This is a genomic window from Planococcus sp. VCh962, from assembly GCF_057748275.1.
Genome location: NZ_JBYLHS010000001.1, coordinates 57,672 through 173,014, shown reverse-complemented (window position 1 = coordinate 173,014; position 115,343 = coordinate 57,672). Strand labels below are relative to the sequence as shown.

Here is a 115,343-nt window from a genome sequence, read left to right as displayed (position 1 = left end):
GGCTTTGTCAATCCGCACGCCAGCCATTTCTTCCGTTATTTCTATTGTCAAATCTTCAATTTCCATTAAGACACCTTTTTCTTTTCTTGTTTTTCGTCAATGATGATAAATATGATCATCAGCACAACACCCACTGTCAACGCAGCATCCGCCACGTTAAAAATCGGAAAATCATAATTGATGACAGGAATCAGCACATCCACAAAGTCCACGACTTCCCCGCGTAGCATCCGGTCGATAAAATTGCCGATTGCCCCGCCGAGCAGCACCATCAAACTTAATTGGAACAGCGGTTTTCCGGTTGCGTGCTTATGAAAATACCAAACAATCCCGGCTATGACAGCCACTGTGATAATAGCGAACAGCCACATCTGTCCTTCCAGCATCCCCCAGGCAGCTCCGCGGTTCCGGTGCGAAAGCCATCCGAGATACGGGTCCATAACAGAGATCCGTTCACCCAGTTCCATATTTTTTACTACCAGCCATTTGGTCCACTGATCCAGTATAACGATCAGCAGCGCAATCCCATAATAAAGTATAAACATGTGTTTCCCCCGTCAATTCATCAGTCAGTTTATTTTACCACATACCGACTTAAAAAAGGAAACTGCCTGAAATGTCTTTCAAGTGGGAATTATAAAAAGAGATATATTAAATTTTCTCAATAAATATCGGTCTTATAAGTTGAACTAAAGAAGTCAACTTTTTACATCGTTTCGGCACATGAAAAACCTCCGCTGCGCTAGCTTCGTCGCAAAGCGTCCGCCTGACGCGAATAGAACGGATATAACATTTTCAATATAAGAAAAAGAGGCTGCCCTATTGTCATTTTTCAATAACATACAGGACAGCCTCTTTGATTGTATTATACGTATTGTTTTTCGACGACGCTTGCACAGCGCGGGCATAATGCCGGATGTGATTCGTTTTTGCCGATTTCTTCAGAGATTGTCCAGCAGCGTTCACATTTTTCGCCTGACGCTTTTTCAACCATCACTGCCACTTTGTTCAATTTCAAAGCATGTTCTGGTGCTTGTTCAACAGAACCACCGAATTCATATTGAGACACGATGAATAATTGAGACACGTTTTCGTCTACAGAAGAAAGCAAGTTATTTACTTCTTCTGTGCCATAAACAGTCACTTTCGCTTCAAGCGATTTCCCGATAGTTTTCGCTGCACGGGCTTCTTCAAGCGCTTTTAGTACATCATCACGGACGTCCATGAAGTTCGCCCATTTCACTTCAAGATCTGCAAATGCCGGGTTCATTTCACTTTCTGGGAAATCAGTTAGCTGAACGCTTTCTTCATCCACGAAACCTAGGTAGCCCCACATTTCATCAGTCGTATGCGGAATGATCGGTGTAGCTAATTTCAAGATTGCCATCAATGAATCGAACATAACGGTCTGCATAGCGCGGCGATGCGGATGATTCGCTGCTTCGATATAAACAACATCTTTTGCGACATCCAAATAGAAGGAGCTCAAATCGTTTGCGCAATATCCGTTTAATGCATGGTAAATTGATGAGAAGTCGTACGTTTCATAACCTTTGCGCGCCGTCTCAATCATTTTCTGCAATTTCATGACCATGTACTGATCCATTTCACGCATATCTTCAAATGCTACGCGGTGCTCTTTTTCATTGAAATCCGCCAAGTTGCCGTGAAGGAATTTCAAGGTGTTGCGGATTTTACGATAAACTTCAGAAACTTGCTTAAAGTTATCGTCCGACACGCGCACGTCAGCGGTATAGTCAACAGACGCTACCCATAGGCGAAGGATATCTGCACCCATCTGGTTCATGACTTTCGCGGGAACGATGACGTTACCGAGTGATTTACTCATTTTGCGGCCATTGCCGTCCAATGTGAATCCGTGGCTCAAGACACCTTTATAAGGAGCGATGCCATTGATAGCGACGCTTGTCGTCAATGAAGAGTTAAACCAGCCGCGGTATTGGTCAGAGCCTTCCAAATACAAATCCGCCGGGTACTGAAGATCTTCGCGTTCTTCGAGGACTCCTTGGTGAGACGAACCTGAATCGAACCAAACGTCCATGATGTCCGTTTCTTTGATGAAAATTCCATTCGGGCTGCTTGGATGCGTGAATCCTGGTGGCAATAGTTCTGCTGCCGTGCGTTCAAACCAAACATTTGAGCCATGTTCACGGAACAAGTCAGCGATATGGGAAATCGTTTCTTTTGTGATGATTGGATCGCCATTTTCAGCATAGAATACTGGAATTGGCACACCCCATACACGTTGACGGGAAATATTCCAGTCACCGCGGTCACGCAGCATATTGAAGAGACGTGTCTCGCCCCATGCAGGTGTAAAGCTTGTTTCGTTGATCGCTTTTAAGATCTGATCACGGAACGCCTCGATTGATACGAACCATTGAGCCGTCGCACGGTAGATAACCGGTTTTTTCGTCCGCCAGTCATGTGGATAAGAGTGTGTGATGAACTCCAGATGTTCAAGAGCACCCGCTTCGTCCAACGCTTCAGTGATGGATTTATTGGCCTTATCATAGAACTGCCCTTCGAATCCTGGAGCTTCTGCTGTCATTACGCCTTTTTCATCAACAGGGCAAAGAACGTCCAAGCCGTATTTCTTGCCGACCAAAAAGTCATCTTCCCCGTGTCCTGGAGCTGTATGGACAAATCCGGTACCGGAATCGGTCGTGACGTGTTCACCGAGCATCATCAATGACGTACGGTCATAAAGCGGGTGTTTTGTCAGGATATGCTCTAACTGTGCCCCTTTGAATTCGCGTACAACTTCATAATCTGTCCACTCAACTTCTTTTGCCACTACTTCTAATAAATCTTGTGCCACCATATACGATGAACCGTTCACAGATACTTCAACATAATTGAAATCAGCATGTGCTGTGATTCCAAGGTTCGCCGGAATTGTCCACGGAGTAGTTGTCCAGATCAGAACTTTCGTCCCTTCTGCTAAAACGCCTTTGCCGTCAACGACTTCGAACGATACATAGATAGAAGGAGATTTCTTATCCTGATACTCGATTTCCGCTTCTGCCAGTGAAGATTCACTTGACGGAGACCAGTAAACCGGTTTCAACCCTTTATAGATATAGCCCTTGTTCGCCATTTTGCCGAATACTTCAATCTGGCGGGCCTCGTAGGAAGGTTTCAAGGTCACATAAGGATTTTCCCAATCACCCCGGACACCAATCCGTTTAAATTGCTCGCGCTGGTTGTCGATTTGTTCGTATGCATATTCTTCACATAGCTTGCGGAACTCGGCAAGAGACATCTCTTTGCGGTTTACACCTTTATTCGTCAATGCTTGCTCGATTGGCAAACCATGTGTATCCCAGCCTGGCACGTAAGGTGCATGGAATCCCATCATCGAACGTGAACGGACGATCATATCTTTTAACACTTTGTTAAGGGCGTGACCCATATGCAAGTCGCCGTTGGCATAAGGAGGTCCATCGTGAAGAATGAAGAAAGGACGGCCTTTCGTACGCTCCAGCGATTTTTGGTAAATGTTCATTTCTTCCCATTTTTTCTGCATTTCCGGTTCCCGGTTCGGCAAATTGCCGCGCATCGGAAAATCTGTTTTCGGCATCAATAACGTATCTTTGTATTCCATTCTAATTCCTCCTGTAGACATAATAAAAAGCCTCCCATCCCTGGAAAGGGACGAGAAGCTAAACTCGCGGTACCACCCTTGTTGCAGCTTATTGCTGCCACTCGAACACCGTAACGTGGTGGAAACGGAATTGGATACTTAATCGGTTCACCAATTCTGCTCAAGAGTGATTTTCCTCAAAACATTCTTCACCAGGCTCCCACTGCCCCTGGCTCGCTTTGTCGAATTGTAAAGAGTACTGTCTCCGTCAACGCTTTTTAAGATATGACGTAATTATAGAAGTTAGAAGTTCATGCGTCAAGCTCAGTAAACTTCTTTCTTTTCTTCCAGTTTATCTAGATTGGTTGTATCGATATCATACTCCATCAATGTTTCCCAATCATCTGTATCGATCAAGTCCAATTGAGCTTCAACAAGCATTCTGAAACGGTTGCGGAATACTTTTGACTGCTTCTTCAACTCATCAATTTCCATTGCAATGCGGCGAGCTTTCGTCAAGGATTCATTGACAATGCGATCGGCATTTTTTTCAGCTTCCCGAATGATAAGTTTCGCTTCTTTTTGTGAATTGCGGCGAACTTCTTCTGCAGCTTCCTGCGCCACAACAATCGACTTTTGCAAAGTGGATTCAATTGTCGTAAAGTGGCCGACACGTTCGTCCGTCTGTATTAAACGATCCTCTAATTCTTTCTTTTCTTTCAACAGTATTTCGTAATCTTTGATGATTTGATCCAGGAATTCATTAACTTCGTCTTCCTGGTATCCTCTAAATCCTCTGCTAAACTCTTTATTATGTATATCCAGCGGGGATAATGGCATTTAGGGCACCTCTCCTTAATTATCTTCGTTTCTTTACATTATACAGTCCATAGCAGTAAATATCAGTAATATTTTGCATTTTTTCAAACGGCCTACTTGTTATTCTCCAATCGGCCGATCAGCAGACGGATTTTATCCTTTTTCGTACGGCCTTCGATTTCCACCATCTTTACACGTCCATACCCACGAGATGATATCATATCCGATTCATTCAATTCAAACGATGGCTGTTCCTGAACGGTCCAATTCACTTTCACTTTGCCTCCAGTAATCAAGGAAGAGGCTTTTTGGCGCGAAATATTGTAAACGGAACTAATGACGGTATCGAGGCGCAAGGAGCTGACCGTATGGCTTTCTTCTGTCCATTCTTCCGACACATTTATAAAATCGCTTTCGGAATTTACCTCTTCCAAATGCACTTTCACTTTTGCAGCTGTTATGAAATTCGCCTGCAAATAGGAACTGACTTCATCCGCTACAGCAATTTGAATTTGCTGGCCATTGATCCGGATATCGCCGAACTTGCTGCGATCCAACCCAATCGACATCATGGAACCCAATATATCCGGATGCTGGAGGGTCACAAATTTGGTGGGATACTTCAATTCATAAACAGTAATCTGAAAATCCTCTTTCTGAACTTCATAATAAGATGGATACAACAAAACACGCTGCCTTTCGGCGTCTTCAAATAATCCCGATGTGGCCATCTGGATGTCATTCGAACCCCCGATTACAGAAGTCACGATAAATCGCTGGCGGGGATCTAAAAAATCCGTCAGTTTCGGTGTATAACGGTCTTCGACATCTATCATCCAACCAGCAACTTGTTCAATGAACGGTTGCTCATCTTTTCTAAAATGCTGAAATAATGAATCCATAGGAATGGCTCCTTTGCGAAATTAAATGGGCTTCAAGCAAAAAACCTCACTTAACGTGAGGTCATTAGATGAAATAAGAAAACAGAACGACAATGCCGCGGCTCGCGAGATTCAAAGCGAAAATTGCGACGATCGGAGAAAAGTCGATCATTCCAAGTGGAGGGATAAACCTCCTGAAAATATCGAGGTAAGGATCCGTTATGCGTGAAAGCATTTGGCCGATACTTGACTCTCTCGCATTAGGCAGCCAGCTCATCAAAATGCTAGCTATTAAAATAAACGAGTAAATGTTTATAGCCATTAAGATTAAATTCAATAGGGCAATCATTGGTTGTTCATCCACCTCTTTTATTGTTCATCGTCATAATAATAGTCGGAAATTGCACCGTCTACTTCAACAGTATCCGGTACGCAAAGAAAGATGTCCGTTCCGATGCGTTGGATATCTCCTCCAAGCGCGTACACGGTTCCGCTAAGAAAATCGATGATCCGCAAGCCTTGGTCTTTTTCAATGCGCTGTAAATTAACAACAACGGCACGTTTATTTTTTAAATTCTCAGCAATATCCTGAGCTTCTGCATAAACTCTCGGTTCAGCTAAAATCATTTTTGAAGATTTGACAGCACTCTGCAGGCTGATTAAATTAGGGGCACTTGTTTCCACTGTCTTTTGTCTCCGATCCTTTGGTTGTTTACGAACCTCCGATTGAACAGTTGCTGCCTTTTCGTAGCGTGGAGCTGCTTGCTGTTTTGGCTGTTCGGCTGGCGGCTCCTCTTCTTCGAATTCTTCCAAGTAAAAGAAGTTTTTAAATTTGTTTTTAATGCTCATCACATTGCCTCACTTTCTGACCCAACTAATGCAGTTCCTATGCGCACAAAAGTTGCTCCTTCTTGCGCTGCAATTACATAATCGTTTGACATTCCCATAGAACATTCGGTACAAGGGGCATGGTTCAATCCTTCAGCAGCAATTTCAAGTTGTAGCGCTTTTAATCCTCTGAATACTTGGCGGATTTCGCTTTCGTCTGTCGTGTTTGGCGCCATCGTCATTAATCCGATTACTTGAATTTTGTCGAAGGCTTTCAGTGATTTAATAAAGTCAAGAGTCTCTTCAGCAGACAAGCCACTTTTAGATTCCTCTTTAGAAACATTTACTTGTACAAAACATTTCACTTGATGAGCAGCACGTTTTTGAATTTCTTTCGCTAAGCTCATCCGGTCTAAAGAATGCAGATAATCAATTTGATCAATAACCTCTTTGACTTTTCTAGTCTGTAAATTACCGATGTAATGCCAGTTCACATCTGCTTCAATCGACTTCCGCTTATTCAACAGACCTTCCGGACGATTTTCCCCAAGATGGCGGATTCCTGCAGCAATTGCCTCTTCCGTGCGTTCAATACTTACTTGTTTAGTGACTGCAATTATCTGTATGTCCGGCCGGATATTATTTAACTGATTCTTGATTTCTTCATACACTGGTTTAATGGCTTTCATGTATTCACAACTTTTCTATAGATGTTCAACTTATTGTACCAAGTAACAGATTTTTTATCAATAAAGCCCTATTTAGGAAAGCATTTTAGGCAACTTTGATGGCATTTTCTTGTCTTTTGGGAATCAGGGCCCTAATTCTTCTTAAGAATTGCTGAAATCTAGGATAAAGGAAAGGAAAGGAAAGGAAAGGAAAGGAAAGGAAATCGAACCGTTTCGGGAACACTCCTTTTTCAACTTATCTGCAATTTATCATAAGATCCATAAAACCTAAAATAGACAAAAAAACAGCTGCCCTCAGGCAGCTGTTTCGATTATCTTCTTTTTTGTCTGTTGCGCAAGAATGTTGGGATGTCTAATGCATCATCCGATTGTTTTTCCTGACGTACAGGCTCTTGCTGATAAGCAGGATATGTCGGTTCCTCGCGGCGCTGTTCTTCACGGCGTGCTTCACGAAGAGATGGCGGCGGAGTTTGCTGCTGGATTGACTGCACTCGGCTTGAGTTCAGACCTGATCCTCTTGGCGTTCTCGGCTGCAATAATTCTTCATTAAAGCCTGTTGCAATAACAGTTACCACAATTTCATCTTTTAAATTGTCGTTGATGACAGATCCAAAGATCATATTCACATCTTCGTCTGAAGCAGATGCTACAATATCAGCAGCTTCTTGAACTTCGTAAAGGCTTAGATTAGAACCACCTGTAATATTCATCAATACGCCTTTTGCTCCGTCAACAGAAACTTCAAGCAATGGGCTTGATACCGCTTTTTTCGCAGCTTCTGATGCACGGTTTTCGCCAGATGAAACACCGATCCCCATTAAAGCCGATCCTTTATTGGACATGATTGTTTTAACATCGGCAAAGTCAAGGTTGATAAGACCCGGTACAGCGATCAAGTCTGAAATCCCTTGAACCCCTTGGCGAAGAACATTGTCTGCTTCACGGAATGCTTCAAGCATAGGCGTGCTCTTGTCAACAATTTCAAGCAAACGATCATTTGGAATAACGATTAGCGTATCAACTGATTCTTTCATCGTGCTGATGCCGCTGATTGCTTGTGTAGCGCGTTTACGGCCTTCAAACGTGAATGGGCGAGTTACTACCCCTACAGTCAAAGCGCCAAGTTCTTTTGCGATTCCTGCGATGACAGGTGCGGCCCCTGTACCAGTTCCGCCTCCCATACCTGCAGTAACAAATACCATATCTGCTCCGCGAAGAGCTTCTTCAATCTGCTCTTTACTTTCTTCAGCAGCTTTTTTGCCGACTTCCGGATTAGCGCCTGCTCCAAGTCCACGAGTCAGTTTGCCGCCAATTTGAAGTCGGACTTCAGCTTGAGAAAGATTTAATGCTTGTGCATCTGTGTTTACAGCAATGAATTCCACGCCTTGGACACCGTGTTCGATCATACGGTTTACCGCGTTGTTTCCTCCGCCGCCAACACCGATCACTTTAATAACTGCTAGTGCATCAACTGTTGTGTCAAATTCCAACATTCTTTTTCCTCCTAATATTGCTCAGCTTTTATATTAAGCATAATGCAACGTTGATTTTATTCAAAGAATCTATCGAACATTTTTTTGGCTTTTGTGACGACGCCTTCACCATTTTGCTTTGGTTGTCTTTGTTTTTTAGGTTGCTGTTGCTGCTGCTGTTCTTGTTCAATCTTAACAGATTCGGATAAAGCGGCTCCACTTCCTACGTTGCCATAGAACATATCTTCCATGTAGGCATATTGGATAAGGCCTACAGCGGTTGTATATTGAGGCTCACGCACGCCGATATATTCCGGCACAAACAAGCGGACACGCGTTTGGAGAATATGCCGTGCTAATTCTGGCAATCCTTCCAGCTTAGCCATACCACCAGTTAAAACGATACCTCCTGGAAGGTCTTGGACTCCAAGCCGGTAAAGCTCATCTAAAATCAATTCGAAAAGTTCTTCCAGGCGAACTCCGATTATTTCAGATATGTATTTTTGGCTATATTGCTCTTTTGTATCCGATCCAATAACCGGAACTTCGAACAATTCATCTTCAGATGCATCATCATAGAAGGCATGCCCATATTCAAGTTTGATTTTCTCAGCTTGTTCAGTCGGCGTTTTTAAGACAATCGACAAATCTTTTGTAACATGGTCACCGCCTACAGGAATAACTGAAGAAGCAGTCAAATGGCCATTTTGGAAAATTGCTATAGATGTAGATCCGCCACCGATATCTATGCAAGCGGTACCGTGGTTTTTCTCATCTTCTGTCAAAGCCACATATCCAGCAACTAGCGGCTGAACGTAGATGTCTCTGATTTGAAGGCCTGCACGTTCTACACATCTCAATACATTATGCAAAATGGTTTTTGATGTTGTCACCATTGTACCATCCATCTCAAGACGAATCCCAATCATACCTCGCGGATCTTTGATTTCGTCCAAGTGGTCTACAATATATTGTTGCGGAATGATATTGACCAGTTCCCGTTCAGGTGGGATTGAAATGACTTGTGCGGCTTCCAGCACGCGATCCAAATCCTCATCTGTAATCTCCCTGTTCTCGCTGTTCACTGCCACAACGCCTTTAACAGGATGAAGCGAAGCTTTATTTGCCGGGATTCCCAGAACCACTTCATGTATCGATTTACCAATCATGCGTTCTGCTTGGTCAACCGCTTTTTTTATAGATTGAACTGTAGCATCTATATCAACAATCGCACCTTTTTTAATTCCATTTGATTTTACATTTCCTACGCCGATGACATGCAACGACTTGTTGGCCATTTCTCCGATTAAAACTTTAACGGATGACGAACCGATATCTAGGCTTACATATAATTCTGATTGACTCAATTCGTGGCACCTCCTTATTAAACTGCTGTTACTTACATTCTATTGTAAATTGTACACCTTGTCTAAGTAAAACGGGGTAACTTTGAAAATTTTCCTTGAACTCATCCATGCGACTCCTGCAGTTCTTTTTTTTCGGACCATTTGGTTAAAATAATCCGGCGGATAACGGCGATATTTTGGAACAGACGAACGCCGAACGCGAAGATTGCAGCTAAATATAAATCAACACCCAAATGCACGCCTATAAAAGCGAGCCCGGCTGCAAGCACAATGTTAAAGAAGAAACCTGATACAAAAACTTTATCATCGTACACTTGCTGCAGATGGGCGCGGATTCCTCCGAATAAAGTATCCAAGGAAGCGAGTACAGCGATCGATAAATAATTCGCGTATTCTGGTGGAATCTGGATATCAGTCAGAAGTCCCAGTGAAATCCCAAGTATTAAACCCAATATAGGCAACCACATCGCTATTCTCCTTCCGCTTCCTCTAAATAATGATACTCGATTTCTTTTCCATATGCTTCTACTGTCAATGCATCTACCGGTTCAGAAACGATAACCGATAAATTATCGATGTAAAAATCATCTAAAATACGGGATGACATTAAATGATTATACAGCTTTTCCGAGTCTTCTTTTGATTTTGAAACAATTTTAATATTGAACGGCGGGGTTTGAATTGGGACGGTATTAACGGTGGTCGCTCCATTGATATCTCGAATTGCAGTTGTGTTGATCACCCGATTGCCATCAATCGAAACATATAATCCATTATAACGATTGATTTCATTAACAAGGCGAATCAGCAGATCAGGTGCAATGTCTTCGATATTCAATCCTAAAGCGACTGCTTCTGGAGAAGGTTCTATAGTTACTTCTAACCCCGGGCCAGTTATTTCAGTGAGGCCCGCCAAACTCTGCAGATCCTTGACCGTTTCTTTTAAAGCTTGCTCTGGGCTTTCGTTTGATGCATCCTCATATTTTGATAGAGTATCATCAACTGTCCCAATCTCAGACAGCAACTCCGAATGGAGCTGCTTTTCCTGTGAAAGCTCTTGCCTGATCTCCCAGACATCTCGCGTATCGCGGGAATCTGGCTCGTTGATCGTATTATATTGAATCGCCGCCATCAAACCGATGACGAATAAGATAATTGAAAATCGGGAAGAGATTTTCTTTTTCATCCAGCTCCCCCTCATTATGATTCTGACAGCAATGCCGGCATTGAAATTCTTTGCCCGGCATCTAACGTTACAATAACGTTGTCATTGACAAGCTGGTCCATGACTCCGCCTGAAAGCCTAATAGACGATTCCAGAACTTCCGGCTTTCCGATGGCCTCAATCGTGAAAGGCGCTGGATATTGCACGCCGTCAACCGTGATGACGGGACCGGTACAAACAATATATGAATTCCCATGTATCCGCTGGCCATTGATTGAAATTGCCTGCGCGCCGGAAATGTATAATTCATTGATCACTTGAAAAACATGGCTCTCATGCACAATATAATCATTTGGATTAACTGAATTGGGGTCGTACTCACCGTCTTGGAGCGTAACTTTCAGTCCGCTTCCTTCAACTGGCAAAGCCCCAATATAACGCCGCAACGCTTCCGCTTCCTCTGCATAATCGGCAAAACGGTTTTCTCCGTCTGAAAATGATTTCTCATATTCCTGGACAGCTGTTTGTTTTTCTGCTAATTCCTCACGCAATGATTTGTTGCGTTCCTGCTGTTCAATTAATTCGCCCCGGAAACGTTCTTCTTCCTCAAAAAAAGCCCCGCCCGTGAAATTTCCAGCTGCTTGTTCAGCTTTCGAAAGGCTATAGGAATATGCCAAGATAAAGCCTAGCACAAGGAACACCAAAGAAAAAATAATCGATTTACTGATGCTCGCTTTGTTAATCCGTTTCGGACTCTGGGGGTTCTTCATTTTCAGCACCGCCCTTCCGAGGACCATATACATCATCATAGGAACGGAAGAAAATTCCGACTTCCATATCAATAACGCCTTTTTGTCCCTCTTTCAATTGAGCGACGACTGAAGGATAATAATTCAGTTTTTCAGCAAGCGAGCTTAAAATCCCCCTTACTTCGTTTCCATCATTCATATACAAAGTAACAAACGCAGTTTTCTCCTCACTCGGAGTTAAAATGATTTGGGAAATCAAGTTATGAACTACCGGGTTGATGTCAGTTAGCTGAGAGACCAGTTTCATTCTGGTTTTGGCATCGTCAAAATTAGAAAAAATCGGCCCTTCAACTACTTCAACCGGTTTTTCTAAAGCAAAGCCATTAGATAAAATCATTTGGTAGCTATTGCCTTTGTCCAGATAACCAATGCCTTCAAATTCTTGAATGTCAATTTCTACTCCAGTCAGCCACTTCTTATTGACTGAAGACTTTTCAACCCATTCCAGGTCATTTAAGTTCTTTTCAATTTCTCTTTCACTAAATGACCACATAGAATCTCCAATCGATAATTCGCTTAATCGCTCATACTCTTCTTCCCCATACAGCTCAGCTCCAGTAACAGTTATTTCCTGGATTTTGCTGTATTTCGTTTGGCTATAAATGAGAACGCCCAGTAAAACAAGAAAAATGAACAGCAACGCCACGAACTTGCGATTGGTTCTTTTTTTCCGCCGCTCACGAAGCGTCGGGATACGTTCTTCAATATCAATCACTTTGTCCATACTTGCTGCTCCTTCCCCTTTATTCGTACGCTTCCGTTACCCGCTGGACTGCTTCGATAAATGCATCTCCACGAATTTCGAAACTGTCGTATTGATCCCAGCTTGCACAAGCAGGAGACAATAAAATCGTGTCTCCACTTTCAGAATTCCCTACCGCTTTTTCAACTGCATCTTGCATGTCGCCTGCTTTTGCAATTGCAGGAACGCCGCAGTCCTCAGCGAAATCAGCAAACCTGTCAGCTGTTTCACCAAACGTGATTAGAGCTTTGACGCGATTCATGTAAGGACGCAGCTCTTCTAAAGAATGATTGCGCTCCAATCCGCCGGCAAGCAGTACAATTTGGCCAGGAAACGCTTCCAGAGCGCTCTTAGTAGCTAATGCGTTGGTAGCTTTTGAATCGTTATAAAACTTCCGGCCTTTCCAGGAGACAATAAATTGGGAACGGTGCTTTACTCCTGTGAAGGACGTCAGAACCCGGATAATAGTTTCCTTTGTTCCACCCCAAAGCAGTGCCGCAGCAGTTGCAGCTAAAATATTTTCAAGGTTATGCTGGCCGCCAAGCATGATTTTCGACCGCTCAATCAATTTTTCCCCTTGCCAATATACAAATTCGCCGTCCGCACTAATGCTCTCCTTTGTTTTTCCTTTTAAAGTGAAAGGAATTAACTGAGCTTGGCACTTGGCAGCAAATGCAGCGAGAGCAGGTTGATCGGCATTATAGATAAAGTAATCGTCTTTAGTCTGGTTTTGCGCTATTTTCATCTTCGAGGCTCTGTAATCGTCAATCGAGCCATGATAGTCAAGATGGGCTTCGTAAAGGTTAGTAATAACCGCTATATGCGGACGGAATGTTTCTGTCCCTTTTAATTGGAAAGAAGATAATTCGGTAACAATGACATTTTCCGGTGTCGCTTTTTCCGCTACACCGGCTGCTACTGTTCCGATATTTCCTGCTATCAACGGTTTTTTCTTATCTTGGTTCAGCATATGGAACAATAAAGTTGTCGTAGTGGTTTTGCCGTTTGATCCGGTAATACCGATAAAAGGCGCCTCACTAATCAAGTAAGCTAGCTCAATTTCTGTCCAAATCGGGATGCCTTTTTCCATAGCTGATTGAATAATTATATTGTTATAGGGAATTCCGGGGTTTTTTACTACTAGCTCAAAACCTTCATCGAGCAGGTCTTCTGGATGTCTGCCGCAGATTACGGTGACGCCTTTGTTCAGCAGTTCCTGCGCTTCCGGATTTTCCTCAAAAGGTTTGGAATCGTTGACAGTCACGAAAGCCCCCAATTGGTTGAGAATGCGAGCAGCTGTGAACCCGCTTTTTGCGAGCCCGAGCACCAACACTTTTTTATGGTGAAGTTCTTGCACTTGATTCATTTACATTACCTCCAAAGCAGCAGCCATAGCTGCAGCGATAAGCCCGACTGTCCAAAAGACAGTTACGACTTTCCATTCTGACCAACCGCTCAATTCGAAATGGTGGTGAATCGGGCTCATTTTGAAAATTCGTTTCTTTCTCAATTTAAAGCTGCCGACTTGTAAGATTACGGATAAGGTTTCAATAACGAAGACCAGCCCGATTATGAGAAGCAGTAATTCTTGTTTCAATAATATCGAAACCATCGCAAGTGCTCCGCCAAGTGCCAATGATCCTGTATCGCCCATGAAAACTTTTGCCGGGTATTTATTGAATACCAGGAACCCAAGCAATGCACCAGCTACTGAAAATGTGAATAAAGCTATTCCTGTTTGTTCTTGGATGATGGCCAATATGCCAAATGCAGCAAAGGCGATAGATGCTGTTCCAGCGACCAATCCATCAAGGCCATCCGTCAAATTGACCGCGTTGGAAAACCCGACAAGCCAGAAAATCAAGAACAATACATAAACAAAAGATAACTCGATTGAAAGAGTTGTAAATGGAATTGTGACAGCCGTATCAAATTCAATGCTATTCAGCAATAAGAATGAAATGACGGCAATGACAATTTGAGCGATTAATTTTTGAAGTGATGTTAAGCCTAAATTCCGCTTCAGTACCACTTTGATAAAATCATCCAAAAAGCCGATTAAACCAAATCCGAAAAGGACCAGCAAAAGAATCATGATTTCTGCTGTTATTCCTTCCGTAAACAACGCAACCAATAAAACAGTCACGATTATAGCGATTAAGTAGACGAGACCACCCATAGTGGGAGTTCCCGTTTTTTTCATATGGGATTCGGGTCCTTCTTCACGGATACTCTGTCCAAATTTCATCCTTCTCAACAAAGGGATAAAAATTGGCATAAGTACTACAGTCAATAAAAAAGCGATTCCAAAACCAAGCAACAAATTTGCGTCCATTATAATAGAGCTCCTTTAAGCAAAAATTATTCAGCTGTTTCTTCTTCAATTGTTTCTTCAGCCGGTTCTTCGATTGTTTCTTCCTTTATTGTTTCTTCAACTGGTTCTTCGATTGTTTCTTCTTCAACTATTTCCTCTTCTGCTGAATCGCTGGCATTGTCTTCTTCCCCAGAACTTTCTTCAGTGTCAGCCGCAGCGCCTTCTTCAGCAGCGGCTTGGCCTTCATCCGGTATTCCTTCCGGCCCATCCGTCATCTTAACTTTAGAAAAATTCTCGGGAGTCTGAAGCTGGACAACAACCGGATCACTAGCTGTAACTTTGGAGCCTTTCGATAAACTTTGGCTTACCGCATACCCTTGTCCAGCTAATTCCAAAGTCAATCCGCTGAGCGACTGGTAAGCAAGCAAATCCCGCTTCGACCAGCCTGTAAAATCAGGCAAAATTGCAGGCCCTTCTGTTTTCAATATTACAGTCCTGCCGTCTACTATTGTTTCTCCAGCTTCAGGAAATTGGCCTGTCACTTCTGCAACTTCACCTGTCACCACTACGTTCAAGCCTTTTTCTGTTAATTCCTCAGCTATCTCTGAAGAAGATTTACCTGCATAGTCTTCCAATGTAACGGTCTTAACAGATTCTGTATTTTTAGGTTTAATATTCAAATGCTTTAACCCGTTCTCCATTACAGACGTAAAAATTTTGGCTACCGGTGCAGAGCCGTATTCACTTGCAGGTAATTTAGGCTGTTGAACTCCGATATAAACAAGCAATTCAGGGTCTTCAGCTGGAGCCATTCCAAGGAAAGAATACAAGTAACCATTTTTCCCTTGGTTGACATAGCGACCATCTTTTCCAGGTACTTGGGCAGTTCCTGTTTTACCAGCAACTGTATAATCCTGTAAAGCAAACGGCCGTCCTGAGCCATGTTCTGATGTAACGGTAGACGCTAGAATTTTCCGGACTTCTTTTGCAGTCTCAGCTGATATAGGCTGTCCTGCTTCTTCCGGTTTGCTTTTTACAGTGACTTCCCCGCTATCCGGGTTTTTAATCTGATCGATCACATAAGGCTTCATCATGACGCCCTCATTGGCAATCGCTGATGCTGCTTGGATCATCTGAATCGGTGTTACTGTAGATCCTTGACCATAAGAAGTGGTCAATCTATTAATCGGATATTCATTCAAAATTTTACCCGACGCCTCATTCGGCAAATCAATGCCGGTTTTTTTGCCAAAACCGAAGGCATCGATATAGGTCATGAATGTTTTAGGGCCAACCCGTTCCAGCAAATAAGCCATTGATACATTAGAAGAACGTTGGAAACCTTCTAAAAATGTTATGCTACCCCAGCCTCTTCCACTGTTATAGTCCCCGATTGTGGTATCAAGCAAGGTATATTTCCCTGAATTGTAATAAGCATTCGGGTCCCATTTGCCTTCTTCAATCGCAGAAGCTAGTGTAAACATCTTCATCGGTGATCCGGGTTCAATCGTCAATTCTATACTTTCATTGAGCCAATTATCCGAAAGGCCCGCGCGTGTATTCGGATTAAATGTGGGACGCTGTGACATGGCAAGAATTTCACCAGTATCCGGATCTGCAATAACTGCAATCATCCGGGTTGGATCATATTCTTCTTGTACATTTGTCATTGCATCTTCCAGGAAATTTTGAAGCGTTCTATCCAATGTCAGCTGAACATTCGAACCGTCCACAGCTGGAGTTACTGCAGATTCGCTATTAGGCAGCAAAAATCCCCATTTATCTGTAGAAAACTCCATTTTGCCGTTCTTTCCAGTTAACACCTCATCATGAATCGCTTCAAGTCCCATTTTCCCTTTTGTAACCATTTGCCCATCGTCTGCTTCTTCTTTCATAGCAAAGCCCACTAAATGAGAGGCAAAGATTCCGTTAGGATATAAACGTTTTAAATCTTTGACAAAAAGAATGCCTGGAATTTTCTCATCTTTCATTTCCAGCATTTGAGTATGGCTGATTTCCCGGCCAGCTACTCCAAATTCAACTTGATACCGATCTTTTTCAACACCTTGCTTTAAAATGCTTAAAATTTCTTCTTCCGGCATTTCTATATGCTGAGCAAGTGCTTCTGCGGTTTTTTCCACATCTGTCACGTGCCGTGGATTACTGGCATTTTGAGTAGCTGACTCATCTAAAACGGCAACCACTTTATATGTCAATGTATCTTCCGCAATCACATCTCCATTGCGATCCAAGATTTTTCCACGTTCAGCTTTAAGTACTTCTTCTTGATGGTATTTTGCCGCGGCTTTAGCTGCTAATTCTTGGCCTTCAACGGTTCCCGTTGCCTGAATAGTGACTATTCTGACCGTTAAAATGAAAAAGAGCCCTGCAAAAACTAAAAACAGCAGAAAGGCTCCCCATTGAAATCGAAACTTTTTTTTCATTGTCCTGGCACTACCACCTTTACATTTTGCTCATCTAATTTTAGGCCTTTTTCTTTCGCTTTTGCCCAAATGCGCTCATATGAAGACAGTTCTTTTACTTGTACAGACAAATCTGTATTTTGTTTCATTTTTTCGTCGATTGAATGTTCAATTGTTTGAATTTCTTGTGTAGATGCCTGGATTACTGATTGGTTTTGAAGCACCAATAGTGCACACAAGACAAATGCAGTCAAGAAAGACAAGTAAAGGACTTTCTCGCCTTTTGTAATAAGTTTTTTTCTTCTTACCGGTTGCCGGCCCGGATTTTGAGGAACGGCCGGCTGTTGTATGTATGCTTCCTTTCTTGCATGTAACGCCATTTGAACACGCCCTTTATTCTCTAATTTTTTCTACAATCCGCAATTTTGCTGACCGTGATCGATTGTTCTGTTCTAGTTCTTCTTCAGAAGGAAGAATCGGTTTTCTCGTTATAAGTTTAAATTTCGGTTCCATGCCTGCTGGTATTACCGGCAGGTTTGGAGGCAGTTCCGGCATCGAAGACGATTCCTTAAAAATCGTTTTGCATAGCCGGTCTTCCAATGAGTGGAAAGTGATAACGCTGACTCTCCCGCCAACAGCAAGTAAATCAAGCGCATGCTGCAACGAAACCTCCGCTGCACCAAGTTCATCGTTGACTGCAATCCGGATCGCCTGGAATATGCGTTTTGCCGGATGGCCGCCTTTCCGTCTTGCAAAAGCTGGAATGCCGTCTTTTATAAGGTCTACCAACTGGCCGGTAGTTTCAATTGGCGCATTTTCTCTAGCTGCTTCTATTTTCCGAGCAATTTGCTTAGAAAATTTCTCTTCGCCATATCTGTAAAAAATACGAACCAGTTCTTCAAATGGCCACTCGTTTACAACGTGATATGCGCTTAACTCTGCAGATTGGTCCATCCGCATGTCTAATGGAGCATCATTGTGGTAGCTGAATCCTCTTTCCGGTGTGTCAAGCTGAGGAGAAGAAACTCCGAGGTCATAAAGTATGCCGTCAACTTTTTCAATTCCTTGCATTTCTAACTCTTCTTTGATGAATTTAAAATTTGCGTGAATAAAAGTGATTCTGTGTAAGTAATCTTTCAGTTTTACTTGCGCATGAGCAATTGCTGTGGCATCTTGGTCAAAACAATACAGATGGCCTTCATCTGACAATTGTTTTACCAAGTATTCGCTATGCCCCGCTCCACCGAGCGTACAATCTACATAGATGCCGTCAGGACGAATGTTCAGTCCATCGACAGTCTCCCGCAGTAAAACCGTGGTGTGGTTGAACAATCCATTCCCCCCATTCAGTTTTTAGAAATCAAAGTCTGCTAAATTCTCTGCAATATCATTAAATGAATCTTCAGATGCTGTGAAATACTCTTCCCATGCATCTTTCGACCATATTTCAAATCGATTTGACACACCGAGAATCACGCATTCTTTTTCAAGTTTCGCATATGATAACAATGTTGATGGAATATTGACGCGTCCTTGTTTATCGAGTTCCACTTCAGAGGCACCCGAAAAAAAGAACCGTGTAAATGCACGTGCGTCTTTTTTAGTGACTGGCAGCTCTTTCAGCTTTTCTTCAATCTTTTGCCATTCATCCATTGTATAACCAAATAAGCATTGATCCAGGCCACGGGTAATAACAAAATTTTCGCCAAGTTGTTCGCGAAACTTTGCAGGTACGATTAAACGTCCCTTTGCATCAACGCTATGTTGATATTCTCCCATGAACATACCTGTCACCCCACTTAATGTCTTTAATGTACCACAATCCCCCACTTCTCACCACTTGTTTTTGAAATATTTCATGTATGTTACAGAATTTAATCTCATAGACACTTCTTGAGACAAAAAAAAGCCTGCCGAGGCAGACTTTTTCCTGTTACAGATAGATTATTTTGTGGTTTTTGTCATATTTAAAATCCAGCTTCAACAAATCGTGTACAAGATCTAAACCGTAAACATTCATATAAGGAAACGGACTAAAAACACGTTCCTGGAAATTTGAATCCGGACGCAGTTCCATCTCAATCAACCCATAATGGTTAAACTGTGTACTGTTCTGCAAAACAACTTCATCTTCCATTTTATGCTTCAAAAACTGAAGCTGTTTCAAATGAAACTGAAGATTTTTTTCTACGAGCGGCACCAAACCTCCACTTATTGCTGCAAAACTCTCTTTTATTTCAATGTATTTGGTTTCCAGCTGCTGCTGCAGTTCTTCAATCATGCTTTCAGCTTCTCTTTCCCTGATGGATTCCATTAACGTGTTACGCAGTTCCGCTACTTTAAGTTCAGTAAAGACTTCTGAAAAAGTCAGTTTGTATTTTTCAAGAAGGGTTTGAACTTGCCGGTTTACTAAAGTCATTCCCAATCGCGGCATAACAATGGGCATATCCATGTCCATTACTTTAAAGGCGCCTTTCAGTGCAGCCCAATAAGCAATTTCACCGGGTCCTCCGACAAATGCTAGAACCGGAAAAACCATTTCTTGCATCAACGGCCGGGTCACTACATTATTGCTTAGCCTCTCAGGAGAATTCTTAGCGATTTCAAGCAATTCTTCAGAAGTAAACGATACAGCACCTTCATTGCCAATGAATTTTTGGCCATCACGCTGAAGCAGGATCCGTTCGCCGTTCACCGTGATAAATAAATTGGCGGCTTCGGGTTCCGCTTCTATCACTGCTGAATAGCCGGCCTCCACTAAATTTTGTTCTGATGCTAAAACCGCTTCTGCAATTTCTTCGGATTTTTCAATCATTTGTATAAAATAAGGGGATTCATATTTTCGAAGCTCCGGATTAGCCGCATCGATATACAAAAGCCCTTCTTCTTTGAAGAAATAATTGAGCAAAGCCGCAAAAAAATCAGTAAAAGACTCTGATTGTTCAAGAAATGAAAAAACCATTTGATGAAGCGCTTTTGAATATTCCGTTTCCGGTAAGCTTCTGAAATATTCTTCCAAGTATGATTGCATTTTCACTTTATTGAGTATTGCAGATGAAGCTGAATTTTTCCCGTATTCTGCATGCGGGAAATTCAGCTTATCCAATCTACTGTTTACTTCCCTGTATAGATGGCTGATTTCCGCTAAATCATGATCTTCACCGGCAATCCAGAAGATGGGGACAACTTTAGTTTTTAATTGTTCAGTAGCCTGCTTTGCCAGCACAATTACTGAAATCGCTTTATGCACCGTATAAAGCGGGCCTGTCAGCAATCCTGCCTGCTGGCCTGTCACAACAACTGGTGCACCGTTCTCAAAGTCGGTTAAGTGGTTTGCTGCTTTTTCAGAGATGCCGTTCGGCTCCATATACTTCCGTAAAATTGCCGCTAATCCGGTCCGATCAACTTTATGCTGTTGAACATCTTTTAAACGCTTGCTGAACTCCTCAATGCTTGGTTCGTATGAAAAATACTGCAGTATTTTCGTCTTTTTGTTTATGTAATCATCCATAAGTTTGCTCGCCGGCGCTATATATTGTTCCTCTAACTTCATGAAAAATTGTCCCCTTTTCCCTTTACATTCAGTTCTACTATATCAAACGCAAACGAAGTTGGAAAAAAATACGCCTACGATTCAAAAAATCGGATGATTGTAATCGCCGTACCGGCAATCAACAGAAGGAAGTACGCAAGGCTTAAAACTAAAAAATAAACACGCCATGTTTTACGGAAAAACTTGCCGATTTCAATTTCTTTTGATTTTTTCCACTCGATAGTCAGAACAGTAATAGCAATTAAAATTGCCACTATGTAAATGAATGATGCGATTTCATATTGCCATATCACTGAAACCGCTATCGGTACAGAGATAAACAGCAGAAAAGTGGTTAAGTCAGCGGCAAATCCGATAGATTTTAAGCCCAGCTTTTTTCTAGTAAGCAATATAGCTAAAACAAATAGTATAAACGGAAGAAAAATAAAAGCGGCCCCTATCAAGTATACGATGTCCATAGATCAAACCTCTGTTGATTTTAATAAGTGATAAAAAGCTTTTAGCAAAGGAAGCTCAATGCGTGACCGATTTAATAGGTACAGCAAAATGGTGTCGAGCTCCATCTTTCTGTCCGCCATTTTATCCATCAGCATTGAAGAGGAATTTTGTGCGGTGGCAGCACAAAGAGCGGTAACTTCTTCAAAAGGAAGAAGTGTTTCGATTTCCGGGAAAGCCCGGTATAACTCTGTATAAACATCTTTCATCAGTTCGTAGGCATATGGATTCGTTAAAAGTTCGCCGTTTTTAATAGACATTAAAGCTGTCAGTGGATTGATGATGCCGTTAAGCAGGACTTTTCGGAACAGCAGCTGATCAGCATTTTCGTGCCATTCCATATTGACTTCGTTTAATTGGAGAAGTGGAAGAAATTTTTGTTTCTCGCCTTTTAGAAGAGCCAATTTAATCTTGCCGTTTCCTGTATGTTTAATTTCATTATCGCTAATTTTAAGAGCTCCATGTTCTACACTGCCTGCCGCAATATCCGATTGGCTCATATCTTGGACAAATTGAAGGTGCAGCATGCCATTCTGCAGAAACACTAGCGGATTTTTACGGCTATATTCTTTTATATAAGGCAAAATCTGTTCCAAAGCATCATATTTTACCGCCAGTAAAATGTACGCTTCAGGATCGATTTTATTCCAATCTGTAAATGCCTCCACTTGGTGCTTTCTTGCTCCTTTAATGATTCCAGTCTCATTGATATTTTTGGCTTGTTCACTGCGGCGTGTCAATAGTTGCACTTTTGCCCCGGCCTCTTCAAGCAGACACGCAAGCAGCATTCCGACAGCACCTGCTCCGACTATGACAAATTTCATGGTTATCCTCCTTATTCTAAACAATATTTTTCTAAAAAAAGAAGCCTGCCATATAAAGGCAGACTTCCATACTTAGTATTATTATACAGGATAAACCGGATGTTTTCGATATGGCATCGGCAAATCTTTTGTTTCATAAAATGCTAGACGCTGCGATAACACTTCCCGCAATTGATGAGGAGCTACAATTTCATCAATGATCAGCTCGGAAGCCAATTTATAGATGTCAATTTCTTCTTTGTATTCCTGATGTTTTTCCTGCACATACTTCAGCCGTTCTTTCGGGTCCTCAATGGCTTCGATTTTATTCGAATAAACCGCGTTAACTGCCGCTTCAGGTCCCATTACAGCGATTTGCGCTGTAGGCAGTGCGATGCAGACATCCGGTTCGAAAGCAGGCCCTGCCATTGCATAGAGGCCGGCACCGTATGCTTTACGGACTATGACCGAAATTTTTGGCACAGTAGCCGAACTCATGGCAGCGATAAACTTGGCGCCGTGCCGGATGATGCCAGCACGTTCCACTTTCGTGCCGATCATGAAGCCTGGAACATCCGCCAGGAACAATAATGGAATTGAGAAAGCGTCACAAAGATTGATGAATTTCGCGCCCTTATCAGCAGAATCACCGAACAGCACGCCGCCTTTCACTTTTGGCTGGTTAGCTAAAATTCCAACTACTTGACCATCGATGCGTGCAATTCCAGTAATCAATTCTCCAGCGAACAGCTTTTTGATGTCAAAAAAGCTGCCTTCGTCCACCAATTGGTCAATCAATTCATACATATCAAATGGCGCATTCTGGTTTTCAGGAATAATCGCTTCTAATGTCCGTCCAGCTTTTGCTGCCTTGGCTTCAATTTTTTCCGGTTTCAAAGCAAAGTTTGCCGGGAAATTGGCCAAATAGCGGCGGGCTTCTGAAATAGCTTCTTCTTCACTGAAAACGAGGACATCACCGACACCGCTGACTGTACAATGCATGCGTGCACCGCCCATTTCTTCGAGCGTCACTTTTTCACCTATTACTTTTTCGGCCATGCGCGGCGATCCGAGATACATTGACGCATTGCCATCAACCATGATGACAATATCACAGAACGCTGGTATGTAGGCGCCTCCTGCTGCAGATGGTCCGAACAATAAACAAATTTGCGGCACCATACCGGACATTCTTACTTGATTATGAAAAATCCGCCCCGCACCCCTACGGTTTGGAAACATATCAAGCTGGTCCGTAATTCTAGCTCCCGCCGAGTCCACCAAATACAGCATAGGCACTTGCATTTTCTCGGCTGTTTCTTGAATACGGATAATTTTTTCAACTGTGCGCGAGCCCCAAGACCCCGCTTTGACGGTGGAGTCATTGGCCATTACACAAACTGTTTGGCCGTTCACTTTACCTATTGCTGTAACAACGCCATCAGCCGGTAAATCTCCAGCCTCTACATTGGCAAAGCGTCCGTCTTCCGCATAATGCTCATCGTCAAATAAGAGCTTCAGCCGGTCACGGACGAATAATTTATTGCTTTCCTTCATTTTTTCGTGATATTTGGGATGTCCTCCCGCAAAAATCGTCGCGAGTTTCTGTTCCAAGCGTTCATTATAGCCGGTTGTTTCACTCGTTTTTGTCATTTTCGCTGTCCCCTTTGCATAAAAACTTTCTTATTCCCCAAGTGTAATCAATGTCTCTTCTTCATTGACGAATCCGCCGACCTCGACATGAATTTTCTCGACTGTACCGCTGATTTCGGCTTCAATCGGAATTTCCATTTTCATCGATTCGATTGTGACAACTGCTTGTCCTGCACTTACCGCTTCGCCTTCTGTAACCAAAACGTTTAATACTGTTCCTGCCATTGATGCTTTCAATTCTTTCATAATCCTTGTTCCTCCTTTGTCTTTTCGAGCCATGTCGGCAATACAGATGTTGCGTATTCTCCGCTTACAAATTCCTGGGAGTCAATAAACTCTTTAAATAATGGAATATTGGTTTTTACTCCCACTATTGTAGCATGATTGAAAAAATTCTGTGATTTCCTTAGTGCATCTATCCGGTCACTGCCTGTAATGATCACTTTTGAAATCATCGGATCATAAAATGGCGTGACTGTATTGCCTTGTTCATAACCGGATTCAATCCGGGCACCGGTTCCCCATTCAATCATTTGAAGTGTCCCAGGCGATGGAAAGAACGTTTTTGGATCTTCTGCATATATCCGGTATTCAATTGCATGTCCTGTGGATTGGATGTTTTCCTGTAAAGGCAGCTTTTTCCCTTTGGCAACATTTATCTGCCATTCAACCAAATCGAAACCGGTTACTTGTTCTGTGACTGGATGTTCCACTTGCAACCGGGTATTCATCTCTAAAAAGTAAAACTCATTGTTTTCATCTACGATAAACTCAACGGTCCCTGCATTTGTATAACCGACCGCTCTGCCTGCCTTTAAAGCCGCTTCACACAAACGGATACGTGCTTCCTGCGGCAAATGAGGCGATGGTGATTCTTCAATGACTTTTTGGTTTCTCCGTTGTACAGAACAGTTCCGCTCAAACAAATGCACAAGATTGCCATGACGATCGCCAAATATCTGTACTTCAATATGCCGGGCGTTTGGAACAAATTTTTCTAAAAATACAACATCATCGCCGAAATAGGCTTTGGCCCGGTTTTTAACAGAAACGAATTGCTGACTGAGCGCTTGCTCACTATCACAACGCACCATGCCGATGCCTCCGCCGCCAGCGCTGGCTTTCAGCATGACCGGATAACCGATTGTTTCCGCTTCTGCCAAAGCTTCCTCAAGTGCCGCTACCCCTTGCTCTGTTCCAGGCACTACCGGCACACCAGCTTGAATCATTGTCCGGCGAGATTCGATTTTATCGCCCATTTTTTCCATGATATCCGCGGATGGGCCGATAAAGGTCAATCCTGCTTCTTCCACTTTTCGGGCAAACTCCGCATTTTCGGACAGCAGCCCATATCCAGGATGGATGGCCTCTGCACCATGCGCTTTTGCCGCTTCAATAATCTTGTCTACTTGCAAATACGATTGTACGACCGGATTCGGTCCGATTAAAACAGCTTCGGTTGCCTCACTTACATAAGGAAGATCCCCATCAGCCTCAGAGTGGATAGCAACCGTTTCGATGCCGAGCCGGTTGCAGGTGCGGATAATCCGCCGTGCAATTTCGCCCCGGTTCGCAATTAGGATTTTATTCATATAAGAAATACCCCCTGTGTTTTTCTCCCTCCTCTAGCATATACGACTTTTGTAAGCGATTTCAACTATTCCTAAAAAAATTTTCCTTGCAGATTATTCATTTGCCTAATTCTTAAATGAAAAACACCTGCAAAGGCATTACTGAAAGTCAGTATTCCTTGCAGGTGCTTTAATAGAGCATTCTAAACTTTAAAGTGTGGTGATCATTCTTCAGCGCCAAAATGGATTTTTTCAATCCCAGTAAAGTTAACAGTCGATTCTCCAAGTTTCACTTTAGACAAAATAATTAAAACATTTTCATGCTGGTTATAAATCATATGATCAATTGCTCCATAAGACTCTAACTGCCCAATTGAATTCAAAGTTGCATAATCATAAGCCTGGATATAATTTTTCTTATTCGCTGTATATACTTCTCCAAATTCTGTGTCAAAAGCAATCGAATTATATGGACGATCCAATTTGCCATGATAAATCATATCGACACTATTGGTTGCCGATGACCGGAAAACATTGCCCGTACTATTAAAAATAAATTTTCCATCCGGCGAAACTGTAATGTCTTTTTCCAATGGATAGGTCCCATGATAAGGCGCACGTTGTTCACTCTTAAGTTCGCCATTAAGAATTGCATGAGCCGTAATAGTCCTTGGAGAAGATTCAGTAGTAATGGTGTAGAGTTTGTTTTGATTTGGATGCATATCCATCAATGAAGCTGCATTAATAAATCTTTTGCTGATAATTTCACCTGTTGTACCTTTGTATCCGACAAGATTGGCAAATTGGCCGGAACCAGGTGTAATGTAAACAAAACCGTTATCGTCGGCTTCTATGTCATACGGATCAATATCGATATTGATTGTTTTTTCAAGTTGCATTGTATCCGCATTTACAATAGCATACGCGCCTTCTTGATCGCTTTCAAACCAATATGGGCTATGTTTCCCCTTCGACTGAGTCAGGTAAAGTTTGTTTCCTGCAAACGCCAACCGTTCAATTGGCAATGGCATTTTTAATGCTTTTGTTTCATAAGTATTATAGTTAAGAGAAACTACTTCGTTGGAATTGCCATCTAGCAGATAAAGAATCGGCTTTACTGGGTCTGCAACATAATCTACTATAGTAAAATCTACTAAAGCTTCTAAATACGTGTCCGCTACTGCTGGATTATCAGGTTGGAATGAAGGCTCGAGCACTCTAGTTAGAAATGCGGAAAATTGCGCACGGTCGATTGTTTGTAAAGGCTTAAAATTACCATCGGGATAGCCAACTGTTATATTATTGGCTGCCATTGCCGAGATATGCCAATAAGCTTTTGAAGATGGTGATACATCTTTAAAACCCTTAGGATAGATTCCTCCAAGCTCATATGCTCTTGATAAGATAATAGCCATTTCCGCTCTAGTCAATTTTCCTCTAGGGTCAAAAATTTGATTCCCTTTTCCTGAAATAATTCCAAGCGCAACTGCTTTTGCTACATCTTCATAACCTCGATCGCCTGGCTTGATATCTTTAAATCCTGGATTAGGAACCGTCTCCATTACAGGTTTTATTTCTCTGATCAGCATCTGTACTGCTTGAAGACGTAAAATTGGTTCGTTTGGACGGAAAGTTCCGTCTGGAAAACCAAAAATGATTTCCTTATTGGTTAAATAATCAATTTCAGCTTTAAAACTAGATACATCCTTAAAAGATGTTCCTGCAGCAAATGGCTTTTCCGGTAAAAGAAAGCATAGCAATAAGAACACCATTAACCATTTCGTAATATTTTTAAACACTCAACTAACTCCCTTTCTCAATTTCTTGCTTTTTTATTATATTCGAAGGTTTTGGTGTGTACTCTAGTTAGATATAACTATTTTCCCTTTTATTTCTTATTCGATATAAATATGGTTATAAATATAAAAAGACAGCTTCCAAAACTAGAAAGATGTCTTTTTGATGATTCATATTCTGCTTTGAAGAGATGGAATTTTTCTATGAGTGAGGTTCCTCTTTATTTCTTTTTATTCATAAATAATAGTACTGCTTCATGATGTGCATCTTCAGCCCATAGCTCGGCACAGCGCCTCACTTCAGCTTCTACGCGGCCTTTGAGATCACTTGCCTGCCACTTTCTGATGGCGATATCTTTATAAGCGCGATGGACTTCCGGCCGGATTTTTTTCATGTATTGGAGAAATTCCTCAATATCGTCCTGGTTGTTGATCACTTTTGTTGCCCAGCCAATTTCAAATAGCTGTTCTGCAGTATACGCTTTAGCATCGCTGAGCATTTTCATTGCACGGTCATGCTGCAACGCTTCAAACAAATAAGTGCCTCCACCCCAACCGCTCGTCATTGCAAGCGTTCCTTGGATAAATCCGCATTTTGCATGCTGTCTTACCAGCCTGTAATCGCAAGCTGTAGCAATTTCACAGCCCCCGCCTACAGCCGCTCCATTTACCAGGGCAATTACCGGCACTGGCAAAGTCTTAACGGAATACAGCACTTCGCTCATCCGTTTCAACATAGGGTAAGCCTGTTCCTCAGTTCTTAATTCATGAAAAACCGATAAATCACCTCCTGAACAAAATGCTTGGCTTCCTGTTGCGGTGATGATTACAAATTGTGGATTCGAATTATGTACTTTCTTTACTAGTTCTTCCAGTCCCTCCATGACTTCATCATTGATGGCATTTCGGATTTCTGGACGGTCTATCGTAAAAGTCATGATCCCTTCTGTCATTTCAATTTTATATGACATCTTACCACTCCTTATTTTTGGATAGAGAAAAAGGCTATCGAGAGCCATGGCCTCTCAATAGCCTTTTCGCAGCAAATACTGTTTTATTTGCTTGCTACTACTTCTTTCCCTTTGTATGAACCGCATTCTTTGCAGACGCGGTGAGCCAATTTCATTTCGCCACAGCTTGGGCAAGTTACCATGCCCGGCACTGACAATTTGAAATGCGTACGGCGTTTTCTTTTAACGGTTTTGGACGTTCTTCTAGCTGGTACAGCCATTGGTGACACCTCCTTACAATGATTCTATTCATCTGACTGATCAAAATACTTGGCTAAATCAGCAAGTCTTGGATCCGGTTTTGGTTGTGCATCTTCTTTCTCGGCTTCCACTTGCTCATCAGTTGAATAGGACCAGTCGTTGCCGCCAGTAATAACGGTTTCTTCAGAGTCCTCCTTGAACACTTGTATCGGTATCTCCAACAAAATCAGTTCTTCCAGTACCGGCTGAAGATCAATTGTTTCAGTGGCAACCATGTGAACATTATCGTCTTTCGTATCCCGGTCTTTTTCGGACCATGAGAAAATTTCAACCGATTTGATGTCAATAGGAAATTCAACGTCTTCCCAAGTTCGTGCACAAGGTAGCGTAAGCATCCCTTTGAGATGAAGCTGGCACGTAATTTGTTGTGAACCAATCGTACAGTGTCCTGTGACGTGTACAGGCGAAATTTCGCGAATATCGCTATTGCGTTTTTTCACCGCATCCAAATGGACGATTTCGTCAATTGGCATTCCGTCTTTGCGATGCTTTTGAAGCTGTTGAATCGCCATTTTCATAAGTATCACCTCTAAGACAACAAAGTTGATTATATAATGCACAGAAAAGGATGTCAAGATAAAATCTTGTCAGAGCAATCCTAACATCGGTATACTGTTATTAAAGTTTACCAAAGGAGCGATAGAATTGAAAGCTACAGGCATCGTTGTTGAGTACAATCCTTTCCATAATGGGCACCTTTATCATGCGGAACAATCGAAAAATGAATCCGGCGCTGATGTCATGATTGCTGTTATGAGCGGCCAATTTCTCCAGCGGGGTGAACCTGCTTTCGCCGACAAGTGGAGCCGCACAGAAATGGCACTGTTAAACGGCATTGATATCGTCATCGAACTTCCATATGTCTACGCCACGGCTCAAGCATCTGACTTTGCAAGAGGCGCCATCACTTTACTCACTGCCATCGGCTGCGAATCTTTTTGTTTCGGCAGCGAACAAGGCACTATTCATCCTTTTCTTCGAACGTATGAACTTTTGAATAACCGGCGGCAGCTGTATGAACAAAAAATCCATGAGGCTGTCCAAACCGGCATCAGCTACCCAAAAGCATTAAATTCGGCTTACAATGCCTTGATTGGGGACGGCACCGGATATGCCGACTTAACCCAGCCAAACAACATCCTGGGCTACCATTACATAGAAAACGCTAATAAAATGGGTTCTTCCATCCACCCCTATACGATTCAGCGTATTGCTGCAAATTATCATGATCCAATTGATAAAGAATTGACCATTGCCAGTGCCACAGGTATACGGCAAGCATTTTTTGAAGGAAGCTCCTTAGAGGAAATAGCGAGTTACATGCCTGAATCTTCAATCCGCGCCTTGCAGGAATTTAACCGGCAATACCAAACATTCGGCAGTTGGGAGCAATTTTATCCGATGCTGCGCTATAGCATTCTGAGAGAACGTCCAGCAAAGTTAAAGCAATTCTCTGAAGTGACCGAGGGCATTGAGAACTTGATTTATGAGGCAGCTGTAAAAGAATATGAATTTGAAGCATTTATCAACCGCATCAAATCGAAGCGCTTCACCCGTACACGTGTTCAGCGGATGCTAACGCATATTTATACCGGTTTCACCTGGGAACAGCTTCGTTCTTTCCAGAAACCTTCTTATTTGCGTTTGCTTGGAATGTCTGAGACCGGCAAGCAGTATTTGAATCAGCAAAAAAAGAATATCGGGCTTCCACTCATCAGCCGTGCCGCTGATTTAACGGACCCGATGGGGAAACTCGATATTCATGCCAGTACCATGTATTTGCTCGGAATGGGAGCAAAAAATCTAAAAAAAGAATTTACTACGCCTCCGCTTTATTTTGGCTGAAGCTCTTCCAAATAGTCAATGGCATCGTCAATGGTCTTAACTGGAACAATTTTCATTTCGGTACCTATATTTTCAGCTGTTTCTTTAGCTACCTCAAAATTAGAAGCTGAAGCACTTTCCGTTTCATCTGCTGGAGCGAAGAAAATATCAATTCCTTCATTGTCGGCAGCGATCACTTTTTGGTCAATGCCGCCAATTCTTCCTACTTCCCCTGTTCCTGCCATAGTTCCGGTCCCCGCTATGTTATAACCTTTTGTAATATCTTCCTCAAGCAATTGGTTTAGAATTTCAAGTGTGAACATTAGCCCTGCAGAAGGCCCACCAATATTGTCTGAATCGATTTTCACATCAGGCGTTGTCTTTATTTCTTTATTTTCTACGAAAGTGATCCCTAACCCGATTCGCTCCGGGTCTGTCGGAAGAGGTGCTAATTCAATCGTTTCAGTGATTTTCCGCCCTTCTCTTTCGAAGGTCAGTTCCACCTTATCCCCTTCCTTTTTGCTGGAAAGATAATCTACAAATTCGTTCTGGGCTTCAAATTTATTACCGTCAATCGACAGCACTTGATCCCCTGGAGCCAAAACTTCATCAGCGGCTCCGCCCGGAAGTACATTCATAACAAAAACACCGTTATTTTCAATTTCATAAGGCAGCTCCGCTTTTTCAAAAGCGACTTGCAGTGCATTTACTTGAGAATCAGACATCAGTTTAAGTTGCCGGACATTATACTCTTCGTCACTTTCATGTGGACTGCGTACTTCTTCCGGTTGCAATATCTTATAACCGTCCTGGAATTGCGCAAAAAGATACAAAGTCGGCGTAGCATTCAGCATAGAAACAGTCATCAAACTTAAAGTGCCTTGGTCATCGTCATCTCCACCGTCAACATTCACTAACGGGCTTAGCTCATAGGCTCCACCCGGACGAGTAATATATAAATTCATTTGATAGGTTGATAAAAAAACAGCTAATGCAGCAACTATTACTAACACAATCAGCTTATTATTTTTCATTTGCTGCTCCTTTCCGAATTGGCAGCCAATAACAAAAAGCCACGTTAAACGTGACTTATTTGAATTTCTGCTTTAATGCCTCTTCCACTGCACTTGGCACTAATTCACTGATATTCCCACCGTATTTCGCAACTTCTTTTACAATGCTTGAGCTTAAAAATGAATACTGGTTGTTTGATATCATGAACAAAGTTTCAATATCCTCATTCAAAAATCTATTCATAGAAGTGATCTGCATTTCATACTCAAAATCTGAAACTGCCCGAAGTCCTCGAATGATGGCATTTGCTTTCACTTCACTTGCATAATCAATAAGCAGGCCAGAAAATGAGTCCACTTCTACATTGGGTATTGAATCAGTGACTTTGGCAATCAACTCATGGCGTTCTTCCACATTAAAAAGCGGTTTTTTTGATGAGTTGTTCATGACCACTACTTTAACTTCATCAAAGATGGTTGAAGCTCTTTTGATTATATCAAGGTGCCCCAATGTAATGGGGTCAAAACTACCTGGCACGACTGCAATCTTACTCAAATTCTTCTCCCTCTTCCCCTTGAAATCGATAAATTGAAATGACGGTGGCACCATATAATTCTTTTTTGAACCGCTCAAAAAAAGCCGTACGGTCGCCAAGCTCTACTTCTTTGGCGTGTTCACATATTACGATGGAATCCTCCGTCATGATTCCAAGTTCTGCTGCTTTATCCATGAGTTCATATGCTTTTTCCATATGGTAAGGCGGATCCAAAAACATTAAGCGTGCTTGCAGATTGTTCTTTTTCATTGCTTTAAGTGCCCGTTCAGCATCTATTTTATATACTTCCGCTTGATCCGTAAGCCTGGTTTTTTCCAGGTTCATCCGGATCGTTTCAATCGCTTTGCGATCTTTGTCAACGAAAATCACTTTATCAATGCCTCTGCTCAAAGCTTCAATGCCTAATCCCCCGCTGCCTGCAAATAAATCCAAGGCATTGCCGCCATCGAAAAAAGGGCCAATCATATTAAAAATAGATTCCTTAACTTTGTCTGTCGTTGGCCTTGTTGATAAGCCTGGAACCGCTTTAAGCGGGATCCCTTTTACTGTTCCTGCTACAACACGCATTCAATCGCCTCTTATTTACTAAATTTATGCTAAATGGAACTAATAGTCTTTACTTACCGATATTCCACAGAACAGCTGCGAAGACATTGGCCGCATCAACTGCCATGGGCTTCTTCCTTGTTTTGCGCCATTTCTATAATGCAAAAGTCAATTATATGTTACCGCATGTTGAACCTCTATGCGTCCGTGTATTAAAAGTCGAGTGCTCTATTTGGCTTATTGCAGAGCAATCGTCCCTGCCTTACCCAAAGCAACCGAAGCGATATAAATAAGAAAATTCTTTAGTTCAACTTATAAAGTGGTAAAATATTAAATGGAAAGGACGTGACCCAATGATTCAGCGATTTATCGAATTAGGAGAAGGCTACGGAGACTTATATGAACTCCGTGAACTGATCACCACAAATTCAAACCGTTTCAAACATGGTTTTATATTTGTTTCTACAACCGAAGGAGGCCAGCCGGTGCTTTCTGTTGCAGCAGCATTTGAACCAGCCGAAGAAGGCGGATTCATGCCAATTTACATATGCCGGGAAGGAATACCGGAAAACTCAAAAAGGCTCGGCCTATTTGAAGAAACCATCAGGCAGCTAGGCCATCACCCCATTAAAATGGATGTAAAACATTCTTCTGCCTATGCTGAAAAGAAATTTTACTTTAGCCATCTGATAGCGATTCTTAGATTAAACCATTATATCCCGCCTATGCAATAGTTATAGACCGATTTTATAATCGTATTCTTTGGCCTTATCCGGCTTTGCATTTTCATATTCGGTTTTCAAAAATGGCCGCTGTGATTCAAGAACTTGTTTGACGTATGGCAGTTTTGATAATTTAGATTTTGTAGTTTCAATAACTTCTTGGTCCATATAAAGAACGACATATTTCAGTCTACGTGAAATAAAATGAACATGCCCATATTTTCTTAGCGATTTGGCTTGTTTTAAATGATGCACATAAACAATGAGGCCCTGGCGATCACGCATAACTATCCCTCTTTTCTTAATTTCTAGAATACCATAGGAAAGAAAAAAGCCGCAACCAGAGAGAACGAAACTTTGGCCAAAGCTGAATGACATGGCTCTTTGCTCATATAGTGTTGCTATGTTTTTCTTCAACAGACGGCTTCCAGGTTTGAAGCAATCAACTCGTGATTAAACAGGATAAAACTAACATTAAATTTCGGAATTCGCTATAATAACTTTAGTTATATTATTGAGGGGGTAATCCATTCGTATGGGAAAAAAGACAAAAATCGGGCTTGCAGCAGTTGCGGTTGGCGCAGCGGCTTGGGCTGGCTCTAAAGCGCTCGTAAATCCTCAATTAAGACCGGGGAAAGAAGTTCTGGACTATGACCACCCCATTGTCCTTGCTCACCGTGGCGGCAGTGCCATTGCTCCAGAAAATACGATGGCTGCATTTTCAAAATCAGCGGAACTTGGAGTCCATGGATTTGAAATTGATATTCGTTTGACTAAAGACGAGGAAATTCTCGTTTTTCACGACGAGTACCTTGACCGGACGACAGATGGCGCTGGACGCATCGCTGAGATGACGCTTAATGATTTGCAGAAATTTGATTTAGGCTATCACTTTCTCGATCAAAAGGGCAATCATTCCTACCGGGGCAAAGGTGAGAAAGTGGTGTTGCTTCGGGATTTGTTCGAAGCATTTCCACACATGTACATCAATATCGACATGAAGGACTCTCCTGAAACTTATGAAGGCAGTTTGGTTCCCTCCAAGTTATGGAGGTTGATCGATTCTCTTGGAGTGCATGATCGTGTAGTGGTCACCAGTTTTTTCGATGAACAAATCGACCGTTTCAATCTTTATGCCCAAAACCGGGTTGCCATCGGAGCTGGTCAAAATGAAGTGAAAAAAGCGTATACCGCTTATAACAGCCAATTTGGCCATTTGTATAACCCGCGTGCGGATGTTTTTCAAATTCCGGTTCGTTCATCGATGTTCCGGCTAGATTCCCCTCGGTTTGTTGCATTTCTATCGAATCTGAATATTCCCGTCCATTATTGGACCATTGATACTCCAGAAGAAATGAGTGCCTTGATTGCGGCTGGTGCACAAGGAATCGTTACTGATCGACCGGATATCGCTATTTCTGTCATCCGTGAATTGGAAAATCAAGAGCAATAAAAAATGTGCAACGAAATCGTTGCACATTTTTTCATATAGTTTATAAGGTGGCTCCGCTTTTCTTGTCCAGCTGCAGCGCCTAGCTCCTCGGGTCGTAAGCCCATTCGGCTGTGCGGCTGAAAACATGCCGCTTCGCCAAACCGTCTTACGCCTGTCGGAGCTGGACAGGCGCTTCCGCTTTTCTTGTCCAGCTGCAATGGCCAGATTCTCGGGTCATAAGCCATACCGGCTGTGTGGCACAAAACGCCACTTCGCCAGTCTGTCTTATGCCTGTCGAATCTAAGCGGCCATTTCCGCTTTTCTTTTCAAGCTGAGCACGAGCAGCCTCCGCCTGTTCCGCAGCTTCCGCCGCAAGAAGATTCAGAAGAAAAGAAAGGATTGCTTGACGGTATTTTTACTGCCTCAGATACGGACCTACCAAGAATGAAGCTGACTTGATCCATTAGATCCTGAAGTTCATTTTCAGCCAGCCGCAATTCTGCCACTTGTTCATTTAAATCAAGGCGCCGTTTATCCACGCGGATCTGTTTCATCACCCGGCTATATTCCGGATGGTACTTGCCAAACCTTTGAACTTCTTCGTATTGTTCTTTTAATCTGCTGAAGGCATAAATTTCTTCAGCAAGATCTTTATTATTATAAACAGCATGATAAGCTTTTCGGTATTGCTCAACCTGCTCTGATTGTAAAATCATTTCGCTCAACTCTTCTGCGGAGTCAGTGATTTGAACCCATTCATAGGTCATAAACATATAGCATTCCTCCTCTACGGTTTCATCATAGCAGAAATACTCCCATTTTCATACATATTGAAAGGAATGATTCGATGAAAAATCTATCTAAGCAATTTCAGCGCATTGTCGATAATAGCTCCTTGGAAGATCTCAAAATATTAAGTGATTTCCTTGAAAACTTTGAAAAAAAACAACACGGAGAATTTAATACATATTTGAGTGCCAGCTTGAACATGAAACGTGACACAGACGAACATTCCAGCGTTGTAAGTATACCTAATACTCCTTTTATCCACAATAATATTGACATCCCGCACGGGGGTATTCTAGCCGTATTGCTGGATACAGCAATGGGGACGCTAGCAAACAGCAAATGCCCGGATGGCTATGCCGCAGTCACTACAAATATAACGATCCACTATCTTTCTGTTTCTGTCGAAGAAGTGATTCAAGCAGACGCCAAGTTGATCAGACAAGGCAGCCATACGATGGTAGTGGAAGGCAATATCGTTCAGCAGGACGGCAAGCATATAGCAACAGCAACCGGATCATTTTTCATCGTTCCAAAAAAGCAATAATGCCTTATTGCTTCTCTGCGTTCGTGGATTCTTGCCTCAAGAAGTTTTGAGTGTAATATTTACCGTAAACGCCTACTCCGATTTGATTAAAGCGGCTGGACAATAATGTCTCTCGATGGCTCGGGGAATTGATCCACCCATGAACAGCTTCGGCAGCGTCAAAATACTGAGTCGCTGTATTCTCTGCCGCCTCTTCAAATACAATATTTGCGGCAGTCAAGCGTTCGTTCAAGCTTTTAAGTTCGATTTCTTCTTCGGAAGAGAAGTTTTTCTTGGCCGTATTTTGACTATGTTCTTTAGCCAGCATATTGACTGATGGATTTACAGACAACGGATTTTTTTGGTGGTGTAATCGGTAAACATTGGTAAGGTCAATTATCTGCTTAGCATTTGCGTCATCGATAGCTTGCTGCAAGTTCGATGACGGAGTGATAACCGGCAGTAAATCTCCAGAAAACATCATGTCATAAGGCTGATGCCTTACCAGTGTTTCAGCATCCATAAAGCGGACCGCTTCTAATGTACGGTCTTCTTCATCTATATAAAGTTGGGCATATACTTCATCAAAACTAATGAGCAGCCGTTTATTTACATCATCAGCACTCAAACTAAATGTATAAATGCTGTTTCCGTACTTTACGGTAACTTCATTTTCGATAATTGTGAAGCGATACAAATCATCTAAAGTTTGTCCGATTTTATACGGCGCAGCATTCGTTGCTGCCCCTGCTGTATAAACCTGTACAATATTGCCTTCTTTAACCCCAGCCATTATATAGTTGGAATAAGATGCGTCATAGACCCACCACTCATAGCCAAAGGCAGAGGGTTCAATGCGGGCAGGTTTCCCGTAGTCTTGCAGCCATTCTTCGGTTGTATTTCCCACATAAGTGGACAGTCCTTCCAAAGGGCGTTCTACATCAAGTGGATTTTCCACTAAGTCCGGGTCAGGCAGCGGGTCTTGTGTTTGCGGAGCCTCTAAAATCTCATTTTCTTCTATAGAAGAATCAAAATAAAAAAATACGATTAGAATAATCGATAGAAAAATCATAATTCGCAATAAGTCTTTCAATCGAACAGCTCCTTAAAAGTTCTATATTCATAATTATAACAGTCGTCTGCATTCTGACACAATCTAGCCATTGCAACAACCCGTTTTTTCATCTATTATTAAAGAAGCATTTAGTCAGTTTGATATAGAGGAGGAGATCCTATGTATTTTGAAAATACAGGACTAGAGAACATTCAGGTAGACTTTACTTTACTTGATGACATTATGAGCCGTCATGGCTTAACTAAAGAAGGCCAGTGGGACTACGAGCGCGTTACATACGACCGCAAATTCATTGTCCGCGAAGGCACTTATTATTTGCGGGTATTCGGCTATGCACTTGCCGGCGATATTGATGCCAGCGATGCAGTAGTAAAATTGATGAAGCCTGTACTTGGCAAGCATTATTACCCACATGGTGTGGAATACGGCGAAGACGAGCATTTTCCGGAGCATCTAGTGAAATCATGCGCGGAAGTATTAAAAGCCATCCGAACTGAAATTTCCGCATTTGAAATCAAAGCATAAAAGTACCGCAGTTCACATTGAACTGCGGTTTTTTATTTTCTTCTAATTCGTTAAATGTCATGACTGGACATCTTCCGCATTATTATTGATATGCTTTGTGAGATAAAAAAAGAACCTTTTCAGGTTCTATTTTTATCCACCAAGTATTGCTTTGAAGACAGATGTTGTATGTCCTCCCTCATAAATAACATAAAGCAAAAGATAAACAATGACACCAGTGATTGCTGTGAAAAACCAAATCACACTCGTGACTGGCCCGAACTTTCTATGTTTCTCTAAACGGTTTTTCAATCCAAGCCAAATCGTAATCAAGCCCATAACTCCGCCTGTAGTCGCTAGGCATATGTGAAAGATCAGGAAAATGGTATAGATCAGTTTGTATTCATCAGGTCCTCCGAAAGCGGTATTACCGACAAATATGGTGCGGGACATGTAAATGATAAAGAACGTTAATGCAGCAGCACCTGCTCCAAGCATAACTTTTTTATGTGCTTCAATATTGCGGCGGCGAATCAAATACCAGCCAATTGCCACAAGCACTGCACTTAATACGATAAAAAATGTACTGATCGTCGGTAATAGGGGCAAATTCATTTAATAGGATCTCCTTTAACTTCATTAAGCATTGTGTCGATGAAAAGCCATATTCTTTCTATCTTGTATAGTTTTTGCTGTGATTTCATCAGCATTATCATTTTCGTTTTTCAACCATTCATAGAAAACCATCCATAAAAATACGGTGAAAACGAGTTCTTGCAATACCTTCATGGCAATGCCTCCAGTCCGCTGATCTTCTACAGTAGACATGGTTGTAAATAGTTCCGGCCCCGATAAATTAAGCTGGGAAAGAGTTCCCATCGGAACACATAAAGCCATTGCCTGCAGCCAAGCTTCTCCATTTGAATAAGTAGCATAAAAAGGAGTACTGCTGAAGATGATTAACGCACAAGCAGGAGTCATCAGCACGCTCAATCCGAATAAATAAGCAAGCTTCTTTAAACCATGGAATTTATGAGCGCCTTCTAAATTATTGACAACCGGCCACCAATAGAATATCGCTGAAACAAACAGCACTACATTGACCGAAGCGTGCAGCAAAGAACTAGATTTCACAAAATCAAAAACCATTGGTATATGGTAAAACGAAAATACCATCCCGAACAAGATCAAAGCCAGCATCGGCTTTGTAAAGAACATAAATAAGGGTTTTACGGCCGGTATATCAATAAATTTTCTCCATAACCAAGTTGGGATACCCATAATGATTAATGGCGGTACAAGCAGTAGCAAAAACGCCATCTGAACCATATGCATCGTAAAAATAATATGTCCAAGCAAATCAACCGGCGAACCTTTTATTACATACAATAACGCCATGCCTGATACAAACAAAACAGCTTCCTTCATTTTTAAAGGCTCGCTATCTTTAAATTTGTCTCTCCATTTTATAGTTACTAGAAAATATAAGGCCGTAATTAAAACGAGGACTCCCAAGTAAACCGGACTCCATAATGCCTGAAATCCGAATATACTGATCGGCATGCCAGCATACCTCCTTTTTCTTAAGTACCCCCATTATATAGTGCGCCCGTTGGTATATCAATGAACGAACTATGACAATTGAGGAAAGAAAAGCTTACGCACCTTGTACTTTTCCAAACAAGTGTCGAGGACTTAGCTGTTAAGGGCCGCCTCAGCCGTCCTCAACAAATCTGATGCACCAAGATGGACCTCTGCTCAGCATAACAGGACCATACAAATACAACGAACCTTTTTTCATTTGCCAAAACAGCATCTTCCCTAAAGACAAAAACCCCGCTTGCCAAAAGGCAAACGGGGTTTCCATTTTATTACCACCAAACGATTGTTACTAATGCAAGAATCGTGATAAAAGCTACAAACATTCCGCTGAACATAAAGAACGCGACCATGCCATGGCCTTTATTGCTCATATGCATAAAGTGATAAAGCTGAAGCACTACTTGAACAGCTGCCAATAAAAGAATAATTGGCGTGATCAAATATGGTGAAAAATCAGCTGCTACTGCCGTAAATGAAATCAATGTCAAGAAGATCATGATTGCAAATGACGTCAGATGATTGCGCATCTCTCTAGCGCGTTGGCGGCGAACATATTCATATTCTGCTTGTGTTCGAACATGCGTGTGCGTATCGTGAGCCATATTAACCGATCACTCCCATCAAATAGACGACAGTAAAGATGAATACCCATACTACGTCGATAAAATGCCAGTATAATGCAGCAAGATAGAACTTAGGCGCATTGTATGTGTTTAAACCGCGTTTCGAGTTGCGGACCATCAATGCAATAAACCAGCTTAAGCCGAATAAAACGTGAGCTCCATGCGTTCCGACTAAGGTATAAAACGCAGAACTGAAAGCACTGTGCGTATAGCCAAAGCCTAAATGAACATAATGATTAAACTCATAAATTTCTAAGCCAAGGAATGTTGCGCCCAGTATAACTGTTACCATGAGCCATGCCTGCATCGCTTTAAAGTTATGGTTTTTCATATGGTACATTGCATAAACACTTGTCAAAGATGATGTTAAAAGTATCATTGTCATTGCAAACACAAGAGGAAGTTCAAACAGCCCGGAAGCCGTAATTTCCATTCCGCTTGGTCCTTTGTCTTTCAATGCTAAATAGGTAGCAAATAAAGATGCGAACGTTACAGTTTCAGCGGCCAGAAGAAGCCAGAAACCGATAAATTTATTTTTACCTTCCATAGTAGCTGTTTCAGGGTGATCAGGCCACGTCTGCGGGGTATATTTTTTATTTAGATCCATCCATGCTACCCCCTTTAACATCTTTGATCAAATCTTCTTTAGAAATATGGAATCCAAGATCATCTTTCAATGAACGAAGCAGCATTGAACCGAAAGTTATCAATAATCCTAAGACGATAACCGGAAGTGTCCAAGCTTTGTCGCCATCAAGGTGATACAAGGCACCAAATGAAGCAACGAACATACCGAATGACATAACTACCGGAATAAACGAGCCGTTTGGCATGTGAATCTCTTCTAAAGGCTCAGCATAGATCATGCCTTCTTTATTGCCTTCCATTTTCTCGATCCAGTACGTATCAAGTCCACGCACTAAAGGAGTTTGTGCAAAGTTATAGAAAGGCGGCGGTGATGGTATTGCCCACTCCAGTGTACGGCCATCTTCCCATGGGTCATTGCCGACACGTTCGTTTTTAACGCTAGTAATGACAACGTTGACTAGAAGTACAATAACACCGATAGCCATAAACAAAGCACCTACAGAACTGATTGCATTGAACAAGTCCCAGCCTTGGTCAGATCCAAATGTGAATACGCGGCGTGGCATACCCATCAGACCTAGGAAATGCTGGATAAAGAATGTTAAATGGAACCCGATAAAGAAGAACCAGAAAGTGATTTTACCTAGTTTTTCGCTAAGCATTGTACCAAACATTTTTGGCCACCATAGATGTGTGCCTGCGAAAATCGCAAGTACTACTCCACCGACGATAACGTAGTGGAAATGCGCCACGATAAAGTAGGAATCGTGCAATTGATAATCCAAAGGAGCAATTGCCTGCATGACTCCTGTTACTCCGCCTGCTACGAATGACGGAATAAATCCGATCGCATATAGCATTGGCGTGGTGAAAGAGATGCTGCCTCCCCAAATGGTCAATAGCCAGTTGAAGATTTTCACTCCTGTTGGAACTGCGATAATCATAGTCGCTAATGCGAAAACTGCGTTAGCTGTAGGTCCTAAACCAACTGTAAACATGTGGTGAGCCCAAACCATGAAACCATAGAAACCAATCAGGATTGTTGCAAAGACAAGCGCAGTATATCCAAATAGACGCTTGCGTGAGAAAATCGCAAAGATTTCAGAGAAAATACCGAAAGCCGGCAAAATCAGAATGTATACTTCAGGGTGTCCAAAAATCCAGAATAAATGTTCCCAGATGATTGTGTTTCCTCCCAAAGCTACATCAAAGAAGTTGGCTCCAAACATGCGGTCAAATACCATAAAGAAAAGACCGACTGTTAATGGAGGGAACGCCAGCAAGATTAATGCTGAAGCTACAAAAGTTGTCCAAGTGAACAGTGGCATTCTCATGTAAGTCATGCCCGGTGCTCTCATATTGATGATTGTAACCAAGAAGTTAATACCTGCGATCAACGTACCGAAACCGGAAATCGTTAATCCAAGTGCATAAAAGTCAATACCATGGCCTTCTGACGCGAGCGCGAGAGACGCATAGTTCGTCCAGCCTGCATCTGGTGCACCGCCCATGAACCAGGAAAGGTTCAGGAAGATTCCACCAAAGAAGAATAACCAGAATCCAAGTGAATTCAAGAACGGGAATGCTACGTCACGGGCGCCAATCTGCAAAGGCATGATGGCATTCATAAACGCGAGCAATATTGGCATCGCTGCCAAGAAAATCATTGTTGTCCCGTGCATTGTCAACACTTCATTATATGTTCCAGCACTGAGGAAATCATTTCCGGCTTTCATCAACTGGATTCGGATCAACAACGCTTCTATACCACCGATCAAGAAGAATATTCCTCCTGATGCGAGATAAAGATGTGCGATTTTTTTATGGTCTACTGTTGTCAAGTAGTCCCAAATGGCAGCACCGAAGCCCCTTTTTTGAGCAATAGAACTCACAATGTAAACCTCCCTTTTTTAAGCTCCGATTCTTTTACTCTTCAACGGATAAAGACATCAAGTAAGCAGCAAGTGCATCAAGCTCTTGCTCTGTAAATGGTTTTCCGTCGTTCAAAGATTCTGGATCAGGCATTAAGTTGCCCGGTTTGTATTGTTGTGGATCTGCAATCCATTTTTTAAGATTTTCTTCGTTATGTTCCATGAAGCCAGCCACACGGTTGCGGTCTCCGAATGTTGCTACGTTCGGCCCTTGCATTACTCCGCCTGCGCCAGAACCTGAAACTGCGTGACAAGCGATACAGCCAGCGCCATCAGCACCGAAAAGCTGTTCTCCTTGTTGTGCAAGTGCACCTTCAGCAGGAGTCGCTTCTTCTTGCATAGCTGCTACCCATGAATCAAACTCTGCACGTTCCATTGTTTTCACTTTGAAGTCCATTAACGCATGGGAAGGGCCGCAAAGCTCAGCACATTTACCATAGAAGACGCCATCTTCAAGTTCAGAAGACGCTTGGTCAAACTCTAAGTAGAATGTGTTTACGTTTTCAGGGTTTGCATCCAGTTTCCCACCGATGGATGGAATCCAGAATGAATGTTTTACATCTGCAGAAATCAGGTTGAAGTAAACTCTTTCATTTGTCGGAACGACTAATTCTTGAGCAGTAACAATTCCTTGTTCTGGGTATTCAAATTCCCACCAGTATAATTTTGCTGTTACATTGACTGTTAAGTTGGTCATGCCATCCCCATCTTCAGCCTGAACATCCATAGAAGAAACGTCCGCTAAATCAAAAGTGGAATAAACGGTTGGAACAGCAAGAATTAAAAGCAAAACGATTGGAATAGAAGTCCATAAAAATTCAAGTTTTGCGCTTCCTTCAACTTGTTCCGGGATAAGATCGTCCCCAAGTTTAGAACGTCTAAACTTAACAATTGCCAAAATATAGATAACCGTTACAACAAGAATGACAAAAGTCATTACTGCGGTAGACAAAATCAATAGGTTGAATTGATCTTGCGCTACTTTACCGGCCGGTATCAATGTAGAGATTTCTGCTCTACCACACCCTGCAAGAAAGACAACTAATGCAGTCATCAATGCAAAAAGGCGCCATTTTTTGAGCCCTTTAATCATAGCTTTTCATACCCCGCTCTCATTTTTAAAATTTTTCTGCACTGTTGGAAACTAGACAAAGACGGCAAAAATAATCATCGACACAAATAGAATGGTCATGTAATTCAACGAATAGATGAACATTGTCTTTGCCCATTTCAAATCATCTTTCACACTGAACCCTCGAATGGCAAGAACCAACCAACCGATATTGAGCAATGTGGCCAAGATGATGAAGCTTATTCCGAGATCCATTAACAGGAATGGCAGAGGGAACAGCAGCAAAACCCATGCAAGCATAGATTTCTTTGTGCGGTGGAAGCCTTTGACCACTGGAAGCATTGGAATGCCGGCTGCACGGTACTCTTCAGTGCGCTTCATAGCCAATGCATAAAAATGTGGCGGCTGCCATATAAACATAATCAAGAACAGTGCCCATGCGCCCCAACCGAGCGTAGGTTCAACCGCTGCCCAACCGATTAGCGGCGGGATTGCTCCCGATATGCTCCCCACTATTGTGTTGCTGACATGCCTTCTCTTAGACCACATGGAATAGAGGACTACATAAGCCAAGATTCCCGCGATTCCTAAAACGCCAGCAGAAACAGATGCAGAGAACAATAATATTTCGCCTATCACGATGAAAGTCGTAGCGAGTGCTAAGACAGCAGACGGCTTAAATCTTCCTGTAACAGTTGGACGTGCTCTCTTGCTCGCCATTAATGGATCGATATCTGTGTCAATATAGTTATTCATCGCAGCTGAACCAGCTATGATAAATGCAGAACCGACCAAAGTATAGACGAGAATGTCCATCTCCTGCAGGAAATGCCTGTCGGAAAATTGGAACGCTAGCCACAGTCCAGTAAACACAGTAATTAAATTAGAATTTACAATTCCGATTTTGATTAATGCGAGAAAATCTTTAAGAAATGTGGTAGGCTCCGCCGTTTCATGAGTTTCCGCAGACAAAGACCGGCTGTTTGACATATAACCCCCTCCTTTCAAAGTTGTAAGCATATTCCGCTAACCATTACTATATCTAAATTCCAGCCGTTTTTCTACTTCAAACTGAAATTAACCGATAAAAGCGTTGATTTTCATGTAATTTGTCTCAGATATATGCTCTTTCAATCATACATGAGTACTCTCGTTATTTTAAGATAGAAAAAAATTTGTTTTTGAACAGTTTGTGAAGCTCGCTGGATTATGTCTAAATCTTGAAAGTTTCCGCTATTCCTCATTTTCCGTTGTGTTTTGTTGTGACTTTAGATATTATCGAGTATGCAGGCAACGGACGTTTTAAAAAGTTTTAACAAGAAAAAGTAGGTGACATTCTTGCATCAAGGTAAATATATAAAATGGTTTGCAGTAGCAGCAACCGTCGGAATGCTTTTAATCCTGCTTGGCGGTGCTCTTGTCACCAAAACGGACAGCGGCATGGGCTGTGGCCGGTCGTGGCCAAGCTGCAATGGCGAATTGATTCCTGATGACATTACTGCTGAAGTCCTCATCGAATTTTCGCATCGGCTTGTTACAGGATCGGTCGGGATTTTAATCGTAATCTTAGCTGTCTGGGCTTGGATCAAATATGGCCATATCCGTGAAACCAAATTCTTAGCCTTCCTGGCGGTCTTTTTTTTAATTCTTCAAGCATTGATTGGCGCTGCCCAAGTATTATGGGGTCAAGGTGACTTTATTCTTGCGCTCCACTTCGGGATTTCCCTCATTTCTTTTGCATCTGTATTATTATTAACTTTGCTTGTTTTTGAGGTAGACCGGAAATTTGATGCAGACCGTCTCATAATCGGTAAGAAGTTAAAAATGCATACCATTGGCGTTACTTTGTATTCTTATATTGTGGTCTATACGGGTGCCCTTGTGCGCCATACAGAATCCAGTTTGATCTGTGCAGATTGGCCGTTGTGCCGTAACGATCAGTTCGCCCTTCCGAACAATATGTATGAATGGGTTCAAATGGGACACCGTGCTGCGGCAGGCTTGATTGTAATATGGTTGGCTTATATTGCCTGGCACGCTTTTAAAAATTACAAGGACCAGCGCGTCATTTATTGGGGATGGATCATCGCCTTTATTATCGTATTGCTCCAAGCCACTACCGGAATGCTGGTTGTCTTGACTAAATTGAATCTAGCTGTAGCACTTCTTCATTCCCTGTTAATTTCTCTGCTTTTCGGATTATTATGTTACATGATCCTGCTCGTTTCACGCAGCAGATTCAGCAATAAATAAAAAAACAGCCGGCGCATTTTATGCGCCGGCTGTTTTTTATACTCTTTCCATTTCTATCAAGAGGTCGCCAGTAGATATTCCTTCATTGGCACCTACATGTATTTCTTTTACTATGCCATTAAACGGCGCTTGCACTGTTGTTTCCATTTTCATGGCTTCTGTAACCAATAAATGTTCTCCGCGCTGCACTTTGGCACCGACTTCGGCTACCACTTTCAGTACAGTTCCCGGCATAGTCGCAGCAATATGCGATTCGTTTTTCAGATCCGCTTTCGGTCTTGCCAAAGCATCAGCTTCAACGGTCATATCTTGAATATTGACTTCACGCGGCTGACCATTCAGCTCAAAGTAAATTGTCCGGTGTCCGTCTTTTTGAGGTTCTCCGATTGACACCATCTTGATCATCAAGGTTTTCCCTTTTTCAATTTCTACTTCTATTTCTTCACCAAGTCTCATTCCATAGAGGAATGTCAAAGTATCTAAAACAGATACATTGCCGAACTGCTGATTGGTAGCGGTGTACTCTTCAAATACTTTTGGATAAAGCGCGTATGCTAAAATTTCCTGGCTTGTTACCGGCCGTTCCAATTTCTCGAATAAAGTTTTCTTGATTTCGTCAAAATCAGCGGGCTCTAATAATTCTCCTGGCCGGACAGTAATTGCCTGGCGTCCTTTTAACACTACCTTTTGAAGTTCTTCAGGGAATCCGCCATGCGGCTGTCCAATGTATCCTTCGAAGAATTCGATAACTGATTCAGGGAAGTCAATTGTTTGCCCACGCGTAATGACGCTTTCCTCGTCCAAATCGTTTTGCACCATAAACAACGCCATATCCCCTACAACTTTAGACGAAGGTGTTACTTTTACAACATCTCCAAATAACAAGTTGACGCGGGAATACATATTTTTCACTTCTTCCCAACGTAAGCCCAGGCCTACTGCTTTGGCTTGCTGCTGCAAATTGCTGTACTGGCCGCCTGGCATTTCATGGACATAAATTTCAGAATGCGGGCTGTTCATGCCGCTTTCGAAATCGCTGTAGTACTTGCGGACGTCTTCCCAATAGTGGGACAATTTTTCAATCGACTCGATATCAGTTCTAACTTCCCGCTTGCTTCCTTTCATTGCATAATAAAGCGAGTTTGCACTCGGCTGAGAAGTTAATCCCGCCATCGTTCCTAAAGCTGTATCAACGATGTCTACGCCTGCCTCAATAGCTTTTGCGTATAAATAAATGCCATTGCCGCTTGTATCATGGGTATGAAGATGAATAGGCAGTGAAACCGTGTCTTTCAACTCAGAAACTAACCGGTATGCCGCTTCAGGCTTCAATAATCCTGCCATATCCTTGATAGCTAAAATATGGGCTCCTGAAGCTTCTAATTCTTTTGCCATTTGTTTGTAATAGTCGACTGTATATTTATCTCGGCTCGGATCTAAAATATCTCCTGTATAACAAATAGCCGCTTCTGCCACTTTCCCGCTCTGGCGGACTTCATCTATTGCCACTTCCATGCCTTTGATCCAGTTTAAGCTATCAAAAATCCGGAATACATCAATGCCGGCATCCGCTGATTTGCGGACAAATTCACGAATCACATTATCCGGATAGTTTTTATACCCCACCGCATTTGCGCCGCGGAATAGCATTTGGAACAAAACATTCGGCACCTGTTCGCGAAGCTTGATCAACCGCTGCCATGGATCTTCTTTTAAGAAACGGTAAGATACATCAAATGTCGCGCCTCCCCACATTTCCATGGAGAACAGATCAGGCTGCAACCGGGCAGTCTCATTCGCAATAGCGAACATATCATGTGAACGCACACGTGTTGCCAATAATGATTGATGGGCGTCACGGAAAGTAGTATCTGTCAGCAAGACTTCTTTCTGGTCATGAATCCATTGAGTTAAGCCTTCAGGGCCATGCTGATCCAATATTTGTTTTGTTCCGCTTGGTGCCGGTGCGGATAAATCCACTTGCGGTTTTCTTGGAGCTGTATGGATTGGTTTCTTTTTCTTTTCAATACCCGGGAATCCATTGACTGTAATATTTCCGATATAAGTCAATAGTTTTGTCCCCCGGTCTTTACGCACCGGGAAGATGAACAATTCAGGCGTTGAATCGATAAAACTTGTGTCAAATTCGCCATTGATGAAATTTTTATGACGGACTACATTCTCTAAAAATGGGATATTCGTTTTAATTCCGCGAATCCGGAATTCTTGCAAGTTCCGGTCCATTTTCGCCGACGCTTCCTTAAACGTATTGCCCCATGTTGAAACTTTTACTAATAGCGAGTCGTAGAAAGGTGTAATAACCGCTCCTTGGAAACCGTTTCCAGCATCCAGGCGAACTCCGAAACCGCCACCTGACCGATAAACCATCAATTTCCCTGTATCCGGCATGAAGTCGTTCAAAGGATCTTCTGTTGTCACTCGTGACTGGATGGCAAAACCATTCAATGGAATATCCTGTTGTGCCGGAATTCCGATCTCTTCGCTGTGGACTGAAAGACCTTGCGCAATTTTGATTTGGGCATGGACAATATCGATGCCCGTCACCATCTCAGTGATTGTGTGTTCAACTTGGATTCGAGGGTTTACTTCAATGAAATAAAACTCATCGTTAGCAACTAAGAATTCTACAGTACCGGCATTTATGTAATTTATATTTTTCATAAGCTTAACTGCCGCATCGCAAATCTGATTTCTCAGTTCATTGCTGATTGAATTCGATGGCGCGATTTCCACCACTTTCTGGTGCCGCCGCTGTATCGAGCAATCCCGCTCATAAAGGTGGATGACGTTGCCTTCCACATCTCCGAGGATCTGCACTTCAATATGTTTTGGTTTGTCCACAAATTTTTCAACATACATTTCGTCTGATCCGAAAGCAGCTTTTGCTTCGGATTTTGCGCGTTCATACGCTGATGCCAGTTCTTCTTCCGTTCTGACTATGCGCATTCCGCGCCCGCCTCCGCCAAGAGATGCTTTAATCATTAGCGGGAACCCTGCTGTTTTGCTGAATTCTTCTACTTCCTCCAAAGATTCAACTGGCCCATCAGTTCCTGGAATAACCGGGATATTAGCCGCTATGGCCTGCTCCCGCGCTTTCACTTTATCGCCGAACATGTCAAGATGCCGGGAAGTTGGACCAATAAAGATAATCCCTTCTTCTTCGCATCGACGGGCGAAATGGACGTTTTCAGATAAAAAACCGTAACCTGGATGAATGGCGTCTACCCCAGAATCTTTTGCAATGCGTATAATGTCTTCAATATCCAAGTACGCATCAATCGGCTTCTTGCCTTTGCCGACTAAATAAGATTCATCCGCTTTGTAGCGATGATAGGAACCACTGTCTTCCTGTGAATAAATTGCAACCGTTGGAATTTTCAGTTCTGTACAAGCGCGGAAAACCCGAATTGCGATTTCTCCGCGGTTTGCCACTAAAATTTTGCTAATCGTTTTCACACCGCAGCACACCCTTTACTTTTTCGATTTTTCAAATTTGTGGAACATGGAAACATTCATTAATACTCCCATAGCTAACGATAACAAAATTACCGACGTTCCGCCATAGCTTATAAATGGTAATGTAACTCCGGTTAAGGGAATAAGGCCGCTCAAGCCTCCTAAATTTACGAAGGCTTGTATCCCGATCATACTGGAAACCCCTGTTGCCAGCATACGGGCAAGGGGATCTTTTGTCGTCATTGCAATCGAAAGACCACGCAATACGATGAAAGCCAATCCTCCAAGAACAAAAAGTACTCCCAACACACCCAGTTCTTCCGCTATGACAGACATGATGAAATCTGTATGCGGTTCTGGAAGGTAGCCAAGTTTTTGAATCGATTGGCCAAGACCCAGCCCACTAAGCCCACCAGAGCCGATTGCAAGGTAGCCATTGACGATTTGCAGCCCAAATCCAAGCTCATCCGAAAACGGGTTAAAAAAGGCATCCAGGCGCCCTAGGCGTTTTTCTGTAAAAATCATATCGGATGCAAAAAGCATGATTGGAACAATAAAAATTGCACAAGCTGCTATGACCCAGCCGGCCATCTTGGCAAAAAATTTAAAACTGATGCCGCTCGCTGCCATTACGGACAAGCCAACCGCACCAATGATCATCATTGATCCCAGATCCGGCTCGAAGAAAACGGAAAGCAGAACCAGAGTCAGGATAATGACAGGAGGCGCAATGGATTCATTTAATTTATTGATATTGCCTTTTTTGTATTTATTGGAGAAAACACCTGCCAAATAGAAAATGATCCCTACTTTAGCGACTTCTGATGGCTGTATATTAACAAAGCCTATGTCAATCCAGCTTCTGGCGCCTCCTGCTTCGTATCCAATGATGTGCACTAACAGCAAGCCTAAAAATATTACGGCCAGCACCGTCATCATCATCCATTTCTTGCCGAAATGTTTGTATGGGAAAATAGCGGCAATTGCGAACACCGGAAAAGCCAAAGAAAGGTTGATCAATTGCTGTATGTAAAAACGGTCCGGTTCATCGTCATAGTAATTCACCGACCAGGCCATGCTCGCGCTGTAAATCATAATCAAGCCGAACACTGCTAATGAGATGTAAACAAAAAATAAGGGATAGTCGAAATGTTTAGCGTATCTTCTGATGTATTGTTTCATTTTTATACCTCGATTTAGTAGATTAGTAAAAAAACTCAAACAAAGTGCGTTTGAGTTTTAAGTCACTTATTTGTATACGCTTCGTGTAAGATGGAAAGTTTCTTTTCCAGCGTATCCATTAAATTTTTTCCAGTTTCACGTTCGATTAACCCAAGCTTGACAGCAAAATCGATTTCACGTGAAAGTCCGAACATTTGTGTATCGAGCACTTCTTCATATAAAGGGCAAGAAGGCAAAGTCAAATTATCCATCTGAACTTTAATCAATTGCTCAATTTTTTCCGCATCCGCTTTGAGGAGTTCCAAAGCTTTCGCCTGGTAAGTTTGTTCTTCTGTATGTTCCATGAGGACTCCCCCATTTATTGATATTTATCCGCTTCAATGGCCGGTAAGGTTTCCCTCTGATTCAAGCGGGAAATCTACAGACCTTAAAAGTACGATTGGATCAACTAACAATCAGCGGGGATGAAAAACCCTCTAATTGAAGTTTCTCTTACCTCTATTAGCCTGTTTAAAGTGTATCTTCAATGGGTTAAAAATGCAAGCCTCTGCACAGGCTAGAATTAATCCCTTTAGCAATTTGCCTGGAAAAGGTATACTGAAAGAAGATCGATTATTTGATGGAGGGTTCGTAATGGAATTTATTGTACCATTTAAAGGAAAAGTGAAATTTAATATTGTTTTAGATCCAACCGTTTGGATTTTTGATGACCGCAGAATAGATTTAGAAACTTATTTTCTTGAAGACCGAAAAATCGTAGATGAAACTGAGGAATATAAACGCGGCATGGGCGAACATTGGTCACGCGAGATCATGGAAGGTGCCACCGTTCCCCAGACTCTTAAAACAGAGAAAAGGTATAACCGGCAAGAAAAGAATGAGATGATTACCGGCACTTTTGGAATCATATTCGCTCCTTTCCTCAAAAATGCAGAGCCCGAAGAAGATGCGAAGACAGTGGTATTTGAAACTGCTCAGGGTGAATTCGCTTTTCCAATCGGCGAAGCAAAAGAACTGATTTTCAAATTCAGTGAAAATGGAAAACCGTTAAAAGAAGACGGGCCAGTCCATGTTTTACATCCTGATGGATCCAATCAGGAAAATCCAATTACTGATGTATCTGCAATCCGAGTCGAATAGGAGTGAACAGCTATGCGCGTACAATGTGTAATCTGCGACACCATCGAAGAACTGGTCGATGATACACTCGAAGCAAAAAGATTACGAAACCGGCCAATTCATACTCATATGTGCAAAGCTTGCCACGATCGAATTACCGAACGCACGAAAGAAAGAATCGCAACCGGGTCTTTCCGTTTTTATAGAAGCTCTCGCAGAATTGAGGACGACTTCTGATGAAGCTGCTAAAAGGCATATGGATTGGGTTTTGGAGCGGCTTGCTTTTGGGAATTTTATTAAAATGGATTCAGTCAGTTACAGGTGAACGCGTTTATACGCTTTTGCTGAATGTGGATTTTGTCCCCTTGATTGGCAAAGTGGATTGGTCTGAGCCCGTTGAATTCGGATTCCATCTTGTTATATCGTTGCTGATTAGCATTGTTTATGTTTATCTTGCTAAACGGAGAGCTTATACATTTGGCCAGCTGGTTTTGTTCAGCCTTGCCATGTGTATACCGTTTTTCCTGCTCTATTTCCCGCTCGCCGCACTTGCAGTGCGTGAAGACGTGCCGGCGTTAACCGATGCCGGTGCGATCATTTACTGGATGTTTGCGCATTTGACCTATGCTTTGGCATTGCCGATTCTTTATAAAACATTTGAACGCAAAAACGCTGCATCTCAATGAGATGCAGCGTTTTCGCGTTTTTCGCGCCATAAGCGGATTTTATAAAGAATTAGGATTAGCGCGGCAATGACCAAACCTTCAACGACCGGCAGGAAGAAGGCTAAAAATGTTAGCCCTAAACCGCCGACAAGAAGGAATAATCCGATGACCGCATTTTTCCCGAATGATAGTTTTTTTGCAAAACCCAGTTTATAGACAAATGCCGACAATAAGAAGATGACGGCAAAGAGCGCGTATCCCGCTATTGTATAGTTCGGCAGATTTTCATATAAGACTCGAGCTACGGGATACATACTGTCATAGACAAAAGCTTGTTCGTCGCCCACAGATTATACACCCTTCCTAAATTGATTATTCTTCAATGGCAACTTTCTTTTTCTTAGCCATGCGCTCACGTTCGTTTTTATCAAGAATTTTTTTGCGCAAACGGATGTTTTGAGGAGTGATTTCACAATACTCATCATCTGCCAAATACTCAAGTGCTTCTTCAAGACTCATCAGACGAGCTTTTTTCAAAGTAGTTGTCTGGTCCTTGTTTGCTGAACGGATGTTTGTCGCCGCTTTGATTTTAACAATATTTACTGTCAAATCGCTGTCGCGGTTATGTTCGCCGACAATCATGCCTTCGTAAATCTCAGCGCCAACTTCAACAAATGCAGTTCCGCGGTCTTCGATGCCCATCAAGCCATAAGTTGAAACTTTTCCGCGCTCCATGGAAACCAATACACCTTGACGGCGTCCGCCAACGCGCCCTGAAGCGACTGGCTGGTAGCTGTCGAATGTGTGGTTGATGATTCCGTATCCGCGCGTCTGTGTCAGGAATTCAGTTGTATAACCGATCAATCCTCGTGCAGGAACGTTGAATACTAAGCGAACTTGTCCACTTCCGTTATTCACCATATCCAGCATTTCACCTTTGCGCTCACCCAGTGATTCAATGATTGCTCCAGTGTATTCTTCAGGCACGTCAACTTGTACACGTTCAACCGGTTCGCAGCGAACGCCGTCAACCATGCGTACAATTACTTCTGGTTTAGATACTTGAAGTTCGAATCCTTCACGGCGCATGTTCTCAATCAAGATAGACAAATGCAATTCGCCGCGGCCGGAAACGATCCAAGCATCAGGAGAATCTGTATTTTCTACACGCAACGATACATCCGTTTGTAATTGTGCGTCCAAACGTTCCTGGATTTTGCGTGAAGTGATCCATTTACCTTCTTTACCGGCAAACGGGCTATTGTTGACTAAGAAAGTCATTTGCAAAGTCGGTTCGTCAATGCGAAGAATCGGCAATGCTTCCTGATGGTCAGCCGGACAAACCGTCTCACCTACGTTGATGTCTTCCATACCAGAGATGGCAATCAAATCGCCAGCTTCAGCTTTTTGGATTTCAACCCGTTTCAGACCCATGAACCCGTGGATTTTCGTAACACGGAAGTTCTTGACAGAACCGTCTAATTTCATAAGGGCAACCGATTGTCCCACTTCGATTGTTCCGCGGAATACGCGTCCGATTCCGATACGGCCTACGTAGTCGCTGTAATCAAGAAGTGCAACCTGGAATTGAAGTGGCTCATCTCTGTTATCGATTGGCGCTGGCACGTGTTCCATAATGGCATCATAAATAACCTGCATGTTTTCTTCTTGATCTGCAGGATCAGATGAAAGGCTTGCAGTACCGTTCATACCTGAGGCAAAAACAACCGGGAATTCAAGCTGCTCGTCGTTAGCTTCAAGTTCGATGAACAATTCGATTACTTCGTCAACCACTTCTTCCGGACGAGCGAAATCGCGGTCAATTTTGTTTACAACAACGATTGGTTTCAAGTTTTGCTCCAATGCCTTTTTCAAAACAAAGCGAGTTTGCGGCATACAGCCTTCATAAGCATCTACTACAAGCAAAACACCATCAACCATTTTCATGATACGTTCCACTTCTCCGCCAAAGTCAGCGTGTCCCGGTGTATCCAAAATGTTGATTTTAGCGTCTTTATATTGAATTGCAGTATTTTTCGCAAGAATGGTAATTCCGCGTTCTCTTTCGATATCGTTCGAGTCCATCGCACGTTCTTCAACGTGTTCATTTGAACGGAAAATCCCTGACTGCTGTAGCAGTTGGTCCACCAAAGTTGTTTTACCATGGTCAACGTGGGCAATAATAGCAATGTTTCTTAAATCATTTCGTAAGTTAGTCATACTTTCACTCCAATATTCTTTTTTCATGTCCATAACTGTGTTAGTATAGCACATATAGGGAAAAAACCCTAAGACTTTATTTCAAGCAAACAGCGCAGGAGGAAAAAATTTTGAAAAACATAAAATGGATTTTCGTATTTTATTCACTGGCGGCACTTTTGTCAATGGCTGGCATTGGAATAGCAGTTGGCTTGCGCAGCATCCCTCTGATCCTTTTGGCGATATTGCTTCTTTGCGGAATTATGGGAATGGGCTTTAAAAAGAAAAAAGAAATGCGGGAAGCCGGATTACTTTAAACAGGTAGAAAGAGGGTGCGACATGTCGCATCCTCTTTTATTTTAACCGAATATAGTCAGATAGCATACGATTGTGTATCGAAGGATTGGCAGCAATAAAAGTATCTTGTTTAAGCAAGTTTGCAGGCTGGCCTGCAAATGTCGTTGTCACTGCTCCAACTTCCCCTGCAATGATGGCTCCTCCAGCAATATCCCACGGGGAAAGCCGCATTGATACATAGGCATCAATGCGTCCGCTTGCTAAAAATGCCAGTTCCAGTGCTGCTGAACCATACGAACGCGTACCACGGACTGCCCGCACCAGATCGATTGCCGCTTCATGATCAATGTATTTATTTGGCGCAAGCCACGTGGCATTGATGGCTACTATCGATTCCTCAATAGAAGTTTCAGCCAATGATTTCAGCTTTTCATCATTATAATAAGCGCCTCCACCTTGAACCGCATGATATAAATCATCATTTACGACGTCGTATATGTATCCCAGTTTTCCTTTTCCGTCCTCGTAGACTCCGAGGGAAATCGCAAAATTGCGCTTTTGGTGTACAAAATTCATCGTGCCATCAATGGGGTCAAGCATCCAGACGACACCCGACAGATCATTGATGGTGTCCCCAAATCCTTCTTCACCGAAAATCCGGTGGCCCGGGTAATCCTTTCTTATTCGTTCAATAAAAAATTGCTCAATTTCTTTATCAATATTTGTTACTAAATCATTTGCGTCGGATTTTGTTTCAATTGTGATATCGCTAATAAAAGAATTCCGGATTTTATGTCCTGCTTCTTTAATCAAAGATTTTATATATCGATCCATTGCATGCATTTCCATGTTTTCCGCCTCCCTATTTCTATCTATTATAACGAAAAAGGCACCTACTGTCTTATCCCAGTAGGTGCCTTTAAGTGATAGATTTGTCAAAGCGCATGAAGTGCCTCCAGTTCTACATATATTTCATGTAGCCGTTTTTTGCTTTTATCAGCTTCATGGCCATTTTTTTCTTGCATGGCACTATACAAAGAAGCAAGTTCATAGTCAAGTTCAAGTTTCAACACATTAATATATTCTTTCTCTATCTCTGCTTTGCGAATGATTTGAATCATCTGTTTCATAATGAGCACCCCTTTCCCTTCGCATTTCGATAATTCAGATAATTATAAATATAAATGCTGTAAAAATCAAGAGTCAAATGGCGTTTTAGGAAAAACTTATTTATATTCTTTCTTCCCAAACTTCGTTAAAATGAAACCTGTGAAATAGACAAAGGAGGAAATAAAATTGACGTCTTTTTGGAATGAACAAGATTTTGAAGTGTTTGAAACTCCCGGGCTGCAAGAGCGCATGGAGATGCTGACGGAACGCGTCCGTCCAAAATTTGAAGAATTGGGCAAATTCTATTCCTCATTTTTTTCAGCAGTGACTGGAGATGAGTTTTTCCCTCACGTAGCCAAACATATGCGGCGCACTGTAAATCCGCCAAACGACAGCTGGGTTGCTTTTGCTCCATATAAAAGAGGCTACAAAGCAGTACCCCATTTTCAAATCGGATTGTGGAACAGCCATGTTTTCATTATTTTGGCTGTCATTTATGAAGCTCCAGGAAAAAGCGCTATGGCTCAAAATCTAATCGATGATAATGTCCTCAGTGCATTGCCTGGAGATTTCATGGTTTCAGGCGACCATATGAAACCTGAAGCGACACCACTGGAAGAAATGTCAGATGATGAGTTGAACAAGCTGGTTATACGCTTGCGAGATGTTAAAAAAGGTGAACTGGTCATTGGACGCCACCTTCCAAAAGAGCGCGCAGCCAATCTTAGTGAAGAAGATTTCAAAGAATTTGCAGAAGAAACATTCGCGGCTCTCTTGCCGATTTATAAAACACTCTTACAGAAAGAAAAAATGCCACAGCGATAAGCTGTGGCATTTTTAGATTCTAAAATTTGAAGCGAGCTATTTTTATTTCTTTTGAACTCTAATTAAATCATTATCATTTCTAACTTTCATTTCTTTGATCACCGGAAAGCTGGCATAGCCGCTTTCTTCTTCAAATTCCCGGAAATACGTCTTTTCTTCTGCAATAGATGGTACGATTTCTTTGAAGCGGCGATATCGGGCCATCATATTATCACGCTTGATGCCTTTTTCGTACGCCAATTCAATCCCTTCAAAAAATGTCACTACATCAATTATTTCGTCTGTTGTCCAGTCGATTGAAAACGGATAAGAATAATCCATTATTAATCCCTACTTTCATGGTGTAATTGCCCATCTTGTCCGAATCTCGACCGCTTCCTTGACCATCCGGTCCATTAGCTCCTGAACAGTTGGCACATCTTTGATCAAGCCTGTCACTTGGCCCGCCCATCCAAATCCTTCAGTCAATTTCCCGTCATAAATATACCTTTTGTTTGCGTTGCCACTGACGTAGTCACGCAATGCTTCATAACTTGGGGTTACTGATTCAATTTCCAGGATTTTATTGGTCCAGCTGTTTTTGAGGGTACGGGCCGGAGCGCCGATGCTTTTCTTAATTATAACCGTATCGCTTTCGGTGCTGTCAACCAAGGCCTTTTTATATTCTTCTGAAGCATGGACACATTCTTTAGTCGCAATAAAACGGGTACCCATTTCAATTCCTTCTGCTCCCAGTGCATGCGCAGCCATCCACCCTCTCCCATCCCCGATGCCGCCTGATGCGATGACCGGAATGGAAACAGCATCAACCACTTGGGGAATCAGCACCATCGTACCGATATCATCCCTTCCCAAATGCCCGCCGCCTTCATGGCCGACCACCATCACTGCATCCGCTCCCAGCTCTTCTGCTTTTTGGGCTTGGCGCCTCGCAGCAACGAGCACCAGTTTCTTGATAGGCGTTCCTTTTAATTGTTCAAAAATCGGAGTTGGATTCCCTCCTGTCATAGAAACTACCGGCACCTCTTCTTCAATTGCCACATCAAGCATATGCGCGAACGGTCTGCCGTGCTCACCGATTGCAAAATTAACGCCGAAAGGCTGATCCGTCAATTGCCGAACTTTACGTATCTCTTCTCTAAGCAATTCTGGAGATGACAAACTCATCGCCGTAATCTGCCCAAGTCCTCCAGCATTGGAAACAGCTGCTGCGAGCTCTGCATATGCCAGATATGCCAGCCCACCCTGTACTATTGGAAGACGCGTCCCTAATAATTCGGTTATTCTTGTAGAAAAATTCATGTGCATGATTCCCTCCCTTTTATTTTCTGTATTCGCTAGAACATGCTAAAATCCTTTTATTTTTATAGTATAGCTTTGTACAACATGCTATAATTCAGTTTGTTTTCATTTTATAAAGTGAGGTGGGTTACCATTGTCTCAATTAGAAACTCCGTTATTCGATGCGCTTCTAAAGCATCGCAATCGGCACCCAATTCAGTTCCATATTCCTGGACATAAAAAAGGGCAAGGCGTAGATCCTGCTTTCCGGGAATTTGTAGGCGATAATGTATTATCGATCGATTTGATCAATATTGCTCCTTTGGATGATCTCCATTCGCCAAAAGGTGCCATTAAACAAGCACAGGAATTAGCAGCGCAGGCTTTTGGCGCGGATTACACATTTTTCTCTGTTCAAGGGACAAGCGGCGCCATAATGACCATGATTTTAAGTGTTGTCGGCCCGAATGACAAAATTCTTGTTCCACGAAATGTCCATAAATCAATTATGTCAGCTATTGTTTTTGCCGGTGCCATCCCTATCTTCATCCATCCGGAAGTAGATAGGGAATTGGGAATTTCCCATGGAATATCCGCAGAAGCAGTAGAAAAAGCGTTGATTGAATATCCCGATGCTAAAGCCGTACTTGTCATCAATCCGACTTATTTTGGTGTAGCAGCTGACTTGAAACGGATCGTTGATATTGCTCATGGCCGAAACATACCGGTTTTAGTAGATGAAGCACACGGGGTTCATATTCACTTCCATCAATCATTGCCGGTATCGGCTATGGCAGCTGGAGCCGATATGGCTGCTACATCCGTCCACAAGCTAGGCGGCTCTATGACGCAAAGTTCTGTATTAAACGTTCGTGAAGGGCTGGTATCTTCAAAACGTGTCCAGTCGACACTTTCCATGTTGACAACTACTTCAACTTCTTATCCAATCCTTGCTTCACTTGATACTGCGCGCAGGCAATTAGCCATTCATGGCTTTGACCTGATTGACCAAGCTATTCGGCTGTCACAGGATGCACGGAAGCGGATCAATAAAATTCCACATTTGTATTGTGTTGGCAAAGAGATTTTGAATACATCGGCAACTTATGATATGGATCCAACGAAACTGCTGATCAGTGTCAAAAATCTTGGCATTACTGGTCATCAAGCAGAAGAATGGTTAAGGGAAAATGCCAATATTGAAGTTGAGCTGTCGGATTTATATAATATTCTTTGCTTGGTGACAATTGGTGATACGCGAAAAGAACTAAATCTCCTGATTAATGCGCTTCAACGGATGAGTAAAGCCTATGAGAGCGATGCAGCAGTAATCGAGCCTGTCGTCCTCTTACCGGATATCCCGCGCCTTGCTATGACCCCTAGAGATGCTTTTTATGCAACCACAGAAGTGATTTCCATCGAAGATGCAGTCGGACGCATTTCAGCTGAATTTATTATGGTCTATCCGCCCGGCATTCCGATTTTCATCCCTGGCGAAATCATTACGCAGGAAAATATCGCTTATATCGATATGAATATCAAAGCCGGCCTTCCAGTTCAAGGTCCGGAAGACGATACATTGAAAAAGCTTCGAGTCATTAAAGAACAACAAGCAATACGTTAAATGAAATAACGGCCAGGAAGCATTGTTCATTGCTTCCTGGCCGTTTTTTATTGATTTACGCCTTCGATTTCTTCTGGATTGATGAATGAGTAACCTTTTGCCTGTAAGCCTTCGATAATTTCCGGCAGCGCTTTTGCGGTCCATTCACGGTCATGCATCAACAGATTAGAACCATTTCTTAAAAATTCCGTATTGACCATAATGTCGGCCAATGCAACAGGATCCATGTATTGCTTCTCCCAATCATAGCCATATGACCAGTTCATCAATAGCATTCCTTCCTGAGCCGTCAGCGACTTGCTGAAGTCTGTATTAGAACCATTGGGGGCTCTAAAAAACTTAGGTTTTTCCCCAATAATTTGCTCAACGGTCTCACTCAGCGATAAAATTTCTTCACGCTGCTGTTCTTCTCCGATGGTTTTTAAATTGGCATGAGTAGAAGTATGATTGCCAATAGCAAAACCCATCTCATGAATTTTTTTCAAATTCGCTTTTTCTTCATCTGTATCTAGGAAATGGTCATTAACAAAGAATATGGCTGGAACATTTTTCTCTTTTAAAATAGATGCCATTTCGACCGAATGATCATCCGGCGCATCGTCAATGGTAATTAACACCGCTTCAGCGGGTGCCTCCCCAATCGGTTCCAAGCTCCAATTTTGTGGATTAAGCCTGTACTTGGGCTCCGCAGCCAACTCTATGGGTTCTTTTTCTGGTTCCTCAACCGGTTCTTCAGCTTTCTCGGTTTTCTGCTCTTCTTCGGTTTTGTCAGGTGCTGCTGGAGCAGCTTCTTCTGTTTCTGCAGCTTTGTCACTGCCGCCAGTATTTGTATTTTCGTCACTGCAAGCTGCCATCAAGGCGAGTCCTGCTGCCAATAAAAACCACTTTTTATGTATCATACCATTATCACCTGCCGCCCTTTCTCTACCGGACAAATTTTACCATAATTGGTCAAAAGAAAAAAGGAGTCCACATTAAAATGCGGACTCCTTTTCAGTTTACTTAATGATGTGGATTGGTGTTCCAAGCGCTACTTCCGCAGCTTCCATAGTAATTTCAGCTAAAGTCGGGTGAGCATGGATTGTCATTGCAATATCTTCCACAGTCATTCCTGCTTCGATTGCAAGCCCTAACTCAGCAATCATATCAGAAGCCCCTGCACCCACGATGTGAGCGCCAAGAAGCAACCCGTCTGATTTGCGTGAAACAAGTTTCACGAAACCGTCAGCTGCATTTAATGACAATGCACGGCCGTTTGCCCCAAATGGGAATTTAGCTGCTGTAATTTCAAATCCTTCATTTTTAGCTTGCTCTTCGGTTAAACCGACGCTTGCAAGTTCTGGATCGGTAAAGCATACAGCTGGAATTGCCAAGTAATCAACAACAGATTTTTCTCCAGCAATCGCTTCTGCAGCGATTTTGCCTTCGTAAGAAGCTTTGTGCGCCAATTGAAGTCCAGCGACAACATCACCGATTGCATAGATGTTAGAGATGCTTGTACGGCATTGTTTGTCTACTTCGATCAAACCGCGTTCAGACATTTTAAGGCCAAGTTCTTCAAGACCCATTTCGTCTGTATTCGGACGGCGTCCAACTGTTACAAGAACATAATCCGCTTCGACCGTTTTTTCTTCGCCGCCTGCTTCGTATGTTACAGTAACACCATTTTCTGATTCTTCAACGCCTATAGCAGACGCTTTAGTAATCACTTCGACGCCTTTTTTCTTCAAGCCTTTTTTAACGATAGCTGTCATTTGCTTTTCAAATCCAGCAAGAATATCAGGTGCGCCTTCAAGGATGGTTACAGATGAACCCATGTTTGCATACGCTGTTCCAAGCTCAGTACCGATATATCCGCCGCCGATAACGACTAATTTTCCAGGTACTTCCTGAAGGTTTAACGCTCCAGTTGAGTTGATTACACGTTTTGTAAATTTAAATGTCGGAATTTCTACAGGACGAGAACCTGTAGCGATGATAGCGTTTTTAAATTTATAAGTTTGTGCTGAGTTTTCATTGATCACACGGATTGAAGTGTCATCGACAAAATAAGCTTCACCGCGGACGATTTCCACTTTATTGCCTTTAAGCAATGATTCAACGCCGCCAGTCAATTTGTTCACAACGCCGTTTTTGAATTCCTGCGCTTTTTCAAAGTTAAGGGAAACTTCTTTAGCGACAACTCCCATAGCATCTGAGTGCTGCGCTTCTTCAAAACGGTGCCCTACAGAAATCAGGGCTTTTGAAGGGATACATCCCACGTTTAAGCAAACGCCTCCGATGTATTCTTTCTCAACGATTGTTACTTTTTGTCCAGTTTGTGCTGCGCGGATAGCTGCTACATATCCACCAGGGCCTGAACCGATGACGAGCGTGTCTGTTTCGATTGGAAAATCTCCTACTACCATAAGTTTTACGCCTCCATTAATAGTAATTCAGGTTGACTTAATAAACGCTTAATGTGATTTAACGCATGCTGTGCTGTTGCTCCATCAATCATTCTGTGATCGAAGCTCAAAGATAATGCTAACACAGGTGCTGCCACAATTTCACCATTTTTAATTACCGGTTTTTCAGCAATACGGCCGATTCCAAGGATGGCAACTTCCGGATGGTTGATGACCGGAGTGAACCATTGTCCGCCTGCAGACCCGATATTTGTGATTGAACAAGAAGCGCCTTTCATTTCAGCAGGGCTCAATTTTCCGTCACGGGCTTTAGTAGCAAGTTTATTGATTTCATCCGAAATGGCAAAGACAGACTTACGGTCAGCGTTCTTGATGACTGGCACAAGAAGGCCTTTCTCTGTATCTGCAGCAATTCCGATATTGTAGTAATGCTTCTGGATTACTTCGCTTGTTTCATCATCAAACGATGTATTCAATGCCGGGAATTCACGCAAAGTGCTCACTAGCGCTTTCACCACATACGGCAAGTAAGTTAGTTTGATTTCTTTTTCGGCTGCAATGTCTTTGAACTTTTTGCGGTGAGCAACAAGTTCTGTAACATCCACTTCGTCCATCAAGGTTACATGTGGAGCAGTGTGTTTCGAATGGACCATCGCTTTTGCAATCGCTCTGCGCATGCCAGACATTTTCTCGCGTGTTTCCGGGAAGTCGCCTTCCAATACAGGCGCCGCTTTCGGTGCTGCTTCTTGCGCTTCTTTTTGCGGAGCTGCTTGTGCTGTTTCTTCTGCAGCAGGCGCCGCAGCAGTTTGCTGGTCACCGCTCAAGAATGATTCTACATCTTCTTTTAAGATACGGCCGTTATTGCCAGAACCTGAAACTTGTGTGATGTCGACATCTTTGTCGCGCGCAAATTTACGGACAGACGGCATCGCGATAACACGTGCATTCGGATCCCCTTCAGCAGTTTGAGGTTGTGCCCCTGCTCCTGTCGCCCCTTCAGGCTGTTCAGCTTTAACAGGTTCTCTGTCAATCTTTTGGCTGGATTCAGCAGTACTGGACTGTACAAGTTCTTCCGTTTTTTCTTCCACTTGAGTCGTGTTGCTGTCCTGGCCGGAATGGCTGCCTTTAAATTGGATATCTTCAGCATCTGGTGCATCGATAAGAACCAATACATCTCCAACTACAGCAACTGTTCCTTCTTCAACGAGGATTTCCTGGATAGTACCTGTTACTGGTGAAGGCATTTCAACAACCGCTTTGTCGTTTTGCACTTCAAAAAGAATATCGTCTTCTTCGATTGTATCTCCTACTTTGACGAACCATTTTACGATTTCACCTTCATGGATACCTTCTCCGATATCCGGTAAACGAAATTCAAAAGCCATTATTTTCACCCTTCCTTTTACATAACTATTAGAACGTTAGAACTTTTTTCGCTGTTTCTACTATATCCTTCGAGTTCGGTAGCCAAACTTGCTCAGCTTGCGAGAACGGGAAAATAGAATCTGGCGCAGTTACGCGAAGCACTGGTGCTTCCAGACTTAAGATTGCACGATCCATGATTTCAGCTACCACATTAGCAGCAATCCCTGCTTGCTTTTGCGCTTCTTGAACGACCATTGCACGGCCTGTCTTTTCAACTGATGCTACAAGTGTTTCGATATCCAATGGCTGGATGGTGCGAAGGTCAATCACTTCTGCCGAATATCCTTCTTTTTCAAGTTCTTCTGCAGCTTTCAAGCTTTCCTGAACCATTGCGCCATAAGCGATGATGGAAATATCTTTCCCTTCACGCTTGATATCCGCTTTGCCTAGTGGAATTGTGTATGATTCCTCCGGAACTTCCTGGCGGCCAGAACGGTAAAGTTTCAAATGCTCAAGGAAAATAACCGGATCATTGTCACGGATTGAAGAAATCAATAACCCTTTTGCATCATATGGAGTCGATGGTACAACCACTTTCAAACCTGGCTGTGAAGTCATCAATAACTCTAAAGAATCAGCGTGCATTTCAGGTGTATGAACGCCGCCGCCGAATGGAGAACGGATTGTAACTGGTGCATTCAAGCTGCCGCCGCTGCGGAAACGCATACGAGCAAGCTGTCCGCTGATTGAATCCATTACTTCGTAAACGAAACCAAAAAACTGGATTTCAGGAATCGGACGGTAACCCTGTAATGCTAAACCGATTGCCAAACCGCCAATTCCGGATTCTGCAAGAGGTGTATCAAATACGCGGTCTTCACCGAATTCTTTTTGCAAACCTTCTGTTGCGCGGAAAACCCCGCCGTTATTCCCGACGTCTTCTCCGAAAATCAGAACGTTCTCATCGTTTTGCAATTCCAATCTGAGAGCGTCCGTAATTGCTTGAACCATAGTCATTTGTGCCATCGCTTACTTCGACTCCTTCGCTTTGTAGATTTCTAGCTGTTCTTGCACGTTAAACGGTACATCTTCATACATGATTTCAAGTAAGTTGGTAACTGTTTGCTTCGGCGCGCTGTCCGCTTTTTTAATCGCCGCTTTGATTTCATCTTTTGCACGTTCAATTACTTCGTTTTCTTTTTCTTCATTCCATAATCCTTTTGCTTCCAAGTATTTACGGAAACGGACTAATGGATCTTTCTTTTCCCATTCGCTGTCGATGTCAGATGTACGGTAACGCGTCGGGTCATCTCCTGCCATTGTATGTGGACCATAACGGTAGCAAAGTGTTTCGATCAATGTCGGACCTTCGCCTCTAATCGCCCGTTCGCGTGCATCACGTGTTACTGCATAAACAGCCAACGGATCCATACCATCTACAAATACTCCCGGAATCCCGGCAGCTACAGCTTTTTGAGCAATTGTTTTAGCAGAAGTCTGCAATTCGCGTGGTGTCGAGATTGCATATTGGTTATTCTGAACGATGAAAATAGCTGGTGCACGGAATGCTCCTGCAAAGTTGATCCCTTCATAGAAATCTCCTTGTGAAGAACCGCCATCACCTGTATACGTAATCGCTACAGATTGCTTTTTGCGTTTTTGCATGCCTAATGCTACTCCGGCTGCCTGAATATATTGAGCACCGATGATGATTTGCGGCGGTAAAATATTAAGTCCTTCTGGCATTTGGTTCCCCATGAAATGTCCACGAGAGAACAAGAATGCCTGATGAAGCGGCCAACCATGCCAGATCAATTGAGGGACATCGCGGTATCCTGGCAAGATGAAATCGTCTTTTTCAAGGGCGAAATGTGAAGCAAGCTGTGATGCTTCCTGCCCTGCTGTAGGTGCATAAAATCCTAAACGGCCTTGGCGGTTCAATGAAATAGAACGCTGATCAAGAATGCGTGTATAAACCATCCGGCTCATTAATTCCTGAAGTTCCTCATCTGATAGTTTCGGGTCTGCCTCTTCATTGACAATGACGCCTTCTTCATTTAAAACTTGAACCATTTCAAACTTTTCTTCGATTGCGTTAAGCGTTTCCACTGGATCGAACTGCTGTGATTTTTTCGCAGCCATAAAAGCAACTCTCCTTTATCTGTATTAAAATTATCATATTCAATTAGTAACACAATTGCACATTCTTCCTAAGTATACGTCACTTGAATTGCTCGGTCAATCATAGAGAAGCTATAATTATCAAGCGCTTTCAAAAAAACTGATATTCCACGTTTTAAAAACTGTATTAGTGACTTTACTGACTCTGTATTATAAAACAGCAGCGTTTTCCCTTTTCTTTTATAGCACAGAAAAAAGCGGCCTGTCAGGCCGCTTTTATTGCTCTTCTTTTTCCAGATTTTCTATAGTCCGGTTTTTCAATTCATTGAACTGCTCTGTTTTTTCGTTAAAGACTGCGACAGCTTCCTGCACCGCTGTATTTTGTTCATTGACTTCCATCGCTTTTGCTTGAAGTTCCGGAAGTTGCGCATCTTCGTTTGTGAGCATTGTGTATAATTCCTGCTGAAGGCTGTTTAGAGTTTCATAAGCTGCCGTGAACTCATCGTGGGCATTATAGCGTTCTTCCATTATCGCTTTTAATGATTCCAGCTCCTCTTTGATCTGTGCGTTATCCGCTTCTTCAATTACAGTATCAAGCTTCTTAAAGTTTTCTTGAGCCTCGCCCATCGATTCTTTTTCAGCTGTGAGAAGCTCCAGCCTTTCTTCAGCAGAAGCGAGCGCTTCTTCCACTTGGCTTTCCACTTTATCTTGCTGTTCTTGAGTCAAGGCCATAGTGGATTCAAATAATTGCTGTTCGCTTTTTTCCAGCTCTTCCATATCCTCTTGTGTTTCCTGATATGTCTTTTCTGCATCGAACGTGTCTTTCAGCACAGAGTCCAGCTGCTCACTTGCTGTCGGGCCTGAACAAGCACTTAAGATCAATGCACTTGAAAAGGCGGCGGCTAATACTGTTTTCTTCACACAAAACCCTCCTTAAGACTTAAATCAACTATAATCGGTGATTTTAAAAAACACAACTGGCTTTAATGGGTTTTTTCTTTTCCGGATTGGCTCACTTGCGTTATACTTACATACAGTGGTTTTAATGAAAGGATGAATACTCTTGATACTGATGAAAGACATTATACGCGAAGGTCATCCGACTCTTAGAATGCGTTCTGAGGAAGTTGCTCTGCCGCTTTCAGAAGAAGACCGAAAGCTGGCGGAAGACCTTTTGGAGTATGTAATAAATAGCCAAGACGAAGAAATGATTAAAAAATATGATTTGCGTCCAGGAGTTGGAATTGCCGCTCCTCAAGTAAATATGCCGAAGCGGATTTTCGCATTGCATTTCGATGAAAATTCCGGTGAAAACCTGAGCTTGATTGCCATCAATCCGAAAATTGTCAGCCATTCAGTTGAACGCGCCTATTTAGTTTCTGGCGAAGGATGCCTGTCTGTCGATCGTGCCATTCCTGGATATGTTCCCCGGTATGCACGCGTCACCATCAAAGCATTCGACATTGAAGGCAAAGAATACAAAATGCGTTTGAAAGGTCTGCCTGCCATTGCCTTTCAACATGAACTGGACCACTTGAACGGCATCATGTTCTTCGATCATATCAATCCGCAAAATCCATTTGCTGAAATTGAAAATGCGACACCAATAGAAAGAGACTCGGGAGAATAATCCCGAGTCTCTTTCTTTAAATCAATCCCAGATGGCTGAATGCTTTTGCCAGACCGTCTTCATCCACGTGATCGGTTACGTGCGTAGCCAATTCTTTTGTGCGTTCATGGCCGTTGCCCATAGAAACACTTACGCCAGCGATTTCCATCATCTCTAAATCGTTAAGCCCATCTCCGAAAGCGATCGTATCTTCTATGGCATGTCCCGTCGCCTGGATTAAATGCTTAATGCCACTCGCTTTGCTTCCGCCTTCCGGTATAATATCGCATGATACGCGATGCCAACGGATGAACTGCATATTCTTAAACATCTCATGGTATTGTTTTTGTTCCTCTTCTTCGCAAAATAATAAAGCCTGATAAATTTCATGTGTCAGGTGGAAATCTTCAATCATCGCCGGGTGTGGAAACTTTAAGCTTTTAATGCCTTCATCGATGTCCGGATGGTAATCAATAGTGGAAACCATTCGCTCATCCGTCAAAAACACAATGGGGTGATCCCGCTGCTCAGCGTATTCGACAATGTCAGAAAGCGTATCGGTGTCCAATGCCTCTTTATGTATCAAATCTCCTTTATGGACGACATACTGACCGTTAAACGTTATAAAGGTATCAATGTTCAACTCTTTCAAGACCCTTTTTATCATAAATGGCCCTCTGCCAGTAGCAATTGCCAATTCATGCCCATTTGCCCGTGCTTGAATAAGCGCTTCTTTAGCGCTCGCTGGTATTTCTTTTTTTGAATTCATCAATGTTCCATCAATATCCAATAACAATAATTTACTCATACATCATTCTCCATTCTATAATTTTTTGCCTCAAATGACCTATCTCTTTACATTTATCAGAAAATACAGTATAATGCACTCAAGGAGTGAGATAGCCATGCTGAAACTGAAACGTATGCGAAGAAAACTTCTTAGACAGCTAAACGGCATCATGAACAAAAAGAAAATTGCATAATCGGTTTAGCCCTTCTTAATAAATAGAAGGGCTATTCTTTATTTTAAAACAGTGTCATGATAATATAAAGAAAGTGATTTTAATTGAACGTGCAAAAGGAGAGCAAATAATGATTTTTAAAGTATTATACCAAGAAAACCGTGCAGAGGTACCAGTTCGCGAAAACACTAAGAGCCTCTATGTTGAAGCATCATCCGAGCGAGAAGTCAGATTCCACCTTAAAGACCGCAATTATAATATCGAATTTATTCAGCTGCTTGAAGGAAATCACCTTGCTTATGAACAAGCCAGCGAGAATTTCGAAGTTGAGAGTTTGGACTAACCATGAAATTTGTAAAGAATGACCAAACTGCTGTCTTCGCCCTCGGCGGACTAGGCGAAATCGGCAAAAACACGTATGGTGTCCAATTCCAGGATGAAATTATCCTGATAGATGCCGGCATCAAATTTCCGGAAGACGATTTGCTCGGAATCGATTATGTAATTCCGGATTATACTTACCTAGTAAAAAATATGGATAAAATCAAAGGCCTTTTTATCACTCACGGCCACGAAGACCATATTGGCGGAATTCCTTATCTTTTGAAAAAGATCAATATTCCGGTTTACGGCGGCAAGCTCGCTTTGGGCTTATTGCGCAAAAAGTTAGAAGAACACGGTTTGCTTCGCCAAACCAAAATGATTGAGATCGAAGAAGAGGATGTTATCAAATTCCGAAAAACTTCGGTCAGCTTTTTCCGTACCACCCACAGTATTCCTGACGCTTTCGGTGTAGTTGTTAAAACGCCGCCCGGAAGTATAGTGCATACTGGAGATTTCAAATTCGATTTCACTCCGGTTGGAGAACCTGCCAACCTCTTGAAAATGGCGCAAATCGGCAGTGAAGGCGTATTATGTTTATTGTCGGACAGTACCAATGCCGAAGTGCCAAACTTCACGATGTCTGAGCGCAAAGTTGGCGAGTCGATCAAAGATATCATGAGAAAAGTGGATGGCCGCTTAATTTTCGCCACATTCGCTTCCAATATTTACCGTTTACAACAAGTAACGGATGAAGCTGTTGCTCAAGGTCGCAAAATCGCTGTTTTCGGACGCAGCATGGATAATGCTATGACAATCGGCCGTGAACTTGGTTACATTAACGCACCAGAAGACGCATTTGTTGATACCCAAACATTGAATCGCTTGCCTGCAAACGAAGTACTGATTCTTTGCACAGGTTCACAAGGTGAACCGATGGCTGCCCTATCGCGGATCGCTAACGGTACACACCGTCAAATTCAGATACAGCCAAACGATACGGTCGTTTTCTCTTCTTCCCCAATTCCGGGCAATACGAGCAGCGTGAACCGTACCATCAATCTGCTGTTCCGTGCAGGAGCAGATGTTATCCATGGCTCCTTTAATAATGTCCATACTTCTGGACACGGTTCACAGCCTGAAAACAAATTGATGCTTCGTTTGATCAAACCGAAATTCTTTATGCCTATCCACGGTGAATACCGGATGCAGAAAATGCATGCACAATTGGCAGTGGACTGTGATGTTCCTGAAGAAAATACGTTCATCATGGAAAATGGCGATGTGCTAGCTTTGAGCCAGGATGAAGCAACAGTTGCCGGCCGCATTCCTTCCGGTGACGTTTATATCGATGGAAGTGGTATTGGAGATATCGGAAACATTGTACTTCGCGACCGTCGCGTTCTTTCTGAAGAAGGTTTAGTGATTGTTGTCGTCAGTGTCGATATGGAAAAAAATAAGATGGTCTCTGGTCCGGATATTATTTCACGCGGTTTTGTTTACATGCGTGAATCCGGCACAATGATTTATGAAGCTCAGCAAATGCTGAACCGCCATCTGAATAAAAAAATCCATGGTAAAAACACGGAATGGGCCGAGTTGAAAAGTGAAATATCCGATGTTCTTGGACCTTATTTATATGAAAAGACAAAACGGCGCCCAATGATTTTGCCAATCATCATGGAAGTATAAAAACAATGCAACCTATTATAATCAAAAGGAAGTTCCGGTATTCCGGAACTTCCTTTTTAATTTGCCATAAATTCTTGGGTTATTAATAAACCGAAAATCTTTTTTTCAGCTAATAAGCTTTAAACTGAAAGACCCTTCTCTTTTCCTTATTATTGCCTAATAAAAAAGCCCGCCTGTTATCAGGTGCTGCTGAAAACAGGTGGGCTTTCATATGGTAATGCCTTAGGTCAATTAAGCACTTTCTTCTCAAAACGATTAATATCTGCGTCGGAACCAATTATGATCAAGACGTCTTTCAATTCAATCTCCATATCTGCCTGCGGCGATACTAAAATTTCCCCATCTCTCTTGATTGCAACAATGTTGATGCCATATTTTGCACGGATATCTAATCCAATCAATGTCCGCCCTGCCAATTTATCATTGGCTTGGATTTCTGCAATAGAATGCTGGTCTGACAGCTCCAAATAATCGAGGACATTATTTGACAGCATATTGTGGGCAATCCGGATACCCATATCGCGTTCTGGATGCACAACTTGGTCTGCTCCAATTTTGTTCAGCACTTTGGCGTGATAATCATTTTGTGCTTTGACAGTGATTTTTTTCACGCCAATTTCTTTCAGCATCAATGTTGTCAGAATGCTTGCCTGGATGTTCTCGCCGATTGCCACAATAACATGTTCAAAATTCCGGATACCAAGCGATTTCAAAACCGCTTCATCTGTTGTATCAGCCACAATCGCCTGTGTGGCAATAGAAGCATATTCATCTACACGTTCCGTATCTTTATCAATTGCCATGACATCGGCGTCTTGTTCGATCAGTTCGCGTACAATGCTGCCTCCGAAGCGCCCGAGGCCGATGACTACAAATTCCTTTTTCATATTCATCCCCCAAATTCTCTAATTGGCATTAGTTTATCATACTCTTCGCCAATGTATAAATTCTATAAAAAACCCCCGCTCATCTGCGGGGGTCTAATGGCCTTCTTGGTCTTTTCTCACAATACTCGCAGCTGTCGTCACTGCATTTTTCTTCGCGCCATTCATTGCAATCAGAACAGTAGCTTGCGTCAAATTCATCATCAAATGTTAATCCAGACAAGCATTTATGGCAATACGTATGCACATCCATCCAATTGATGAATTTTTTGTTTGCCACTAAATAAAGACCTTGCTGATCCTGTTTATAATTCATGATTGAGGGCTTTTGGATTACCCGATTTTTAGGATCTAAGAAAAAATTCATTTTGCCGTTCACTTTTATCACTCCCACAAGATTGGTCGGGCTATTAAATCGTTTTATATATTGAACTGAAATATTCTTCCACTCATTAAAGCTTTTTTACCATTTCTTTATAATAGTAAATACTCCTAGTAAAAAGCAATAGATTTGTTTCTTTAATTTCAATTTGTTTTATAACTTGAATAATAGCAGACTTTTTGTATAATAAAAGATGTTAATAGTAAACAAAATATCTATTTTAACTAAACTTTATTTTCTGGTTGTTTACTTATACTAAAAGAATGAGGTGAAATCTTATGCAGATCGGAACCAAGATAAAACGGCTCCGTTTAAAAAACGGCTTAACCCAGGAAGAACTGGGAGAACGCACCGACCTCAGCAAAGGATTTATCTCCCAATTGGAAAGAGATTTAAATTCACCTTCTATTGAAACGCTCTTTTCCCTGCTGGAAGTGCTGGGCACTACCCCAAAAGAATTTTTTGACGACTCTGATGAAGAGAAAAAAGTCATCTTTACGCCAGAAGAACATATAATCCATACAGATGAGACCTTAGGGTTTGAAATTGATTGGCTTATCTCTACTTCAAATAAAAAAGAAATGGAACCGGTTTACTTAACCCTATATGAAAAAGGCCAATTCAAGCGGTTTGAGCCATCACTTGCCGAGACCTTCATTTATGTATTGGAAGGAAAAGTGCGCTTAGTATTAGGCGACCAGGAACATATAGCGAAAGCCGGGGATTCTATATATTATGAAGCCTCTGATCATCATCAATTAATCAATGCCTTTTCAGGAAAATCCGAAATGATTATTGTTACGACACAATCTTATTTATAACAGGAGGTATCATATGTCACACTCACCGATCATCCGTTTTGATAATGTGACCCAGCAATACGAAGGCGCCGGCAGCGTGCTCAGCAATATCAGCTTTGAACTGGAAAAAGGAAAATTCTATACTTTGCTTGGTCCTTCCGGATGTGGAAAAACAACTATTTTACGGCTAATTGCAGGCTTTATCACGCCGACTTCGGGTGATATCTATATTGAAGGAAAAAAAGTAAACCACTTGCCAGCAAACGAGCGGCAAGTAAACACTGTTTTTCAAGATTATGCTTTGTTCCCTCATTTGAATGTCTATGAAAATATTGCATTCGGATTGCGGATCAAAAAACTGAAAAAAGCCGAAATCGACCGGCGCGTCAAAGAAGCACTGGAATTCGTCAACTTAAAAGGCTATGAAAACCGGGAAATCCAGGAAATGTCCGGCGGCCAGCGCCAGCGCGTGGCCATTGCCCGTGCAATTGTCAATGACCCGGAGGTGATCCTGCTCGACGAGCCTTTGTCTGCCCTTGATTTGAAACTGCGGACGGAAATGCAGTATGAGTTGCGGGAACTGCAGCAGCGGCTTGGCAAGACGTTTGTCTTTGTGACTCACGATCAAGAAGAGGCACTTGCTATGTCCGATGAAATCTTTGTCATGAATGCTGGAGAAATCCAGCAAAGCGGGACGCCGATGGACATTTACGATGAACCGATCAACCGTTTCGTCGCTGACTTTATCGGGGAATCGAATATCGTATCAGGCGAGATGATTGCTGATTACCGTGTTCGTTTCGCCAATAAGGAATTCGAATGCGTAGATGCAGGACTAAATCCGAATGAAAACGTAGAAGTTGTTATCCGGCCGGAAGACTTGGAAATAACTGCTGTTGAACAAGGCAAAATGGCCGTTACAGTCGATACGCAGTTATTCAGGGGAGTCCATTATGAAATTTCTACGCTGGACGAAGCCGGCAATGAATGGCTGGTGCATTCCACTAAGAAAGCCGAAGTCGGTTCACGCATTGGCTTGGATTTTGATCCGGAAGCGATTCACGTTATGCGCTTGAATGAAACAGAAGATGCATTTGACGCCCGCCTTGAAGCGTACGGGGAAACTGTCTATGAAAAGTAATGCAGCACGCCCTTTCTACATGATCCCTTATTATCTATGGATTGCATTTTTTGTCATTGCCCCTATTGTCCTTATTGGCTATTATTCTTTTTTTGACTTGGAAGGCAAATTTACACTCGGTAATTATCAAAACTTTTTTTCATCAGTTTATTTGGAACTGACATTAAGTTCATTCTGGTATGCCTTCCTTATTACCTTGTTTTCCATTTTGGTTGCATATCCGACAGCTTATTGGCTGACCAAAACCAAACACAAGCAATTATGGCTTTTGCTCATTATTATTCCATCTTGGATTAATTTGCTTTTGAAAACCTATGCCTATATCGGCATCTTTGGATTAAATGGACCGGCCAATAAATTACTGAGCGCCCTTGGAATCGGAAAGCAACAGATTTTGTTTACAGATTTCAGTTTTGTTTTTGTATCGGTTTATATTTTCATTCCTTTTATGATTTTGCCGATATTCAACTCACTGGACCGCCTGAACCCGGCTTTGATCGATGCATCACGTGACTTGGGAGCATCTTCCTGGATGACATTCAGAAAAGTCATTTTCCCTTTAGCAATCAACGGGGTGAAATCTGGGATACAAGCCGTCTTTATTCCAGCCTTGTCGCTATTTGTAATTACACGTTTAATTGCCGGCAACAAAGTTATTACGCTTGGAACCGCAATTGAACAGCAATTCCTCGTTACCCAGAATTGGGGGATGGGATCCACCATTGCGGTATTTTTAATCTTATTCATGTTTATTATTATGATGGCGACGGGCCAGAAAGATAAAGGAGGCGCTGTAAATGGGAAAACTAAGTAAACCGGCTCGCCTTTATCTGGCAGGTGTCTTCTTTATCCTGTATGCCCCCATCTTCTATTTGATATTTTACTCATTCAATAGCGGCGGAACCATGTCGAGCTTTGACGGCTTTACATGGGAGCATTATGCGGCTGTGTTCAATGACACCCGCTTGATCATCATTTTGTTGAATACCATCATTGTGGCTTTGCTTTCGTCTTTGATTTCCACAGCTATCGGGGTGCTCGGAGCCATCGGCATTGTATTTTTGCGGAACCGGAAAATGCGGAATGCGGTCTTATCGCTCAACAACATCCTGATCGTCAGTCCGGATGTCATCATTGGGGCATCGTTTTTGATCCTTTTCACAATGGTAGGTGTCAAACTTGGTTTTGCATCAGTGCTGATTTCCCATATTGCTTTCAGCATTCCGATTGTGGTGATTATGGTGCTGCCGAAATTGCAGGAAATGAGTTTTTCTTTGATTGATGCTGCCGCGGATTTAGGGGCATCAAAGCGTGATATTTTAACGCGTGTCATCATCCCTTATATTAAACCTGGAATATTTGCAGGCTTTTTCCTGGCATTAACCTATTCGCTGGACGATTTTGCTGTGACGTTTTTTGTAACAGGCAACGGCTTTTCTACGCTATCTGTAGAAATCTATTCCATGGCGCGAGCCGGAATTACCCTTACCATCAATGCCTTGTCTGCCCTGATCTTTATTGTGACACTCGGGCTAGTCATCGGTTATTACTTCTTTAATCAACGGGTGCGCACCGTCGGAACAGGAGGCCAGTAATATGAAGAGCATCATTCAAATAAGCGCAGCAATTCTCGTTGTTTGCGGCTTGCTGTTCTATGCAGTTTCATCGTTAGAGAAAAGCTCCGCAGCTAGTGGCGGCGGATCGATAACCGTCTATAACTGGGGTGAATATATTGATCCGGAACTGCTGAAGCAGTTTGAAGAAGAAACAAATATTAATGTTGTATACGAAACCTTCGATTCAAATGAAGCGATGATGACAAAAATCGAGCAAGGCGGCACTTCTTATGATGTTGCGATGCCTTCCGAATATGCCATTGAAAAAATGAAAGAAAATGATTTGTTAATTTCGATTGACCAAGAGAAAATTCCAAACTTAAAAAACATCGACCCTTATTTCCTTGACTTGCCTTTTGATCCTGGCAATGAATTTTCAATTCCTTATTTCTGGGGAACTGTAGGCATTGCCTTTAATCCTACTCTTTTGGATGGACAAACTTTTGAGAGCTGGGACGATCTATGGGATCCCAGCCTAAAGCAGGAAGTCATTATCGTGGATGGCGCCCGGGAAGTCATTGGCATGGGGCTGAACAGTTTGGGTTATTCGCTGAATTCGCGTGATGTTGCGGAACTCCGTGAAGCCACCGATAAGCTGAAGACACTGGGTCCGAATATCAAAGCGGTCATCGGCGATGAAATCGTAGAGATGATGCGGCGTGAAGAAGCGGCTGTAGCCTTGACCTGGTCTGGCCAAGCGGCCGATATGATGTTCGTCAATGAAAACATCGATTTCTCCGTTCCAGAAGAAGGCTCCAATCTTTGGTTCGACAATATGGTCATCCCCAAAACATCGAGTAATGTTGATGGCGCACATGCTTTCATCAACTTCATGCTGGATGCAGAAGTTGCAGCTCAAAATACGGAGTATGTCGGCTATTCCACTCCCAACCAAGCTGCTGTTGAACTGATGGATCCGGAAGTTACAGGGGATGAGCGCTTTTATCCCACTGAAGAGTTGCGTGAACGGCTGGAAGTCTACGAAAACCTCGGACTTGAAATGCTTGGCATCTACAATGAGCTTTTCTTGGAATTTAAAATGGATATGGAAAATTAACGGGCAGGCATGAACTGCCTGTTTTTTTCTTTGCTCAACGGGTATTGTATTTCATGATCTTTGTGATAAACTTTTAGACACACGAAATATTGATGAAAGAAGGACAATATATGGCCGCAAAGTCACATAAATTTGCTTTATATGTATTGATGTTCAATATGTTTATTGCCATGAGCGGAATCGGTCTCATAATTCCTATTATGCCAGAATACTTGGATACATTTGGCGTCGCAGGGCAAGCGCTCGGGACGCTGGTTGCTACCTTTGCATTCGCCCAATTTCTTTTTTCACCGTTATCTGGCCAATTGTCAGATAAATATGGCCGAAAAAAACTGATCATCTTCGGCTTGGTTATTTTTGGCTTGTCACAATTAGTGTTCGGACTGGCTTCCCATTTATGGATATTGTATGTCGCCCGTTTTTTCAGCGGACTTGGAGCAGCATTTCTTATTCCTCCGATGATGGCTTTTGTGGCAGATATTACGACATTTGAAGAACGCGGAAAAGGGATGGGCTTGCTGGGCGCTTCCATGTCGCTAGGTTTTATGGTGGGTCCAGGGTTCGGTGGGTTTTTAGCTGAAGTCAGCCTCCAATTCCCTTTCTACGTCGCAACGATCGTCGCAATTTTAGCTGCTGCCATTTCGCTTATCGCCTTGCCGAATGTTGCACCGACCATCCCTGCCGTCCCTGCCAAAAATGAAAACTTGTTGCAGCAGATGAAAAGGTCTGTCTATACCCCCTATTTCGTCATGTTGCTTGTGATGCTTATTTTCGCTTTTGGCCTTGCCAACTTCCAGTCCACTATTGCATTGTACGTGGACAAAAAATTCCAATTTACGCCTAAAGAAATTTCTGTACTAATAACAATCGGCGGTTTTGTCGGCGTAATCGTCCAGACCTTTGTCATCAACCGGCTGTTTAAGCGCTTTGGTGAAATGAAAGTCATTCTGGTGAACTTACTAGTATCCGCTGCCGCCATGATCGGTATTTTATTCGTCAGCACATTTTGGACGATTTTGCTGGTCGCAACGGTATTCTTTACTGCGGCCTCCCTGCTGCGGCCTGCTATCAATACTTTGATATCAAAGCTCGCAGGGAAAGATCAAGGTTATGCAGCTGGAATGAACAATGCTTATATGAGTTTAGGCAATATGGTAGGACCCGCCCTGGCGGGAATCCTATTTGATATTGATATGAGCTTCCCTTATATTTTTGGAACTGCCATTTTGATCACTTGCTTCTTTATTGCCAATACATGGTCCATGAGAAAACAGCAATTACTGGCTACTAGCCGAAGCTGATAAGAAAAGTACAGCCGTGGCAAGCCTCGGAAGTCTCGATAAAAAAGAAAAAGCGAAAAAGAGATTAATTTCTCTTTTTCGCTTTTATTAATTGGCCGATCGTTTGGTGGGCTTCTGCAGATGGATCTGCAGGCTTATGCTTTCTTGCAAGCCGCTTTAAGCCAAAGCGGCGGATCGTGATGTCTGTGAAAAAAAGCAGCATGGCGAGCAGCAGCAGTATTTGCTGAATGGGCTGCTGCGTCCCGCTCTCATATGGCACATCGCGCATTGCCGTATCCAATGATCCCAAAACCTGTCCTCCGCTTCTCTCAGCGAGAGTTGTCAGCATCGGCAGATTAGGAGCACTGATTTTAAATTCATCGCCGTATGGCACTGTCAGGCCAGTTTTATAAGATGCTCCGTTTTCGTTGGAAATGCTGAAAAACACCAACCCTGGATCAGCATCCATTGTTACTTCCACTTTCCCTGGAGCTACCGGTTCTGTTTTAATCGGAACTTCATTGCCTGTCTCATCTACCACAGTAACATCGATTATCGCTGAACTTCGGGAAGGATCTTCAACCGAATAGACGCCTTGCTGTTGTGCGGTCACAGAAAACGGAATTTCAGTATAAGATGGCAGCAATTCAGAAACGGTTCGGTTCCAAAAAGCCGGCCAGTTTTTCCAGGCCTGGAAATCCCCGCTCCAAGCTCCACTTCCAGATGTATAGGCAACCGTTTTGCCGAGTCCATAGTTCCAGGTCGCCAGTACTGGATCTTCTTCTTCACTTTCGAGCGCTACTGCAGCCGTGCTTTTAGGAGTGGTGGCGATATAGGCATTCATTTTCGGAACGCCCTCCTTAAACAAGTTGTTCCAGTGGCTATCGTAGACAGCCGGTTGAAATGGTTCATCAACAATATAAGTGCGTGACATCATAATGGTTTCCCTCGACAAGATAGCAGGAATTGTTGTAGCGTCCGTAACATCGTAATAACGGCCGTTGCCCGTTACCGCTAGAGATTCCAATAGGTTTTTATCGGCATCATTGCCGATGGAAACCGTCGACAAGGTTATATTATTCCCTTTGCCGCTTTCGATCAGGCTATCATAATCATTTTGAGTAGATGATTGCCCGTCCGTCAAAAGAATAATATGCTTTCGCTGCAGTTCGAGATCTTCTAATTGGCTATAGGCTTCTTCTAGAGAACCATAAATTTCCGTTCCTCCACCTGGTGTGACAGAAAGGATTTTATCAGCTGCATCTTTTGGATTTTCCAGCTTTTCAGTCGGAACAATTTGCCAAGGTCGATCATCAAACGCAATGACCCCTACGGTATCATCTTCCCGCAATAACTCTACAGAGCGGGCTGCCGCTTCTTTAGCCAATTCCATTTTTGTGCCAGCCATGCTTCCTGACCGGTCCATAACAATCACCAACCCTAATGAAGGCAATTCATGTTTGCCCTTGACTTCCATTTCCACAGGCAAGATCCGCTCGATCGGTGACTTGAAATAACCCCCGAGGCCAAAGCTCTGATCGCCGCCTACCATCATGAATCCCATTCCAAATTGCTGGACGGCTTGTTCAATGACGGCCATTTGCTGGCCTCCGACTGTGGTGCCGGATACGTTATCAAATATAATGGCATCGTATTGCAGGATAGATGATAAATTAGCCGGCAAGTCACTGGCTGACAGATTGGTCACCCGTATGTTTTCTGTATCCAGCAACCCGGGAATGGGGCTAGCCTCACTGCCATTTACGACAAGCAATTCCGGGCTTCCTTCGACTTCAGTGATGCTGATTAAAGCATTGTTTTCAAGAAATGCATCGTTCTCAAGTTCTAGCCTTGCTTCATACTTTGCCAGCCCTTCTTCTTTGGCCGGATATGCATATGAAAACAAATTTTCGCCTTCCACCAAGGAAATGCTTTGCCGGTCAAGTTCTTTGTCGTTTTTCGAGAAAACCAGTTGCCCTGCCGCTTCTCTATCAGATTCGATTTGCACTGAAAAAACTTGTGATTCCCCTAAAAAGGCATTTGCCGGAGTTTTGAAACTAAGTATCCCTGCATCATTCCGGCCTTCTTGCTCAATAGGCAGCACATCGATTTGAATGCGGTCTCCTTCAAGACGGTTCAAGCTTTCGAGCGCTGAATCCTGTGTTTCATTGCCGTCGGTCAATACGATTAAACGGGTAGCTATATCGGTGTCGCCGCTGTTAGCGGCGAGTTCGAGAGCACGGGCGATATTCGTATGGCGGCTTTCATTAAGCGTCTTGTCTTGCGGCAATGGCCGCAATTCTTTAGAAACGGGCAATAAGGTTTGAAAATCTTCTGCAAACGTATACACCCCGACACTTTGCGAATCTTTTTTGCCTGCCATCGCTGCATCGACCGCTTTAGCAATGCCATCTTCCGAACCTTCCATCGAAGCCGATCGGTCCACTAAGAAAATGATTTGCTCTTCTGCAGCTGGCCGGTAAATTCCCGGGGCTGCAAGAGCGAAAATTACCAGAAGCACTGCAGCAATGCGAAGTATATACACCAGCCGGTACTGATTTGAGTATTTTTTATAATTCCGATAGCCGATCATGGCAAAATAGGCAAGCGCAGGAATCAGCAGCCATAGCCACAGCGGATTATCTAAGCGCAATTCCACGTCGGTACACCTCCCATTCCACCAGAAGCAAAATTAATATAAAAATTAAAATGGATGCTACTACGGAAAAGCGGACAGTCTCTTCTTCACTGGCAGCTTGCCCGATTTTGTACTCCGTCCCTTCCACAATTGCTTTTTCTTCCTTGCTCAGCTGAACAATCATTTTTAAATTTTGACTGTCTCCCGTGACGTCATAAATTCCCGGTTCTGCCGGCGCTATAAATGGTCCTTCTCCTTCAAGATAAGAATGCATATACTCCCCATTTTTAAATATTTCCCATTCTCCGGAACTTGAGGCGAGGGTTACCGAACGGTATTCATTTGGCTGGAAAAACCCCAAGAAACTCTTGCTGCCTGCCAATTCATTGGCGGCACTCCATAAAAACAGGGGAAATGAGGGGCTTAGTGGCCAGTCGGTCGACTGAATGTCAGCGAGTACTGCGATATCTCCTTCCGGAGACAATTGGATAAATGGTTTACCATCTATTGTTGCAATCGTTTCAAATGACTCGAATCCTGGATAGAGATGAGAAACATAGACATCATCCAGAGGCGCATATGTGAACAACGGATGTTCGTCTGTTTCAACTTTCCCAGCCACTTCGACGGCAGTTGCATCGTTTCTTCCAATCAGCAAAATGGGTGCACCGTTTCTAGCCAACTCTGTTTGATTGGTGACAATCGGCGCACCTTCCTGCTGTCCCAATTGTTCTGGGGCTACCGATGTCACTTGCATATCCAGTGAATTAAAGCCGCTGGCTATTAGTTCATGAAGACTGGAATCAATAAAGACCGAATTGATCGGCTGCTGAACGTACATTGCCATTTCATTATCGATCGAATAATCATCATCGATCTCCAATGCGGCTGTCCACATATTTTCTTTAGGCAAATCTTCAAAAGGCACAAGAACTTCTTCGTTCCCTTGTAATTCAAAGGTCGCTTCTTTTTCAAATTCTCCATTCGATAATCGAATGATCCCTGCAACGCTGTCTTCGCTTTCATTGATCACTTGCACAATCGCCTTCATGCCTTTTTCAGTTTGAGTTAATCCGAACTGTTGAATCGATACATTGCGCAATTGGCCTTCCATTCCATGGACTTCATAAGCTAAATCCGTTTTGTTTGCCAGAACTTTCCGGTCAAGTGCATCAGTAAAGACATGAATCACGGTTGATTCGTTATCGACCAAGGTTTCTGCAAAAAGCAAAGTTTGTTCCATATGTGCATTCTCATATGTTATCTCTAATTGTTGTATTGCTTGTTCCAGCATTTCCATATTCCGCTGTTCTCTGGCAATCACTTCGGGACTCTGGCCGGTTTGAACAATCGTAACCGGCTTCCCGCCGGTCTGGTCCAGGAGTTCCAGCATTTTTTCTTTTTGTTTATCAAAAGTACTTGGACTGCCAGCAAGCATCGTGGCTGAAGTATCGACAACGAATATAAATTCGTTGCCTTTTAATGTATCTGAGTTTATATAAGGCTGCATCAATCCGAAGACACACAGCAGCAGAGCCGCTAATTGCAGATAAAAAAGCAGGTGATGCTGAAGTTTTTTAAGATAAGGGGAAGCCTGGATTTCCTTCATTGATTCCTGCCAAAACAGTGTGGAGGAAATCGGCTGGTCTTTATATTTTTTTCGGAAAAAATAATACAAAATGACTGCAAGCGGCATAATGACCGTCGAAATCCATCCCCAGTTTGTAATTCCCATGCCGCTTCACCTCATTCAATCCATTTTTTCCGAGCAAGTTGTTGAAACAATACGTGCTGGATTCCATCTTCAATTCGAATCTCCAAATATTGCACACCATGCTTGGCGCATAAAGCTTTCAAGCCTTCCGTATGCAGCTCTCGTTTTTGGCTATATGCCTGTAAAGCCTGATGAGTCATCGTTACATTGACATTTTGTCCTGTTTCATTATCAATAAGCCGAATATCCCCACTATAATCCGGAGCTCTTTCTTCTTCAGTCGTTAAATGCAAAAAGCGTATATCGTGCGAAAATCTGGGAACCTGCTGAAAGAAAGTTTGCCATTCGTCAAGAGGCTCTAAGCCATCTGAAATTACGAACAATACCGTCGAATCTTTAGCTGCATAAAAACTGGCATCTCTTGCGAAAGACTTTTTTTCCGGCATCGGCAAACCTGAAATAAAATGTTCATATAATTTCCGCGCCGCTTTCCCTTTTCTTCTAAAAGGTGCATTAGTTGTGTCGCCAGCCGAAACGGTCAACCGGTCATCGCGGCTCAGTACCATGAGTCCGAGTGTGAAAGCCAGCTGCTGTGCAAATAGCCATTTGGCGGCCATTGATTTAGAGCTGTCCATCAGGATGTGGACACGCATCTCCTGTTCATCCAAATAGCGCTTGATATAGACCCGCTCTGTCCGGGCATAGACATTCCAGTCGACATGCCGGACATCATCTCCGGGATGATATTCCCGGAAATCGGAAAAATCCAGCGAAGAGCCGAAGCGCGCAGAACGATGAGATCCTTTATGATGGCCCCGTATTTTCGATTTTGTTGCTATCGAAAAACGCCCGATTCGTGTAATCCAGTCTGCCGGCAATTGCAATGATGTCATTTCAGAACGCCTCTTCCGGCACCGCTGACCACTAGATCAATCAACTCATCCGGGCTAGCTCCTGTTGCTTCCCCTTCATAATTCAGTAAAAGGCGATGGCGCAGAACCGGTTTTGCCACATGCTTTAAATCTCCAATAGACACATGATATCTGCCTTCCATCAAAGCCCGGGCTTTAGCCAGACGAATCAAGCTCTGAAGACCGCGAGGACCACTGCCATATTGGACAAATTGCTGGATTGGTTCAAATTCGGATTGTACCGGGTGCGTGTTTTGGATTATATCCACAGCGACCATTAAAATATCTTCAGCAATCAATACCGCTTTCACCATCTGCTGTGCCTCGATCAAAGCTGCAGTATCCATCTTTTTTTCAAGCTGAATGGTTTCTGACCCCGTTGTTCTTCTGCTGATTTCAGCAAGCTCTGCACGATTTGGATAGGAAATGAGGATTTTGCAGAGAAAACGGTCCATTTGGGCTTCCGGCAACGGATATGTGCCTTCCATTTCAATGGGGTTCTGAGTTGCCAGCACAAAAAACGGCCGGGCCATCGTTTTGGTATCACCTAAGATTGTTACCGTCTTTTCTCCCATCGCTTCCAGCAACGCGCTCTGTGTTTTTGGGGTTGCGCGGTTTATTTCATCGGCAAGCACCATCTGATGGAAAATCGGCCCTTCTCTGAACGTAAATTGCTGTTTGCCTTCTGCATCACGTTCAATCAGGCTCGTTCCTGTAATATCAGTTGGCATCAAATCTGGCGTAAACTGAATCCTGGAAAAAGACAAATCCAGCACATCTGATATCGTACGGATCAGCATCGTTTTTCCGAGCCCTGGCAAACCTTCCAGCAAGGCATGTCCATCTGCCAAAACGGAATAAAGAGAAAATTCGATTGCTTCGTCCTGTCCTACAATAAAATGTCCGATTTCCTCACGCACTTCTTGCAAGCGTCCGCTCATTTCAGTAAATTGTTCCGGTCTATACGTCATGTAATCCCTGCTTTCTATTGTTCTGACTCGATTGAAGAAAAGTATTGCTCGACTACTTTCTGCAAATCTGGCGGCAATTCCAGCTTATCTGCACTGGAAAAATAAGATTCTGAATATCTGCCCACAACATCCGAATATGGGCGCACTGTACCCCGTTCGGCTGGCACTAGGGCTTCCTGTTCCTCACGTGCTTCTCCTTCACCGAGCCCTCCGCTATCTATCTCAGTTTCCCCTGTCCCTCCTATCCGGGACGGAACGGTCAGCAATTCACGATTGCCTTGTCCAGTTCCTGCACCTTGGCCATTTTGACCTTGTCCTTGTCCTTGTCCTTGACCCTGGCCTTGCCCTTGACCCTGGCCTTGCCCTTGATCCTGGCCTTGCCCTTGATTCTGGCCTTGCCCTTGTCCTTGACCCTGGCCCTGTCCCTGGCCTTGTCCCTGTCCCTGTCCCTGGCCTTGTCCTTGTCCTTGTCCCTGTCCTTGTCCTTGTCCTTGTCCTTGTCCCTGTCCCTGTCCTTGTCCCTGGCCTTGTCCCTGGCCTTGGTTAGTTCCTTCGCTATTGCCAGTTTCACTGGAAGAAGATGTAGAACCATTTCCTTGTCCAGCTTGAGCTGCAGAGTTTTCTGAAGCATTTTCCGCCTGATTATTTGCTATTGTCTGCTGAAGCGGAAAATTCACCGGTTTTCCCATATTGCTTAAAGCGGTTTGCGTTTCCCCTGCCTGTTCAGCTAATTGATCTGACGCTTTTCCGCGATCTTCACTTTCCATATTCGCTTTTTCTGTTCCTTCTTCAGCCAGTTGCTGCTCTTGCAAGTTTAACTCTTTTTGCTTTTTCACAACTTCTTTTAGCGCGTCTTCTGCAGTTTTACTGACTTCAATCTTTTCCTGCAATTCCTGCATTTCTTTTTTCAGCGTATCCGTTTCCGCTTCTTTCTCAATTTTTGCAACTTCTTTTTTGATTTCATCAATCAATTCCAGTTCCGTTTCAATTTCTTTCGCCTGCTGCTGCGAAGTGCTGGGAAACAGCAACAGTAAGCTTATTAGCAAGGCATTCATTAATGAACCCAATAGCCATTTTTTACTGAGCCATTTTCGAGGTTCTTTTTTAAACAATGAATAACTTGCTGGAATCATCTTCGCTGTTTTATTTGTTAGGGCGGCTGTAAGATTATTTTCTTCTTCAGTCTGCCAGACAGTTAGCAGCTGGTTATGTGGGGTGAACCTGTCGAGTTCTTCAACGGCCTGATGTTGATTTGGCATCTTCCGCAGCGACAAAGCCAGCCAAGCAATCAGCGACAATGCTCCGGCAGCATATGCATAAAATTCATAATAAGGAAGCACGAACAACCGGGACAGAACTAGAAGCATCACAGCAGAAGCTAATCCGATAAAGACCGCTAGTTGAAGCGCCCGGCTTATATGGACCCTTTTCAGGCGTCTGCCGGCTTTTTTTACGTAATTCGCAATATCACGGTTGTTCATGAAAATCCCTCCTTATTTGTATTTAGTCATATTGACGCGTAAACGTTTTACTGCCAAGAATAGGGCAAGTGCTGTAAAAAGTGAATAAAACACTGCATAGCCAAGCCATAATGGCAACTGCACAGCGGTCATGTTTTGGAGTTCCGTTGCATAGGCCGGCTGCAGTAAAGTGAACAAGACTACCGCAGGATTAATGCTCGCCCAAAAATAAGTGAGCGGAGAAAAAGTGGGAACTGTCGGAACTGCACTGCCGAACTGGGAAATTTGCATCGAAATGATCATAAAAAATCCGGTTGCTGCGGTTAAGAATATCATTGTGCCGTATGTGGCAATCATTGAAACAATGGTTTTCCGGAGCAAAGTCGAATACATGACTCCGATGCTGCCGATTGTCAATAAAGTCAAAAAGTAAAAAAGGAAAATGATGGCAAGCTGGCTTGGTGAAACTCCTCCGTAAAGAAACACAAGGCTATAAATAGGCAGCCCTGAAACGATCATAAGCAGCAAGAATGCAATGGAAGAAGTCATTTTCCCGAAAATAATCTGAAAAGACGTCTGTGCCGTTGTCAGCAAGATATTTAAGGTCTGCTTTTCCCGTTCAGTGCTGATTGTGCCAGCTGTCAGCCCAGGAGTGATGAACAAAATCAATCCCAACTGAATATAAGTCATCATGGTGAACAACATAAAACTTTCATCCGGACGGAAAAATCCGCTGCCAGTCAAGGTAGTTGTCAGGAAGATGAAACCGAAAACAAAAACGCTCATGGCGACCAAGTAAAACAGAATGCCGGTAAAACTTTTCAGATTGCGGAACCGCAATTTGATCTCCTTGATCAATACCGGGTTGGCTAACAGTGCTTTCATGGTGTCTCGGCTCCTTTCGTAATCGCCATAAAGACATCTTCCAGATCGGTTTCTTCTTCTGCGAACGATAAAATTGGCAATTGCTGAGTGACCGCTTTGTGCAACAAAACCATCTGGTCTTTTTCGCTTCCCCGGTATAAGAATTCAATCATATTTTGTTCCGGCTTTTCAGCAATCTGGGAAACAAACGGATCATTTTCGAAAAATTTGACAATTGGCGCTGTTAATCCAGCCACTTTTACCCGAAGTACTTTTTCGCTTTGCAGCTGTGCCTGGATTTCACTGACCGAACCCTGAGCAATCAATTTGCCTGTATCAATTACCCCAATGCTATCACACATTTCCGCAAGTTCCGGCAGGATATGGGAAGAGATCAGAATGGTTTTGCCCATCAATTTCAACTCTTTCAAAATCTCCCGCATCTCCACTCGGGCACGCGGGTCCAGTCCGGAAGCTGGTTCATCCAATATTAAAACTTTCGGATCATGAATCAATGCCCGTGCGAGACATAAGCGCTGTTTCATCCCTCGTGACAGTAAATCAACGTATTCATAGCGTTTATGGCTCAAATTGACAAGTTCCAGTAATTGTGGGATGAGTTTGTCCCGTTCTTTTGGCATTAATCCATAACTGGCGCCATAAAAATCCAAGTATTCATTTGCTTTCAGCTGATCATAAACCCCAAAAAAATCGGGCATATAACCAATTTGTTTTCTTACTTCCTGCGCATTCTTAGTGATGCTCAATCCGTTGATAAAGGCATCGCCTGCGGTAGGTTGCAGCAGCGTTGCCAAAATCGAAAACGTCGTTGATTTTCCGGCACCGTTGGCCCCTACAAAGCCGAATACAGTCCCATCCTCCACCGTCAGATTCAAATCCTGCAAGGCGTAAAAAGAGCCGTATTTTTTGGTTAATCCAATGGTTTCTATCATGGAGCCACTACACCTTTCAACTTGATTTTTGGCAAGGTCACTTCTGGCTGGGTATTTGCGGCATTGGTCTCAAGCATGAACTTGATATTCCCTTCCGGAGAAATATAATTGCTTAAGGCTTCAGTAATGGCCTGCTGGTTATTCACAATTTCTTCAGGTTTGCCCGTTTTGACGTTATAGATGGATACACCCAGATTTTGTTTGGCGGTAGTGACCACCAACTCGTTCCACGTGGTTCTTTTCAGATCCACTGCATCTGTAATTTGGTAAGTTACTTCATACTTGCCATTGTCAAAATAATAGAGGAAAGGATCTGTAGAAACATTATCAAAATAAGAAGATCCGTTTAATCCACTGACTTTCAAATTGAATGTATCTGCATTTAAATTGACTTCTCCCTTCAAGTTCATGTCTGGCTTGAATGGCTGGGCGATCAAATGCACAGCGGATACGGTTGGTCGCTGGGCTTCCAAAGTGATGGGAACGATTGCATCGTTCGTATAAGCAATCACATAAGGAGAACTTTCACTGTTTTTTAACTTATTATACGATACTGACAAAATAGTTTGTTTTCTTGCTTTCTTTAATTCCTCTTTGTTGGCGATTGGCTGATAAGCATAAGTGGATCCAATTGGCGAAGCCGCTGGCAGGATGTCCGACTGAACGGGTTGGTTGACTTTCAACTGCTCTCCTGGGCTTAAATCCCCCAGTGCCATCAACCGGGTGCCGGTCCAAATCGAAACGTCTTCAATAGCGAACGGAAAATCATTTTGAATGGTTCCCGTAATGGTTTTATCTTCAACGGCTAGATCGATTGCAAAATTCCCCGTATTTTCAATATACGATTCCCCAAGAACTGAACCGACAGACCAATAGCGCATATCCCTCATAGTCAAATTATTTTTGGTCGCCTGCTGCTCTAGAATTGCGAATTGCTGAGGCGAACTTTCACCGAACTGAGAGTCCAGCCGGTATGTCATGGTTGTGCCGGATGGAGCGGCAAAGCGGTAATCCCCGCCTCGGTTTGATAATAAAGTATTCATGTAATAGCCATTCAAACCACTGTCTTGATCAACTTCAAAAAAACCGGTTTGCTGAATTTGAGGATTGGCTATTCGGTCTTTGGCGCCTATCGCGAATAAGCCGATTGATGTAAGCAAAGCAGCTACCGGAATAATAACCCAAGCGTACTCCCGCTTATCTCTCTTTTTCAAAATTATATAAAGGACAGGAATGATTAAAATAATATAAATAATTACGACTCCCATGATCAAGGTTTTAGAAACCGCAAAGCTTTCAAACAGCTCGTTGACTTCCCCCACTTCATAAGACATGATTTCCTTGATCGATTCGCCCTGGTTCATCATATTAGAGCCAGAGACGGGCGGGAAAAAGCTGGCTGCAAGCTCTACATAAGCTTTTTGGGATGTGACCGTTTTATCTCCCAATGAAAAACTTGTTTGGGTGATAGTTCCAGCACCCACTTGCTGGCTCGCCGCAAACACTTGCCCCTTCTCTTCAATGAGCGGCTCGGCACTGTCTTTTATTGATGCTTCAAAGACAGGAATTGGCGCTGTTAATGATGGCAGTGTTGCTTCACTTGGTGAGCCAAGCTCCAACGGCAAAAATTCACTGAGGTTTCCCATGGTTGCAGAAATATTTTCTGTAGATCCTACTACTACATGGCCTCCTTGCTGTACCCATTGCAACACGGCTTGCTGCACCGCTTCTGGCAAATCGCCATAGGAAAATTCATCTATTAGTAAATAATCGACCGTTTCCCACGCCAGCGCTTCCGTTGGCAATGCAAATTGATTCATCTGCTTTAAATGGAAAACTTGCGTCGAATCACTGCCTGAAGGAGAAATTTGATTTAATTGCAAAAGCCGGTCTGAGTTGTTCGTCAGTGTGGCAATAAACAATGAAGAAGGCGAAAAGAACCCAGGACTTAAGGTTTTAGAACCTTTGAAGTTTATGGATTTCCCTTCTTCCCATCCTCCTTCATATAAAAAGATGGTTTGCATTGACGGTCCGCCCATCGACATCATATCGGACAAACCCGGCACAGCAACTTGGATGGTTTTCGTTTCACCTGCGGCTAGATCAACCGGAACCGATAAGCCGGCTCCAAGACTGTATGTTTCGCTATAACTTAATACGAGGTCGCCAGAAAAATCGGACCCTTCATTGCTGATCGTAAATTGAACAGGCAAACCTTTTTCATACTTCACTTTATTTTGCAGCCCCGCATCCGCTTTTATGGTCATTTCGGGTGCGGCCAGTGAAGTCAGCGGCATAAAAAATAAAAACAGGGCACAAGCTAATATGCTAAATGCCATTAATCGTTTAAACATAACGAACCCCCTATTCTTCTCTCTATTAAGTAGTACGTTGCACGGATAAAATAGTTCCTTCTACATATAAAAAAAGAGCAGGCAACTCGCGGCTGCCTGCTCTCTAACATGTTCTGAAAAAATCGTGTATAAAATTCGGCATGATTTCAAGAATCGCTTCGTCCGGATTCAGTTTGGAATGATGCAAACCGAATGGAGAATTGACACCAGCCCAAAACATGACACCCGGCAGTTCTTCAGTAAAATATCCAAAGTCTTCTCCCGTCATTGCTGCTTCGCTTCGAACTGCCTCAACGCCTTTATAACCTTCAGCAAAACGAAGCAATTGTTCTGCCAGCTTTCCATCGTTGTTAACTTCTAAATAGCTGGAGCCGTAATCAATCAATACTTGGCAATTGTAGCCTTCTTCAACAGCACGGCATATCGCTTCAATGCGTTTTTTCACTTTGTGCATCGATTCGAGATTCAATGTACGGATGGTTCCTTCGAGACGCGCATGTTCCGCAATAATATTCTGGACAGTTCCTGCGCTCAGTTTGCCGACAGTCAATACTGCAGAATCCATTGGATTAACGTTGCGGCTGACAATAGTCTGAAGCTGCATCAAAAGCGATGCGGCAGCAACTGCCATATCTTCCGTCAAATGAGGAAAAGCTGCATGACCGCCTTTGCCATGCAAATCGATGAAAAGTTCAGAAGTGTTGGCAAACAGCAATCCAGGTTTTGTGGCAACTGTTCCTACCGGAAGCTCCGGTGAAATATGCAGCGCATAAATCTGGTCCGGCAAAAATGCCGGTTGGTCATTTTTCAGCCATTCCCGAAATGGCAAAGCTCCGCCAGGCCCTTCTTCTGCAGGCTGGAACAAGATCACTGCATCATCTGCAATAGGCTCTTCAATCAGCCGGGTCAATAATCCAAGTGCAATTGCCATATGGATATCGTGTCCACAGGCGTGCATATATCCTGGATGTCCCGACTGGAACGGCAATCCGGTTTCTTCTGTAATCGGCAAACCGTCAATATCTGTACGCCAACCAATCGTTTTGGCTGGCGCTGTCCCCCGCACTTTTACAGCGAGCCCTGTTTTCCATTCCAACACTTCCAAGCGATCTTGAGAAAGCGTATCAATGTATGCCTTCAGATAAGCTTGTGTCTTCCACTCCTGAAAACCGATTTCTGGAATTTCATGCAAGTCTCTTCTGAGTTTAATCAAATCCATCATCAAAACCCGCTTACAGCTGGCGCAGTTCTTGTTTGATTTCTGTTTTTGAGCGTGTCTTTTCATCCATCAATTTTAATACACGCGCTGGAGTTCCACCTACCACTGAGTTTTCAGGAACATCTTCGATAACGATCGCGCCAGCTGCAACAACTGCACCTTTTCCTACACGAACGCCTTCCAGTACAACGGCATTAGCACCGATCATGACATCGTCTTCGATGATAACTGGAGTTGCAGATGCAGGCTCAATTACGCCAGCAAGCACGGCTCCTGCACCGATATGGCAGTTCTTTCCGACAGTCGCACGGCCGCCAAGGACCACACCCATATCAATCATCGTGCCATCTCCGATAACTGCTCCGATATTGATAACAGCACCCATCATGATGACACAATTATTGCCGATTTCTACGTTTTCACGGATAAAAGCCCCAGGCTCAATCCGGCTATTGATATTTTTCATGTCCAAAAGCGGAATCGCTGAATTTCGGCGGTCGTTTTCAACCACAGAATCTTCAATCACAGAAGCGTGTGTTTCTAAAGCTTTCTGAACCTCAGCCCATTCGCCGAATACAGTTGCACTGTTTCCTTCTCCGAATACCTTCGAGCCTTCACCAAAATCCAATGAAGCGACTCCTTGGCCTTTAACGTAAACTTTTACCGGTGTTGATTTTTTTGCATTTTGTATGTACGAGATAATTTCATTTGCATCCATTTGTTTCATCAATAAAAACCTCTTTCTATAAGTTATGTTGTAATTATAACGGATATAGCATGAAAATTCAGCACTTTAGCTTAATAAAGCGGCATGTTTTTTGACAATATCGACAAAGGCTTCCACTTGACGCAATTGAAACGCAGATTCATAACCAATCAGCCACGTATCCCGAGTCAATTCCAATTCTTCTGCACTGCTCGAGAGCGGCATCATATGGACACCTTCTATTCCGCTCAATGTAATTGAAGGCAAAATGGCATAGCCGATGCCGTTGATAGCCATTTGCTTGCAAGTCTCAATCTGATCAACGGTAATTTGCCGTTTCGGGTTTGATAGAAAATGCCTCTGCCACCATTGCTGGATTTCTTCGTAATAATTGGAATCACTTTTAAATTGGATAAACGGGCGCTCTGTTTTTTCAACCTGGTCCAATGATTGGATTTCCTTGTCTACTAAATATAGCGTGTCCCGAAACAAGTGCATCTTCGGCCCTTTCCAGTCAGTATGCCCTCTGACAATCCCGATATGTGCCTCTCCTTCATACAAGGCCCGGGCAATTTCTGAACTCCATCCCGTGATCAACTGGATTTTAGCTTCTGGATAAAGCGTAACAAAATCTTTCAGCACTTTCGGCAACCAGTTTTGGCCAATGATTGTTGCACAGGCAATCTTCAGCGTGCCGTGGACTTTTGAAGTCAATGTATGGAGCACTTCAAAAACTTCTTCTTTTCGCTGGATCATTTCTTTTGAGTAATTGATGACCAGTTCCCCTGCGGGTGTTGGCGTCAGCCCTTTCTGGGAACGGATAAATAATTGCTGGCCCCATTCTTTTTCAATAGATTGCAGACGCTGGGACAATGCCGGCTGTGATAAGAAAAGACGTTCGGCCGCTTTTCGCATATTGCCTTCTTCTGCCAGCACTTTAAGAATCAATTCTTCATTAGCCACGTTCGCTCATCCCCTTTTTTCTCGGCAAGCCAAATATTAGAACAAAACTGATTACAGCAAAGACAGCTGTTAATCCATACACATTCTGCAAAGCTTGTGAAAGGCCTTCCTGCAAAAAGTGGAGCACTTCGACCGGGAGTGCTTCCCGGCTTTCTTCAGTCAGCATCCCATTGACTGAATTCAAGTTATAATTCTGTTCATTGTCATGGAAATAACTTAACAATGTTGAGTTAAGAAGACTGCCAAGCAATGCCACGCCAATTGTGCTGCCCAGATTGCGCATAAACATATTGGAAGCCGTCGCCGTACCGCGCTGCTCATAGGAAACCGCAGCTTGGATGGATACAATAAACGCCGTAGAAGTTAAACCCATGCCGACTCCAATCATAAAGCTGGACATTGCTGCCCACAATGGCCCAAATTCAGGGCGCATTAACACAAACAGCACGGTCCCAATCACCAGGAAAATCCCTCCTGCAAGCGAAGTTCTGAAATAACCGATTTTGATTAGCAGACGGCCTGAGAAAAAGGCGGCAATCGGCCAGCCGATTGACATCGCCGTCAATGTAAAACCGGCTATTGTAGCCGGCTGTTCCATAACACCAGTTACATACGTTGGCAAATAGCTCGAGACAGAGATTAAAATCATTCCGGTGAATAACGAAACTAGATTGGCGTATAAGATCGATTTATTTTTCCATATTTCAAAAGGCATCATTGGATCTTTCGCTTTTCTCTCAACCAGAACAAAAATAACAAAAACGGCAGCGGCACCGAATGACAGCGAATAAGATGGCAACGAGTTCCAAGCAAATCCTACTCCGCCTTCCACAAGCCAGTACAGAAAGCTCGTCAGAGAAACGGTCAGCAGAAAAGCGCCCATATAATCTATGGATGGTTTTACTGATTTTTTAGGTTCCACGAGAAAGATCAATACGCCCGCAAGCGCTAGAATACCTAAAGGAATATTCACCCAGAATACATATTCCCAGCCAATTGTGGCAACCAGAAATCCGCCGATTGCAGGCCCGGTTACAGCCGATATTCCCCATACACTGGACAAATAGCCTTGGATTTTTCCCCGTTCTTCAGCCGTATAGATGTCTCCTACAATTGTTGTGGCGATCGGCAAGACTGCTCCTGCTCCGATTCCCTGGATGAAACGGTAAAAAATCAGCTGTTCCATTGAGCCTGCTAACCCACATAATAATGAACCGATTAAAAATAAAATAATACCAAAAGCAAAAATGGGTTTTCGGCCAAAAATATCCGACAGCTTGCCGTATAATAACACCGTGACTGTACTCATCAATAAATAAGCTGAAAAGACCCAGCTGTACTTTGAAAATCCTCCGAGGTCTGCTGAAATGCTCGGCATGGCTGTTGAGACGATGGTCGCTTCTACCGCACCGATGAACATGGCGAGCATAACTGAGGCCAGCACGAGTGGCCTGTTTGTTTTTTTCATTTCCCGACCTTCTTTCGATTGACAGAAAAAAGGCCTCACAATGAGACCTTTTTTTACGTTTAAATTTAACCGGCTTTAAAAGCGCAGTGGGAAAGATATCCACCGCATGAATTTACATAAGCTGAACTATAGAATGATTCGTTAATACACCGCTTGAGCCGTTATGGATAAGGCAAAAAGCAAAGACTATTTCACCTGCGCCATTTAGCCGCCAAGCCAACGGCCTCACAACCCTCGATCATGTCTTCCCAGCTGTTTTGCGAAATTGGCAAAGCTTAGTTCATTAGTTCAACTTATATTAGGCACTTTATTTTTTCAATTGATAAATTTGCTTTTTTAATTGTTTAAGTATGACACGTCGAGTAAGTATGCCCATGAACATTGCGTCATCATCAACCACACATAAAAAATTCTGGTCAATCAATAAATCCAAGGCCCTTTGGAATCGTTCGGAAATATGGATCAATGGGAAATCGGTTTGCATGATATCTTCTACTCGGATTTCCGGCAAACGTTCATATTCAATGTGTTCGAGTCCAAGAATGGCATCGGTTATACGTTGGGCATTAATCAATCCGCAAAATCGATATTTCGAATCCAACACGGGGATTGCAGAATAACCTGTTTTCGTTAATACAAGCAATGCATGTTCTGCACTATTATTGACCTGTACATGTGCTACTTTTTCAGATGAAATTATATATTCTTCAATGGGGGTATCGAGAAAATCTCGGCTGGGTAATGAAATCATATACTCTACTCCTTTTGCATCATAAACGAGTCATCCTGTCTTCGGTTACATCATAACATAACCTGTTTAATGAAACTATTTAATTGTATTTCCAAATCTCCTCAAAATGGAAATTTGTTTAGCCATTGCCCGCCATCAAGTGTTACAATTTCTCCATTCATGTAAGAAGCTTTATCCGACATCATAAACGCTGCCAGTTCAGCAACTTCTTCAGGTTTTCCGAGACGTCCGAGCGGAATCGACTCCAGCGTTCTTTTTGCGGCTTTTTCGGATTCCCATAATTTTTCTGCGCCTCCCGTACGTTCAATCGGTCCAGGCGCAATTCCATTCACCCGGATACCATATTGAGTACCCCATTCAACAGCTAACGTACGGGTCAATGACATAACGCCTGCTTTTGCAGCTGCAGAGTGGGCCACTCCTGCCCCGGCATTCCAAGCATAGGTTGCGAGCATATTGATGATGCTGCCTTTAATGCCTTTTTCAATCCAATAATTGCCGACTGCATGAGAACAGAAAAAGGTGCCATTCAATACGATATCGATTACAGATCTCCAGCCATTCGGTGATAATTTTTCTGCATGGACGATAAAGTTTCCAGCTGCATTATTGACGAGTCCATCGATTCGCCCAAACTTATCATGTGCAAAATTCACCATGGCTTTGGCGTGTTCCGGCTCCCGTACATCCATCTGGAAAACTTCAACTGATCCATGCTGAGCTGCAATCGTCAACACCGCAGCATTCAATCTTTCCATGTCGCGGCCAGTGATGACCACATTTGCTCCTTCAGCCGCAAATTTCTCAGCCATATGAAGCCCCATTCCACTTGAACCCCCAGTAACAATGATTGTCTTATCTTTCAACATATCCCTATCCCCTTTCGAAAATATTTCCCCATCCTCTATCTTTAAAAATCCCTTAAAGCCATACCGCATCAGTATACACTGGCAGCATTTTTTGATATGATTAGTAGACATTATCCATAAAAATTTGTTATAGAAAGGAATGACTTCATGCCAAGTAATAAAAACGACACGGATATTGCCCAAGCTATTTTCACGGTCAATAGACATGCGAAAACCGCCCCGGACAACCAATACTTATATGCATTAAAAAAAGAGGCACTATTGTTGATGATCAATCAAAACCGCGCTCAAAAAATCGGACTTCACTTCAGTAAAAACCCCCGGAAAAGCCAACAACAATCTTCAGTACTTGTAAAATGCGAAAGCTATTATTTTCACATGTTGCCGAAAAAAGAAGACTTTGAACAGCTTGAACATTTAGGCCAATTAGATGAAACGTACCGTAACCCGCCCAGCAGGATGAACTTGAAAATGGCAAAAGAAATATTGAGTGAATTCACTGGACTTCAGCCACAAAAAAAAGAAACTGCAGCATCTCCTTTTGAAAAATCTTACAAACCGCGCAAAATTGATCGGTTTTATTCACCAAAAAAATCATATTTTGATTGATGTTATTAACCGGAGACCTAACAAGGACTCCGGTTTTTTATTTTAAAATAACTTGATCAACGCTTGGGTACCATTTTCGCTATATCCTTCATCAGCCAGTTTTTCATACATGCTGAGCGATAAACGCAATCCTGGCAAGTTTAACCCCATCAGCTCAGCTTCTTCTGCCGCAATTTTCATGTCTTTGATAAAATGCTTAATGTAAAAACCGGGTGCAAAGTCTTCTGCAATCATGCGCGGTGCAAGATTGGACAATGACCAAGAGCCTGCTGCTCCGGATGAAATGGATTTTAAGACTTGTTCCGGATCGAGTCCAGCTTTTTTAGCATATACAAGCGATTCGCAAACCCCGATCATATTGGAAGCAATATTGATTTGGTTGCACATCTTGGTATGCTGTCCTGAACCTGCTGGGCCTTGGTAAATGATATTTTCCCCCATCAGCTCAAGAAGCGGCAAAACTTTTTGAAATACTTCTTCTTCTCCCCCCACCATAATTGACAGAGCGCCTTTTTGCGCACCGATATCTCCACCGGATACAGGAGCGTCTAAAGCTTTTAATCCACGTTGTTTTGCTTCTTCAAAAATGCGTTTTGCAAGATTAGGTTTGGAAGTGGTCAAATCAATCAATATCGTGTTTTGTGGAGCATGCTTCAATATCCCTTGCTCTCCAAAATATACTTCTTCCACATCAGACGGATATCCCACCATTGTAAAAAGCACTTCTGATATTTCAGCAACTTGTTTAGGAGATTGCACCAAACTGGCGCCTGCGGCTACAAGATTTTCAGCTTTTTTAGCTGTGCGCGTATAAATAGTTACTTCATGTCCTGCCTTCAGCAGGTGTTTCACCAAACTGTTCCCCATGACGCCCGTGCCTATAAATCCCAGCTTCATATGTAATCACTCCTTTTTCTATGTATTCAGTTTAGCAAAATTTTTCTGCTAAATCACTGAAATTAAGAAATTCTTCATTTAAAGGAGCGTTCTGCAACTATCTTTTGTTTCAGATTCTGCAATAAATATTTTAAGGACAATAAAAGAAGGTAAAAAAAGAAGCCGATCCGCTATTCGGACCGACCACAAAAGGGGGAAATGAGAATGTTGCTGTGTTCAGATATATTATGCCCTTCTTTTGAAAGGCTTAAACATTTTCTTTCAAATAAATTTCTTTTATTTTTCAGTTTCCATTAAAAAAGATTTTCATTTATAATCGGATTCTTTCTATTTTAAACTCTGCTATTTTACTTACTTGGATGGCTCTTTTGTGTAAGTATAGATTGTCACGCCATGATGAAAGGCGGCTCCCCGAAAGTGTTTAAAGTCCTCACGTTTTATCAGGATATCTCTAAAATCCAAGAAATCTTCTTTTTGGATCTTCAAAGAAGAAATTTCTCCTTGCTTTAATTGTTCAAGTAATTCTTCATAGTTCGCCATACAATATTCTCCTTTATCCTTCTTTTCACTTTGCCGCTTCTGGTATAATATATGATGGAATCGCCCAACTGACTAAGCAGCGCTGGACCTCATAGCCAATGCCTGTTCAGCTGAAAGCTGATAATTAACAGTATACAACATCAAAAGAAGTTGAACACCTTTTGCCAAGCCGCTCTGGTTCCACTGAAGATCGGCTTTTATTATTTAGGAGGATTATCCATGTTAAATCTTTTTAAGAAACATCAACTTTTACTGCTAATTCCTATCGCATTTGCTTTATACAGTTTAGCATTTCAAGACACCGCTATTTTTTGGTATATGTATACATTCGCTTTATTGGTACTCATGTCGTTTGCCGTAATTTCAATTAAAATCTTCGATGAAATGGCAACATGGAAGTCATTAATCTACGGGCTTGGATATGGCACTCTCATCTATGCAATCATTGCAGGCGGATTTCAATTTTTCAAGTTGCTTCCGTTTAATTTCGTAGCTTCCACTTCTTCATTCTTATCAACTTTCGCTCCAACATCGATTTGGCATTTTTTGCTCCTGATGTTCATCATCGTGCCTGGAGAAGAAATTTTCTGGAGAGGTTTCGTCCAGCAAAAATTAAAACAGTATTTCTCTATGTCTTTTTCAGTGCTGATTTCAGCCTTATTATTCGGGTTGGCTCTTGGCTTCGGTGATTTTGTTCCTGGGATGCTGGCTGGTATGGTCACAGGAATCATTTTAGGATTTTTATATGAATGGAAAAAAAGTATGCCTCTATTGATCATCGCCCATTTAGTTATGCTCGTCCTGCTATTTTTAGTTATGCCTTTATCTGTTTAGCTTGAAACGTTTTTCATTCTCATACGTCAACTATAGGAAAGGGAGGAATAATTATGAAAAAAAGTTTATTATTTATTGGATGTATAGTAACAATCAGTGCAGCACTTGCAGCTTGCGGGACTTCAGAATCCAGCAAGGAATCAACTAACGTTTCAACTAACGAGGCTGCGGAAGAAACCGTTGCAGAAGAAACCGTAGTAGAAGAAACCACTAAAGAAACAGCAAGCGAGGAAACAACAGAACCAAACCAGGCAGAAGCCGAAGGAACATTGACTCAAAGTGATGAACAACCTTATGAAATATCCGTATTAAAAGGTTATGAATTAACATCTGAAGAGCCGGGAAAAGATTCTCTTTATTTGTCTGATAACTCTTCGGTCTTTATGCGGATTGAAACATTCGCTCCCGACGTAAATGATTTTTCACAAGCAGAAACACAGCTGAAAGAAACGCTAACGGCTATTAATGCGGAATCGGAAATTGCAGAAGGACCAGCACTTGAAGGGGAAGAGATTATCAATTCCTCGAGCTACGAAATACCGAGCACTGAAGGAAAAGTGACGGGAATTGTTTTTGAAAAAGAAAATCAAATTGTCCGTCTGACGATTTTTGATAATACGGCGGTTAACGCTACTGCTGATTTTATTGCCATGGGACAAACCATTGAAAAAACAGAATAAATGAAATGAAAAAAGCCATCTAAAAAAGATGGCTTTTTTCATTAGCTTAATAGGATAAGTCCTTGATCGACAAACCGAGTTTTTTCATTAACTCAATAGCTTGGTCTTTTTCTTCTTTTGACAAAGCAGTCGTCAATTCATGCAGGTTTTTTTCGTGTTCCGGAAAAATCTGGCTCATGAATGCTTTTCCTTCTTCCGAAATTTCTGCGTACGTCACCCGTCGGTCGGTTGGGCAATTGACTCTGTTAATATAGCCGCGCTGCTCCAATTTATCAATGACATAAGTAATGGAGCCGCTAGCCAGCAAAATTTTTCCGCCTATTTTTTGCAAAGGCTGCTTTCCTTTATGGTACAGCAATTCCATGACAGCAAATTCGGTAGGATTAACTCCATGTGCTTGAAAAAACTGATTGGTTTGTTCCGTAATAGCTTTATGTGCCCGCGATAAAACAATAAATAGTTTTAAAGACTGCTTGACATCTTCGTTCATAAGATCCACTCATTTCCAATTTAAAAATCTATTATAATAATTATAGTCGTTTCATAGGAAAAAAGCACGGTTATTAAGCTATTATTCCATGATTACCCAATTATCACTCGTTCTTTCGGATAATGGAATTTGGTTTGATCGGTTTTCCCGCCAATCGTAAATAGGAAAGAAATGAGCCCTACCCTTCCGATAAACATCAGCGCCATGATGACTATCTTTCCAAAACTGGACAAGTCATCGGTTATTCCGAGGGACATCCCACAAGTTCCAAACGCAGAAGTGATTTCGAAAATGATTTCTACAGCTGAAGCATGTGGTTCTGAAATGATCAGGGCCATAGTGGTAATAAGCACCATGAAACAAGCCAAAATGATAACGGCGTAAGACCGGAAAACATCAATCAGTTCAATTTCCCGTTTGAATATCTGGATGCTGTTCTTCCCTCTTGCGAAATTAATCAAAAACAGCACGGCGATGGCGAAAGTCGTTGTCCGGATTCCTCCTCCAACAGAGCTTGGTGAAGCCCCAATAAACATCAATGCACTCATAAAGATATTAGTCGCTTCACTAAACTCTGTAATATCCATTGTCGTGAGCCCACCAGAACGGGAAGACACGGAATGGAACATTGCAGCAAACAATGTTTCGTGCCAATTATATCCTTTGAACGCATTCAGCGATTCAAAAGCCAATAAAACCAAGGTCCCGACCACCAATAAAATTCCGAAGGTCGATGTCGTAATTTTAGTGAACAAAGAAAATCGGAAGTTTTTATTTCTATTTGATAAAAATTCTTTTACTTCGATCAAAACAGGAAAACCGATGGCACCTAAAATGATCAGGATCATATTGATGCTTTGCACAAAGTAATCATTGAAAAAAGGATTTAAGGACTCCCCTGTAATATCAAATCCTCCATTTGTGGTCGCACTGACTGAAGCGAAAATTCCTTGCAATAAAGCTTCAGTAAATGTATCAAAATACTGAGTAAAGTATAAAGTAAAGATAATGGCTCCGATCAATTCAATCATCAAGAGAATTTTGATGATTTCACGAATCAGCTTAACAACGCCAGACATATTGAATTGATTGTGGTCTACCATAATTAATTGCCGTTCCCGCAAGCCGATGCGTTTACCAACCAGCAGCCAGAAAAAAGTCCCTAACGACATAATTCCAATTCCTCCGAGCTGCAAGATAAACATAATCATGATAATGCCGAAAACAGAATAGGTTTCTGCAATATTGACAACGGTTAACCCTGTGACACTAACCGCACTCACTGCAGTAAATAAGCTGTCGATTATGGACATTTCGACTCCGGGTCGATGCACTCCCGGTAGACGAAGCAGCAAAAAGGAAAAAGCAATCGCTACGAAATAATACGAAACGATTGCCTGGGCAGGTGTAAGATTCCGGATTTTTTGAAATGAACTATTCATATCGGTTTAATTCCTTTCTGCCTATTATTCTCTTCTTATTCTATGAAAAGAAAGTAGAAAAAGAAAGTGGCAAAAATTAAATTTACTGCTTTTATACAGCAAAAAAAGAGCAGAAAAAAGTCTTCTACTCTTTTTCCACTTTTTTATTTTTCTGTGATGGAGATTCATTCTTGTTTTCGGAAGAAGGAACGTCATTTTGCTTTTCTTGATTGGATGTCCCGTTATTTTTCTTTTCTGCCTTTGGTGCTTTTTCTTTTTTCAATTGTCCTGGTGCCCCATTTTTCTTTTCTGACTTAGGCTCTGTTTTTTTCAGGTCTTTGCTTGGAGGAATTGTTTTTTCCTCTTCTTTGGCTTTTGGTGCCGCTTTTGGCGCCGCTTTTGGAGCTTTTTCCTTCTCCTGCTTAGGAGCAACTTCTTTTATTTCCTGTCCTGGTACTCTTCCTTTCTTTTCTTGGCCAGGAGGAGCAAAGTTCTTTTCCTGCGGAGGTGGAATTAGTTTCTTTTGCTGTTCAGGAGAATTTGTTCGCTTTTGATGCTCTGGCGATATCTCTTTCATTTTTTGTCCTGGTGTGTCTTCTTTCTTTTTTTCGTTGGAAGGCTCCGCTTCTTTCTTTGCTTCATCTGGCAGCTTTTTTACCTCAGATTTAACTTTGATATCTTTTTCATCATCCGCTTTTGATTTGTCAGCTGGCGTTTGTTCTTCTAGAGGTTTAATAGGTATTGATTTGTCGACTTTCTGTCCGACGGGTACGCTGTCTTTTATCGATTGCTGCCATTGTTCACGCGTCGCTTTTTTCAAGTGGACTTCAACATTATCTTTCACCAAATCAGTAGTAGCTGCCATGACGATTTTTTCAACGGGCAAAACTGAATTTTCATCTTGACTGGCAGAAACAGTCGTAATGGTCACTTCTTCGGTCGCATCATTCAACGACAGGGAAATAACCCGTTTCAAAATTTCGTTCAATGACTGATTTTTCCATTCTCCCAGCTGATCGATCAAATCCAGTCCATCGGCATTTAAGCTACGAATTGAAATGACATCGAAATCTTCATCCACTCCCAGCTCCATAGCTGGATTGACTTCAACTTGAACATAAGCAAAAGCTTCTTCGGAAGGAAGAAGTACAGACAAAAATAAGAACAAAACAGCAACGGCAGCTATAAACGGTGCCCATACCGGCTTCCAATGTGCTTTAGTTTTGCTGATTTGCGGATAAAAATATCCTTCTTCTCCTAGGTCTATAGCTGAATCAACCGGCTTGCCCATGAGGAACTGTCCATTCTTCAACATATAAATAGAGCGGCTTCCTTTTGACTCCACACATATTCCTTTTTGCATATTCATCAAAGTAACCGCTCCTTTAAATAGTCTTTTAAGTAATGCAAGTCGCTGTTGAGCAAAAGAATGACAGCGATTATGTATTTCCGGTTTCGTTCGATCGTTTTCCTTGAAACCCGAACCATTTTTTCAATTTCCTTAATGGGCAACTTTTTTTTATTTTGAAGGTATTCCATATATTCTTCTGTCTCAGCCACAAGTTGGGCAATCTGTACAGCTGACTTCCGAGCATCTTCATGAGAAGGCGAGACTTTAACCAATATTTGAAAACTTAAATCAAATTCTGAAAGCATGTCTTCATATTGAGCAATTTCTTCACGCCTGATTTGGGTCTGCTGCTCCAAACTGAACCGATTAATGGCAGCAGAATCTTCAATCCATTTATGTGATTCCTCTTCGCCGCTTGCTGTAGAAGTAAAATCATGGCTAAATTCAGAGCGCCGGTTTTCTTTTCGGATAAAATCAATAATTCTTCTTCTTATTATCATATGGGCAAAGGTTAAAAACGAAGCATTTTTTCCTCGTTCAAAGTCCTGTATAGCTTCATGAAAGGCGGAAAGGGCAATGCTGTATTCGTCATCATGATCATCGATGAACCGTTTGCATACTTGCGCTGCCGTTTTTTTCATAAAAGGGGAATAAGCAGAGAGCAAATTATTCAGTGCTTCCTCATTGCCCTTCTGTGCTTGTAAAGCCAATTCTTCAGCTGAAAATTTCTCACTACGTCCGAATAAACCTGTTAAAGCTGCTATTAGCATGCTGCTCACCTCTTTTCTTTCTGACACCACTTTTGATTGTAACGGCAGAATTTGTAAAAGAAAAGGGCAATTGGCTGGTACTTTGTAATTATTCGTCTAGCTGATTTGTTTTATGTCGGTATTCTAATTTTTATTATAAAAAAAGCCTCCCTAAGGAGACTTTATAAATTATGCATTTTCTTCTTTGTTCTTTTTGATACCAGTCAAGACTCCCACAACAACAATTCCGATCAATACCGTCCAGAACACAATCGTCCAAGGCGTCGAGTGAGGGAAATCGTGCGGCAAAATGCCAAGATTTTCGTGTGATAAAGTCATGACAAGCAATTTAACCCCTACCCATCCGACAATAACAAATGCGGCAGTTTCCAATTGCGGGTACTTTTCAAGAACTTGAACAAATTTATGTGCAGCGAATCGCATGATGATAACACCAATCAGTCCACCCGCCAACATAACAGCGAATTGCCCAGCATTGATGCCGCCGATTTCGCTAACACCGAACAGGTCCAAATGAGGCAACGTTACTGCAAGAGCTACAGCAGCAAGCATAGAGTCGATGGCAAACGCGATATCCGCTAACTCGACTTTTAATACCGTCATCCAGAAACCAGAACCTTGCTTAGGTGCTTTATCAACATCAATGACATGATCGCTATCGCCTTTTCTCTGATCATAGATGTTTTTTATCGCGATGAACAATAAGTAAGCCGCTCCAAGCGCTTGGATCTGCCAAATATCAACAAGCAGCGTAATCATGAATAATGCTGCAAAACGGAATACGAAAGCACCTAGTAATCCATAAAATAAAGCTTTTTTCTGCTGTTCTTTTGGTAAATGTTTAACCATTACAGCCATAACGACCGCGTTATCCGCAGCCAGTAGTCCTTCAAGTCCTACCAGTACCAATAAGACCCAGGCATACTCTAACAATATTGCTTCCATTCTTTCTCCTCCTATATTTTGCCAGCAAAAAAGACCCTTGCCTAAAAAAAGGCAAAGGTCTCGCTAAGCAAATAAATTCACTATCATAACCGATGGTTACTAACCATGTATTGACGATTATGAAATAGGTTTCCCTACAGCTACTCCCCTCTGACTGAAAGTCAAAGTGTATGAAGTTGTAAAATTATTATACCATAATTCTTGAGCTTGTAAAAGATTAGCGTATGGCGATATGGTATTTTTTATCCTTTTTATGAAACTGATAGAACTCTACCATCGAAGGCAATGTTGCCAAAAAGTCAGCACATTGAATGCCGCTGCCTTTCAGCAACTGCTGTGCCTTGCTTGCATCAAAAGAAGCGTTCCATGTTAAATAGTCTAATGTCTCTGCTTCTACACCAAGCATCTTGCGTACTGGTAGAACTCCCAAAGACATTCTAGCCATTTTATGTGGCAATCGCGCTTTTGGTATTTTTCCAGTCATTTCAAACACCATTCTGCGATACACTTCTTCAACAGGATGAGGATTGGGATCAGTCAAGTGAACAGTTTCTCCTTCTGCTTGAGGCAATCCACTCAAATAGATGGAAGCATCAATAATATAGTCAATAGGCACAACATTGATAAAAGCTGTAGAACGCCCGACATAGGGGATAAATGGAAGCCGGCTAGCCCGGTCAATTAAATTGAGGAAAAAGTAGGGGCCATCAAACTTTACGGTTTCCCCCGTCTCTGAATGGCCTCTCACAATCCCCGGGCGGATAATTGTCAATGGCACTTCACTTTTTAGTTTTTCAACTAGGAGTTCAGCTTCGAATTTTGTCTCTTCATAGAAATTTTTAAATTTTTCCGGACGAATCAATTCATCTTCATAAAGAATGCCTTCTCGTGCACCAGCAACATAAGCGGTGCTGAAATACATATAGCGTTCTAGATTCGGCATTGTGCGAATAAAGTCATTAACGTTTTCGGTGCCTTCTACATTAACTTTCCAAGCAAGTTCACGCGGGACAGCTAAATCATAAATAGCAGCCAAATGCCAAAAAATCACCTTTTTAGACTTTAAATGCGTTATTTGTTGCTGATTTAAAGCTAAATTCGGCTTAGTAATATCTCCTTCAATGATATGTATCGGTTTACAGCCTGTTTCTTGCTGAATAATTGCTGCTTGTTGTTCAGCTTTTGGCCGTTCAGCTGGAAGAACAATAGCCGAAACGCTGACATTGTCTCCAACAGATTTACGGATCAGCTGGCTCGCGATAAATCCTGGAAAACCGGTAAAAACAATTTCTTTCATGACATCCACCCCTCCCCTTCTATTATACATAATATTCCAACTTATACCTTTTAAAAATGTATTTTCATAAAAAATTACACTTCCATTCCCCTGTTACGGGAATTATGGAAGTGCAATAGAAAGAGAAACCAACTCAGTGGATACTATTAAACATCGCTGATTGGTAAAACGGTGAAAAAGAAGAACCTCTAAATTAAGCTCTGACTTTTTTACGATTCATATTTCTTGTTTCACGATCAAACAGGCTATAAACAATCGGTACAATATACAGCGACAAGAAAGTAGAACTAATCATGCCTCCAATCACAACAATCCCCATTGGCTGGTTGATTTCCGTTCCTTCTCCTAGACCCAATGCTAACGGGATTAATCCAAGTATCGTCGTTAAAGCCGTCATTAATATCGGGCGCAAGCGGTCACGGACAGAAGTCATGATAGCCTCATATGAATCCATTCCTGCCGCTTTTCGCTGGTTGATGTAATCAACCAGGACAATACCGTTATTGACCACAATCCCGACAAGAACCAATATCCCGATTACTGCCGTAATGCTGATTGGGGTTTGCGTGAAGAATAAGGCGATCGATACCCCAATGACCATCAATGGTACAGTAAACATAATGACAAATGGATACTTGAATGATTCAAACTGCGCCGCCATAACGATATAAACAAGAACCACTGCTAATGCGACTGCTAAAAGCATATCGTCAATGGCATTGTCGAATAGTTCACGATCACCGCCGAAAGTTATTTGTGTGTCTTTATCCAAATTCAGCTCTTCCAGTACTTTATCTACCTTATCGGACATATCTCCGAGCGTCACATCCGATTTATGCTGCAAGGTAAAGGCGACGCTGTCTGCCTGGTCTACTCGTTTAATGTCCACCGGGCCTTCAGAGACTTCTATATCCGCAAGTTCTTCCAGATTTACAAACTGTCCAGCCGGTGTTCTTAACTTCAATGCTTCTAGTTTTTCCTCGCTGTCTCTGAACTGTTCTCCTAGTTTAACAAACACACTTAGCACTTCATTATTTTCAGCAATGACTTGAGTAGCAAAAACACCCCGAGTCAAATTATTTACCGTCTGGGCAATCTGAGCAGGAGCAAAACCGAATTCAGTTGCAGCTTGTTTATTGATTTGCATTTGAATTTCTTCGATTGTTTCATCCCTGTCATTCGTCAACTCAGTTACTTCTGGAAGTTTTCGAAGCGCCGCACTGATGTTTGTAACAGTATCATCAAGCCTTTCCTTATCTGTGTCGGTCACAGTAAAGTTCAAAGTATTCGGAGATGAACCAGCAGCAGTCTGTAAATTGAAATTGACTTCTGCCCGGTTACCAATCGTTTCAAGAACCCGCGGCTGGACATCATCTACAAATTCAAAAACAGATCGGTCCCGTTCATCCAGTGGCACCAATTTCACATATAATTCTGCTGTATTGGTTTCCGTCGTGCCTTGTGCCTGGCCTTGCTGCGTGCTTCCAACTAAACTGACAAATACTTCTACATCTTCTTCTTTTTTCAGTTCTTCTTCTATTTGATTCACCACTTCATCTGTAGCTGCTAATGATGAACCATAATCCAAGCCAACGGAAACTGTTACAAACCCTTCATCCGTCGCTGGAAGGAATTCCGTTCCAACCTGATAAACACCGAACATCCCTACAACTAAGAAAACTAAAGCTGTTAACAGCACAATCAGTCGATGAGCCAATGCCCAGGCAACCGATCTCTGGAAATTTTTGAGCCTCTTTGAACGTCGTGTTCTTGCTTCAATATCACCTTTTGGCTTTTCCAGCATTCTCGAAGCAAGCATTGGAATCACGGTTAACGCAACAGAAAGGCTGGCAAATAAACTGAATGAGATGGTAACGGCAAATTCAAAGAAAATCTGTCCAATCAGCCCTGTAATAAATGCTACTGGAACAAATACCGCCACCGTCGTTAAGGTGGAAGCAGTAATGGCTCCTGCCACTTCTTTCGTTCCTTCTGACGCTGCCTGGTGCGGAGTTTTTCCCATGCCCAAATGACGCTCAATATTTTCAATTACGACAATGGCATTATCCACAAGCATTCCAATGCCCAATGCCAGCGCGCCCAACGTCATAATATTTAAAGCGAAATCAGCAAAGTACATTAAAACAAAAGTAACAATGACCGAATAGGGAATCGCAATACCAATTATAATCGGGCTTTTTATGCCTCGCAGAAAGAAAAATAACACGGCCATGGCAAACAGGCCTCCGAAAATAAGGGTTTGCCCAATATTCCCAACAGCCAAGCGAACATAGTCACCTTGATCAAATAAAACATCAGCTTCAACCCCTGCGAAACGCTCTTCTGCCAGCAATTCATCCAGTTTAGCTTTAAAGGCTTCTGATACGTCAGCTGTGTTCGCTTTCGACTCTTGTAAAGCGGAAAGCAAGACCGCAGGCTCTTCATTGGCTCTTGTATCGCTATTTGTCTCTTGTTCACCGACTGCCACTTCCGCTACATCGCCAATTGTGACACTTTCGCCGTTTAGAGGATTCACAGTTATGACCAAATCACGGATTTCATCAGCGCTGGTTAATGTACTGACTACCCGAGTAGTTAAATGGCGCCCATTTTCTGTATCGATCGGCTCTCCAGGCATGGAAATATTATTCGCTTGGATAGATTGAACAATATCAGACTGCTGCAAGCCTCTTTCTTCTAGTTCTGTCTGATTCAACGAAATTTGTATTTCTTCCACCAAAGATCCTGAAATATTAACACTTGCTACCCCTTCTGTTTGAAGCAGTTCTGTTTCCAGCTCTTCGGCTAACACTCGAACGTCTTCTCCGGATTCAGTAGCTCTGACCGCTAATTGAATAACTGGAAATTGCGATGGATCGAACTTAAAGAATTGCGGCTGGTTCGAATCATCCGGGATGATGGTTTGGTCAATCCGCTGCATAATATCCGTCTGGACATCATTTATATCTGTTGACCAGTCAAATTCAAGCAAGATAAAATTTGAACCTTCTTCAGATGATGATTGAAGGGAATCGAGCCCTGGCAATGTAGACAAATTTGCTTCGAGAGGTCTTGTCACTTTTTCACTTACTTCGGTCGGACTCGCTCCTGGATAACTGGTTACCACTACACCAATCGGCGGGTTTAATTCAGGAATAAGGGTGATCGGAATTTTAAAAAAAGACACTGCTCCAAGAATTATGATCAAAAACATGATGACAGTAGTAAATACTGGCCTCTTTATCGAAAAATCGCTTAATTTCATCTGTTTCCTACCCTCTCTCTATCCCTCTTTAACAAGTGAATCCCATCTATAAAAGCTGCCCTCTGCTTCGTCCTTTTATCATAAAAAAAATTATAGGGAACCGCAAATTTTAGTCATAGCATTTACTAAAGATTAAAATTATTTTGTCCAAAAAAAGAACCTGCAAAAGCAGGTCCTTTTTATAATAAACTGTATAAACGAATTTCAGGATTTTTGTCCTGGAACCAGCGGGTAGCAAATTCATTTTCAAATAAGAAAACATAATTGTCATAACGGTCTTTTACTAGCAATGAACGGCCGCTTGACATGGATTCCTTAATCTCTTCTTCATTTTCAATCCAACGGGCAATTTTATTGCCGACCGGTTCCATAACCACGTCGACATTGTATTCGTTTTTCATCCGGTGTTCAAACACTTCAAATTGAAGCTGTCCGACAGCACCTAAAATGACTTCTTCCAAGTGCAGCGTCTTGTAGTATTGAATGGCGCCTTCTTGCACAAGTTGAAGAATCCCTTTATGGAAATGTTTTTGTTTCATGACGTTTTTGGCTGTCACTTTAACGAATAGCTCCGGCGTAAACTGCGGAAGATTTTCAAACTGAAATTTCTTGCCGCTCGTAATGGTGTCTCCGATTTGGTAATTCCCGACATCATGGAGACCGATAATATCACCTGCAACTGCTTCGCTGACGGTTTCCCGATCATCCGCCAAAAATTGAGTAGTCTGGCTCAATTTAATAGACTTGCCCGTACGAGCCAGTGTTACGTTCATGCCACGCTCAAATTTACCTGAGACGATGCGGACAAATGCGATGCGGTCCCTGTGGGCAGGATTCATATTCGCCTGGATTTTAAAGATAAAGCCTGAAAATGGCATATCGACCGGATTAATTTCTTCTTTTTCCTGCGTCTCGCGTGATTGCGGCGGCGGTGCAAATTGCAAATACGTTTCCAGGAAAGTTTCAACACCAAAGTTTGCAAGTGCACTTCCAAAAAACACAGGAGTGAGCTCTCCTTTTCTCACTTGCTCAATGGAGAAATCATTTCCTGCTTCATTCAACAATTCGATGTCTTCCATCGCTTGAGTATAATAAGATGTTTTCATCATTTCATGTTCTTCAGCCAGTTGACCATCTTCATCCAATTCGAGGAATTGTCTGCTTCCTGTACGGAAAGGTTCCACCCGGTTGTTAAAGCGGTCGTAAATTCCTAAAAACTCTTTTCCCATCCCAATTGGCCAGTTCATTGCATAAGATTGGATGCCGAGGACTTCTTCCAATTCTTCCATCAATTCAAGCGGTTCTTTCCCTTGGCGGTCCATTTTATTAATGAAAGTAAAAATCGGAATGCCGCGCATTTTACAAACTTTAAACAATTTGACTGTTTGGGCTTCAATACCTTTCGCCACATCGATGATCATGACAGCGCTGTCTACCGCCATTAATGTGCGGTAAGTGTCTTCACTGAAATCTTGGTGTCCGGGTGTATCCAGAATATTGACGCGGTGCCCATCATAATCAAATTGCATGACAGAGGAAGTAACGGAAATCCCTCTTTGCTTTTCGATTTCCATCCAGTCGGAAGTTGCAAATTTCCCGCTTTTCTTGCCTTTTACTGTTCCAGCGTCGCGGATCGCTCCTCCAAATAATAGCAATTTTTCTGTCAGCGTCGTTTTCCCTGCATCCGGGTGGGAAATGATCGCAAAGGTTCTTCTATTTTGAATTTCATTTTTTAATTGGGTTGACATTCTTATACGCTCCTTTAATTCTACTCTGTTTATATTAGAGAAGAGGGCTGAAAAAGACAAGGAATTTAAACGCTGTCCTCAAAAAAAGAAGCCGGGAGGGCTTCTTTTTAACGGAATTTTTTCAATGTTTCCTGAATCGCGATTTCTTTGTCGCTATGCGGATACTTGGTGGAACCGATAATTTGGTAATCTTCATGTCCTTTCCCTGCCAAAATGATGATATCCCCCGGTTCTGCCTGGGCAACTGCATGTTTTACCGCTTCGCTACGGTCGCCAATGCAAGCAAAATTCCTATGGGCCATACCGGTCTGCAAGTCATTCAAAATGCTGTCGTATTCCTCATAGCGTGGATCATCTGTTGTCAAGACCACATAATCGGCAACCGATGCTTTTTCAGCCATGATTGGACGCTTTGTTTTATCCCGATTTCCTCCTGTGCCTACAAGGAAAATAATACGGTTTGTCTTAAAATCAGCAACCGCGTCGATGGCTTTTTCAATGGCGTCGGGGGTATGGGCATAGTCGATGAAAATGGAAATGGGAGCATCCATTTCAACTTTTTGCATGCGCCCTTCAACCGGTGCAATCCGTGATAGTGCGGCAATCACATCTTCAATTGGAAAACCTTCTGCATATAGCGCAGTAATCGCTGCTAAAGCGTTTGACACATTAAAATGGCCCAACAATTTCATCGAAACAGCATACTCGCCTTGCGGACATTGCAAAGTGAATTTTGTTCCTTGGTTATCCATTTGTATAGCTTTGGCCTTAAACTGGGCATCTTCTTTTATCCCGTACGTATAAACAGGATGAGGCGTCATATCGGCATATTGCTTCGACCAAGGATCGTCAGCATTTAAAACCGCCTGCTTTTTTTCTCGCAGGTTTTGCCCAAGCTGCGAAAATAGCAAACCTTTGGCATGCCCGTATTCTTCCATGGTGCCATGGAAATCCAGATGGTCATGCGTTAAATTGGTGAAAATCGCCGTATTGAATTCCACTCCAGCCAACCGGCCTAAAATCAAACCATGAGAAGAGACTTCCATGGTCATATGTGAGCATCCGGTTTCTTTCGCTTGGGCAATCATTCTTTGAGTAGTCAGCGCATCGCTCGTCGTGTTGGAAGATTGGTGCAATTCACCGTTCAAATTGAAACCGATGGTCCCTGTCAGGGCCGATGATTCACCAAGTTCCATCAGCATCGAATGCAGCATTCCTGACACGCTTGTTTTTCCATTGGTGCCTGTCACGCCAATCATTTGCAGATCCTTTGACGGGTAGCCGTAGAATTTCGCAGCAAGCAACCCGAGTGCGCGGTCTGTATCTTCTACTATGAGAATTGCGGTGTTTTCAATTTCCAAGGGCTGTTCTGAAACGATCAGTACAGCTCCTTGCACGGCTGCCTGCGCCGCAAAATCGTGGCCGTCCACGGTATATCCTTTAATGCAAATAAATAAAGATCCTTTTCTGACTTCACGTGAATCCATTGTAATATGTTCGATGGTTTCAGGCAAAGTGCCGATTAATCTATTAAAAGGAACATTTTCGATTAATTGTTTTGTGTTCATGAAAATCCTCCTACTCTGTAACTAGCGGTGACATTACATATGCTTCAAGCAATGCTGCCGCGGCATTCAGCGAATCGATATGGGTCCGTTCATAGGAATGAGATGCTTCAATTCCTGGGCCGAACAAAGCATGTTTGACGTCAAGCCCAGCTCCGATTGCCGCCGAAGCATCTGAACTGTAATACGGATAAATATCCATCTTATACTCAATTTTATTCTTTTTTGCCAAATCAATCAAATGGCGCGTTAAGCCATAATGATACGGTCCACTAGAATCTTTCGCACAAATGGATACAGTATATTCATCCGAAGCCTGGCCGTCTCCGATCGCTCCCATGTCAACAGCTATGTATTCCGCTGTTTGTTCCGGGATATTGGAGTTGCCTCCATATCCGATTTCCTCGTTATTAGATATGTAAAAATGTGTGGTATGCGGCAATTCTTTGTTCGAAGCATTCAATTGTTTTACTAGCTGCAGCAATAACGCTGTACTGGCTTTATCATCAAGGTGGCGCGATTTGATGTATCCGGAATCCGTTGCCACAAAGCGTGGATCAAACGATACGAAATCCCCCACTTCAATACCGAGAGCACGAACTTCCTCAGCGGAAAATACTTGTTCATCCAGCCGGACTTCCATGTTATTTTCGTCACGATCTGCCGTTCCGGCATCTTTATAGACATGGACGGTTGTTTGATGCATTAAAATAGTGCCCGTTATCATTGTTCCATCCGCTTTATGTATCAGGCAGTTCTCACCTTCGATTGCATTGAATTTAAAGCCGCCCACAAGGGATAATTTCAAGCGTCCGCTCGGTTTAATTTCCTTGACCATCGCTCCGAGAGTATCCACATGAGCAGTCAATAACTTATGCTGGTTTTGGTTTTTGCCCTGGATGGTAGCTATTACGGCACCTTTTTTAGTTGTTTTATAATCGATTTCCCATCGGTCAAAGTGCTTTTTGATGGTATTCATGATTGCCATTGTATAGCCTGAAGGACTGGGAATTTCGACTAGTTCTTGCAATAGTTCCAGCGTTTCTTGTTTATTCCATTCAAATGACATGTATAACGCCTCCCTGATTTATTTATCATAACAAAATGAACCATGTTCGGACAGGGCATAATATAGTAATATTGTAACTAGTCCCCTAGATTGAGGTGAATTATGGATCGTTCTACGACCAATCAAAACAGAAACAAATTATTTATCCATTTATTCGGCAGTGCCAGTATTTTGCATTTACTTCTCCCTGCAGCTGTCAATTTCCATGTCGCAATTTACTCTCCTTTGTTTGGGATATTGTCTTATATTATTCTTTTAATTCTTCAATATAAAAAGGTGAATGAGCGCATTATTCAAATACTTGTTCTTCTTTTAATGAACATTAACGTATTCATCTTAAATTTCGAATCATTATCAGCTATTACAGTCATTTATTTTGTTATCCCTGTTATCGCTTCCGCTTTATATTACGATACACTGCCTATTATTTTCCTTGGTGTTTTAACTGCCATAGAAACACTTTTACTGGCTTTGGTTTTTGACGAGTTAAGCGCTAGAGCATCACTTTCCTATATCCATTTGTCACTCTTTGTATTTATAATGTGTGTGCTAAGTTTGACTATACTCCATTCTATCTATTTCAGCCGTATATGGTCCCTGCTGGAACAAAAAAACGAATCAATGGAAAAAGCATTGATTTCAAAAGATGGTTATCTTCAGCTATTTTTTGAGACGGCTAAAGATGCAATTGCAGTATTTGATACAAATAATAAAATTATCGCCATCAATCCGGCTTTTGAAGAATTATATGGCTGGACTTCAGAGGAATGCATCGGACAGAGCCTCGATCTCGTACCGCTTGAAAGAATCGAGGAAGCCAATATCCGCACCTTTCAAGTTCAACAAGGGGAAAGTTTTTCCTTGCTCGAAACAGTGGATGCAAAAAAAGACGGAAGCCTCTTTTATGCACAAATCACTTTATCACCGATTACCGATGAATTTGGAAATGTTGTAGCCACCTCTGTCATTTCCCGTGACATTTCCTATCAAAAAGAAGCAGAGAAGTTGATTGTTCAAGCGGAAAAATTGAAATTAGCCGGAGAAATCGCAGCGGGCGTGGCACACGAGATCCGTAATCCAATGACTGTTATTTCGGGATTTGTGCAAATGATGCAGGAAGATCCCAGCTATCCATATAAGGATTACACCAAATTGATTCACTCTGAGTTAGAACGCATCAATCTTATCATCGGTGAATTTCTGGTTTTAGCTAAGCCCCAGGCTTCATCGCCTAAGAAAATCAGTTTGCGCCAAACAATAGACGACATTATTATTCTATTCGGGCCAGAGTTGAATTCGCATGGGATCCACCTTACGAATCAGTGGGAGAAAGATGACTTCTATGTTCTTGGGGAAGATCATCGTCTTAAGCAAGTCCTCATCAATCTTCTGAAAAATTCAATCGAGGCGATTGGACAGCATGGACAAATCACCATTACAGTGGAAAATTTTGATGATGGTTTTGTCTCCTTACGATTGAGAGACAGCGGGAGTGGCATCACGCGTGAAGTTCTGTCGCAAATTTTTGAACCTTTTTACACCACTAAATCTGAAGGAACCGGCCTCGGCCTAATTATTTCACAGAAAATCATCCGGGAACATGGCGGCAGCCTTGAAATTGAAAGTGAAGAAGGCGTCGGGACCACTGCCACAGTACTGCTGCCGAAAGCATAAAACAGGAGCCTTTAGGCTCCTGTTTTATGCTTTTCATTTAGCTTCAACACTTTTCAGCTTAATCATCATCGTTGTTGTCATCGTCGTCATTGTCTTCATCGGTTTCCTGTTTGATGATTGAACCGTCCTTCGCATTGACTGTCACTTCGTGTTCAGTTGCTCCATTTTCAATCTCAAATTCGTATTGGGCTACACCATCTTCATTATCCAATTTCATGTCTTTCACAGTTCCATTTGCAACAGCAAGGGCTGCCGCTGTCGCTTCTTCAGAACTGATCAAACCTTCAGTTGATACGATATCATCCGAATCATCATCGTCATCGTTATCTTCTCTTTCACGTTTTTGTTCCAGTACTTCACCCGTGTTGGCATCAAATTTCAAATCGTATTCATAGCCTTCGTGTGTCACATCCACTTCATAAACCGATCTATTGCCTTCTCTCTCCAGTTCAATATCCGTGATAGTACCGTTAGCAATTTCCAACGCTTTGGCAGATGCCTCTTCGAATGTCAGCTTTGGAGCCTGCTGATTTGTTTGCTGGTTGCTGCTCTTAACATTGGAATTGCTTGAATTGGTTTCTGTGTTTCCAGCCGGGTTCAAATCTGTATTGGCCAGTACAATGCCTCCGAATGTTAATGCTCCTGCAATTACGGGGATGTAAACGAATTTTTTCATGTTAATTTCTCCTCCTCATTTGTTATATCTTTACTATAGCCCCCGCTTCTGAGAAGACGATGAGGGATTTATGAGAATTTGATGAGAAATTCATTAAGAATTCTAATGATTCAATCATCCCACTCCACGGTCAAGGTTTCACCGCGAATTGCATGAATTTGGACAGTCACTTCCTGTTCTGTATCTTCGTTTTCAATTTCCACTAAATAATAGCCGCCTTCTTCGGTTTCCACAAATTCGACTTCCTGCACTTCCCCGTCAAGTGTCTGTTTCGCAATAGTGATTGCTTCATCTTTTGAAATCACCGGGTTCGGTTTAGGCTCTGGAGCCGGTTTGCTGTCCGCTTCAACAGCCGGGTTTGTGGTGATTTTTCGAACTTCACCTGTCTTGGAAGCTATGAGCACTATTGCGATATTTTCACCATCTTTTATTTCCACTTCATATTCACGCTTCTCTTTTGAGTAAGTGACTTCTTCCAAGGTCCCATCAACTTCTTTTAACGCAGCCGCTGCTGCCTGCTCTTCTGTCAGTTCAGCTGCCTGTTCCTTTTTCTCGATGAGTTTCATCGATTCCACTTGGCCTGTCTCTTTGTTGACGATCGCGGTATAAAGGCCATCTGCTTTATCAAAGTCTACTGCAAAGCTGTCTTCAGATTCAGTTGTCCCGACTGCCTTTCCCCCGTACATTTCCAGTACCAACTGCTCTGCTTCAGCAGCACTGATGCTTTCATTGCCGATGAACGGGTTCAAGAGATAGGCGATGACAATAATGCCAAGCAAGATGGTTCCTGCTGCCATAAGCATCCATTTTCTCATCATGATCCCTCCTGGCTTGATTGTACCGTGTCAACATTAAAATCCGATGAGAAAATAATCGAAACAGTTGTCCCCATCTGTTCAATGCTTTCGATTTCCAATTCAATGCCCAGCGAATCAGCCAATT

The 115,343-nt window shown here is 42.5% G+C and carries 115 protein-coding genes and 1 other annotated feature (2 of these 116 cut by a window edge); of the genes, 25 read left to right on the top strand and 90 right to left on the bottom strand.

Annotated features, from left to right (window positions below; translation table 11 throughout):
* The 30 genes from AC3AQ9_RS00845 to AC3AQ9_RS00700 all read right to left on the bottom strand — a co-directional run.
* Positions 1-60, bottom strand: the 5' end (the start) of a protein-coding gene (locus AC3AQ9_RS00845; RefSeq protein ID WP_488306792.1) for an RluA family pseudouridine synthase. The gene continues 852 nt to the left of window position 1, outside the view; 60 of the gene's 912 nt are visible here — the first part of the coding sequence; the start codon lies at positions 58-60; its stop codon lies off the left edge, out of view.
* 5 nt (positions 61-65) lie between these two features.
* A complete protein-coding gene (lspA, locus tag AC3AQ9_RS00840; protein ID WP_488305573.1) occupies positions 66-545 on the bottom strand; it encodes a signal peptidase II in 480 nt (159 codons plus the stop codon).
* A 320-nt stretch (positions 546-865) separates the two neighbouring features.
* Entirely contained in the window at positions 866-3,628 is a 2,763-nt protein-coding gene (ileS, locus tag AC3AQ9_RS00835; protein WP_488305572.1) for an isoleucine--tRNA ligase, read from the bottom strand.
* 43 nt (positions 3,629-3,671) lie between these two features.
* Positions 3,672-3,888: a binding site (T-box leader), on the bottom strand.
* A 43-nt stretch (positions 3,889-3,931) separates the two neighbouring features.
* Positions 3,932-4,447: a DivIVA domain-containing protein gene (locus tag AC3AQ9_RS00830; protein WP_488305571.1), complete on the bottom strand. Its 516-nt coding sequence runs from the start codon at positions 4,445-4,447 to the stop codon at positions 3,932-3,934.
* A 92-nt stretch (positions 4,448-4,539) separates the two neighbouring features.
* Positions 4,540-5,328 carry a YlmH family RNA-binding protein gene (locus tag AC3AQ9_RS00825; protein WP_488305570.1) on the bottom strand — a complete coding sequence of 263 codons (789 nt, stop codon included), beginning with the start codon at positions 5,326-5,328 and terminating at the stop codon, positions 4,540-4,542.
* A 64-nt stretch (positions 5,329-5,392) separates the two neighbouring features.
* Positions 5,393-5,656, bottom strand: a complete 264-nt coding sequence (locus AC3AQ9_RS00820) for a YggT family protein (protein WP_488305569.1) — start codon at positions 5,654-5,656, stop codon at positions 5,393-5,395.
* A 20-nt stretch (positions 5,657-5,676) separates the two neighbouring features.
* Entirely contained in the window at positions 5,677-6,156 is a 480-nt protein-coding gene (locus AC3AQ9_RS00815; protein WP_488305568.1) for a cell division protein SepF, read from the bottom strand.
* Positions 6,156-6,824 carry a YggS family pyridoxal phosphate-dependent enzyme gene (locus AC3AQ9_RS00810; RefSeq protein ID WP_488305567.1) on the bottom strand — a complete coding sequence of 223 codons (669 nt, stop codon included), beginning with the start codon at positions 6,822-6,824 and terminating at the stop codon, positions 6,156-6,158. Before AC3AQ9_RS00810 ends, AC3AQ9_RS00815 begins: the two co-directional genes overlap by 1 nt.
* 311 nt (positions 6,825-7,135) lie before the next feature.
* The gene (gene ftsZ / locus AC3AQ9_RS00805; protein ID WP_488305566.1) at positions 7,136-8,317 is read right to left on the bottom strand and encodes a cell division protein FtsZ; all 1,182 of its coding nucleotides are present in this window, start codon (positions 8,315-8,317) and stop codon (positions 7,136-7,138) included.
* Between the two features lie 56 nt (positions 8,318-8,373).
* Positions 8,374-9,663, bottom strand: a complete 1,290-nt coding sequence (gene ftsA / locus AC3AQ9_RS00800) for a cell division protein FtsA (RefSeq protein WP_488305565.1) — start codon at positions 9,661-9,663, stop codon at positions 8,374-8,376.
* Between the two features lie 101 nt (positions 9,664-9,764).
* The gene (locus AC3AQ9_RS00795; protein WP_488305564.1) at positions 9,765-10,130 is read right to left on the bottom strand and encodes a small basic family protein; all 366 of its coding nucleotides are present in this window, start codon (positions 10,128-10,130) and stop codon (positions 9,765-9,767) included.
* A 2-nt stretch (positions 10,131-10,132) separates the two neighbouring features.
* The gene (locus tag AC3AQ9_RS00790) at positions 10,133-10,849 is read right to left on the bottom strand and encodes a DUF881 domain-containing protein (protein ID WP_488305563.1); all 717 of its coding nucleotides are present in this window, start codon (positions 10,847-10,849) and stop codon (positions 10,133-10,135) included.
* Between the two features lie 14 nt (positions 10,850-10,863).
* Positions 10,864-11,598 (bottom strand): DUF881 domain-containing protein, encoded by a 735-nt coding sequence (locus AC3AQ9_RS00785; RefSeq protein ID WP_488305562.1) that lies wholly within the window; start codon positions 11,596-11,598, stop codon positions 10,864-10,866.
* Entirely contained in the window at positions 11,567-12,361 is a 795-nt protein-coding gene (locus AC3AQ9_RS00780; RefSeq protein ID WP_488305561.1) for a cell division protein FtsQ/DivIB, read from the bottom strand. The genes AC3AQ9_RS00785 and AC3AQ9_RS00780 overlap by 32 nt, the downstream gene beginning before the upstream one ends.
* Before the next feature lie 19 nt (positions 12,362-12,380).
* Positions 12,381-13,745: a UDP-N-acetylmuramoyl-L-alanine--D-glutamate ligase gene (gene murD, locus AC3AQ9_RS00775; RefSeq protein WP_488305560.1), complete on the bottom strand. Its 1,365-nt coding sequence runs from the start codon at positions 13,743-13,745 to the stop codon at positions 12,381-12,383.
* Positions 13,746-14,714 (bottom strand): phospho-N-acetylmuramoyl-pentapeptide-transferase, encoded by a 969-nt coding sequence (mraY, locus tag AC3AQ9_RS00770; RefSeq protein WP_488305559.1) that lies wholly within the window; start codon positions 14,712-14,714, stop codon positions 13,746-13,748.
* A 26-nt stretch (positions 14,715-14,740) separates the two neighbouring features.
* The gene (locus tag AC3AQ9_RS00765; RefSeq protein WP_488305558.1) at positions 14,741-17,137 is read right to left on the bottom strand and encodes a PASTA domain-containing penicillin-binding protein; all 2,397 of its coding nucleotides are present in this window, start codon (positions 17,135-17,137) and stop codon (positions 14,741-14,743) included.
* On the bottom strand, positions 17,134-17,496 hold the full coding sequence (gene ftsL / locus AC3AQ9_RS00760; protein ID WP_488305557.1) for a cell division protein FtsL: 363 nt from the start codon (positions 17,494-17,496) through the stop codon (positions 17,134-17,136). Before ftsL ends, AC3AQ9_RS00765 begins: the two co-directional genes overlap by 4 nt.
* Positions 17,497-17,509: 13 nt before the next feature.
* The gene (gene rsmH / locus AC3AQ9_RS00755; RefSeq protein ID WP_488305556.1) at positions 17,510-18,448 is read right to left on the bottom strand and encodes a 16S rRNA (cytosine(1402)-N(4))-methyltransferase RsmH; all 939 of its coding nucleotides are present in this window, start codon (positions 18,446-18,448) and stop codon (positions 17,510-17,512) included.
* Between the two features lie 21 nt (positions 18,449-18,469).
* Positions 18,470-18,901 (bottom strand): division/cell wall cluster transcriptional repressor MraZ, encoded by a 432-nt coding sequence (mraZ, locus tag AC3AQ9_RS00750; protein ID WP_488305555.1) that lies wholly within the window; start codon positions 18,899-18,901, stop codon positions 18,470-18,472.
* 148 nt (positions 18,902-19,049) lie between these two features.
* Entirely contained in the window at positions 19,050-20,669 is a 1,620-nt protein-coding gene (gene bshC, locus AC3AQ9_RS00745) for a bacillithiol biosynthesis cysteine-adding enzyme BshC (RefSeq protein WP_488305554.1), read from the bottom strand.
* Between the two features lie 74 nt (positions 20,670-20,743).
* Positions 20,744-21,127, bottom strand: a complete 384-nt coding sequence (locus tag AC3AQ9_RS00740) for a DUF3397 domain-containing protein (RefSeq protein ID WP_488305553.1) — start codon at positions 21,125-21,127, stop codon at positions 20,744-20,746.
* A gap of 3 nt (positions 21,128-21,130) precedes the next feature.
* Positions 21,131-21,988 carry a ketopantoate reductase family protein gene (locus AC3AQ9_RS00735; protein WP_488305552.1) on the bottom strand — a complete coding sequence of 286 codons (858 nt, stop codon included), beginning with the start codon at positions 21,986-21,988 and terminating at the stop codon, positions 21,131-21,133.
* 81 nt (positions 21,989-22,069) lie between these two features.
* Positions 22,070-23,620 carry an acyl-CoA carboxylase subunit beta gene (locus AC3AQ9_RS00730; protein WP_488305551.1) on the bottom strand — a complete coding sequence of 517 codons (1,551 nt, stop codon included), beginning with the start codon at positions 23,618-23,620 and terminating at the stop codon, positions 22,070-22,072.
* 30 nt (positions 23,621-23,650) lie between these two features.
* Complete coding sequence (locus AC3AQ9_RS00725) at positions 23,651-23,866, bottom strand: acyl-CoA carboxylase biotin carboxyl carrier protein subunit (protein WP_488305550.1); 216 nt, start codon at positions 23,864-23,866, stop codon at positions 23,651-23,653.
* Positions 23,863-25,212, bottom strand: a complete 1,350-nt coding sequence (locus AC3AQ9_RS00720) for an acetyl-CoA carboxylase biotin carboxylase subunit (RefSeq protein WP_488305549.1) — start codon at positions 25,210-25,212, stop codon at positions 23,863-23,865. The genes AC3AQ9_RS00725 and AC3AQ9_RS00720 overlap by 4 nt, the downstream gene beginning before the upstream one ends.
* Before the next feature lie 203 nt (positions 25,213-25,415).
* Positions 25,416-26,990, bottom strand: coding sequence for an S-layer homology domain-containing protein (locus tag AC3AQ9_RS00715; RefSeq protein WP_488305548.1), 1,575 nt, complete (start codon positions 26,988-26,990; stop codon positions 25,416-25,418).
* A 218-nt stretch (positions 26,991-27,208) separates the two neighbouring features.
* A complete protein-coding gene (locus AC3AQ9_RS00710) occupies positions 27,209-27,958 on the bottom strand; it encodes an enoyl-CoA hydratase/isomerase family protein (RefSeq protein WP_488305547.1) in 750 nt (249 codons plus the stop codon).
* Between the two features lie 83 nt (positions 27,959-28,041).
* Positions 28,042-28,218, bottom strand: coding sequence for a 50S ribosomal protein L32 (gene rpmF / locus AC3AQ9_RS00705; RefSeq protein ID WP_036806933.1), 177 nt, complete (start codon positions 28,216-28,218; stop codon positions 28,042-28,044).
* A 24-nt stretch (positions 28,219-28,242) separates the two neighbouring features.
* A complete protein-coding gene (locus AC3AQ9_RS00700) occupies positions 28,243-28,776 on the bottom strand; it encodes a YceD family protein (RefSeq protein ID WP_488305546.1) in 534 nt (177 codons plus the stop codon).
* A 127-nt stretch (positions 28,777-28,903) separates the two neighbouring features.
* Here AC3AQ9_RS00700 and AC3AQ9_RS00695 point away from each other — a divergent pair, with 127 nt between their 5' ends.
* Positions 28,904-30,103, top strand: a complete 1,200-nt coding sequence (locus AC3AQ9_RS00695) for a nucleotidyltransferase (RefSeq protein WP_488305545.1) — start codon at positions 28,904-28,906, stop codon at positions 30,101-30,103.
* Here AC3AQ9_RS00695 and AC3AQ9_RS00690 read toward each other — a convergent pair.
* The 3 genes from AC3AQ9_RS00690 to rsmD are packed head-to-tail and all read right to left on the bottom strand — an operon-like array spanning position 30,091 to position 32,219.
* Entirely contained in the window at positions 30,091-31,116 is a 1,026-nt protein-coding gene (locus tag AC3AQ9_RS00690; protein WP_488305544.1) for a SepM family pheromone-processing serine protease, read from the bottom strand. The genes AC3AQ9_RS00695 and AC3AQ9_RS00690 overlap by 13 nt on opposite strands.
* A 55-nt stretch (positions 31,117-31,171) precedes the next feature.
* On the bottom strand, positions 31,172-31,651 hold the full coding sequence (coaD, locus tag AC3AQ9_RS00685) for a pantetheine-phosphate adenylyltransferase (protein WP_488305543.1): 480 nt from the start codon (positions 31,649-31,651) through the stop codon (positions 31,172-31,174).
* On the bottom strand, positions 31,644-32,219 hold the full coding sequence (gene rsmD, locus AC3AQ9_RS00680) for a 16S rRNA (guanine(966)-N(2))-methyltransferase RsmD (protein WP_488305542.1): 576 nt from the start codon (positions 32,217-32,219) through the stop codon (positions 31,644-31,646). The genes coaD and rsmD overlap by 8 nt, the downstream gene beginning before the upstream one ends.
* A gap of 332 nt (positions 32,220-32,551) precedes the next feature.
* Here rsmD and AC3AQ9_RS00675 point away from each other — a divergent pair, with 332 nt between their 5' ends.
* The gene (locus AC3AQ9_RS00675) at positions 32,552-32,932 is read left to right on the top strand and encodes a DUF7147 family protein (RefSeq protein WP_488305541.1); all 381 of its coding nucleotides are present in this window, start codon (positions 32,552-32,554) and stop codon (positions 32,930-32,932) included.
* Here AC3AQ9_RS00675 and AC3AQ9_RS00670 read toward each other — a convergent pair whose 3' ends face one another.
* Complete coding sequence (locus AC3AQ9_RS00670) at positions 32,933-33,205, bottom strand: YlbG family protein (RefSeq protein WP_488306791.1); 273 nt, start codon at positions 33,203-33,205, stop codon at positions 32,933-32,935.
* A gap of 250 nt (positions 33,206-33,455) precedes the next feature.
* On the opposite strand from AC3AQ9_RS00670, the gene AC3AQ9_RS00665 reads away from it, so the two are divergent.
* Positions 33,456-34,373 carry a glycerophosphodiester phosphodiesterase family protein gene (locus AC3AQ9_RS00665; protein WP_488305540.1) on the top strand — a complete coding sequence of 306 codons (918 nt, stop codon included), beginning with the start codon at positions 33,456-33,458 and terminating at the stop codon, positions 34,371-34,373.
* 305 nt (positions 34,374-34,678) lie between these two features.
* Here the strand turns inward: AC3AQ9_RS00665 and AC3AQ9_RS00660 are convergent, their stop codons facing one another.
* On the bottom strand, positions 34,679-35,125 hold the full coding sequence (locus AC3AQ9_RS00660; RefSeq protein WP_488305539.1) for a YlbF/YmcA family competence regulator: 447 nt from the start codon (positions 35,123-35,125) through the stop codon (positions 34,679-34,681).
* Between the two features lie 74 nt (positions 35,126-35,199).
* Between AC3AQ9_RS00660 and AC3AQ9_RS00655 the strand changes: the two genes are divergently transcribed.
* Positions 35,200-35,685: a PaaI family thioesterase gene (locus AC3AQ9_RS00655; protein ID WP_488305538.1), complete on the top strand. Its 486-nt coding sequence runs from the start codon at positions 35,200-35,202 to the stop codon at positions 35,683-35,685.
* A gap of 4 nt (positions 35,686-35,689) precedes the next feature.
* Here AC3AQ9_RS00655 and AC3AQ9_RS00650 read toward each other — a convergent pair whose 3' ends face one another.
* Entirely contained in the window at positions 35,690-36,757 is a 1,068-nt protein-coding gene (locus AC3AQ9_RS00650; protein WP_488305537.1) for a CAP domain-containing protein, read from the bottom strand.
* 141 nt (positions 36,758-36,898) lie between these two features.
* Here AC3AQ9_RS00650 and AC3AQ9_RS00645 point away from each other — a divergent pair, with 141 nt between their 5' ends.
* Complete coding sequence (locus AC3AQ9_RS00645; RefSeq protein ID WP_488305536.1) at positions 36,899-37,264, top strand: YugN family protein; 366 nt, start codon at positions 36,899-36,901, stop codon at positions 37,262-37,264.
* A 132-nt stretch (positions 37,265-37,396) separates the two neighbouring features.
* Here the strand turns inward: AC3AQ9_RS00645 and AC3AQ9_RS00640 are convergent, their stop codons facing one another.
* The 8 genes from AC3AQ9_RS00640 to cyoE form a co-directional block, all read right to left on the bottom strand.
* The gene (locus AC3AQ9_RS00640; RefSeq protein WP_488305535.1) at positions 37,397-37,858 is read right to left on the bottom strand and encodes a DUF420 domain-containing protein; all 462 of its coding nucleotides are present in this window, start codon (positions 37,856-37,858) and stop codon (positions 37,397-37,399) included.
* 24 nt (positions 37,859-37,882) lie between these two features.
* The gene (ctaG, locus tag AC3AQ9_RS00635; RefSeq protein WP_488305534.1) at positions 37,883-38,806 is read right to left on the bottom strand and encodes a cytochrome c oxidase assembly factor CtaG; all 924 of its coding nucleotides are present in this window, start codon (positions 38,804-38,806) and stop codon (positions 37,883-37,885) included.
* Between the two features lie 151 nt (positions 38,807-38,957).
* Positions 38,958-39,110, bottom strand: coding sequence for a hypothetical protein (locus AC3AQ9_RS00630; RefSeq protein WP_488305533.1), 153 nt, complete (start codon positions 39,108-39,110; stop codon positions 38,958-38,960).
* 4 nt (positions 39,111-39,114) lie between these two features.
* A complete protein-coding gene (gene ctaF / locus AC3AQ9_RS00625) occupies positions 39,115-39,447 on the bottom strand; it encodes a cytochrome c oxidase subunit IVB (protein ID WP_488305532.1) in 333 nt (110 codons plus the stop codon).
* 1 nt (position 39,448) lies between these two features.
* Positions 39,449-40,075, bottom strand: coding sequence for a cytochrome (ubi)quinol oxidase subunit III (locus AC3AQ9_RS00620; protein ID WP_488305531.1), 627 nt, complete (start codon positions 40,073-40,075; stop codon positions 39,449-39,451).
* On the bottom strand, positions 40,062-41,948 hold the full coding sequence (gene ctaD, locus AC3AQ9_RS00615; protein WP_488305530.1) for a cytochrome c oxidase subunit I: 1,887 nt from the start codon (positions 41,946-41,948) through the stop codon (positions 40,062-40,064). Before ctaD ends, AC3AQ9_RS00620 begins: the two co-directional genes overlap by 14 nt.
* 34 nt (positions 41,949-41,982) lie before the next feature.
* Complete coding sequence (gene coxB, locus AC3AQ9_RS00610; RefSeq protein ID WP_488305529.1) at positions 41,983-43,080, bottom strand: cytochrome c oxidase subunit II; 1,098 nt, start codon at positions 43,078-43,080, stop codon at positions 41,983-41,985.
* Between the two features lie 51 nt (positions 43,081-43,131).
* Positions 43,132-44,049, bottom strand: a complete 918-nt coding sequence (gene cyoE / locus AC3AQ9_RS00605; protein ID WP_488305528.1) for a heme o synthase — start codon at positions 44,047-44,049, stop codon at positions 43,132-43,134.
* Between the two features lie 348 nt (positions 44,050-44,397).
* Between cyoE and AC3AQ9_RS00600 the strand changes: the two genes are divergently transcribed.
* Positions 44,398-45,312 carry a COX15/CtaA family protein gene (locus tag AC3AQ9_RS00600; protein WP_488305527.1) on the top strand — a complete coding sequence of 305 codons (915 nt, stop codon included), beginning with the start codon at positions 44,398-44,400 and terminating at the stop codon, positions 45,310-45,312.
* 36 nt (positions 45,313-45,348) lie between these two features.
* Here the strand turns inward: AC3AQ9_RS00600 and pyc are convergent, their stop codons facing one another.
* The 3 genes from pyc to AC3AQ9_RS00585 all read right to left on the bottom strand — a co-directional run bounded on the left by pyc (position 45,349) and on the right by AC3AQ9_RS00585 (position 50,315).
* Positions 45,349-48,789, bottom strand: coding sequence for a pyruvate carboxylase (gene pyc / locus AC3AQ9_RS00595; protein WP_488305526.1), 3,441 nt, complete (start codon positions 48,787-48,789; stop codon positions 45,349-45,351).
* 15 nt (positions 48,790-48,804) lie between these two features.
* Entirely contained in the window at positions 48,805-49,971 is a 1,167-nt protein-coding gene (locus AC3AQ9_RS00590) for an FtsW/RodA/SpoVE family cell cycle protein (protein WP_488305525.1), read from the bottom strand.
* Positions 49,972-50,033: 62 nt separating this feature from the next.
* Positions 50,034-50,315: an Fpa/YlaN family protein gene (locus tag AC3AQ9_RS00585; protein ID WP_488305524.1), complete on the bottom strand. Its 282-nt coding sequence runs from the start codon at positions 50,313-50,315 to the stop codon at positions 50,034-50,036.
* Between the two features lie 289 nt (positions 50,316-50,604).
* Here AC3AQ9_RS00585 and AC3AQ9_RS00580 point away from each other — a divergent pair, with 289 nt between their 5' ends.
* From AC3AQ9_RS00580 to AC3AQ9_RS00570, 3 genes are read left to right on the top strand one after another with little or no spacing between them, the layout of a single operon-like run.
* Entirely contained in the window at positions 50,605-51,111 is a 507-nt protein-coding gene (locus AC3AQ9_RS00580; RefSeq protein WP_488305523.1) for a peptidyl-prolyl cis-trans isomerase, read from the top strand.
* A gap of 12 nt (positions 51,112-51,123) precedes the next feature.
* A complete protein-coding gene (locus AC3AQ9_RS00575; protein ID WP_488305522.1) occupies positions 51,124-51,327 on the top strand; it encodes a YlaI family protein in 204 nt (67 codons plus the stop codon).
* On the top strand, positions 51,327-51,776 hold the full coding sequence (locus AC3AQ9_RS00570) for a hypothetical protein (RefSeq protein WP_488305521.1): 450 nt from the start codon (positions 51,327-51,329) through the stop codon (positions 51,774-51,776). The genes AC3AQ9_RS00575 and AC3AQ9_RS00570 overlap by 1 nt, the downstream gene beginning before the upstream one ends.
* Here the strand turns inward: AC3AQ9_RS00570 and AC3AQ9_RS00565 are convergent.
* Complete coding sequence (locus AC3AQ9_RS00565) at positions 51,770-52,069, bottom strand: YlaH-like family protein (RefSeq protein WP_437150477.1); 300 nt, start codon at positions 52,067-52,069, stop codon at positions 51,770-51,772. The two genes, AC3AQ9_RS00570 and AC3AQ9_RS00565, sit on opposite strands and share 7 nt — an antisense overlap.
* Before the next feature lie 58 nt (positions 52,070-52,127).
* On the bottom strand, positions 52,128-53,975 hold the full coding sequence (gene typA / locus AC3AQ9_RS00560; RefSeq protein ID WP_488305520.1) for a translational GTPase TypA: 1,848 nt from the start codon (positions 53,973-53,975) through the stop codon (positions 52,128-52,130).
* Positions 53,976-54,085: 110 nt separating this feature from the next.
* Here typA and AC3AQ9_RS00555 point away from each other — a divergent pair, with 110 nt between their 5' ends.
* Positions 54,086-54,271: a YlaF family protein gene (locus AC3AQ9_RS00555; RefSeq protein ID WP_488305519.1), complete on the top strand. Its 186-nt coding sequence runs from the start codon at positions 54,086-54,088 to the stop codon at positions 54,269-54,271.
* Between the two features lie 37 nt (positions 54,272-54,308).
* Here the strand turns inward: AC3AQ9_RS00555 and AC3AQ9_RS00550 are convergent, their stop codons facing one another.
* Positions 54,309-55,100, bottom strand: a complete 792-nt coding sequence (locus AC3AQ9_RS00550) for an inositol monophosphatase family protein (RefSeq protein ID WP_488305518.1) — start codon at positions 55,098-55,100, stop codon at positions 54,309-54,311.
* An 86-nt stretch (positions 55,101-55,186) separates the two neighbouring features.
* The gene (locus AC3AQ9_RS00545) at positions 55,187-55,381 is read right to left on the bottom strand and encodes a YkzI domain-containing protein (protein WP_488305517.1); all 195 of its coding nucleotides are present in this window, start codon (positions 55,379-55,381) and stop codon (positions 55,187-55,189) included.
* A 166-nt stretch (positions 55,382-55,547) separates the two neighbouring features.
* Here AC3AQ9_RS00545 and AC3AQ9_RS00540 point away from each other — a divergent pair, with 166 nt between their 5' ends.
* Entirely contained in the window at positions 55,548-56,186 is a 639-nt protein-coding gene (locus AC3AQ9_RS00540) for a YktB family protein (protein ID WP_488305516.1), read from the top strand.
* Positions 56,187-56,228: 42 nt separating this feature from the next.
* On the opposite strand, the gene AC3AQ9_RS00535 is transcribed toward AC3AQ9_RS00540, so the two are convergent.
* Entirely contained in the window at positions 56,229-56,507 is a 279-nt protein-coding gene (locus AC3AQ9_RS00535; protein WP_488305515.1) for a UPF0223 family protein, read from the bottom strand.
* A gap of 15 nt (positions 56,508-56,522) precedes the next feature.
* The gene (locus AC3AQ9_RS00530) at positions 56,523-57,488 is read right to left on the bottom strand and encodes an NAD(P)H-dependent flavin oxidoreductase (RefSeq protein ID WP_488305514.1); all 966 of its coding nucleotides are present in this window, start codon (positions 57,486-57,488) and stop codon (positions 56,523-56,525) included.
* A 133-nt stretch (positions 57,489-57,621) separates the two neighbouring features.
* Here AC3AQ9_RS00530 and AC3AQ9_RS00525 point away from each other — a divergent pair, with 133 nt between their 5' ends.
* Complete coding sequence (locus tag AC3AQ9_RS00525) at positions 57,622-59,091, top strand: aminotransferase class I/II-fold pyridoxal phosphate-dependent enzyme (protein ID WP_488305513.1); 1,470 nt, start codon at positions 57,622-57,624, stop codon at positions 59,089-59,091.
* A gap of 47 nt (positions 59,092-59,138) precedes the next feature.
* Here AC3AQ9_RS00525 and AC3AQ9_RS00520 read toward each other — a convergent pair whose 3' ends face one another.
* From AC3AQ9_RS00520 to AC3AQ9_RS00495, 6 genes are all read right to left on the bottom strand, one after another.
* Positions 59,139-59,990: a polysaccharide deacetylase family protein gene (locus tag AC3AQ9_RS00520; protein ID WP_488305512.1), complete on the bottom strand. Its 852-nt coding sequence runs from the start codon at positions 59,988-59,990 to the stop codon at positions 59,139-59,141.
* A 99-nt stretch (positions 59,991-60,089) separates the two neighbouring features.
* On the bottom strand, positions 60,090-61,499 hold the full coding sequence (lpdA, locus tag AC3AQ9_RS00515) for a dihydrolipoyl dehydrogenase (RefSeq protein ID WP_488305511.1): 1,410 nt from the start codon (positions 61,497-61,499) through the stop codon (positions 60,090-60,092).
* Positions 61,500-61,504: 5 nt separating this feature from the next.
* Positions 61,505-62,884 (bottom strand): dihydrolipoamide acetyltransferase family protein, encoded by a 1,380-nt coding sequence (locus AC3AQ9_RS00510; protein ID WP_488305510.1) that lies wholly within the window; start codon positions 62,882-62,884, stop codon positions 61,505-61,507.
* A 28-nt stretch (positions 62,885-62,912) separates the two neighbouring features.
* Positions 62,913-63,890: an alpha-ketoacid dehydrogenase subunit beta gene (locus tag AC3AQ9_RS00505; protein ID WP_488305509.1), complete on the bottom strand. Its 978-nt coding sequence runs from the start codon at positions 63,888-63,890 to the stop codon at positions 62,913-62,915.
* 3 nt (positions 63,891-63,893) lie between these two features.
* A complete protein-coding gene (pdhA, locus tag AC3AQ9_RS00500) occupies positions 63,894-65,006 on the bottom strand; it encodes a pyruvate dehydrogenase (acetyl-transferring) E1 component subunit alpha (RefSeq protein WP_488305508.1) in 1,113 nt (370 codons plus the stop codon).
* A gap of 255 nt (positions 65,007-65,261) precedes the next feature.
* Positions 65,262-65,906: a YkyA family protein gene (locus tag AC3AQ9_RS00495; protein WP_488305507.1), complete on the bottom strand. Its 645-nt coding sequence runs from the start codon at positions 65,904-65,906 to the stop codon at positions 65,262-65,264.
* A gap of 142 nt (positions 65,907-66,048) precedes the next feature.
* On the opposite strand from AC3AQ9_RS00495, the gene def reads away from it, so the two are divergent.
* Positions 66,049-66,615 (top strand): peptide deformylase, encoded by a 567-nt coding sequence (def, locus tag AC3AQ9_RS00490; RefSeq protein WP_488305506.1) that lies wholly within the window; start codon positions 66,049-66,051, stop codon positions 66,613-66,615.
* Positions 66,616-66,631: 16 nt separating this feature from the next.
* On the opposite strand, the gene AC3AQ9_RS00485 is transcribed toward def, so the two are convergent.
* On the bottom strand, positions 66,632-67,402 hold the full coding sequence (locus tag AC3AQ9_RS00485) for a Cof-type HAD-IIB family hydrolase (RefSeq protein ID WP_488305505.1): 771 nt from the start codon (positions 67,400-67,402) through the stop codon (positions 66,632-66,634).
* A gap of 284 nt (positions 67,403-67,686) precedes the next feature.
* On the opposite strand from AC3AQ9_RS00485, the gene AC3AQ9_RS00480 reads away from it, so the two are divergent.
* Both AC3AQ9_RS00480 and rnjA read left to right on the top strand, forming a co-directional pair.
* Positions 67,687-67,899: a DNA-dependent RNA polymerase subunit epsilon gene (locus AC3AQ9_RS00480; protein ID WP_488305504.1), complete on the top strand. Its 213-nt coding sequence runs from the start codon at positions 67,687-67,689 to the stop codon at positions 67,897-67,899.
* A gap of 2 nt (positions 67,900-67,901) precedes the next feature.
* Positions 67,902-69,569 (top strand): ribonuclease J1, encoded by a 1,668-nt coding sequence (gene rnjA / locus AC3AQ9_RS00475; RefSeq protein ID WP_488305503.1) that lies wholly within the window; start codon positions 67,902-67,904, stop codon positions 69,567-69,569.
* Positions 69,570-69,796: 227 nt separating this feature from the next.
* Here the strand turns inward: rnjA and AC3AQ9_RS00470 are convergent, their stop codons facing one another.
* The gene (locus tag AC3AQ9_RS00470; protein ID WP_488305502.1) at positions 69,797-70,456 is read right to left on the bottom strand and encodes a potassium channel family protein; all 660 of its coding nucleotides are present in this window, start codon (positions 70,454-70,456) and stop codon (positions 69,797-69,799) included.
* 657 nt (positions 70,457-71,113) lie between these two features.
* Here AC3AQ9_RS00470 and AC3AQ9_RS00465 point away from each other — a divergent pair.
* The 6 genes from AC3AQ9_RS00465 to AC3AQ9_RS00440 all read left to right on the top strand — a co-directional run bounded on the left by AC3AQ9_RS00465 (position 71,114) and on the right by AC3AQ9_RS00440 (position 76,750).
* Complete coding sequence (locus AC3AQ9_RS00465; protein WP_488305501.1) at positions 71,114-71,656, top strand: helix-turn-helix domain-containing protein; 543 nt, start codon at positions 71,114-71,116, stop codon at positions 71,654-71,656.
* Between the two features lie 13 nt (positions 71,657-71,669).
* Positions 71,670-72,776, top strand: coding sequence for an ABC transporter ATP-binding protein (locus AC3AQ9_RS00460; RefSeq protein ID WP_488305500.1), 1,107 nt, complete (start codon positions 71,670-71,672; stop codon positions 72,774-72,776).
* The gene (locus AC3AQ9_RS00455) at positions 72,766-73,590 is read left to right on the top strand and encodes an ABC transporter permease (RefSeq protein ID WP_488305499.1); all 825 of its coding nucleotides are present in this window, start codon (positions 72,766-72,768) and stop codon (positions 73,588-73,590) included. The genes AC3AQ9_RS00460 and AC3AQ9_RS00455 overlap by 11 nt, the downstream gene beginning before the upstream one ends.
* Positions 73,574-74,371, top strand: coding sequence for an ABC transporter permease (locus AC3AQ9_RS00450; protein ID WP_488305498.1), 798 nt, complete (start codon positions 73,574-73,576; stop codon positions 74,369-74,371). The genes AC3AQ9_RS00455 and AC3AQ9_RS00450 overlap by 17 nt, the downstream gene beginning before the upstream one ends.
* A gap of 1 nt (position 74,372) precedes the next feature.
* Positions 74,373-75,449 carry an ABC transporter substrate-binding protein gene (locus tag AC3AQ9_RS00445; RefSeq protein ID WP_488305497.1) on the top strand — a complete coding sequence of 359 codons (1,077 nt, stop codon included), beginning with the start codon at positions 74,373-74,375 and terminating at the stop codon, positions 75,447-75,449.
* A gap of 110 nt (positions 75,450-75,559) precedes the next feature.
* The gene (locus AC3AQ9_RS00440) at positions 75,560-76,750 is read left to right on the top strand and encodes an MFS transporter (RefSeq protein ID WP_488305496.1); all 1,191 of its coding nucleotides are present in this window, start codon (positions 75,560-75,562) and stop codon (positions 76,748-76,750) included.
* A 64-nt stretch (positions 76,751-76,814) separates the two neighbouring features.
* Here the strand turns inward: AC3AQ9_RS00440 and AC3AQ9_RS00435 are convergent, their stop codons facing one another.
* The 14 genes from AC3AQ9_RS00435 to fadH all read right to left on the bottom strand — a co-directional run bounded on the left by AC3AQ9_RS00435 (position 76,815) and on the right by fadH (position 94,570).
* The gene (locus AC3AQ9_RS00435) at positions 76,815-79,388 is read right to left on the bottom strand and encodes a VWA domain-containing protein (RefSeq protein ID WP_488305495.1); all 2,574 of its coding nucleotides are present in this window, start codon (positions 79,386-79,388) and stop codon (positions 76,815-76,817) included.
* Positions 79,369-81,102, bottom strand: a complete 1,734-nt coding sequence (locus tag AC3AQ9_RS00430) for a vWA domain-containing protein (RefSeq protein ID WP_488305494.1) — start codon at positions 81,100-81,102, stop codon at positions 79,369-79,371. Before AC3AQ9_RS00430 ends, AC3AQ9_RS00435 begins: the two co-directional genes overlap by 20 nt.
* Positions 81,103-81,113: 11 nt before the next feature.
* Complete coding sequence (locus tag AC3AQ9_RS00425; protein ID WP_488305493.1) at positions 81,114-81,974, bottom strand: DUF58 domain-containing protein; 861 nt, start codon at positions 81,972-81,974, stop codon at positions 81,114-81,116.
* Entirely contained in the window at positions 81,971-82,963 is a 993-nt protein-coding gene (locus AC3AQ9_RS00420) for an AAA family ATPase (RefSeq protein WP_488305492.1), read from the bottom strand. Before AC3AQ9_RS00420 ends, AC3AQ9_RS00425 begins: the two co-directional genes overlap by 4 nt.
* 14 nt (positions 82,964-82,977) lie before the next feature.
* Positions 82,978-84,444 carry a DUF8809 domain-containing protein gene (locus tag AC3AQ9_RS00415; RefSeq protein WP_488305491.1) on the bottom strand — a complete coding sequence of 489 codons (1,467 nt, stop codon included), beginning with the start codon at positions 84,442-84,444 and terminating at the stop codon, positions 82,978-82,980.
* Positions 84,445-84,456: 12 nt separating this feature from the next.
* Positions 84,457-85,308, bottom strand: coding sequence for an ABC transporter permease (locus tag AC3AQ9_RS00410; RefSeq protein ID WP_488305490.1), 852 nt, complete (start codon positions 85,306-85,308; stop codon positions 84,457-84,459).
* On the bottom strand, positions 85,305-86,240 hold the full coding sequence (locus AC3AQ9_RS00405) for an ABC transporter ATP-binding protein (RefSeq protein WP_488305489.1): 936 nt from the start codon (positions 86,238-86,240) through the stop codon (positions 85,305-85,307). The genes AC3AQ9_RS00410 and AC3AQ9_RS00405 overlap by 4 nt, the downstream gene beginning before the upstream one ends.
* Positions 86,237-88,594, bottom strand: coding sequence for a DUF8725 domain-containing protein (locus tag AC3AQ9_RS00400; protein ID WP_488305488.1), 2,358 nt, complete (start codon positions 88,592-88,594; stop codon positions 86,237-86,239). The genes AC3AQ9_RS00405 and AC3AQ9_RS00400 overlap by 4 nt, the downstream gene beginning before the upstream one ends.
* A gap of 103 nt (positions 88,595-88,697) precedes the next feature.
* Complete coding sequence (locus tag AC3AQ9_RS00395; protein ID WP_488306790.1) at positions 88,698-89,813, bottom strand: N-acetyldiaminopimelate deacetylase; 1,116 nt, start codon at positions 89,811-89,813, stop codon at positions 88,698-88,700.
* A gap of 13 nt (positions 89,814-89,826) precedes the next feature.
* Positions 89,827-90,540: a 2,3,4,5-tetrahydropyridine-2,6-dicarboxylate N-acetyltransferase gene (gene dapD, locus AC3AQ9_RS00390; RefSeq protein ID WP_488305487.1), complete on the bottom strand. Its 714-nt coding sequence runs from the start codon at positions 90,538-90,540 to the stop codon at positions 89,827-89,829.
* 66 nt (positions 90,541-90,606) lie between these two features.
* Positions 90,607-91,482, bottom strand: coding sequence for a transcriptional regulator CcpC (gene ccpC / locus AC3AQ9_RS00385; RefSeq protein ID WP_488305486.1), 876 nt, complete (start codon positions 91,480-91,482; stop codon positions 90,607-90,609).
* On the bottom strand, positions 91,475-92,950 hold the full coding sequence (locus AC3AQ9_RS00380; protein WP_488305485.1) for an MDR family MFS transporter: 1,476 nt from the start codon (positions 92,948-92,950) through the stop codon (positions 91,475-91,477). Before AC3AQ9_RS00380 ends, ccpC begins: the two co-directional genes overlap by 8 nt.
* A 307-nt stretch (positions 92,951-93,257) precedes the next feature.
* Positions 93,258-93,701: a cyclic-di-AMP-binding protein CbpB gene (cbpB, locus tag AC3AQ9_RS00375; protein ID WP_488305484.1), complete on the bottom strand. Its 444-nt coding sequence runs from the start codon at positions 93,699-93,701 to the stop codon at positions 93,258-93,260.
* A 101-nt stretch (positions 93,702-93,802) separates the two neighbouring features.
* Positions 93,803-94,570: a 2,4-dienoyl-CoA reductase gene (gene fadH / locus AC3AQ9_RS00370; protein WP_488305483.1), complete on the bottom strand. Its 768-nt coding sequence runs from the start codon at positions 94,568-94,570 to the stop codon at positions 93,803-93,805.
* Positions 94,571-94,717: 147 nt separating this feature from the next.
* Between fadH and AC3AQ9_RS00365 the strand changes: the two genes are divergently transcribed.
* Positions 94,718-95,179, top strand: coding sequence for a YkyB family protein (locus AC3AQ9_RS00365; RefSeq protein WP_488305482.1), 462 nt, complete (start codon positions 94,718-94,720; stop codon positions 95,177-95,179).
* Positions 95,180-95,221: 42 nt separating this feature from the next.
* On the opposite strand, the gene AC3AQ9_RS00360 is transcribed toward AC3AQ9_RS00365, so the two are convergent.
* Positions 95,222-96,076, bottom strand: a complete 855-nt coding sequence (locus AC3AQ9_RS00360; protein WP_488305481.1) for an NAD(P)-dependent oxidoreductase — start codon at positions 96,074-96,076, stop codon at positions 95,222-95,224.
* 351 nt (positions 96,077-96,427) lie between these two features.
* Entirely contained in the window at positions 96,428-96,616 is a 189-nt protein-coding gene (gene ykzS / locus AC3AQ9_RS00355; RefSeq protein WP_488305480.1) for a protein YkzS, read from the bottom strand.
* 219 nt (positions 96,617-96,835) lie between these two features.
* On the opposite strand from ykzS, the gene AC3AQ9_RS00350 reads away from it, so the two are divergent.
* Both AC3AQ9_RS00350 and AC3AQ9_RS00345 read left to right on the top strand, forming a co-directional pair.
* A complete protein-coding gene (locus AC3AQ9_RS00350; protein WP_488305479.1) occupies positions 96,836-97,450 on the top strand; it encodes a CPBP family intramembrane glutamic endopeptidase in 615 nt (204 codons plus the stop codon).
* Positions 97,451-97,503: 53 nt separating this feature from the next.
* A complete protein-coding gene (locus AC3AQ9_RS00345) occupies positions 97,504-98,130 on the top strand; it encodes a hypothetical protein (RefSeq protein ID WP_488305478.1) in 627 nt (208 codons plus the stop codon).
* A gap of 46 nt (positions 98,131-98,176) precedes the next feature.
* Here AC3AQ9_RS00345 and AC3AQ9_RS00340 read toward each other — a convergent pair whose 3' ends face one another.
* From AC3AQ9_RS00340 to AC3AQ9_RS00295, 10 genes are all read right to left on the bottom strand, one after another.
* Positions 98,177-98,620, bottom strand: a complete 444-nt coding sequence (locus tag AC3AQ9_RS00340; RefSeq protein WP_488305477.1) for a MarR family winged helix-turn-helix transcriptional regulator — start codon at positions 98,618-98,620, stop codon at positions 98,177-98,179.
* A 92-nt stretch (positions 98,621-98,712) separates the two neighbouring features.
* Positions 98,713-100,062 carry a TrkH family potassium uptake protein gene (locus AC3AQ9_RS00335; protein WP_488305476.1) on the bottom strand — a complete coding sequence of 450 codons (1,350 nt, stop codon included), beginning with the start codon at positions 100,060-100,062 and terminating at the stop codon, positions 98,713-98,715.
* A 124-nt stretch (positions 100,063-100,186) separates the two neighbouring features.
* On the bottom strand, positions 100,187-101,410 hold the full coding sequence (locus tag AC3AQ9_RS00330) for an anti-sigma-I factor RsgI family protein (protein WP_488305475.1): 1,224 nt from the start codon (positions 101,408-101,410) through the stop codon (positions 100,187-100,189).
* Positions 101,410-102,162 (bottom strand): RNA polymerase sigma-I factor, encoded by a 753-nt coding sequence (gene sigI, locus AC3AQ9_RS00325; RefSeq protein ID WP_488305474.1) that lies wholly within the window; start codon positions 102,160-102,162, stop codon positions 101,410-101,412. Before sigI ends, AC3AQ9_RS00330 begins: the two co-directional genes overlap by 1 nt.
* A gap of 168 nt (positions 102,163-102,330) precedes the next feature.
* Positions 102,331-103,107 (bottom strand): TerC family protein, encoded by a 777-nt coding sequence (locus AC3AQ9_RS00320; protein ID WP_488305473.1) that lies wholly within the window; start codon positions 103,105-103,107, stop codon positions 102,331-102,333.
* 217 nt (positions 103,108-103,324) lie between these two features.
* Positions 103,325-104,404 carry an SDR family oxidoreductase gene (locus AC3AQ9_RS00315; RefSeq protein WP_488305472.1) on the bottom strand — a complete coding sequence of 360 codons (1,080 nt, stop codon included), beginning with the start codon at positions 104,402-104,404 and terminating at the stop codon, positions 103,325-103,327.
* A 193-nt stretch (positions 104,405-104,597) separates the two neighbouring features.
* Positions 104,598-107,669, bottom strand: coding sequence for an efflux RND transporter permease subunit (locus tag AC3AQ9_RS00310; protein WP_488305471.1), 3,072 nt, complete (start codon positions 107,667-107,669; stop codon positions 104,598-104,600).
* A 179-nt stretch (positions 107,670-107,848) separates the two neighbouring features.
* Complete coding sequence (locus AC3AQ9_RS00305; RefSeq protein WP_488305470.1) at positions 107,849-109,417, bottom strand: peptide chain release factor 3; 1,569 nt, start codon at positions 109,415-109,417, stop codon at positions 107,849-107,851.
* Positions 109,418-109,524: 107 nt separating this feature from the next.
* Positions 109,525-110,985, bottom strand: coding sequence for a UDP-N-acetylmuramoyl-L-alanyl-D-glutamate--2,6-diaminopimelate ligase (locus AC3AQ9_RS00300; protein ID WP_488305469.1), 1,461 nt, complete (start codon positions 110,983-110,985; stop codon positions 109,525-109,527).
* A 10-nt stretch (positions 110,986-110,995) separates the two neighbouring features.
* A complete protein-coding gene (locus tag AC3AQ9_RS00295; protein ID WP_488305468.1) occupies positions 110,996-112,051 on the bottom strand; it encodes a M42 family metallopeptidase in 1,056 nt (351 codons plus the stop codon).
* Positions 112,052-112,153: 102 nt separating this feature from the next.
* Between AC3AQ9_RS00295 and AC3AQ9_RS00290 the strand changes: the two genes are divergently transcribed.
* Positions 112,154-113,725 (top strand): ATP-binding protein, encoded by a 1,572-nt coding sequence (locus tag AC3AQ9_RS00290; protein ID WP_488305467.1) that lies wholly within the window; start codon positions 112,154-112,156, stop codon positions 113,723-113,725.
* A 58-nt stretch (positions 113,726-113,783) separates the two neighbouring features.
* Here the strand turns inward: AC3AQ9_RS00290 and AC3AQ9_RS00285 are convergent, their stop codons facing one another.
* The 3 genes from AC3AQ9_RS00285 to AC3AQ9_RS00275 form a co-directional block, all read right to left on the bottom strand.
* Positions 113,784-114,401 carry a PepSY domain-containing protein gene (locus AC3AQ9_RS00285; RefSeq protein WP_488305466.1) on the bottom strand — a complete coding sequence of 206 codons (618 nt, stop codon included), beginning with the start codon at positions 114,399-114,401 and terminating at the stop codon, positions 113,784-113,786.
* Between the two features lie 110 nt (positions 114,402-114,511).
* The gene (locus AC3AQ9_RS00280) at positions 114,512-115,216 is read right to left on the bottom strand and encodes a PepSY domain-containing protein (RefSeq protein ID WP_488305465.1); all 705 of its coding nucleotides are present in this window, start codon (positions 115,214-115,216) and stop codon (positions 114,512-114,514) included.
* Positions 115,216-115,343, bottom strand: partial view of a sensor histidine kinase gene (locus tag AC3AQ9_RS00275; RefSeq protein WP_488305464.1) — the 3' end only. 1,243 nt of this gene lie beyond the right edge of the window; the window shows 128 of its 1,371 coding nt (coding positions 1,244-1,371); the start codon falls outside the window, past its right edge; the stop codon is at positions 115,216-115,218. The genes AC3AQ9_RS00280 and AC3AQ9_RS00275 overlap by 1 nt, the downstream gene beginning before the upstream one ends.

What these genes read in the sequence shown, in the direction of transcription:
- lpdA (WP_488305511.1), bottom strand. Translation starts at nt 61,499, where the DNA reads ATGGTAGTAGGAGATTTTCCAATCGAAACAGACACGCTCGTCATCGGT.
- AC3AQ9_RS00655 (WP_488305538.1), top strand. Translation starts at nt 35,200, where the DNA reads ATGAAAAATCTATCTAAGCAATTTCAGCGCATTGTCGATAATAGCTCC.
- murD (WP_488305560.1), bottom strand. Translation starts at nt 13,745, where the DNA reads ATGAATCAAGTGCAAGAACTTCACCATAAAAAAGTGTTGGTGCTCGGG.
- bshC (WP_488305554.1), bottom strand. Translation starts at nt 20,669, where the DNA reads ATGAAGTTAGAGGAACAATATATAGCGCCGGCGAGCAAACTTATGGAT.
- AC3AQ9_RS00285 (WP_488305466.1), bottom strand. Translation starts at nt 114,401, where the DNA reads ATGAAAAAATTCGTTTACATCCCCGTAATTGCAGGAGCATTAACATTC.
- AC3AQ9_RS00765 (WP_488305558.1), bottom strand. Translation starts at nt 17,137, where the DNA reads ATGAAAAAAAAGTTTCGATTTCAATGGGGAGCCTTTCTGCTGTTTTTA.
- AC3AQ9_RS00720 (WP_488305549.1), bottom strand. Translation starts at nt 25,212, where the DNA reads ATGAATAAAATCCTAATTGCGAACCGGGGCGAAATTGCACGGCGGATT.
- fadH (WP_488305483.1), bottom strand. Translation starts at nt 94,570, where the DNA reads ATGTTGAAAGATAAGACAATCATTGTTACTGGGGGTTCAAGTGGAATG.
- AC3AQ9_RS00690 (WP_488305544.1), bottom strand. Translation starts at nt 31,116, where the DNA reads ATGAAAAATAATAAGCTGATTGTGTTAGTAATAGTTGCTGCATTAGCT.
- mraZ (WP_488305555.1), bottom strand. Translation starts at nt 18,901, where the DNA reads ATGTTCATGGGAGAATATCAACATAGCGTTGATGCAAAGGGACGTTTA.
- AC3AQ9_RS00350 (WP_488305479.1), top strand. Translation starts at nt 96,836, where the DNA reads ATGTTAAATCTTTTTAAGAAACATCAACTTTTACTGCTAATTCCTATC.
- AC3AQ9_RS00815 (WP_488305568.1), bottom strand. Translation starts at nt 6,156, where the DNA reads ATGAGCATTAAAAACAAATTTAAAAACTTCTTTTACTTGGAAGAATTC.
- dapD (WP_488305487.1), bottom strand. Translation starts at nt 90,540, where the DNA reads ATGAAACAAATGGATGCAAATGAAATTATCTCGTACATACAAAATGCA.
- AC3AQ9_RS00345 (WP_488305478.1), top strand. Translation starts at nt 97,504, where the DNA reads ATGAAAAAAAGTTTATTATTTATTGGATGTATAGTAACAATCAGTGCA.
- AC3AQ9_RS00510 (WP_488305510.1), bottom strand. Translation starts at nt 62,884, where the DNA reads ATGGCTTTTGAATTTCGTTTACCGGATATCGGAGAAGGTATCCATGAA.
- AC3AQ9_RS00470 (WP_488305502.1), bottom strand. Translation starts at nt 70,456, where the DNA reads ATGAAAAAGGAATTTGTAGTCATCGGCCTCGGGCGCTTCGGAGGCAGC.
- coxB (WP_488305529.1), bottom strand. Translation starts at nt 43,080, where the DNA reads ATGATTAAAGGGCTCAAAAAATGGCGCCTTTTTGCATTGATGACTGCA.
- AC3AQ9_RS00405 (WP_488305489.1), bottom strand. Translation starts at nt 86,240, where the DNA reads ATGATAGAAACCATTGGATTAACCAAAAAATACGGCTCTTTTTACGCC.
- AC3AQ9_RS00465 (WP_488305501.1), top strand. Translation starts at nt 71,114, where the DNA reads ATGCAGATCGGAACCAAGATAAAACGGCTCCGTTTAAAAAACGGCTTA.
- ftsL (WP_488305557.1), bottom strand. Translation starts at nt 17,496, where the DNA reads ATGGCGTTACATGCAAGAAAGGAAGCATACATACAACAGCCGGCCGTT.
- AC3AQ9_RS00310 (WP_488305471.1), bottom strand. Translation starts at nt 107,669, where the DNA reads ATGAAATTAAGCGATTTTTCGATAAAGAGGCCAGTATTTACTACTGTC.
- AC3AQ9_RS00590 (WP_488305525.1), bottom strand. Translation starts at nt 49,971, where the DNA reads ATGAAACAATACATCAGAAGATACGCTAAACATTTCGACTATCCCTTA.
- AC3AQ9_RS00545 (WP_488305517.1), bottom strand. Translation starts at nt 55,381, where the DNA reads ATGAAACAGATGATTCAAATCATTCGCAAAGCAGAGATAGAGAAAGAA.
- AC3AQ9_RS00455 (WP_488305499.1), top strand. Translation starts at nt 72,766, where the DNA reads ATGAAAAGTAATGCAGCACGCCCTTTCTACATGATCCCTTATTATCTA.
- AC3AQ9_RS00420 (WP_488305492.1), bottom strand. Translation starts at nt 82,963, where the DNA reads ATGACGTATAGACCGGAACAATTTACTGAAATGAGCGGACGCTTGCAA.
- AC3AQ9_RS00665 (WP_488305540.1), top strand. Translation starts at nt 33,456, where the DNA reads ATGGGAAAAAAGACAAAAATCGGGCTTGCAGCAGTTGCGGTTGGCGCA.
- AC3AQ9_RS00645 (WP_488305536.1), top strand. Translation starts at nt 36,899, where the DNA reads ATGTATTTTGAAAATACAGGACTAGAGAACATTCAGGTAGACTTTACT.
- AC3AQ9_RS00400 (WP_488305488.1), bottom strand. Translation starts at nt 88,594, where the DNA reads ATGTTTAAACGATTAATGGCATTTAGCATATTAGCTTGTGCCCTGTTT.
- AC3AQ9_RS00365 (WP_488305482.1), top strand. Translation starts at nt 94,718, where the DNA reads ATGCCAAGTAATAAAAACGACACGGATATTGCCCAAGCTATTTTCACG.
- AC3AQ9_RS00530 (WP_488305514.1), bottom strand. Translation starts at nt 57,488, where the DNA reads ATGAATTTTTCTACAAGAATAACCGAATTATTAGGGACGCGTCTTCCA.
- AC3AQ9_RS00450 (WP_488305498.1), top strand. Translation starts at nt 73,574, where the DNA reads ATGGGAAAACTAAGTAAACCGGCTCGCCTTTATCTGGCAGGTGTCTTC.
- AC3AQ9_RS00445 (WP_488305497.1), top strand. Translation starts at nt 74,373, where the DNA reads ATGAAGAGCATCATTCAAATAAGCGCAGCAATTCTCGTTGTTTGCGGC.
- mraY (WP_488305559.1), bottom strand. Translation starts at nt 14,714, where the DNA reads ATGGACGCAAATTTGTTGCTTGGTTTTGGAATCGCTTTTTTATTGACT.
- ctaF (WP_488305532.1), bottom strand. Translation starts at nt 39,447, where the DNA reads ATGGCTCACGATACGCACACGCATGTTCGAACACAAGCAGAATATGAA.
- AC3AQ9_RS00675 (WP_488305541.1), top strand. Translation starts at nt 32,552, where the DNA reads ATGATTCAGCGATTTATCGAATTAGGAGAAGGCTACGGAGACTTATAT.
- AC3AQ9_RS00640 (WP_488305535.1), bottom strand. Translation starts at nt 37,858, where the DNA reads ATGAATTTGCCCCTATTACCGACGATCAGTACATTTTTTATCGTATTA.
- rsmD (WP_488305542.1), bottom strand. Translation starts at nt 32,219, where the DNA reads ATGCGTGTTGTAGCAGGAACAGTAAAAGGGATCCCGCTTAAAGCGGTT.
- AC3AQ9_RS00820 (WP_488305569.1), bottom strand. Translation starts at nt 5,656, where the DNA reads ATGATTGCCCTATTGAATTTAATCTTAATGGCTATAAACATTTACTCG.
- AC3AQ9_RS00795 (WP_488305564.1), bottom strand. Translation starts at nt 10,130, where the DNA reads ATGTGGTTGCCTATATTGGGTTTAATACTTGGGATTTCACTGGGACTT.
- AC3AQ9_RS00330 (WP_488305475.1), bottom strand. Translation starts at nt 101,410, where the DNA reads ATGAATATGCAAAAAGGAATATGTGTGGAGTCAAAAGGAAGCCGCTCT.
- AC3AQ9_RS00425 (WP_488305493.1), bottom strand. Translation starts at nt 81,974, where the DNA reads ATGACATCATTGCAATTGCCGGCAGACTGGATTACACGAATCGGGCGT.
- AC3AQ9_RS00315 (WP_488305472.1), bottom strand. Translation starts at nt 104,404, where the DNA reads ATGAAAGAAATTGTTTTTACCGGTTTTCCAGGATTTATCGCGAGCCAG.
- AC3AQ9_RS00660 (WP_488305539.1), bottom strand. Translation starts at nt 35,125, where the DNA reads ATGTTTATGACCTATGAATGGGTTCAAATCACTGACTCCGCAGAAGAG.
- typA (WP_488305520.1), bottom strand. Translation starts at nt 53,975, where the DNA reads ATGACTAACTTACGAAATGATTTAAGAAACATTGCTATTATTGCCCAC.
- AC3AQ9_RS00320 (WP_488305473.1), bottom strand. Translation starts at nt 103,107, where the DNA reads ATGGAAGCAATATTGTTAGAGTATGCCTGGGTCTTATTGGTACTGGTA.
- AC3AQ9_RS00585 (WP_488305524.1), bottom strand. Translation starts at nt 50,315, where the DNA reads ATGGAACATACAGAAGAACAAACTTACCAGGCGAAAGCTTTGGAACTC.
- lspA (WP_488305573.1), bottom strand. Translation starts at nt 545, where the DNA reads ATGTTTATACTTTATTATGGGATTGCGCTGCTGATCGTTATACTGGAT.
- AC3AQ9_RS00710 (WP_488305547.1), bottom strand. Translation starts at nt 27,958, where the DNA reads ATGTCATATAAAATTGAAATGACAGAAGGGATCATGACTTTTACGATA.
- AC3AQ9_RS00740 (WP_488305553.1), bottom strand. Translation starts at nt 21,127, where the DNA reads ATGGACATCGTATACTTGATAGGGGCCGCTTTTATTTTTCTTCCGTTT.
- AC3AQ9_RS00360 (WP_488305481.1), bottom strand. Translation starts at nt 96,076, where the DNA reads ATGAAGCTGGGATTTATAGGCACGGGCGTCATGGGGAACAGTTTGGTG.
- AC3AQ9_RS00485 (WP_488305505.1), bottom strand. Translation starts at nt 67,402, where the DNA reads ATGAGTAAATTATTGTTATTGGATATTGATGGAACATTGATGAATTCA.
- AC3AQ9_RS00570 (WP_488305521.1), top strand. Translation starts at nt 51,327, where the DNA reads ATGAAGCTGCTAAAAGGCATATGGATTGGGTTTTGGAGCGGCTTGCTT.
- cyoE (WP_488305528.1), bottom strand. Translation starts at nt 44,049, where the DNA reads ATGTCAAACAGCCGGTCTTTGTCTGCGGAAACTCATGAAACGGCGGAG.
- pdhA (WP_488305508.1), bottom strand. Translation starts at nt 65,006, where the DNA reads ATGGCTGCGAAAAAATCACAGCAGTTCGATCCAGTGGAAACGCTTAAC.
- AC3AQ9_RS00410 (WP_488305490.1), bottom strand. Translation starts at nt 85,308, where the DNA reads ATGAAAGCACTGTTAGCCAACCCGGTATTGATCAAGGAGATCAAATTG.
- AC3AQ9_RS00810 (WP_488305567.1), bottom strand. Translation starts at nt 6,824, where the DNA reads ATGAAAGCCATTAAACCAGTGTATGAAGAAATCAAGAATCAGTTAAAT.
- AC3AQ9_RS00505 (WP_488305509.1), bottom strand. Translation starts at nt 63,890, where the DNA reads ATGGCACAAATGACTATGGTTCAAGCAATTACGGACGCTCTCAGATTG.
- AC3AQ9_RS00825 (WP_488305570.1), bottom strand. Translation starts at nt 5,328, where the DNA reads ATGGATTCATTATTTCAGCATTTTAGAAAAGATGAGCAACCGTTCATT.
- AC3AQ9_RS00395 (WP_488306790.1), bottom strand. Translation starts at nt 89,813, where the DNA reads ATGGATTTGATTAAACTCAGAAGAGACTTGCATGAAATTCCAGAAATC.
- AC3AQ9_RS00620 (WP_488305531.1), bottom strand. Translation starts at nt 40,075, where the DNA reads ATGGATCTAAATAAAAAATATACCCCGCAGACGTGGCCTGATCACCCT.
- rnjA (WP_488305503.1), top strand. Translation starts at nt 67,902, where the DNA reads ATGAAATTTGTAAAGAATGACCAAACTGCTGTCTTCGCCCTCGGCGGA.
- AC3AQ9_RS00550 (WP_488305518.1), bottom strand. Translation starts at nt 55,100, where the DNA reads ATGGAAATGCATGCAATGGATCGATATATAAAATCTTTGATTAAAGAA.
- ctaG (WP_488305534.1), bottom strand. Translation starts at nt 38,806, where the DNA reads ATGCCGATCAGTATATTCGGATTTCAGGCATTATGGAGTCCGGTTTAC.
- AC3AQ9_RS00735 (WP_488305552.1), bottom strand. Translation starts at nt 21,988, where the DNA reads ATGAAATTTGTCATAGTCGGAGCAGGTGCTGTCGGAATGCTGCTTGCG.
- AC3AQ9_RS00780 (WP_488305561.1), bottom strand. Translation starts at nt 12,361, where the DNA reads ATGGACAAAGTGATTGATATTGAAGAACGTATCCCGACGCTTCGTGAG.
- AC3AQ9_RS00630 (WP_488305533.1), bottom strand. Translation starts at nt 39,110, where the DNA reads ATGGAAACCCCGTTTGCCTTTTGGCAAGCGGGGTTTTTGTCTTTAGGG.
- AC3AQ9_RS00340 (WP_488305477.1), bottom strand. Translation starts at nt 98,620, where the DNA reads ATGAACGAAGATGTCAAGCAGTCTTTAAAACTATTTATTGTTTTATCG.
- ileS (WP_488305572.1), bottom strand. Translation starts at nt 3,628, where the DNA reads ATGGAATACAAAGATACGTTATTGATGCCGAAAACAGATTTTCCGATG.
- AC3AQ9_RS00700 (WP_488305546.1), bottom strand. Translation starts at nt 28,776, where the DNA reads ATGAAAATGGCGATTCAACAGCTTCAAAAGCATCGCAAAGACGGAATG.
- AC3AQ9_RS00295 (WP_488305468.1), bottom strand. Translation starts at nt 112,051, where the DNA reads ATGTCATTTGAATGGAATAAACAAGAAACGCTGGAACTATTGCAAGAA.
- AC3AQ9_RS00520 (WP_488305512.1), bottom strand. Translation starts at nt 59,990, where the DNA reads ATGATACATAAAAAGTGGTTTTTATTGGCAGCAGGACTCGCCTTGATG.
- AC3AQ9_RS00575 (WP_488305522.1), top strand. Translation starts at nt 51,124, where the DNA reads ATGCGCGTACAATGTGTAATCTGCGACACCATCGAAGAACTGGTCGAT.
- AC3AQ9_RS00380 (WP_488305485.1), bottom strand. Translation starts at nt 92,950, where the DNA reads ATGAAAAAAACAAACAGGCCACTCGTGCTGGCCTCAGTTATGCTCGCC.
- AC3AQ9_RS00460 (WP_488305500.1), top strand. Translation starts at nt 71,670, where the DNA reads ATGTCACACTCACCGATCATCCGTTTTGATAATGTGACCCAGCAATAC.
- AC3AQ9_RS00300 (WP_488305469.1), bottom strand. Translation starts at nt 110,985, where the DNA reads ATGAACACAAAACAATTAATCGAAAATGTTCCTTTTAATAGATTAATC.
- AC3AQ9_RS00565 (WP_437150477.1), bottom strand. Translation starts at nt 52,069, where the DNA reads ATGTATCCCGTAGCTCGAGTCTTATATGAAAATCTGCCGAACTATACA.
- AC3AQ9_RS00785 (WP_488305562.1), bottom strand. Translation starts at nt 11,598, where the DNA reads ATGAAGAACCCCCAGAGTCCGAAACGGATTAACAAAGCGAGCATCAGT.
- AC3AQ9_RS00790 (WP_488305563.1), bottom strand. Translation starts at nt 10,849, where the DNA reads ATGAAAAAGAAAATCTCTTCCCGATTTTCAATTATCTTATTCGTCATC.
- AC3AQ9_RS00290 (WP_488305467.1), top strand. Translation starts at nt 112,154, where the DNA reads ATGGATCGTTCTACGACCAATCAAAACAGAAACAAATTATTTATCCAT.
- AC3AQ9_RS00415 (WP_488305491.1), bottom strand. Translation starts at nt 84,444, where the DNA reads ATGAACAACCGTGATATTGCGAATTACGTAAAAAAAGCCGGCAGACGC.
- AC3AQ9_RS00830 (WP_488305571.1), bottom strand. Translation starts at nt 4,447, where the DNA reads ATGCCATTATCCCCGCTGGATATACATAATAAAGAGTTTAGCAGAGGA.
- AC3AQ9_RS00440 (WP_488305496.1), top strand. Translation starts at nt 75,560, where the DNA reads ATGGCCGCAAAGTCACATAAATTTGCTTTATATGTATTGATGTTCAAT.
- AC3AQ9_RS00335 (WP_488305476.1), bottom strand. Translation starts at nt 100,062, where the DNA reads ATGAATAGTTCATTTCAAAAAATCCGGAATCTTACACCTGCCCAGGCA.
- ftsZ (WP_488305566.1), bottom strand. Translation starts at nt 8,317, where the DNA reads ATGTTGGAATTTGACACAACAGTTGATGCACTAGCAGTTATTAAAGTG.
- ykzS (WP_488305480.1), bottom strand. Translation starts at nt 96,616, where the DNA reads ATGGCGAACTATGAAGAATTACTTGAACAATTAAAGCAAGGAGAAATT.
- rpmF (WP_036806933.1), bottom strand. Translation starts at nt 28,218, where the DNA reads ATGGCTGTACCAGCTAGAAGAACGTCCAAAACCGTTAAAAGAAAACGC.
- AC3AQ9_RS00580 (WP_488305523.1), top strand. Translation starts at nt 50,605, where the DNA reads ATGGAATTTATTGTACCATTTAAAGGAAAAGTGAAATTTAATATTGTT.
- cbpB (WP_488305484.1), bottom strand. Translation starts at nt 93,701, where the DNA reads ATGATTTCATTACCCAGCCGAGATTTTCTCGATACCCCCATTGAAGAA.
- AC3AQ9_RS00725 (WP_488305550.1), bottom strand. Translation starts at nt 23,866, where the DNA reads ATGAAAGAATTGAAAGCATCAATGGCAGGAACAGTATTAAACGTTTTG.
- AC3AQ9_RS00430 (WP_488305494.1), bottom strand. Translation starts at nt 81,102, where the DNA reads ATGGGAATTACAAACTGGGGATGGATTTCGACGGTCATTATGCCGCTT.
- AC3AQ9_RS00305 (WP_488305470.1), bottom strand. Translation starts at nt 109,417, where the DNA reads ATGTCAACCCAATTAAAAAATGAAATTCAAAATAGAAGAACCTTTGCG.
- AC3AQ9_RS00670 (WP_488306791.1), bottom strand. Translation starts at nt 33,205, where the DNA reads ATGCGTGATCGCCAGGGCCTCATTGTTTATGTGCATCATTTAAAACAA.
- AC3AQ9_RS00280 (WP_488305465.1), bottom strand. Translation starts at nt 115,216, where the DNA reads ATGAGAAAATGGATGCTTATGGCAGCAGGAACCATCTTGCTTGGCATT.
- AC3AQ9_RS00480 (WP_488305504.1), top strand. Translation starts at nt 67,687, where the DNA reads ATGATTTTTAAAGTATTATACCAAGAAAACCGTGCAGAGGTACCAGTT.
- sigI (WP_488305474.1), bottom strand. Translation starts at nt 102,162, where the DNA reads ATGCTAATAGCAGCTTTAACAGGTTTATTCGGACGTAGTGAGAAATTT.
- AC3AQ9_RS00535 (WP_488305515.1), bottom strand. Translation starts at nt 56,507, where the DNA reads ATGGATTATTCTTATCCGTTTTCAATCGACTGGACAACAGACGAAATA.
- AC3AQ9_RS00730 (WP_488305551.1), bottom strand. Translation starts at nt 23,620, where the DNA reads ATGACAAAAACGAGTGAAACAACCGGCTATAATGAACGCTTGGAACAG.